The 112,009-nt window shown below is 64.3% G+C and carries 108 protein-coding genes and 5 pseudogenes (2 of these 113 running past the window's edge); 78 read left to right on the top strand and 35 right to left on the bottom strand.

Annotated elements, in window-relative coordinates; translation table 11 throughout:
• On the bottom strand, positions 1 to 735 hold the 5' portion of the coding sequence (locus AB4Z46_RS08160) for an AraC family transcriptional regulator (protein ID WP_442282979.1). It extends 309 nt beyond the left edge of the window; 735 of the gene's 1,044 nt are visible here — the first part of the coding sequence; its start codon is at positions 733 to 735; the stop codon falls past the left edge of the window.
• A gap of 146 nt (positions 736 to 881) precedes the next feature.
• On the opposite strand from AB4Z46_RS08160, the gene AB4Z46_RS08155 reads away from it, so the two are divergent.
• The 11 genes from AB4Z46_RS08155 to AB4Z46_RS08105 all read left to right on the top strand — a co-directional run bounded on the left by AB4Z46_RS08155 (position 882) and on the right by AB4Z46_RS08105 (position 14,544).
• Positions 882 to 3,188: an arylsulfatase gene (locus tag AB4Z46_RS08155; RefSeq protein WP_442282978.1), complete on the top strand. Its 2,307-nt coding sequence runs from the start codon at positions 882 to 884 to the stop codon at positions 3,186 to 3,188.
• Positions 3,185 to 4,912: a GMC family oxidoreductase gene (locus tag AB4Z46_RS08150; protein ID WP_442282977.1), complete on the top strand. Its 1,728-nt coding sequence runs from the start codon at positions 3,185 to 3,187 to the stop codon at positions 4,910 to 4,912. Before AB4Z46_RS08155 ends, AB4Z46_RS08150 begins: the two co-directional genes overlap by 4 nt.
• 47 nt (positions 4,913 to 4,959) lie before the next feature.
• Positions 4,960 to 5,214, top strand: a complete 255-nt coding sequence (locus AB4Z46_RS08145) for a hypothetical protein (protein WP_442282976.1) — start codon at positions 4,960 to 4,962, stop codon at positions 5,212 to 5,214.
• Positions 5,215 to 5,264: 50 nt separating this feature from the next.
• Complete coding sequence (locus AB4Z46_RS08140; protein WP_442282975.1) at positions 5,265 to 6,767, top strand: aldehyde dehydrogenase family protein; 1,503 nt, start codon at positions 5,265 to 5,267, stop codon at positions 6,765 to 6,767.
• A complete protein-coding gene (locus AB4Z46_RS08135) occupies positions 6,764 to 8,104 on the top strand; it encodes an MFS transporter (protein ID WP_442282974.1) in 1,341 nt (446 codons plus the stop codon). The genes AB4Z46_RS08140 and AB4Z46_RS08135 overlap by 4 nt, the downstream gene beginning before the upstream one ends.
• A 130-nt stretch (positions 8,105 to 8,234) precedes the next feature.
• Complete coding sequence (locus AB4Z46_RS08130) at positions 8,235 to 9,020, top strand: enoyl-CoA hydratase/isomerase family protein (RefSeq protein ID WP_442282973.1); 786 nt, start codon at positions 8,235 to 8,237, stop codon at positions 9,018 to 9,020.
• 29 nt (positions 9,021 to 9,049) lie between these two features.
• Positions 9,050 to 10,291, top strand: a complete 1,242-nt coding sequence (locus AB4Z46_RS08125) for a thiolase family protein (RefSeq protein ID WP_442282972.1) — start codon at positions 9,050 to 9,052, stop codon at positions 10,289 to 10,291.
• A gap of 26 nt (positions 10,292 to 10,317) precedes the next feature.
• The gene (locus AB4Z46_RS08120; RefSeq protein ID WP_442282971.1) at positions 10,318 to 11,475 is read left to right on the top strand and encodes an acyl-CoA dehydrogenase family protein; all 1,158 of its coding nucleotides are present in this window, start codon (positions 10,318 to 10,320) and stop codon (positions 11,473 to 11,475) included.
• A gap of 19 nt (positions 11,476 to 11,494) precedes the next feature.
• The gene (locus AB4Z46_RS08115) at positions 11,495 to 12,271 is read left to right on the top strand and encodes an SDR family NAD(P)-dependent oxidoreductase (RefSeq protein WP_442282970.1); all 777 of its coding nucleotides are present in this window, start codon (positions 11,495 to 11,497) and stop codon (positions 12,269 to 12,271) included.
• Positions 12,272 to 12,310: 39 nt separating this feature from the next.
• Positions 12,311 to 13,864 carry a class I adenylate-forming enzyme family protein gene (locus tag AB4Z46_RS08110; protein ID WP_442282969.1) on the top strand — a complete coding sequence of 518 codons (1,554 nt, stop codon included), beginning with the start codon at positions 12,311 to 12,313 and terminating at the stop codon, positions 13,862 to 13,864.
• Between the two features lie 20 nt (positions 13,865 to 13,884).
• Positions 13,885 to 14,544: a nitroreductase gene (locus AB4Z46_RS08105; protein WP_442283067.1), complete on the top strand. Its 660-nt coding sequence runs from the start codon at positions 13,885 to 13,887 to the stop codon at positions 14,542 to 14,544.
• A 610-nt stretch (positions 14,545 to 15,154) separates the two neighbouring features.
• Here AB4Z46_RS08105 and AB4Z46_RS08100 read toward each other — a convergent pair.
• From AB4Z46_RS08100 to AB4Z46_RS08085, 4 genes are all read right to left on the bottom strand, one after another.
• Positions 15,155 to 15,433, bottom strand: coding sequence for a DUF3303 domain-containing protein (locus tag AB4Z46_RS08100; RefSeq protein WP_442282968.1), 279 nt, complete (start codon positions 15,431 to 15,433; stop codon positions 15,155 to 15,157).
• A gap of 239 nt (positions 15,434 to 15,672) precedes the next feature.
• On the bottom strand, positions 15,673 to 16,107 hold the full coding sequence (locus AB4Z46_RS08095; RefSeq protein ID WP_442282967.1) for a hypothetical protein: 435 nt from the start codon (positions 16,105 to 16,107) through the stop codon (positions 15,673 to 15,675).
• Positions 16,108 to 16,264: 157 nt separating this feature from the next.
• Entirely contained in the window at positions 16,265 to 16,789 is a 525-nt protein-coding gene (locus AB4Z46_RS08090) for a thermonuclease family protein (RefSeq protein ID WP_442282966.1), read from the bottom strand.
• 1,184 nt (positions 16,790 to 17,973) lie between these two features.
• Positions 17,974 to 18,651, bottom strand: a complete 678-nt coding sequence (locus tag AB4Z46_RS08085) for a TetR/AcrR family transcriptional regulator (RefSeq protein ID WP_442282965.1) — start codon at positions 18,649 to 18,651, stop codon at positions 17,974 to 17,976.
• A gap of 268 nt (positions 18,652 to 18,919) precedes the next feature.
• On the opposite strand from AB4Z46_RS08085, the gene mhpA reads away from it, so the two are divergent.
• The 9 genes from mhpA (at position 18,920) to AB4Z46_RS08040 (ending at position 27,563) form a co-directional block, all read left to right on the top strand.
• Complete coding sequence (gene mhpA, locus AB4Z46_RS08080) at positions 18,920 to 20,572, top strand: bifunctional 3-(3-hydroxy-phenyl)propionate/3-hydroxycinnamic acid hydroxylase MhpA (protein WP_442282964.1); 1,653 nt, start codon at positions 18,920 to 18,922, stop codon at positions 20,570 to 20,572.
• 34 nt (positions 20,573 to 20,606) lie between these two features.
• The gene (locus AB4Z46_RS08075) at positions 20,607 to 21,860 is read left to right on the top strand and encodes an ABC transporter substrate-binding protein (RefSeq protein ID WP_442282963.1); all 1,254 of its coding nucleotides are present in this window, start codon (positions 20,607 to 20,609) and stop codon (positions 21,858 to 21,860) included.
• 13 nt (positions 21,861 to 21,873) lie between these two features.
• Positions 21,874 to 22,593 (top strand): ABC transporter ATP-binding protein, encoded by a 720-nt coding sequence (locus tag AB4Z46_RS08070; protein WP_442282962.1) that lies wholly within the window; start codon positions 21,874 to 21,876, stop codon positions 22,591 to 22,593.
• The gene (locus tag AB4Z46_RS08065) at positions 22,594 to 23,298 is read left to right on the top strand and encodes an ABC transporter ATP-binding protein (RefSeq protein ID WP_442282961.1); all 705 of its coding nucleotides are present in this window, start codon (positions 22,594 to 22,596) and stop codon (positions 23,296 to 23,298) included.
• Between the two features lie 2 nt (positions 23,299 to 23,300).
• A complete protein-coding gene (locus tag AB4Z46_RS08060; protein WP_442282960.1) occupies positions 23,301 to 24,155 on the top strand; it encodes a branched-chain amino acid ABC transporter permease in 855 nt (284 codons plus the stop codon).
• Between the two features lie 12 nt (positions 24,156 to 24,167).
• Complete coding sequence (locus tag AB4Z46_RS08055) at positions 24,168 to 25,247, top strand: branched-chain amino acid ABC transporter permease (protein ID WP_442282959.1); 1,080 nt, start codon at positions 24,168 to 24,170, stop codon at positions 25,245 to 25,247.
• Between the two features lie 63 nt (positions 25,248 to 25,310).
• A complete protein-coding gene (locus AB4Z46_RS08050) occupies positions 25,311 to 26,144 on the top strand; it encodes an intradiol ring-cleavage dioxygenase (protein ID WP_442282958.1) in 834 nt (277 codons plus the stop codon).
• A 7-nt stretch (positions 26,145 to 26,151) separates the two neighbouring features.
• On the top strand, positions 26,152 to 26,490 hold the full coding sequence (locus AB4Z46_RS08045) for a Dabb family protein (protein WP_442282957.1): 339 nt from the start codon (positions 26,152 to 26,154) through the stop codon (positions 26,488 to 26,490).
• Positions 26,487 to 27,563: a maleylacetate reductase gene (locus AB4Z46_RS08040; protein ID WP_442282956.1), complete on the top strand. Its 1,077-nt coding sequence runs from the start codon at positions 26,487 to 26,489 to the stop codon at positions 27,561 to 27,563. Before AB4Z46_RS08045 ends, AB4Z46_RS08040 begins: the two co-directional genes overlap by 4 nt.
• An 892-nt stretch (positions 27,564 to 28,455) precedes the next feature.
• Here the strand turns inward: AB4Z46_RS08040 and AB4Z46_RS08035 are convergent.
• The gene (locus AB4Z46_RS08035; RefSeq protein ID WP_442282955.1) at positions 28,456 to 29,493 is read right to left on the bottom strand and encodes an IS110 family transposase; all 1,038 of its coding nucleotides are present in this window, start codon (positions 29,491 to 29,493) and stop codon (positions 28,456 to 28,458) included.
• Between the two features lie 247 nt (positions 29,494 to 29,740).
• Complete coding sequence (locus AB4Z46_RS08030) at positions 29,741 to 30,220, bottom strand: hypothetical protein (protein WP_442282954.1); 480 nt, start codon at positions 30,218 to 30,220, stop codon at positions 29,741 to 29,743.
• A gap of 999 nt (positions 30,221 to 31,219) precedes the next feature.
• Between AB4Z46_RS08030 and AB4Z46_RS08025 the strand changes: the two genes are divergently transcribed.
• Positions 31,220 to 31,924, top strand: a complete 705-nt coding sequence (locus AB4Z46_RS08025; protein ID WP_442282953.1) for an SOS response-associated peptidase — start codon at positions 31,220 to 31,222, stop codon at positions 31,922 to 31,924.
• A gap of 161 nt (positions 31,925 to 32,085) precedes the next feature.
• On the opposite strand, the gene AB4Z46_RS08020 is transcribed toward AB4Z46_RS08025, so the two are convergent.
• The 7 genes from AB4Z46_RS08020 to AB4Z46_RS07990 form a co-directional block, all read right to left on the bottom strand.
• Positions 32,086 to 32,334 (bottom strand): hypothetical protein, encoded by a 249-nt coding sequence (locus tag AB4Z46_RS08020; RefSeq protein WP_442282952.1) that lies wholly within the window; start codon positions 32,332 to 32,334, stop codon positions 32,086 to 32,088.
• 172 nt (positions 32,335 to 32,506) lie between these two features.
• Positions 32,507 to 32,998 carry a hypothetical protein gene (locus tag AB4Z46_RS08015; RefSeq protein WP_442282951.1) on the bottom strand — a complete coding sequence of 164 codons (492 nt, stop codon included), beginning with the start codon at positions 32,996 to 32,998 and terminating at the stop codon, positions 32,507 to 32,509.
• A 301-nt stretch (positions 32,999 to 33,299) separates the two neighbouring features.
• On the bottom strand, positions 33,300 to 33,920 hold the full coding sequence (locus tag AB4Z46_RS08010) for a hypothetical protein (RefSeq protein ID WP_442282950.1): 621 nt from the start codon (positions 33,918 to 33,920) through the stop codon (positions 33,300 to 33,302).
• Positions 33,921 to 34,117: 197 nt separating this feature from the next.
• Positions 34,118 to 34,744 (bottom strand): hypothetical protein, encoded by a 627-nt coding sequence (locus AB4Z46_RS08005; protein ID WP_442282949.1) that lies wholly within the window; start codon positions 34,742 to 34,744, stop codon positions 34,118 to 34,120.
• A gap of 790 nt (positions 34,745 to 35,534) precedes the next feature.
• Positions 35,535 to 36,461, bottom strand: coding sequence for an alpha/beta hydrolase (locus AB4Z46_RS08000; protein ID WP_442282948.1), 927 nt, complete (start codon positions 36,459 to 36,461; stop codon positions 35,535 to 35,537).
• A gap of 194 nt (positions 36,462 to 36,655) precedes the next feature.
• The gene (locus AB4Z46_RS07995; protein ID WP_442282947.1) at positions 36,656 to 37,012 is read right to left on the bottom strand and encodes a DUF1801 domain-containing protein; all 357 of its coding nucleotides are present in this window, start codon (positions 37,010 to 37,012) and stop codon (positions 36,656 to 36,658) included.
• Positions 37,013 to 37,414: 402 nt separating this feature from the next.
• Positions 37,415 to 37,897 (bottom strand): GreA/GreB family elongation factor, encoded by a 483-nt coding sequence (locus AB4Z46_RS07990; RefSeq protein ID WP_442282946.1) that lies wholly within the window; start codon positions 37,895 to 37,897, stop codon positions 37,415 to 37,417.
• A 261-nt stretch (positions 37,898 to 38,158) separates the two neighbouring features.
• Between AB4Z46_RS07990 and AB4Z46_RS07985 the strand changes: the two genes are divergently transcribed.
• A complete protein-coding gene (locus AB4Z46_RS07985; RefSeq protein WP_442282945.1) occupies positions 38,159 to 38,512 on the top strand; it encodes a hypothetical protein in 354 nt (117 codons plus the stop codon).
• A 66-nt stretch (positions 38,513 to 38,578) separates the two neighbouring features.
• On the opposite strand, the gene AB4Z46_RS07980 is transcribed toward AB4Z46_RS07985, so the two are convergent.
• Together AB4Z46_RS07980 and AB4Z46_RS07975 are read right to left on the bottom strand one after the other, a co-directional pair.
• On the bottom strand, positions 38,579 to 39,250 hold the full coding sequence (locus tag AB4Z46_RS07980; protein ID WP_442282944.1) for a hypothetical protein: 672 nt from the start codon (positions 39,248 to 39,250) through the stop codon (positions 38,579 to 38,581).
• 559 nt (positions 39,251 to 39,809) lie between these two features.
• Positions 39,810 to 40,108, bottom strand: a pseudogene (locus AB4Z46_RS07975) (integrase); the annotation flags it as partial.
• A gap of 161 nt (positions 40,109 to 40,269) precedes the next feature.
• Here AB4Z46_RS07975 and AB4Z46_RS07970 point away from each other — a divergent pair.
• The 4 genes from AB4Z46_RS07970 to AB4Z46_RS07955 all read left to right on the top strand — a co-directional run bounded on the left by AB4Z46_RS07970 (position 40,270) and on the right by AB4Z46_RS07955 (position 42,976).
• The gene (locus tag AB4Z46_RS07970; protein ID WP_442282943.1) at positions 40,270 to 40,617 is read left to right on the top strand and encodes a hypothetical protein; all 348 of its coding nucleotides are present in this window, start codon (positions 40,270 to 40,272) and stop codon (positions 40,615 to 40,617) included.
• A gap of 393 nt (positions 40,618 to 41,010) precedes the next feature.
• Positions 41,011 to 41,427 (top strand): hypothetical protein, encoded by a 417-nt coding sequence (locus AB4Z46_RS07965; RefSeq protein ID WP_442282942.1) that lies wholly within the window; start codon positions 41,011 to 41,013, stop codon positions 41,425 to 41,427.
• An 11-nt stretch (positions 41,428 to 41,438) separates the two neighbouring features.
• Positions 41,439 to 41,930: a hypothetical protein gene (locus AB4Z46_RS07960; RefSeq protein WP_442282941.1), complete on the top strand. Its 492-nt coding sequence runs from the start codon at positions 41,439 to 41,441 to the stop codon at positions 41,928 to 41,930.
• A gap of 881 nt (positions 41,931 to 42,811) precedes the next feature.
• Complete coding sequence (locus tag AB4Z46_RS07955; RefSeq protein ID WP_442282940.1) at positions 42,812 to 42,976, top strand: hypothetical protein; 165 nt, start codon at positions 42,812 to 42,814, stop codon at positions 42,974 to 42,976.
• 127 nt (positions 42,977 to 43,103) lie between these two features.
• Here the strand turns inward: AB4Z46_RS07955 and AB4Z46_RS07950 are convergent, their stop codons facing one another.
• Positions 43,104 to 43,502 (bottom strand): hypothetical protein, encoded by a 399-nt coding sequence (locus AB4Z46_RS07950; protein ID WP_442283075.1) that lies wholly within the window; start codon positions 43,500 to 43,502, stop codon positions 43,104 to 43,106.
• Between the two features lie 265 nt (positions 43,503 to 43,767).
• On the opposite strand from AB4Z46_RS07950, the gene AB4Z46_RS07945 reads away from it, so the two are divergent.
• On the top strand, positions 43,768 to 44,232 hold the full coding sequence (locus tag AB4Z46_RS07945) for a DUF2846 domain-containing protein (protein WP_442282939.1): 465 nt from the start codon (positions 43,768 to 43,770) through the stop codon (positions 44,230 to 44,232).
• Positions 44,233 to 44,638: 406 nt separating this feature from the next.
• Here the strand turns inward: AB4Z46_RS07945 and AB4Z46_RS07940 are convergent, their stop codons facing one another.
• The 4 genes from AB4Z46_RS07940 to AB4Z46_RS07925 form a co-directional block, all read right to left on the bottom strand.
• A complete protein-coding gene (locus AB4Z46_RS07940) occupies positions 44,639 to 45,199 on the bottom strand; it encodes an alpha/beta hydrolase (RefSeq protein ID WP_442283066.1) in 561 nt (186 codons plus the stop codon).
• A gap of 120 nt (positions 45,200 to 45,319) precedes the next feature.
• Positions 45,320 to 45,694 (bottom strand): hypothetical protein, encoded by a 375-nt coding sequence (locus AB4Z46_RS07935; protein ID WP_442282938.1) that lies wholly within the window; start codon positions 45,692 to 45,694, stop codon positions 45,320 to 45,322.
• 43 nt (positions 45,695 to 45,737) lie between these two features.
• A complete protein-coding gene (locus AB4Z46_RS07930) occupies positions 45,738 to 46,073 on the bottom strand; it encodes a hypothetical protein (RefSeq protein ID WP_442282937.1) in 336 nt (111 codons plus the stop codon).
• A gap of 150 nt (positions 46,074 to 46,223) precedes the next feature.
• Positions 46,224 to 46,634 carry a DUF6896 domain-containing protein gene (locus tag AB4Z46_RS07925; RefSeq protein WP_442282936.1) on the bottom strand — a complete coding sequence of 137 codons (411 nt, stop codon included), beginning with the start codon at positions 46,632 to 46,634 and terminating at the stop codon, positions 46,224 to 46,226.
• Positions 46,635 to 47,236: 602 nt separating this feature from the next.
• Here AB4Z46_RS07925 and AB4Z46_RS07920 point away from each other — a divergent pair.
• Positions 47,237 to 47,476, top strand: a complete 240-nt coding sequence (locus tag AB4Z46_RS07920) for a hypothetical protein (RefSeq protein ID WP_442282935.1) — start codon at positions 47,237 to 47,239, stop codon at positions 47,474 to 47,476.
• A gap of 274 nt (positions 47,477 to 47,750) precedes the next feature.
• Positions 47,751 to 48,008 carry a hypothetical protein gene (locus tag AB4Z46_RS07915; protein ID WP_442282934.1) on the top strand — a complete coding sequence of 86 codons (258 nt, stop codon included), beginning with the start codon at positions 47,751 to 47,753 and terminating at the stop codon, positions 48,006 to 48,008.
• Between the two features lie 143 nt (positions 48,009 to 48,151).
• Here AB4Z46_RS07915 and AB4Z46_RS07910 read toward each other — a convergent pair whose 3' ends face one another.
• From AB4Z46_RS07910 to AB4Z46_RS07895, 4 genes are all read right to left on the bottom strand, one after another.
• Entirely contained in the window at positions 48,152 to 48,415 is a 264-nt protein-coding gene (locus tag AB4Z46_RS07910) for a hypothetical protein (protein ID WP_442282933.1), read from the bottom strand.
• Between the two features lie 167 nt (positions 48,416 to 48,582).
• On the bottom strand, positions 48,583 to 49,137 hold the full coding sequence (locus tag AB4Z46_RS07905) for an AAA family ATPase (RefSeq protein ID WP_442282932.1): 555 nt from the start codon (positions 49,135 to 49,137) through the stop codon (positions 48,583 to 48,585).
• Positions 49,138 to 49,212: 75 nt separating this feature from the next.
• Positions 49,213 to 49,656, bottom strand: a complete 444-nt coding sequence (locus AB4Z46_RS07900; protein ID WP_442282931.1) for a gamma-glutamylcyclotransferase family protein — start codon at positions 49,654 to 49,656, stop codon at positions 49,213 to 49,215.
• A gap of 175 nt (positions 49,657 to 49,831) precedes the next feature.
• On the bottom strand, positions 49,832 to 51,694 hold the full coding sequence (locus AB4Z46_RS07895) for a kelch repeat-containing protein (RefSeq protein ID WP_442282930.1): 1,863 nt from the start codon (positions 51,692 to 51,694) through the stop codon (positions 49,832 to 49,834).
• 804 nt (positions 51,695 to 52,498) lie between these two features.
• On the opposite strand from AB4Z46_RS07895, the gene AB4Z46_RS07890 reads away from it, so the two are divergent.
• The gene (locus AB4Z46_RS07890; protein ID WP_442282929.1) at positions 52,499 to 53,749 is read left to right on the top strand and encodes an NHL repeat-containing protein; all 1,251 of its coding nucleotides are present in this window, start codon (positions 52,499 to 52,501) and stop codon (positions 53,747 to 53,749) included.
• Positions 53,750 to 54,944: 1,195 nt separating this feature from the next.
• Here the strand turns inward: AB4Z46_RS07890 and AB4Z46_RS07885 are convergent.
• The 3 genes and pseudogenes from AB4Z46_RS07885 to AB4Z46_RS07875 all read right to left on the bottom strand — a co-directional run bounded on the left by AB4Z46_RS07885 (position 54,945) and on the right by AB4Z46_RS07875 (position 57,431).
• Positions 54,945 to 56,606: a long-chain-fatty-acid--CoA ligase gene (locus AB4Z46_RS07885; protein WP_442282928.1), complete on the bottom strand. Its 1,662-nt coding sequence runs from the start codon at positions 56,604 to 56,606 to the stop codon at positions 54,945 to 54,947.
• 113 nt (positions 56,607 to 56,719) lie between these two features.
• Positions 56,720 to 56,896 (bottom strand): annotated as a pseudogene (locus tag AB4Z46_RS07880) (acyl-CoA dehydrogenase family protein); the annotation flags it as partial.
• A gap of 25 nt (positions 56,897 to 56,921) precedes the next feature.
• Positions 56,922 to 57,431 carry a MarR family winged helix-turn-helix transcriptional regulator gene (locus tag AB4Z46_RS07875; protein ID WP_442282927.1) on the bottom strand — a complete coding sequence of 170 codons (510 nt, stop codon included), beginning with the start codon at positions 57,429 to 57,431 and terminating at the stop codon, positions 56,922 to 56,924.
• Positions 57,432 to 57,540: 109 nt separating this feature from the next.
• Between AB4Z46_RS07875 and AB4Z46_RS07870 the strand changes: the two are divergent.
• From AB4Z46_RS07870 to AB4Z46_RS07785, 18 genes and pseudogenes are all read left to right on the top strand, one after another.
• Positions 57,541 to 57,627, top strand: a pseudogene (locus AB4Z46_RS07870) (IS6 family transposase); the annotation flags it as partial.
• A gap of 431 nt (positions 57,628 to 58,058) precedes the next feature.
• Positions 58,059 to 58,520 carry a bacteriohemerythrin gene (locus AB4Z46_RS07865; protein WP_442282926.1) on the top strand — a complete coding sequence of 154 codons (462 nt, stop codon included), beginning with the start codon at positions 58,059 to 58,061 and terminating at the stop codon, positions 58,518 to 58,520.
• Positions 58,521 to 58,544: 24 nt separating this feature from the next.
• Positions 58,545 to 59,864: a Rieske 2Fe-2S domain-containing protein gene (locus AB4Z46_RS07860; protein WP_442282925.1), complete on the top strand. Its 1,320-nt coding sequence runs from the start codon at positions 58,545 to 58,547 to the stop codon at positions 59,862 to 59,864.
• Between the two features lie 5 nt (positions 59,865 to 59,869).
• Positions 59,870 to 60,859: an ABC transporter substrate-binding protein gene (locus AB4Z46_RS07855; protein ID WP_442282924.1), complete on the top strand. Its 990-nt coding sequence runs from the start codon at positions 59,870 to 59,872 to the stop codon at positions 60,857 to 60,859.
• Between the two features lie 23 nt (positions 60,860 to 60,882).
• Positions 60,883 to 61,857 carry a Bug family tripartite tricarboxylate transporter substrate binding protein gene (locus tag AB4Z46_RS07850; protein WP_442282923.1) on the top strand — a complete coding sequence of 325 codons (975 nt, stop codon included), beginning with the start codon at positions 60,883 to 60,885 and terminating at the stop codon, positions 61,855 to 61,857.
• 42 nt (positions 61,858 to 61,899) lie between these two features.
• Complete coding sequence (locus AB4Z46_RS07845) at positions 61,900 to 62,838, top strand: PDR/VanB family oxidoreductase (protein ID WP_442282922.1); 939 nt, start codon at positions 61,900 to 61,902, stop codon at positions 62,836 to 62,838.
• Between the two features lie 26 nt (positions 62,839 to 62,864).
• Positions 62,865 to 64,013 (top strand): Gfo/Idh/MocA family protein, encoded by a 1,149-nt coding sequence (locus tag AB4Z46_RS07840; RefSeq protein WP_442282921.1) that lies wholly within the window; start codon positions 62,865 to 62,867, stop codon positions 64,011 to 64,013.
• A gap of 78 nt (positions 64,014 to 64,091) precedes the next feature.
• A pseudogene (locus AB4Z46_RS07835) lies at positions 64,092 to 64,434 on the top strand (DDE-type integrase/transposase/recombinase); the annotation flags it as partial.
• Between the two features lie 202 nt (positions 64,435 to 64,636).
• Positions 64,637 to 64,963, top strand: coding sequence for an EthD family reductase (locus AB4Z46_RS07830; protein WP_442282920.1), 327 nt, complete (start codon positions 64,637 to 64,639; stop codon positions 64,961 to 64,963).
• A 25-nt stretch (positions 64,964 to 64,988) separates the two neighbouring features.
• Positions 64,989 to 65,750, top strand: a complete 762-nt coding sequence (locus AB4Z46_RS07825) for an SDR family oxidoreductase (RefSeq protein ID WP_442282919.1) — start codon at positions 64,989 to 64,991, stop codon at positions 65,748 to 65,750.
• 44 nt (positions 65,751 to 65,794) lie between these two features.
• Positions 65,795 to 66,757, top strand: a complete 963-nt coding sequence (locus tag AB4Z46_RS07820; RefSeq protein WP_442282918.1) for a Bug family tripartite tricarboxylate transporter substrate binding protein — start codon at positions 65,795 to 65,797, stop codon at positions 66,755 to 66,757.
• 165 nt (positions 66,758 to 66,922) lie between these two features.
• The gene (locus tag AB4Z46_RS07815; protein WP_442282917.1) at positions 66,923 to 68,191 is read left to right on the top strand and encodes a porin; all 1,269 of its coding nucleotides are present in this window, start codon (positions 66,923 to 66,925) and stop codon (positions 68,189 to 68,191) included.
• A 290-nt stretch (positions 68,192 to 68,481) separates the two neighbouring features.
• On the top strand, positions 68,482 to 69,774 hold the full coding sequence (locus AB4Z46_RS07810; protein WP_442282916.1) for a hypothetical protein: 1,293 nt from the start codon (positions 68,482 to 68,484) through the stop codon (positions 69,772 to 69,774).
• 52 nt (positions 69,775 to 69,826) lie between these two features.
• The gene (locus tag AB4Z46_RS07805) at positions 69,827 to 70,576 is read left to right on the top strand and encodes an SDR family NAD(P)-dependent oxidoreductase (RefSeq protein ID WP_442282915.1); all 750 of its coding nucleotides are present in this window, start codon (positions 69,827 to 69,829) and stop codon (positions 70,574 to 70,576) included.
• 19 nt (positions 70,577 to 70,595) lie between these two features.
• The gene (locus AB4Z46_RS07800; RefSeq protein WP_442283065.1) at positions 70,596 to 71,795 is read left to right on the top strand and encodes an acyl-CoA dehydrogenase family protein; all 1,200 of its coding nucleotides are present in this window, start codon (positions 70,596 to 70,598) and stop codon (positions 71,793 to 71,795) included.
• The gene (locus AB4Z46_RS07795) at positions 71,792 to 72,853 is read left to right on the top strand and encodes a phosphotransferase (RefSeq protein ID WP_442282914.1); all 1,062 of its coding nucleotides are present in this window, start codon (positions 71,792 to 71,794) and stop codon (positions 72,851 to 72,853) included. Before AB4Z46_RS07800 ends, AB4Z46_RS07795 begins: the two co-directional genes overlap by 4 nt.
• 222 nt (positions 72,854 to 73,075) lie before the next feature.
• On the top strand, positions 73,076 to 74,179 hold the full coding sequence (locus AB4Z46_RS07790; protein WP_442282913.1) for a CaiB/BaiF CoA transferase family protein: 1,104 nt from the start codon (positions 73,076 to 73,078) through the stop codon (positions 74,177 to 74,179).
• Between the two features lie 245 nt (positions 74,180 to 74,424).
• Positions 74,425 to 75,576 (top strand): acyl-CoA dehydrogenase family protein, encoded by a 1,152-nt coding sequence (locus tag AB4Z46_RS07785; RefSeq protein ID WP_442282912.1) that lies wholly within the window; start codon positions 74,425 to 74,427, stop codon positions 75,574 to 75,576.
• A gap of 48 nt (positions 75,577 to 75,624) precedes the next feature.
• Here the strand turns inward: AB4Z46_RS07785 and AB4Z46_RS07780 are convergent, their stop codons facing one another.
• Positions 75,625 to 78,366, bottom strand: a complete 2,742-nt coding sequence (locus tag AB4Z46_RS07780; protein WP_442282911.1) for a LuxR C-terminal-related transcriptional regulator — start codon at positions 78,364 to 78,366, stop codon at positions 75,625 to 75,627.
• A 138-nt stretch (positions 78,367 to 78,504) separates the two neighbouring features.
• Here AB4Z46_RS07780 and AB4Z46_RS07775 point away from each other — a divergent pair, with 138 nt between their 5' ends.
• The 15 genes and pseudogenes from AB4Z46_RS07775 to AB4Z46_RS07705 form a co-directional block, all read left to right on the top strand.
• A complete protein-coding gene (locus AB4Z46_RS07775) occupies positions 78,505 to 79,713 on the top strand; it encodes an acetyl-CoA C-acetyltransferase (protein WP_442282910.1) in 1,209 nt (402 codons plus the stop codon).
• Positions 79,714 to 79,751: 38 nt separating this feature from the next.
• Positions 79,752 to 81,176: an enoyl-CoA hydratase-related protein gene (locus AB4Z46_RS07770; protein WP_442282909.1), complete on the top strand. Its 1,425-nt coding sequence runs from the start codon at positions 79,752 to 79,754 to the stop codon at positions 81,174 to 81,176.
• Positions 81,173 to 81,340, top strand: coding sequence for a hypothetical protein (locus AB4Z46_RS07765; protein WP_442282908.1), 168 nt, complete (start codon positions 81,173 to 81,175; stop codon positions 81,338 to 81,340). The genes AB4Z46_RS07770 and AB4Z46_RS07765 overlap by 4 nt, the downstream gene beginning before the upstream one ends.
• A gap of 98 nt (positions 81,341 to 81,438) precedes the next feature.
• Positions 81,439 to 83,589 carry a fatty acid oxidation complex subunit alpha FadB gene (gene fadB / locus AB4Z46_RS07760; RefSeq protein WP_442282907.1) on the top strand — a complete coding sequence of 717 codons (2,151 nt, stop codon included), beginning with the start codon at positions 81,439 to 81,441 and terminating at the stop codon, positions 83,587 to 83,589.
• A 52-nt stretch (positions 83,590 to 83,641) separates the two neighbouring features.
• The gene (locus AB4Z46_RS07755) at positions 83,642 to 84,424 is read left to right on the top strand and encodes an SDR family NAD(P)-dependent oxidoreductase (RefSeq protein WP_442282906.1); all 783 of its coding nucleotides are present in this window, start codon (positions 83,642 to 83,644) and stop codon (positions 84,422 to 84,424) included.
• A gap of 4 nt (positions 84,425 to 84,428) precedes the next feature.
• Positions 84,429 to 84,662 (top strand): hypothetical protein, encoded by a 234-nt coding sequence (locus AB4Z46_RS07750; RefSeq protein ID WP_442282905.1) that lies wholly within the window; start codon positions 84,429 to 84,431, stop codon positions 84,660 to 84,662.
• Between the two features lie 22 nt (positions 84,663 to 84,684).
• The gene (locus AB4Z46_RS07745; RefSeq protein WP_442282904.1) at positions 84,685 to 85,863 is read left to right on the top strand and encodes an acetyl-CoA C-acetyltransferase; all 1,179 of its coding nucleotides are present in this window, start codon (positions 84,685 to 84,687) and stop codon (positions 85,861 to 85,863) included.
• Between the two features lie 147 nt (positions 85,864 to 86,010).
• Positions 86,011 to 86,826 carry an ABC transporter ATP-binding protein gene (locus tag AB4Z46_RS07740; RefSeq protein ID WP_442282903.1) on the top strand — a complete coding sequence of 272 codons (816 nt, stop codon included), beginning with the start codon at positions 86,011 to 86,013 and terminating at the stop codon, positions 86,824 to 86,826.
• Positions 86,823 to 87,542, top strand: a complete 720-nt coding sequence (locus AB4Z46_RS07735; RefSeq protein ID WP_442282902.1) for an ABC transporter ATP-binding protein — start codon at positions 86,823 to 86,825, stop codon at positions 87,540 to 87,542. Before AB4Z46_RS07740 ends, AB4Z46_RS07735 begins: the two co-directional genes overlap by 4 nt.
• Before the next feature lie 10 nt (positions 87,543 to 87,552).
• A complete protein-coding gene (locus tag AB4Z46_RS07730) occupies positions 87,553 to 88,425 on the top strand; it encodes a branched-chain amino acid ABC transporter permease (RefSeq protein ID WP_442282901.1) in 873 nt (290 codons plus the stop codon).
• A gap of 103 nt (positions 88,426 to 88,528) precedes the next feature.
• Positions 88,529 to 89,461, top strand: a complete 933-nt coding sequence (locus tag AB4Z46_RS07725) for a branched-chain amino acid ABC transporter permease (RefSeq protein ID WP_442283064.1) — start codon at positions 88,529 to 88,531, stop codon at positions 89,459 to 89,461.
• Between the two features lie 89 nt (positions 89,462 to 89,550).
• Entirely contained in the window at positions 89,551 to 89,712 is a 162-nt protein-coding gene (locus AB4Z46_RS07720; RefSeq protein WP_442282900.1) for a hypothetical protein, read from the top strand.
• A gap of 45 nt (positions 89,713 to 89,757) precedes the next feature.
• A complete protein-coding gene (locus AB4Z46_RS07715; RefSeq protein WP_442282899.1) occupies positions 89,758 to 90,567 on the top strand; it encodes an enoyl-CoA hydratase-related protein in 810 nt (269 codons plus the stop codon).
• Positions 90,564 to 90,698: a hypothetical protein gene (locus AB4Z46_RS07710; RefSeq protein ID WP_442282898.1), complete on the top strand. Its 135-nt coding sequence runs from the start codon at positions 90,564 to 90,566 to the stop codon at positions 90,696 to 90,698. The genes AB4Z46_RS07715 and AB4Z46_RS07710 overlap by 4 nt, the downstream gene beginning before the upstream one ends.
• A 43-nt stretch (positions 90,699 to 90,741) precedes the next feature.
• A pseudogene (locus AB4Z46_RS07705) lies at positions 90,742 to 90,963 on the top strand (phosphotransferase); the annotation flags it as partial.
• Between the two features lie 84 nt (positions 90,964 to 91,047).
• On the opposite strand, the gene AB4Z46_RS07700 reads toward AB4Z46_RS07705, so the two are convergent.
• Entirely contained in the window at positions 91,048 to 92,601 is a 1,554-nt protein-coding gene (locus AB4Z46_RS07700) for a long-chain-fatty-acid--CoA ligase (RefSeq protein ID WP_442282897.1), read from the bottom strand.
• Between the two features lie 632 nt (positions 92,602 to 93,233).
• Between AB4Z46_RS07700 and AB4Z46_RS07695 the strand changes: the two genes are divergently transcribed.
• Positions 93,234 to 94,448: an ABC transporter substrate-binding protein gene (locus AB4Z46_RS07695; RefSeq protein WP_442282896.1), complete on the top strand. Its 1,215-nt coding sequence runs from the start codon at positions 93,234 to 93,236 to the stop codon at positions 94,446 to 94,448.
• Positions 94,449 to 94,912: 464 nt separating this feature from the next.
• Here the strand turns inward: AB4Z46_RS07695 and AB4Z46_RS07690 are convergent, their stop codons facing one another.
• The 5 genes from AB4Z46_RS07690 to AB4Z46_RS07670 all read right to left on the bottom strand — a co-directional run bounded on the left by AB4Z46_RS07690 (position 94,913) and on the right by AB4Z46_RS07670 (position 98,429).
• Complete coding sequence (locus AB4Z46_RS07690; protein WP_442282895.1) at positions 94,913 to 95,203, bottom strand: YciI family protein; 291 nt, start codon at positions 95,201 to 95,203, stop codon at positions 94,913 to 94,915.
• Between the two features lie 125 nt (positions 95,204 to 95,328).
• Positions 95,329 to 95,748, bottom strand: a complete 420-nt coding sequence (locus AB4Z46_RS07685) for a TfoX/Sxy family protein (protein ID WP_442282894.1) — start codon at positions 95,746 to 95,748, stop codon at positions 95,329 to 95,331.
• A gap of 538 nt (positions 95,749 to 96,286) precedes the next feature.
• Positions 96,287 to 96,544: an SWIB/MDM2 domain-containing protein gene (locus AB4Z46_RS07680; RefSeq protein ID WP_286656933.1), complete on the bottom strand. Its 258-nt coding sequence runs from the start codon at positions 96,542 to 96,544 to the stop codon at positions 96,287 to 96,289.
• Between the two features lie 214 nt (positions 96,545 to 96,758).
• A complete protein-coding gene (locus tag AB4Z46_RS07675; protein WP_442282893.1) occupies positions 96,759 to 97,199 on the bottom strand; it encodes a substrate-binding domain-containing protein in 441 nt (146 codons plus the stop codon).
• Between the two features lie 486 nt (positions 97,200 to 97,685).
• Positions 97,686 to 98,429: a TraB/GumN family protein gene (locus AB4Z46_RS07670; RefSeq protein WP_442282892.1), complete on the bottom strand. Its 744-nt coding sequence runs from the start codon at positions 98,427 to 98,429 to the stop codon at positions 97,686 to 97,688.
• A 378-nt stretch (positions 98,430 to 98,807) separates the two neighbouring features.
• On the opposite strand from AB4Z46_RS07670, the gene AB4Z46_RS07665 reads away from it, so the two are divergent.
• The 14 genes from AB4Z46_RS07665 to AB4Z46_RS07600 all read left to right on the top strand — a co-directional run.
• Positions 98,808 to 99,500 (top strand): TetR/AcrR family transcriptional regulator, encoded by a 693-nt coding sequence (locus AB4Z46_RS07665; protein ID WP_442282891.1) that lies wholly within the window; start codon positions 98,808 to 98,810, stop codon positions 99,498 to 99,500.
• Between the two features lie 116 nt (positions 99,501 to 99,616).
• Positions 99,617 to 100,591, top strand: a complete 975-nt coding sequence (locus AB4Z46_RS07660) for a Bug family tripartite tricarboxylate transporter substrate binding protein (protein ID WP_442282890.1) — start codon at positions 99,617 to 99,619, stop codon at positions 100,589 to 100,591.
• On the top strand, positions 100,588 to 100,986 hold the full coding sequence (locus tag AB4Z46_RS07655) for a hypothetical protein (protein ID WP_442282889.1): 399 nt from the start codon (positions 100,588 to 100,590) through the stop codon (positions 100,984 to 100,986). Before AB4Z46_RS07660 ends, AB4Z46_RS07655 begins: the two co-directional genes overlap by 4 nt.
• Positions 100,983 to 102,125 carry a thiolase family protein gene (locus tag AB4Z46_RS07650; protein ID WP_442282888.1) on the top strand — a complete coding sequence of 381 codons (1,143 nt, stop codon included), beginning with the start codon at positions 100,983 to 100,985 and terminating at the stop codon, positions 102,123 to 102,125. Before AB4Z46_RS07655 ends, AB4Z46_RS07650 begins: the two co-directional genes overlap by 4 nt.
• A 29-nt stretch (positions 102,126 to 102,154) precedes the next feature.
• Positions 102,155 to 102,946: an enoyl-CoA hydratase/isomerase family protein gene (locus AB4Z46_RS07645; RefSeq protein ID WP_442282887.1), complete on the top strand. Its 792-nt coding sequence runs from the start codon at positions 102,155 to 102,157 to the stop codon at positions 102,944 to 102,946.
• 43 nt (positions 102,947 to 102,989) lie between these two features.
• Positions 102,990 to 103,802, top strand: coding sequence for an SDR family NAD(P)-dependent oxidoreductase (locus tag AB4Z46_RS07640; RefSeq protein WP_442282886.1), 813 nt, complete (start codon positions 102,990 to 102,992; stop codon positions 103,800 to 103,802).
• Positions 103,803 to 103,822: 20 nt separating this feature from the next.
• Positions 103,823 to 104,851, top strand: a complete 1,029-nt coding sequence (locus AB4Z46_RS07635) for an NAD(P)H-dependent flavin oxidoreductase (RefSeq protein ID WP_442282885.1) — start codon at positions 103,823 to 103,825, stop codon at positions 104,849 to 104,851.
• Between the two features lie 39 nt (positions 104,852 to 104,890).
• On the top strand, positions 104,891 to 106,429 hold the full coding sequence (locus tag AB4Z46_RS07630; protein WP_442282884.1) for an AMP-binding protein: 1,539 nt from the start codon (positions 104,891 to 104,893) through the stop codon (positions 106,427 to 106,429).
• A gap of 1 nt (position 106,430) precedes the next feature.
• Entirely contained in the window at positions 106,431 to 107,621 is a 1,191-nt protein-coding gene (locus tag AB4Z46_RS07625) for an iron-containing alcohol dehydrogenase family protein (RefSeq protein ID WP_442282883.1), read from the top strand.
• Between the two features lie 39 nt (positions 107,622 to 107,660).
• Positions 107,661 to 109,130, top strand: coding sequence for an aldehyde dehydrogenase family protein (locus AB4Z46_RS07620; RefSeq protein WP_442282882.1), 1,470 nt, complete (start codon positions 107,661 to 107,663; stop codon positions 109,128 to 109,130).
• 57 nt (positions 109,131 to 109,187) lie between these two features.
• Positions 109,188 to 110,156 (top strand): Bug family tripartite tricarboxylate transporter substrate binding protein, encoded by a 969-nt coding sequence (locus AB4Z46_RS07615; RefSeq protein ID WP_442282881.1) that lies wholly within the window; start codon positions 109,188 to 109,190, stop codon positions 110,154 to 110,156.
• Positions 110,157 to 110,231: 75 nt separating this feature from the next.
• Positions 110,232 to 111,512: a bifunctional O-acetylhomoserine aminocarboxypropyltransferase/cysteine synthase gene (locus AB4Z46_RS07610; RefSeq protein WP_442282880.1), complete on the top strand. Its 1,281-nt coding sequence runs from the start codon at positions 110,232 to 110,234 to the stop codon at positions 111,510 to 111,512.
• Positions 111,513 to 111,602: 90 nt separating this feature from the next.
• Complete coding sequence (locus AB4Z46_RS07605; protein WP_442282879.1) at positions 111,603 to 111,746, top strand: hypothetical protein; 144 nt, start codon at positions 111,603 to 111,605, stop codon at positions 111,744 to 111,746.
• A gap of 71 nt (positions 111,747 to 111,817) precedes the next feature.
• Positions 111,818 to 112,009, top strand: partial view of a TetR/AcrR family transcriptional regulator gene (locus AB4Z46_RS07600; RefSeq protein WP_442282878.1) — the 5' end (the start) only. 450 nt of this gene lie beyond the right edge of the window; the window shows 192 of its 642 coding nt (coding positions 1-192); it begins with the start codon at positions 111,818 to 111,820; the stop codon falls past the right edge of the window.

Raw genomic sequence — 112,009 nt, 5'->3', positions numbered from 1 at the left:
CGCCCGGGTCACGACATCGCCTTTCTCGAGGCGCGCGAGGTAGGTGTTCGACAGGTTGTCGTTGAGCTGCGCCAGTTCGGCGCAGGCGCCGATCAGGGGGTTGTGGACGTCCGCCTTCGGCAGCGCCACCATCGGCCCGGGCTGTCCGAAGCTGACCGGCGCCCGGAACAGCGCCTCATAGGGCGCGGCGCCTTCGCCCGGCTGTGGATGCGACAAGGCGACACGCAACGGATTGAAGTCGGGCCTGTAGAGCTGCCGCATCGCCAGCACGATGAAGGTGAAGAACGCATCCTCGGTCTCGGCGCAGACGTCCACCAGCAGCCTGACGTGCAGGCTGAGCGCATGGTCCGACTCGACCACCTTGATCTCGCAGGTTTGAGATGCCAGTCTGAAATAGCGTTCGAGCCGCTGGCAGAACTCCATGAGGTCGGCGCTGGCCGCGAGCGCATAGCCCAGCGCATGCAGGTTCGAGATGTGGATGAAGCGACCCACGGTCAGGCCGAAGTAGGGGTTGCCGGTGACGTCGACGCAGGCGCGAAAGAGCCGCGTCAACGTACTGACCGGCAGCCGGCTCAGCGGGTCGTTGGTCATGGTGAGCGGCACGCCGACGGCCTTCAGGACACGCGTGCTGTCGACGCCGCTGGCTTGCAGCGCCTTGGAGATCGCGAGCACGTAGCCGCCGATCGTGGTCGGCTCTTGCGCCGGACTGCCCGGGAGGCGCAGGGGGAGATTCATCGTCAGATGGTCGCCGCAAGCAGGCATTTTGACAATCAGGTTTGCCCGCCTCGGCAGACCTTCGAATTGACGGCAAAGACCGGTGCCGCTTGCGCGCCATTCCTAGACTGGGTTCTCCCTCGCAGCACAAGAACCGGAGATAACCGATGACCCAGGATTCCCGCGACGGCGAACTTCCCTTCGCCAGCACGCCCACCGCCAGCGTGGCCGGCCGCACGCTCGCCCAGTCGACCCACCAGTGGCGCAGCCGGTCGTCGCCACTGCGCAGCAGTGCGCCGAACGTCGTCGTCATCATGCTCGACGACGTTGGCTTCGCCCATGCCGACACGGTCGGCGGGGCGATCCACACGCCCACCTTGAGCCGCATTGCCGACACCGGCCTGCGCTACAACGCCTTCCACACCACCGCGATCTGCTCCGCCACCCGCGCGTCGCTGCTGACCGGGCGCAATCACCACCGCGTCGAGTCCGGCACGATCACAGAGTTTGCGAGCGACTTCGACGGCTACACCGGCGAGATCCCGAAAAGCGCCGCCACGATTCCCGAGGTGCTCAGGCACTACGGCTACAACACGGCCGCATTCGGCAAGTGGCACAACACGCCGGCGCTGCAGACCTCGGCCGCCGGACCCTTCGACCGCTGGCCGACCGGCTGCGGCTTCGACCATTTCTACGGGTTCATCGCCGCCGAGACCTCGCAGTACCAGCCGAGCTTGTACCGCAACACCACGCCGATCGAGGCGCCGAACGACCCGGCCTACCACCTGAGTGAAGACCTGGCAGCGCAGGCGAAGCGCTGGCTGCGCGAGCAGCATGCGCTGGCGCCCGACAAGCCCTTCTTCATGTACTGGGCGCCGGGTGCGGTGCACGGCCCGCACCAGGTGTTCAGCGAGTGGTCGGACAAGTACAAGGGTCGCTTCGACGCCGGCTGGGATGCCTATCGCGAGCAGGCCTTCGAGCGCCAGGTCGCGATGGGCTGGATTCCGGCCGACAGCAAACTGACGCCGCGGCCCGACACGCTGGCGGCCTGGGACAGCCTGCCGGCCGAAGAGCGCAAATACCAGGCGCGGCTCATGGAGGTCTACGCGGGCTTCCTCGAGCACGCCGATGTGCAGGCCGGCAAAGTCGTCGACGAACTCGAGCGGCTGGGCCTGCGCGACAACACGTTGATCTTCTATGTCCTGTCGGACAACGGCGCCTCGGCCGAAGGCGCGGGCGGCACCATCAACGAGATCCTGTCGATCAGCGGCGTGCCGATTCCGTTCGCGCAGCAGATGAAGATCCTCGACGAGCAGTACGGCGGCCTGCCGGCGCTCGGCGGGCCGAAGATCGCGAATATGTACCACGCGGGCTGGGCCTGGGCCGGAGAGAGCCCGTTCCAGGGCACCAAGCTGGTGGCGGGCTACTTCGGCGGTACCCGGGTGCCAATGGCGGTGTCGTGGCCGAAGGGCATCCAGGCCGACGCCGCGGTGCGCGGGCAGTTCCACCATGTCAACGACATCGCACCGACGATCTACGAGCTCGTCGGCATCACGCCGCCGGCCTCGGTCAATGGCGTCGCGCAGGACCCTATCGACGGCCTGAGCCTGGCCTACAGCTTCGCCGATGGCTCTGCGTCGACGCGCAAGGCGCAACAATACTTCGAGATCTTCGGCAGCCGCGGTATCTACGCCGATGGCTGGATGGCGTCGGTGTTCGGCCCGCGGCTGCCCTGGCTCTCGGCCACCGCGGCCGCGTATGCGAACTGGAATCCCGACGAGGACGTCTGGGCGCTCTACAAGCTCGACGGCGACTATTCGCAATCGACCGACCTGGCGCGCCAGCATCCGGACAAGCTGGCCGAGCTGCAGGCCCGGTTCGACGAGGAGGCGCGCGCCAACAATGTCTATCCGATCGGCGCCGGGCTCGGGCCGCTGCTGAACCCGTCGGCGCGCATCGGCACGAGTCAGACCGAGTGGCACTTCAATGCCGACGTGACGCGCCTGCCCGAGTTCTGCGCGCCCAACCTGCGCGCGCGCAGCAACAAGGTGACGGTCGAGTTGACGGTACCGGAGACGGGCGAGGGCGTGCTCTATGCGCTCGGCGGCATGGCGGGCGGCCTGGTGCTCTACATGGATGCCGGCCACCTGCATTTCGAATACAACTGCCTGAGCGTCATGCGGACAAAGCTGCGCAGCACCGCGCGCATCGAGCCCGGCGCACGCCGCATTGAACTGCAGACGCTCATGAGCGGCCCCGCCCCCGGCGCACCGGCCACTTTCTTGATGCGGGTGGACGGCATCGAGATGGCACGCGGCACGGCCCCCTTCACCGCGCCGCTTTGCTTCACGGCCAGCGAAACCCTCGACGTCGGCATCAATCTCGGCTCGCCGGTCTCGCTCGATTACTGCGATCGCGCGCCGTTCGGCTTCAACGGCCGGATCGACGACGTGCACATCGTCTACATCCCATGACGAATCCCGCATCCATCCCTTCCTCGCCGGCGCAGATTGATCCTCGGCCGGCCGACTACATCGTGATCGGCGGCGGCTCGGCCGGTTGCGTACTGGCGGCCCGACTGAGCGAAGACCCCGAGGTGCAGGTCTGCCTGCTGGAAGCCGGCGCCGCCGACGACAGCGCGCTGATCCAGTGCCCCGCGGGGCTGCCGATCGTGATGCCGTACCCGATATTCAACTGGGCCTTCAACACCCAGCCCAACAAGGGCATGAACGGCCGCATCGGCTACCAGCCACGCGGCAAGGCGCTGGGCGGTTCGAGCTCGATCAACGGAATGATGTACATCCGTGGCGACCGCACCGACTACGACCGCTGGGCTGCGGCCGGCAACGCCGGCTGGAGCTACGCCGACGTGCTGCCGTACTTCAAGAAGGCCGAGAACAACGAGTTCTGGGGCGAGTCCGACTACCACGGCGCAGGCGGCCCGTTGAACGTTGCGGACTTGTTGGAGCCGAGCGTCTATGCGCGCGCCTTCATCGAAGCCGCGGTGCAGGCCGGGCATCGGTCGAACCCGGATTTCAATGGCGATCACCTGGAGGGTGTCGGACTGACGCAGGTGACGCAGAAGAACGGCGAACGCTGCAGCACCGCGAAGGGCTACCTGACACCGAACCTGTCCAGACCCAACCTGCGAGTGATCACGCGGGCGCGAACCACGCGCATCGTGATGGAAGGCCAGCGGGCCGTGGGCGTCGAATACCGCGATGCCCATGGCATCGCCAGGCGGGTGTCCGCGCGCCGCGAGGTGTTGCTCTCGGCGGGGGCGCTGCAGTCGCCGCAGGTGCTGATGCTGTCCGGCATCGGGCCGGCCGCAACCCTGCAGCGGCACGGCATTCCGGTCGTGCACGACGCACCTGGCGTGGGGCAGAACCTGCAGGACCACATCGACCTGGTCCACACCTACGAAGCCGGTGCGTCGCGCGGGCTGTTCGGGCTTTCGTTTGCAGGCGCGTGGACGGTTCTCCAGGGCCTCATCCATTGGGGCCGGCACCGCAGGGGCGCGCTGACGTCCAACTTCGCCGAAGGGAACGGCTTCATGAAGACGCGGCCGGAAGAGGCCGTGCCCGACCTGCAGGTCGTGTTCGTCGTCGCGAAGATCATGGATCACGGCCGCAAGATCCTTTTCGGCAACGGCTACTCGGTGCACGCCGGCATGCTGCGGCCCAAGTCTCGCGGCAGCGTGTCGATTGCAAGCGCCGATCCGATGGCGCCGCCATTGATCGACACCAACTTCCTGTCCGAACAATGCGATGTCGATTGCCTCGTGCGCGGGTTCAAACGGGTGCGCGAAATCATGCGGCAGCCGGCGCTGGCGCGCTTCGGCGGGCTGGAATCGAAGAGCTCGGCCTGGGCGCGGACCGACGCGGAGATCGAGAAGCTGATCCGCGCCCATGCCGATTGCGCCTATCACCCGGTCGGTACCTGCCGCATGGGCAACGGGCCGAATGACGTCGTCGATGCGCAACTGCGCGTCAGGGGCATCGCAGGACTGCGCGTGGTCGACGCATCGGTCATGCCGGACATCGTGTCGGGCAACACCAATGCGCCGACCATCATGATCGCCGAGAAGGCGGCCGACATGATCAAGGCCGCGGCCGAGCTCGCCTCGCGCACTGGCGCTTCCCAGATCCCCGCGGAGGCGCAAGCCGCCTCGCCAATGGCGGCGCTCGCCGCCGCGTGACTATTGCTACTTCCGGCGACCGACCCGGCAGGGCGGCGCTTTCTCTCTTGATGGTCAACAACTTCCTGAAGCTCATTCTCCTCACGATCTATGCGCTGGCCCTGGCCGGCCTCGCCGGGTGGCTGCGCGACGCGCTGGCGGACGACGCGCAGGTGGTTGCCCTGGTGATCCTGGCGTTTCACGCACTCGAGCTGCCTTTCGTCTGGATGCAGGTGCGCCGCTACCCGGGACCGCTCGCGACCAGCGTCGTGCTGACCTTGCTGTTCGGCTTGCTGCACTGGATGCCGCTGACGAGGAAGTAGGCCCATCAATGCGCCGATCGACGGCTTCGTTCGAAGAATTTGGAGACAAGATGATCACAACCAATCACAGCCGCATGGACGCGCAGGCAGACGACAGCGTCGAAAGCCTGAACCACACGCTGACGCTGCAGCGCAAGGCCTTTCTCGCCGCGCCGTATCCCGAGTTCGCCGAGCGCAAGCGCGATCTCCTGGCGCTTCGCCTGGCGCTCCAGCACTGGCAGGATGCCCTCGCGCGCGCGATGAGCGACGACTTCGGCCGCCGCTCGGAATCCGAATGCAAGATGCTCGACGTGCTCGGGCCCGCGGTCCAGATCGACCATGCGCTCGCGCATCTGCGGCGCTGGATGAAGACCGAGCGGCGCGGCGTCGACTGGATGTTCCTCGGCAACCGCGCCAAGGTCGTCTACCAGCCCAAGGGGGTGGTCGGCGTGATCGCCGCATGGAACTTCCCGGTGGTCGAATCCGTCGGTCCGTTGGTCGCCGCGCTCGCGGCCGGCAACCGCGTGATGATCAAGATGTCGGAGTTCTCGCCGCGCTGCACCCTGGTGCTGCGCCGCATGCTGGGCGAGATCTTCCCCGAGGAGCGGGTGGCGGTGTTCGGCGGTGGCGTCGAGGTCGGGCAGGCCTTTGCCGCCCTGCCGCTGGACCACATCGTGTTCACCGGTTCGCCCGCCATCGGCCGGGAGATCATGCGCGCCGCCTCGGCCAACCTGACGCCGGTGACGCTGGAACTGGGCGGCAAGTCGCCGGCGATCGTCGGTCGCTCTGCCTCGATGACCACCGTCGCGCGGTCGATCGCGCACGGCAAGGCCTTCAACAGCGGTCAGGCCTGCGTCGCGCCCGACTATGCCTTGGTGCCGCCCGAGCGCATCGACGAGTTCGTCGCCGCCACCGAGCGCGCGTTCCGGTGCATGGTGCCGAATCCGGTGGCGGACGCCAACTACACCAGCATGGCGTCGGACCGCCATGCGGATCGCGCGCGCGAACTGCTCGCCGATGCGGTGGCCAAGGGCGCCCAGGTGACCTCGTGCGGCCCCGGAGACGGCGCACGCATCATTGCCTTGCAGATCGTGACCGGCGTGACGCCGCAGATGCGCATCATGCAGGAGGAGCTGTTCAACCCGATCCTGCCGGTCCTGGCCTGCGAATCGCTCGACGATGCGGTGGCCTTCGTCAGCGCGCGGCCGCGCCCGCTGGCGCTCTACTACTTCGGCACCGACGCGGGCGAGGAGCGGCGACTGACGCGCGAGGTGCATGCAGGCGGCATGACGATCAACGACTGGGCGTGGCATGTATTCCAGTGCGACCTGCCTTTCGGCGGCAGCGGTACCTCAGGCATCGGCAGTTGGCGCGGCCCCGAAGGGTTCCGCTCGCTGTCGCATGCCAAGGCGGTCTTCGCGGTGCATCGCTTCTTTCCGATTCATCTGTTCCGGCCGCCCTACGGCTCGCGCATCCAGCGGCTGATCATGAAGATCTTCCTCGGTCACGGCGCAAGCGGCCATGCCGAGCCGTCCGCGACACCCCCGGCCCGGCCGCAAGGAACCACGCCATGAGCACGGCGGACAAGCGACGGGTCGCGCCGGACGGGCGTTCGATGCCTGCGGCGGGAGGCTACGCCTGGGCCGTGTTCGCACTGACCTTCGGCCTGATGCTGTCGGACTACCTGTCGCGCCAGGTGATCGGTGCCGTGTTCCCGTTCCTGAAGTCGGATTGGGGCGTGTCCGACGCGCAGCTGGGCGCCCTGGTCAGCATCGTCTCGGTGGTGGTCGGCGTGCTCACGCTGCCTTTGTCGCTGATCGCCGATCGCTGGGGCCGGGTCAAGAGCATCACGCTGATGGCGTTCGTCTGGTGCCTGGCGACCATCGCCTGCGGCCTGGCCGCCAACTACACCCAACTGCTGGTGGCGCGCGCCATGGTCGGCGTGGGCGAGGCGGCCTACGCCGCCGCCGGGGCCGCATTGCTGGCCCACGTCTTTCCGGTTGGCAAGCGGGCAGCGATTCAGGGGGCCTTCCAGTCGGCGGGCCTGTTCGGCTCGGTGCTGGGCGTGGTCATCGGCGGCGCTGTCGCGAGCCAGTACGGCTGGCGCACCGCCTTCTTCGTCGTCGGGGCGCCGGGGCTGTTGCTGGCCCTGCTGTATCCGTTCGTGGTGCGCGACTACGTGGCGCCGAAGTTGGCCGGCAGTCCGGAAGGAAGCACACGGCTGCCGCTGGCGCAGCTGGTGCGGCAGGTGTTCGTCGCCCGGTCCGGCAACCTCACCTTCGTCGCCTTTGGGTTGCAAATGGCGATCCCGTCGATCCTGATCGCCTGGATGCCGACCTTCCTGAATCGCTGCTATGACTTCGAACCTCGCAAGGCGGCGCTGATGGCCGCGGTGGCGGTCTTGGCCGCGGGCATCGGCGTGCTGTTTGGCGGCGGGCTCTCGGACCGGCTGAGCCGAGGGCGGCCGGGGCTTCGGGCCGTCGTGCCGGCCGCCTACGCGGGGATCTGCGGTGTGCTGCTGGCGGTCGGCTTCGGGCTGCCGCCTGGCGGCCTGGCGCTGGGCCTGATCTTCGCGGGCGCGGCCTTCGCCGTGGCGCACGGCGGCTGCGCGGTGGCGATCGTGATGGACGTCACCCATCCCGCAGTGCGCGCCACCGTCACCGCCACCGCGGTGCTCGGCGCGAGCCTGCTGGGTCTGGCGCCCGGACCCTTCCTCGTCGGAGTCGTGTCCGACTGGAGCGACCTGAAGACTGCACTCACCGTGGCGCCGCTGATGTCGCTGGTTGCGGCCGTGCTGTTCCTGCTCGCGTCGCGCTCCTATGAGCGTGATGCGGCCCGCTTCGGCCAGCTGACCGGTGCCGACACGGCAGCCGTGCCGTCGCGCGCGCGGCTCAAGCCGGCGACGCACTAGCAGCTCCGGTCCGCGCGCGATTCGCCGGACCGGCGAATCCACTGCAATGACCTGTGGCCGGGAGGCGTCACTTCTAACATCCCTCCATGCCCTTCCGAACCCCATCGGAGGCCCACAAGGAGAGACAAGAATGACCGAAGACATCCTGAACTACGAGGCGATCGGCCCCGTCGCGCGCCTGACGCTCAACCGGCCCCGGGCAATGAATGCCCTGAACCTGGCCACCCTCGAGCAACTCGAACGCCGGCTGGCCGACATTGCCGCCAACGACGAGATCCGCGTCCTGGTGCTGGCCGGAAACGGCCCGGCCTTTTGCGCCGGAGCCGACCTGAAGGAAGTTCTGGCCGGCGCCAGCCTGGCGCCGGGTGAAGCCGACTTCCTCGACCGCGCCAATGTCATCTTCAGCCAGCTGCGCAACTTGCCCAAGCCCGTCATCGCAGCGCTCAACGGCGTGACGATGGCCGGTGGCCTCGAACTGGCGATGTGCGCCGACATCGTGGTCGCCGCCGAGAGCGCCACCATTGCGGACGCGCATGCCAACTTCGGCGTCTATCCGGGTGCTGGCGGCGCCGCCATCCTGCCGCGGTTGATCCCGCTCAACATGGCGATGTACCTGCTGATGACCGGCAAGTCGCTCTCGGCCGCCGAGATGAAGGCCTGCGGCCTGGTGTGCGAAGTCCATGCCGACGACCGCCTCGTGGATGCCACGCTCGAACTGGCCCGCCACATCGCGAAGAAGAGCCCGATCGCCCTGCGCCGCATGAAGCAGGTCGCGCGCGCTTCGGCCGACAAGAGCGCCGCCGATGCGCTGCTGCACGAGCAGGTGATGCTGCGTCAGCACATGCGAACCGCCGACTTCCACGAAGGCCTGACGGCTTTCGCCGAGAAGCGCGCACCGAACTTCCCGGGCCGCTGAAGCGCCCGATCAAACCAGGACAACAAGCAATGAACGACATCTACGTGGTTGGCGTCGGCATGACACCTTTCGGCCGCCTGCTGGACCGGACGGTCTACGACATGGTGGAAGAGGCGGTGCGGCTGGCCGTGACGGACGCCGGCTGCGGCGTCGGCGACATCGGCTCAGCCTTCTATTCCAGCCTGACCAATGGCCAGTTTCAGGGCCAGACGGCGATCCCGGGGCCGATCGCGATGCGCCGCCTCGGCATCGAGGGCATCCCGGTGTTCAGCGTCGAGAACGCCTGCGCCTCGGGCTCGTCGGCTTTCAACCTGGCGACGATGGCACTTCGCGCGGGCAGCTGCGACATCGCGCTGGCGGTCGGGGCCGAGAAGATGAACATCCCCGACAAGGCGAAGATGTTCAGCGCCTTCGACGGCGGCTGGGATGTCGCCACGGTGGCAGAGAACAGGGCAGCACTGATGGCCATGGGGCAGGGCGTGGTGCCGCCTCTCGGCACGATGTCCGAGAAGCCCTACAGCGTGTTCATGGACGTCTACGCGGCATTCTGCCGCCAGCACATGCAGACCTACGGCACGACGCAGCGACAGATCGCCGCCGTCGCGGCCAAGAACCACCAGCACTCGGTGCACAACCCGCTGTCGCAGTACCGCGAGCCCTGCACCATCGAGCAGGTGCTGGCCGCGCCGCCGATCGCCTACCCGCTGACCCTGCCGATGTGCTCGCCGATCAGCGACGGCGCCGCCGCCGTCGTGCTGTGCAATGCCGCAGGGCTCAAGCGCATGAAGGGCGAGGCGGGCCGCGCGGTGCGCGTGCTGGCCAGCGTGGTGCAGACCGGCAGCACGCGCGGCATCGACGAGCCGAACAAGATCGTCGCCCACCTGGGCGCGAAGAAGGCCTATGAGCAGGCCGGCGTTTCTCCATCCGATGTCGATGTGGCCGAGGTGCACGACGCCACCGCGATGGGGGAGATCCTCAACGCCGAGTCGCTGATGCTGGTGCCATTCGGCGAAGGCGGCCCGGCGGCCGAGCGCGGCGACTTCACGGTCGGCGGCCGTATCCCGGTCAACCCGTCGGGTGGTCTCGAATCGAAGGGCCATCCGATCGGCGCCACCGGCCTCGGCCAGTTGCACGAACTCGTGACGCAACTGCGCGGCGAAGCCGGCAAGCGCCAGGTCGCGGGCGCACGCATCGCGATCCAGGAGAACGGCGGCGGCCTCTACGGCATCGAGGAAGCCGTGGTCGCGATCACGATCCTCGCGAAGCAGTGATTCAGCCTCAAGACACGGAGCAATCAATGGGACACGTCATCAGAACCGAAGAGCAGCAGGCAGCCGTCGACGGCTTGAAGCGCTTTCTCGCCGCCGAGATCGAGCCGATCTTCAGCAAGCAGTACCGGGACAAGTTCGTGCCGAAGGCACAGATGGGCGCGATCATGCGCGAGCTCGCGCGCTTCGGCCTGATCTCGGGCACGGTCGACGAGGCGCATGGCGGCATGGGGCTGGACTGGCTCACGATGATCATGCTGTTCGAGGAAGTCGCCACCACCTCGGCCGACCTGTCGGTGCCGGTGCTGATCAACTCCTTCGGCGCCTACATGCTGCAGCAGCTGGCACCGCAGCACCTGCGCGAGCGCTACCTGCCGGGCCTGGTGAGCGGCGAGCTGTTCTGCAGCATCGGTATCTCGGAGCCCGACGTCGGCTCCAACGTGCTCGAGATCAAGACCCGCGCGCGCCGCGACGGCGACCACTTCATCCTCAATGGCGAGAAGACCTGGATCAGCAACGGCTCGTACTCCGACTTCCTGATCTGCACCTGCCGCACCGGCGACGACCCGCGCCGCGGACTCACACATTTCCTGCTCGACCGCAAGGAGCACCCGTACGAGGTGCGCGACATCCACAAGATCGCCTGGAACAGCCAGTCGACAGCGCAGATCTTCCTGAACGACGTGCGGGTGCCGGCCACGAACATGATCGGCAACGAGGGCGAGGCGCTGAAGAACACGCTGTCGATGTTCGAGCGTTCGCGCGTCTTCGTGGCGGCCCAGGGCCTGGGCATCGGCCGCCGAGCGCTAGAGGAATCCGTGCGCTACGCGACCGAGCGCAAGCAGCACGGCAAGGTCATCGCGGGCCACCAGCTGATTGCGGCGATGCTGGCGGAGATGGCGACCCAGGTCGATGCCTCACGCCTGCTGGTCTACCGCGCCGCCGAGATGATCGAAGCCGGCGTGCCGGCCGAGATGGAGGCCGCGATGGCCAAGTACTTCGCCTGCGAGGCCGCGGTGACGGTGGCACGCCAGGCGGTGCAGATCCATGGCGGCAACGGCGTGACGCGCGAATTCCTGGTCGAAAAGCTGGCGCGCGAGGCGATCGTGGCGCCGATCCCTGAGGGAACGACCCAGATCCAGCAACTTCTCATCGCGCGCGCCCTCACCGGCGTCAACGCGTTCTGAACTTTCCACGGGACACATCATGCGAATCAAGGACAAGATCGTCGTCATCACGGGCGGCGCTTCGGGCCTGGGCCTGGCGACTGCCGCCTACATGGTCAAGGAGAAGGGCGCGCGCGTCGCGATCCTCGACCTCAACCTCGAAGCCGGGCAGCAGGCCGTGACCGAACTCGGCCCAGACAACGCGCTGTTCGTGCAGACCGACGTCAGCAGCGAGGAGTCGGTGCAGTCCGCCATCGACGCGATCATGGACCGCTTCGGCGCAATCCACGTCTGCGTCAATGGCGCTGCGATTCCGACCGGCTTCAAGCTGCTCGGCAAGGAAGGCAAGGCGGCACCGCTGGCGCGCTTCGCGCAGACCACCGCGGTCAACATCAACGGCGTCTTCAACGTGATGTCGAAATGCGCCGAGCAGATGGCGAAGAACGAGGCCGAGGTCGGCGAGGAGCGCGGCGTGGTGATCAACGTCTCGTCCGGCGCCGCCTACGAGGGCCAGGTGGGCCAGAGCGCCTATGCGGCGTCGAAGGCCGCGATCATCGGCATGAACATGCCGGCGGCGCGCGAACTCGGCGCCATCGGCGTGCGGGTCAACGCCATCGCGCCCGGACTCTTCCTGACCACGATGGTTGCGGGCCTGGACGCCAAGGTGCTCGACTCACTCAAGGAGCAGATGGAGGCGCCGCGCCGGCTCGGGGACATGCGCGAGTTTGCCCACTGCTGCGCCTTCATCGTCGAGAACGCCTACGTCAACGCCGAGACGATCCGCCTCGACGGCGCGGCCCGCCTGCGCGCGCGCTGACATCCGCTCCCTTCCCATTCCCAAGAACGAGAGACAATCATGAGAATCGCTGACTACTTCGACGGCGCCGCGGCGCAGTACCCGAAAAGCTTGGCTTTCGTCGATGGCGAGACCCGCATCGATTTCGCGCAGGCGCAGCGGACCGCGCATGCGATCGCCAATGCCCTGACACGCGAGAAGGCAGCCGGTTCGGGCCCGCACGTGGCGATCTACGCCCCGAACGACTACCGCGTGACGCTGCTGCACCTGGGCATCAACCTGGCGGACATGGCCTGGCTGTCGGTGCACATCAAGAACACCATCGAGACCAATGCCGAGGTGCTCGACTACTTCGATGCCAACATCGTGTTCTTCCACAGTCACTTCGAGAGCAGCGTGCCCGCGTTGAAGGCGAAGCTCTCGAAGGCGAAGCTCTACATCTGCATCGATGGCGCGTCCGAGCATGGCAGCTCCATGCAGGAGTGGATGGCCGACTGCTGGACGCCGTTCCGCAACGAGCAGGAGAACCCGCAAACCGTCTCCTTCCTGCAGCCCACCGGCGGCACCACCGGGCCGTCGAAGGGCGCGGTCCATACGCATCGCACGCTCGAGATGATGGGTCTGGCGGTCTCGACCGAGTTCACCGCCACGCCCGAGTCGCGGCATCTGGTGATCGCGCCGTTGACCCATGCGGCAGGCCTGATCGTGCTCGGCTTCACGGCGCGCGGTTGTGCCACGATCATCCTGCCGGGCTTCGATTCGGATGCCGTGTTCGACGCCATCGAAAAGGAGAAGGTCTCGCACCTCTTCCTGCCGCCGACCGCCGTCTATGCGCTGCTGGCGCATCCGCGCGCCAAGACCACGGACTTTTCTTCGCTCAAGTGCTTTATCGTCGGCGCGGCACCGATCGCACCGGAGAAGTTCAAGGAAGCGGTGCGAGTGTTCGGCCCTGTCATGTACGAGGGCTTCGGCCAGACCGAGACCCTGATCCCGATCCTGGTCAAGCGGCCTTCCGACTACCTCAACACCGATGGCAGCTTCGATGAAGCGGCGGTGCGAGCGGCTGGGAAGGCGGTCGGCGTGGTGCGCGTCGGCATCATGGACCCCGAAGGCAATCTCTTGCCAGCGGGCGAGCGGGGCGAAATCGTGGTGCGCTCCTCGATGTCGATGCAGGGCTACTACAAGAAGCCCGAAGAGACCGCTGCGGTGTCGACTTTCGGCTGGCACCACACCAGCGACGTCGGCGTGGTGGACGAACGCGGCTTCGTCACCATCGTCGACCGCATGAAGGACATGATCGTCTCGGGCGGGTTCAACATCTACCCGGTGGAGATCGAGAAGACGATCCAGGGGCATCCCGCGGTGCTCGATTGCATCGTGGTCGGTGTGCCCGACGAGAAATGGGGCGAGGCGGTGAAGGCCGTGGTTCAGCTGAAGCCTGGCCAGACGCTGCACGAGGCCGAGTTGATCGCCATCTGCAAGGAGCAACTGGGCAGCACCAAGGCGCCGAAGTCGGTGGAGTTCTGGGATTCGCTGCCGCGCAGCGCGGTGGGCAAGCTGCTCAAGAAAGACGTGCGGGCCAAATTCTGGGGTGATCAGTGGCGGGCGGTCTGAGCTTGGAGGTCGATGGCGCCATGCGCGGCCGGCGATCGGTGCGGGCGTTTCTGCCCACACCGGTCCTGCAGGCGACGGTGGCCGAGATCCTGGCGCTGGCCGCCTGCGCGCCGAGCGGTACCAACATCCAGCCCTGGCACGTGATCGCGCTGGCGGGTAAAGAACGGGAGCGTGTCTGCGAGCGGGCGCAGCACGCCTTTCATCACGAGCAGGGCCTGCATGCGAGTGAATACGATATCTATCCCGCCGAATTCGTCGAACCCTACCTGGGCCGCCGACGTCGCAACGGCTTCGCGCTGTATGCGTCCCTCGGCATCGAGCGCGGCGACAAGGCCGCGATGCGGCAACAGCATGCACGCAACTTCGCCTTCTTCGATGCACCGGTCGGATTGATTTTCACCATCGACCGGCGCCTCACGCAGAGCAGCTGGGTCGACTACGGAATGTTCCTGCAGAACATCATGCTCGCGGCCCGGGCCCGCAGCCTCGACACCTGCCCGCAAATGGCGTGGGCGATGGTGCCGCGGCTGCTGACGGAGTTGCTCGACATTCCGCAGCATCAGATGGTGGTGTGCGGCATGGCGCTCGGTCATGCCGACATTGAGGCGCCGGAGAACCGGTGGGTGCCCGAGCGCGATTCGGTCGACGCTTTTGCGAGGTATCGGGGCTTTGCGGCCTGACGGGGCGGATGGTTCAGACTGTGAGATGTCGTTGCGCGACGGCCGTGCAGATGTCTCCAGCTATCTCAAGATCGGTCATCGGCGTCGCGCTTCAGGCTCCGAGTTCGATCGCCCAGCAACGATTCAGCGGGTTCGCATACAAGAAGCGATCAGGTAGTGTTGGCGCCGGCGCGGTTTTGGCCCAGATGCCGATACTGACCTGACCCCTTCCGTCATCTCGCAGTCCTAGGTGCCAGCAATGATTTCAATACTTGCCAATCGGTCAGCAAAATTCAGGCAGATGGGTCAATTCTCGGCCGGCCGCAACACATACATGCACCGAAAGGATGATTGCCCCGACATGCGCTCATGCAATCAGCTCAGAAGTCCGAGCGAGCGCCCTGCATGCTGTGCCCCTAGTGCTCGATCTTGGCCTTCCTAAAGTCGAGCACTCCAGACCACGGGCGCTCCTCCAGAACCTGATTTCTGGACATCCAGGAACCGTGGGAGCGGACGACCGCTGAGAAGCGCGGCAGAGGCGCGCGGCCTCACATGAAGAAGCCCGCGCTGGGCGGAACCGATGGGGGGCTTGCGAGCGTGCGCCACCCGCCTGCGCATCCGGGGGAACGAGCTACTTGCGTTGCAGACCGGCTAGCACGGCACTCAGTTGCTCGTCGTTCAGGGCTGGGTGTATTTCCAATTCCATCAAATCGGTCCACTCCAGAGCCCAACGCGCCATCGCGGAGGCATCGTCCGCCTCACTGATGGCGAATCCCGTACCGTTCGCCACGTCGTGCCAGCGCCCGAGCATTTTGACGCCCTGTGGGGCTTGCCCACCCGTCTTCGCGAAGCGCTCGATGACGGCGTTGCGATTGCCGGAAGGAATGCGCCAATGGCCAATGAAAAGCATGATGTTCTTCCTTCTTATGGCACTGTGGGAGCGCGATGCGGGCGAGTGCCGCGCGAGCAACGCCAGGCATTGGGTCATGCCCTTGGTCAGTGATAGTCGATCGCGCCCACATCTACAACCCGGCCAAGTCGGCGACCGACCGGTTGGCTCCCGAGGGGATCAACAAGGGAGTCCGCGCCACCTGAGGCGTGGGATGACCTGCGGCTGGCACCGGTCGAGGTGTTTGACACCGGGCCGATCTAGATAGGCCCGAACAGCTCGAGGGCAACCTCAATCGGGTCGCGCTCGCCCTCTTTCTCGTAGAGTTCGATCGCTACCTCGGTGACGCTTGCATCATCGGCCAGGCCCTCAGCCAAGCGGATCCATTCCTGGTGGAACAGATGAACCCATGCCTCGCGGCGATTCAGCGTTCGGCCGTGGCGGACAACTGGCGGATCGGGTTCCCACATGCCGGCAGCATAGCGGCGGCGAGCCCGGCCGGGGGCACCGACGCAGTACATCAATTTTAGCCAGCGGATCAGGACGCCAGAAAAACAAAACCCCCGAGCGTTGAGGCTTGGGGGGTCTTGTCGGACGGTCCTGGAGGGGGTGGCACCGATTTCCACCTCTCGTACTTTCACAGTCTTGCGACTGCCATTAACACGGCACAACCAGGTCATCACTTCCAGCCCCATTTAGCTGGCGCGTCCATCATATTCGGAGTGGCGGGCCCCGGTCACTCCAGTGCCTGTTTTTGCGGCATCGCGTCGSAGGGCTASTCTGGAGTCGATCCCCGAGGTTTCACATSCTGTTTTCCACAGGGCTGTCCACGGGGCTCGTGGAAAACCCTGATCAGTCCCCGCGCTGGGCCTTGCGCCAGTCCCAAGGCGSCAYCGGSTCSGCATCGCGCYAGAGCCCGGCGCGCTTCGCTTTGGCTTCSRTYTCGGCGAACTCGWAYTGCCCGCGCTCCTGGGCGGTCTGCTCGCGAGAGTAGGCCCGGTACCACCAGGCCATCCCTACCGTGACCATGGCGAGGCCGGCATCGAGCGTCTTGGGTCCGCCCGGCGCTGAGGCGGGCGTCACCATCACCCTGCAGACGCTGCGACCGTAGCGATCGGTCTTGATGCAGTCGAGGTCGACGTCCTTCATGTAGACCAAGTCAGACATCGCCTGCTTGGAGCGCTCGCCGAACGGCCGCTTCTTTTCGGGGGCGTCGATGCCGTTCAGCCGGACCTTGACTTCTTCGTAGGTGCCGGGCTGGCCGCAGCGGGCCTTGAGCGTGTCGCCGTCGGAAACGCCGACCACGAGGCAGGTGCGCGGAGCGGCGGAAACGGCAAGGGGGAGGGCGAGGAGAAAGGTCGAAAGAAGTCGGTGCATCAGCACGATTCTCGATACTGGATGGGCATCCAGCCAGCACTGCTCCTCGACCTGGGCTCGAACCAGCGACCTACGGATTAACAGTCGGACGCTTAAGCAGCACATTGGCCGCAACGCAGCTTTTTCCCGCTAATCTTGTCTTCTTTCGTTCCGGCATATCTTGTCATTCCCGCCAAGTTATTCCGAAGTCCACACGAAACTGTGGATTTGATCAAAAGATGGCGCGAATTCAGGCAAAACTTGTCGCGGGTTTGCATGTCTATCGCGCGAAGTCAGCGAAAATTCCGGAATCGGCTGGTCGCCAGTTTTCGCCTTTCCGGCATTTCTTGTCACTTTTTGCATGAAGCAGCAGGCGGAGACCACCCGCTTGTCGTCGAAAGATCTTTGACCGCAGCGGCCGGCTGTGACCTTCGCTGAAGTAGCTGAACGGTCAGCTTTTGCCTCGGTCTTCGCAACGATGAAACGGGCCGACGCCGTGTGTCCAATCATCAAGTCTGAACCGGGGCTGCCTCCGGTCGGCACACGCTGGCTGGCCTCGGCTCTTGAGTTTTGCACAGCATCCAGAGGCGAGGACCTTGTCGTTCATCGCACGAAGCTCCGCGCCAAATAGGTCAACTCGGTCGTCGTTGCGCCTTTCGACGGGCCGGGTGATATCGGCAAGGGCTGGATCACCATCAACGACGGATTGCACTCGTGCTTTGTGTTCTAGGTAAATAAGTGCGCGAACAACTTATTAAAAGTGCAAACAACTCAATAAATTCGCACACAGTCGCCCAAGGCAAGGAAGCCCTGTCCTCCGCAAATTGGAGGGCGAATAAGGGGCGACGTGAGGTCCGTAGAGCCATGCTCTGGAGTCTTTAGACGACCCATTCACCTCTCCCACGAGCAGGGAACGAACAGCCGCTTCAGAGAAATCTGTACAGCCGGAGTGGGCCCGAAGCGGAAGTAGCGTCCTTGCGAAAGCAGACGTTCAGTGACTTGGAGCCTCGCGCCCGTTGCAGATGTGACGTCCAACGGGGGCCGACGTTCGAGAGTCCCCTGAGGAATTGCCCTTGCGAATGTCGTCGTTGCCGTCGGGCGGGGAGTGCAGTCTAGCTATCCTTGCAATCGAACTGCGCCACCAATCTGCGGCGGTGCATCAACACGGGCCACTGCGAGAACCAAATGCCCCCACACGGGCGTCATCATCGTTCGCCGCCTGAAATCTCGGAAAGAGCAGGCCTTGGCCGCATGGCGAGTTCAAGTGCAGAGTCGGCGTCGATCCCGGTCATCCCGAGCAGTCGAACAATCACCTGGTCAGTCGAATCGGCGGGCACCGCGCCCGAAGTGATGGCCAGCGCGACACCCACTATCGCGTGACTCGTCAAGCGCCACACAAGTTCGGCATTGGGAATCTTGAATCGCCCGGCATCGGCAGCCCTTCGCAGGTCGCGAATCGCGAACGGACCCATTCGACGGAAGAGCGCATCCGCAATCACTTCTGAGCGGTTGAGCAACTGCTTCCAGCGCACATCGTTGGTCGCCGTTTCCAAGACGGTGCGAATGCCGAAAGCGTAGACCTGCGCGGGGTCCGTAAATCCCTTGGTCGTCGCCGCAATGCGTAGCGCGAGGCTGTGCATCATGTCCTCGAGCACTGCGATCGCGAGTTCGTCTTTTGACTTGAAGTAGTTGTAGACGGTGCCTGCGCCGACATCGGCCAGCTCGGCGATTTCCAGCATCGTCGCGCCGTCCAGTCCCTTCCTGCTCATCACGGTGCTGGCTGCCCGCAGCAGGGCCTCTCGATTCTTCTGTTGGCGACGGGCCACCCGACCCTGCGGCTCTTGAGGCGCCGTGTCGATGGCGTTCGGATTGGCTTCATTCATGAACGTCAGTCTATTCCGAATCCCTTCTGCCGCCCGGACCTCCCCCTCCGGCGAAGGGGCGTCTGCTCCGTTGCGCAATACCCGGACACGGACCAGCGCCCGAATATGAGGGTAAACCATATATGAATGTCATTCATTTTCGACCTACATTCACTTCCACGTCGGGAGTAGATGCAGCCAAGTTGCTCCCAGCAACCGCCTAACCGCCTGGCTTTTCACTGCTTGTCGGCCGATAAGCAAGCGAACGCTCACTTTTCAAGGAATTATCATGACCAATTCCAAAGCCACTCCTGCCACCGAATCCTTCGACGCGGACGTCGCCATCGTCGGCGGCGGTCCTGTCGGCACCTTGCTTGCCATCCTCCTTGGCAAGCGTGGCAAACGCGTCACGCTTGTCGAGCGCTGGAGCCAATCCTATGGCCGGCCGCGGGCCGTCACCTACGACCACGAGATTGCCCGCATCCTCGCGACGCTTGGCATTGACTCAGAGAACGACCCTGCCATCAGCTTCCACGACGAGCTGTACTACTGGAAGGATGCCAAGGGCGAGAACCTGCAAATCGTCGACTGGCAAAGCACATCTGCATCCGGCTGGCGGGTGCGCTACTGGTTCAACCAGCCGGACCTCGAAGAGCGCCTCACCGGTATCGCGAGCGAATTGTCGGCGGTGACCCAGGTCCGCGGCTGGCAGGGTGTCGCACTGGCTCAAGATGCGGAGGGCGTCACCCTCACGCTCAAGCGCAATCCCGAAGAAGTCGGCGTGGATGGACCGACGCAAACGCTGCGCGCGAAGTTCGTCATCGGCGCCGACGGTGCAAACAGCTTCGTCCGCGAAAGCCTGGCGATTGAAAACGAGGACAAGGGCTACTTCTTCGACTGGCTCATCCTCGACATGATTCCCAATGGGCCGTACCAGGTACAGCCTGCCCAATGGCAACTCTGCGACCCGAAGCGCCCTACGACCATCGTGCCAGGCGGCCCGGGCCGTCGTCGCTGGGAATACATGGTGCTTCCCGGCGAATCTGTCGAAGAAATGCAGAAGCCCGAACGCGCCTGGGAGCTGCTCAAGCCTTGGGGCCTGACGCCAGAAAACGCCGTCCTCGAGCGCAGTGCTGTCTACCGATTCCAGGCGCGCTGGGCCAAACAGTGGACCAAAGGCCGCTGCGCCATAGCCGGTGATGCCGCCCATCTGATGCCTCCGTTTGCCGGCGAGGGCATGTGCGCCGGAGTGCGAGATGCAGTCGCCCTGGGCTGGCGGCTCAACGCAATCCTTGAAGGAAAGCAGGGTCTCGAAATACTCGAGAGCTACACGACCGAACGCCTGGAGCACGCAAAGCACTACATCGACTTCAGCCAGGAGCTGGGAAAAATCATCTGCATCCACGACGAGAAGGAAGCGGCCGAGCGCGACACACGCATGAAGGCCGAGCTCGCCGAGCGCAACAACAAGCCCGTTCCGACGGACATCTGTCGCTTGGGCGAAGGCGCGTGGTGCAAGGACGCTGCGCATGCTGGGGAGCTTTCCGTTCAGGGCTTCGTCGAAGCCCATGGCAAGCACGACCGCTTCGACCAAGCGGTAAGTCAAGGCTGGATGCTGATTGCCCTGGACACGGACCCTGCCGATGCGCTGACACCCCTCCAACACATGCAACTCGCACACCTTGACGGCGTCACCGTCAAAGTCGGCAGGCCAGGTACGTCCTGCGACGCGGTGGACATCAACGGCACGTACGCCAAGTGGCTCCGCGACATCGAAGCGCGCTACGTGCTGCTTCGCCCCGACTTCTACGTAGCAGCCACCGCGAGCACTCCCGAGCAGATGCGCCAGCGATTCGAGGAAGTGATGTCGCGCCTGCATCTGACGCTCGTCGACGAAGCGGCAAACGAAGACCGCAACGCACGCCAGGCCGCCCTCGCCTGACCCGCACGCTTCCCTTTCACATAGGAGACAAGTCATGAGCCTCAATCGCCGCCATTTCACTCAAGGCCTCGCCGCCATCGCCACGACGGGGACAGCTTCACTCGCCAGCGCTGCCGATGTCATCAAGGTCGGCTACGTGTCGCCCCAGACCGGCGCCTTGGCAAGTTTCGGGGAGACCGACAAGTGGGTCATCGAACAGATGAAGACCGCCTTCAAGGACGGCCTGTCGGTTGGGGGCAAGAAGTACGAGGTTCAGGTCCTGCTCAAGGACAGTCAATCGAATCCCAACCGCGCCGGCGAAGTGGCCAACGACTTGATTCTCAAGGACAAGGTGGCGCTGCTTCTGACCGCGGGCACGCCTGAAACGGCGAATCCGGTGAGCGATGCTGCCGAGCTCAACGAGGTTCCATGCATCAGCTCGGTCGTGCCGTGGCAGCCCTGGTTCTTCGGCCGCAAGGGCAACCCGGAAACCGGCTTCGACTGGACCTACCACTTCTTCTGGGGTCTGGAGGACGTCATCTCGACATTCACCAACGGCTGGAAGAGCGTCCAGACCAACAAGAAGGTTGGCGCGCTCTTCCCGAACGATGGGGATGGCAACGCTTGGGGCGACAAGAACCTTGGGTTTCCGAAGCCTCTCGCTCAAATGGGCTTTGGCCTGACCGACCCCGGTCGGTTCCAGAGCGGCACGCAGGATTTCTCGGCGCAAATCGCAGCGTTCAAGCGCGACGGGGTCGAAATCGTCACAGGCGTCATCATTCCGCCAGACGCCAAGACCTTCCTGACACAGGCTCGTCAGCAAGGCTTCAGGCCCAAGGTCGTCTCGTTGGGCAAAGCCCTCATGCACCCCGTGGCCATCGAGGCACTGGGTGACCTCGGCGAAGGCTTGACCACCGAGGTCTGGTGGAGCCCGTCCCATCCCTTCAACTCGAGCCTGACCGGGCAAAGCTCCAGGGCACTGGCCGACGCCTACGAAGCAAGCACGAAGAAACAGTGGACGCAGCCGCTGGCGTTCTCTCACGCACTGTTCGAGGTCATGGCCGATGTCCTCAAGCGAAGCAAATCCCTCAAGCCACGCGATGTCCGCGATGCGGTCGCGGCGACCCAGCTGAAGACCGTGGTGGGCGACATCAGCTGGAAGGGCAAGGGCCCCTTCCGCAACGTGAGCAAGACGCCACTCGTTCTGGGTCAGTGGACCAAGGGCAAGCGTTTCAAGTATGAGCTGGCCATCGTGAACAACGAGTCGGCCAAAGCGATTCCCACCAGCAGCACGCTGCAGCTGATGTGATGGCGGGCGGGCGATGCCGATACTTGAACTGAGAACGGTCAGCAAGTCCTTTGGGGCGGTCAAGGTCACCGATGGGATTTCTCTTGCCGTGGAGAAGGGCGAGACCCTCGGCATCCTCGGGCCCAACGGCGCCGGCAAGACGACCTTGTTCAACCTGATTTCCGGTGACGTCAAGGTTGACGCCGGAGGGGTGCGCTATCGCGAGGAGGACATCACTGCCCTTCCACCCCACCTCAGATGTCGCCGGGGAATCGGCCGCAGCTACCAGGTGCCGCAGCCTTTCGGGCACATGACGGTATTCGAGAACCTTGTCACTGCAGCAAGCTTCGGCGCCGGGCTCCCTGAGCGCCAGGCGTGGGACGCAGCCATCAGCGTCCTGGAGCAGACCGGATTGATGCCCCATGCGAACAAGCCTGCCGGCTCGCTGACGCTGCTCAACCGCAAGCGCCTGGAGTTGGCCAGGGCGCTCGCTACAGCACCGGACCTGCTGCTGCTCGATGAAATCGCAGGCGGGTTGACGGAGCACGAAGCGCAAGAGTTGGTGGAAGAGCTCAAGCGAATCAAGGCCGGCGGCGTCACCATGATCTGGATTGAGCACGTGGTGCACGCGTTGCTCTCCGTTGCCGACCGCCTCTTTGTCATCAATTTCGGGCAACGCCTGGCGGAGGGCCTGCCAGTCGACGTCATGCAGGACCCCGAGGTCCGGCGCGTCTACATGGGTATGGAGGCATAAATGCATACGTCCTTGCTCGAGACTCATGGCCTGACGGCGTTCTATGGCGATGCCCAGGCGCTCTTCGGCATCGACTTTCGCCTCGAAGCGGGAGAGCTCGTAGCCATCATCGGTGCGAACGGTGCCGGCAAATCCACGTTCCTCAAGTGCCTGACGGGCCTGCTCAAGACGGCTCGCGAATCCATCGTCTTGAAGGGAACCCCGATTGGAGGCACCTCACCCGCGTCAATCGTGCGCCAAGGTCTTGCAATGGTGCCGGAAGGCCGCCGACTGTTTGCTTCCCTTTCGGTTGAAGAGAACCTGCTCATGGGCGCCAATGCAGCTCGCAAGGGCCCCTGGGACCTGGCGCGCATCTACAGGCTGTTTCCCATCTTGCTAGAGAAGCGCCGGCAGCCAGGAACGGCGCTATCCGGAGGTCAACAGCAAATGGTCGCCATCGGCCGTGCGTTGATGAGCAATCCCGAAGTTCTGCTGTGCGACGAGCTCTCGTTGGGCTTGGCACCCGTGGTCATCCGCGAAATCTACGCGGCCATGCCCACCATTACTGGCGAAGGCATGACTGTGGTCATCGTCGAGCAGGACGTGTCAGTCGCTCAGCGCGTGTCCAAGCGTCTCTACTGCTTCCAGGAAGGCAAAGTGTCCCTGCAGGGCGAGTCTTCCAGGCTGACGCGCGAGCAAGTCAGCCTCGCCTATTTCGGAGTCTGAACATGGAGACCCTCGTTCAAGGTCTGCTGCTGGGTGGCCTCTATGCGCTGTTTGCCCAGGGCCAATCGCTCATTTTCGGCGTGATGCGCCTGACCAACACAGCCCACGGCGACTTCATCATATTGGGCGCGTTCTCGACGGTCGCCTTGGTCATGTTCGGCATGCCGCCATGGCTTGCGCTGTTGGTGACCTTGCCCGTGGCTGCGCTCGCCGGCTTCGCGCTGCAGTTCGTCGTTCTCAATCGAACGCTGGGCAAGGACCCGCTGCCATCGCTGGTGGTGACATTCGGACTATCTATCGTCATCCAGAATCTGCTCCTGGAAACGTTCTCCGCCGACCCTCGCTCCATCGACACCGATGGCTTCAACACGCAGAGCTGGGCCCTCACGAGCGACCTGTCGGTAGGCACGCTCCCGCTGCTGATTCTTCTACTGGCAGTCCTCGTCACGGTTGCTCTCCAGTGGCTGTTCGGGCGTACCGCGCTTGGCCGCGCCTTCCGGGCCGTCTCCGATGACCAGGAAATCGCAGAACTTATGGGCCTGAACGCCCGCAAGGTCTGCGCGTTCGCGACGGCCATCGCCTTTGCATTGATAGGTCTGGCAGGCACTCTTCAGGCGATGCGCACAATGGTGTCACCGTCCGATGGACCGATGCTGCTGCTGTTCGCGTTCGAGGCCGTCATCATCGGCGGCATGGGTAGCTTCTGGGGAACGTTTGCAGGCGCGATGCTGCTTGGCATCACCCAACAAGTCGGCTTCCGGCTGGACCCTGGCTGGGGCATCTGGGCCGGTCACCTGGTATTTCTGGTCCTGCTCGTCCTCCGACCGCAAGGCCTCATGCCGAAGACGCGCGGCTAAGGAGATTCAAACGTGCAAGCAAATCACCCGATTCACGACTACCGCATTGCTCGCGGGACGCGCGCAAGTACTTCGCTTCTCTGGCTGGGCCTGACCATCGTCGTCGTCCTCGCGAGCCTTCCATGGTGGGGCGATTCCAGCTGGATGCGTGAGTTCGTCGAGATTTCGTGTTACTTCATCTTCGCGATGATGTGGAATCTGCTCGCCGGGTACGGCGGCATGGTGTCGATTGGCCAACAGGCATTCTTCGGGCTCGGTGGCTATGCCATGCTCGCCTTGGGCAACGTCTGGGGCGTCAACCCGTTCGTCGGTGTCTTGCTCGGTGCCGTTCTCGCCGGCCTGATTTCGATTGCGGTGTCCCGTATCGCCTTTCGCTTGCAAGGAGGCTACTTCGCCATCGGCACCTGGGTCATCGCTGAGGTGTTCCGCCTGACGGTCGCCAACATCTCTGCCGTCGGTGGTGGCTCTGGCACCACGCTCACCGCGCTACGAGGCATCGACAAGGCAACCCGAGAGTCCGGGACCTACTGGATGGCGCTGGCTTGCGTGGTGGCATCGGTCGCCATGGTGTACCTGTTCCTGCGTAGCAAGCAAGGACTGGCGCTTCTGGCCATCCGTGACAACGAAGTCGCTGCGCGCTCCCAAGGCATCGCCGTGGACCGCATGAAGCTGGCTGTCTACGCGGTAAGCGCCTTCGGCGCTGGATTGGCCGGTGCTTTGTACTTCGTCGGAAATCTACGCATCAGCCCCGATGCGGCGTTCAGCGTGAATTGGACCGCGTTCGCCATCTTCATGGTGGTGATTGGTGGCATCGGGCGCATCGAAGGCCCGCTTGTCGGAGCCCTGGTTTTCTGGGCACTGAACAAGGTATTCAGCGACTACGGCAGCTGGTACCTCATCGGACTCGGCCTCATCGCTATCGTCACCACCGTCTTCTTCAAACAAGGACTCTGGGGCTTCGTACAACAACGCTGGGGTTGGTCCTTGTTTCCCACCTCTAGACGCCTCGTGCCTTCTGAACGCCCAGCATTCATCAATGCCGCGTCCGCGGCAAGCGCAGCGCTCGCGTTCAACGCCCACCACCCTGAGTGAACCACGCCGCGTCGGCAGGGCCGACAAGGCAAGTCACAAGCATCACAAAAATCTGGAGAGCCCATGCGAAACTTGGACCAAAACACCATCACAGAAGCCGTGCTGGCACGGCATGCAGAATGCACAAACCCGCGGCTGAAGCAAGTCATGACAAGCCTGGTGAATCACCTGCACGCGTTCGCACGCGAGGTTGAACTCACTGAAGAGGAGTGGTTCAAGGGCATTGAGTTCTTGACGCGATGCGGCCATATCACTGACGACAAGCGACAGGAATTCATTCTGCTGTCGGACGTGCTCGGTCTCTCGATGCTCACCGTTGCTCAGAACAACGACAAGCCAACGGGTTGTACTGAAGCGACCGTCTTTGGTCCATTCCACGTCGAAGGCGCTCCCGAGTACGAGCTCGGCGCAGACATCTCCAACGGCGCACGCGGCATCCCCTGTCTTGTTCGCGGTACCGTGCGCGGCCTTGACGGTCGCCCCGTTGCCAATGCTCTTATCGACGTCTGGCAGTCCGACGAGGATGGGCTCTACGACGTGCAGCATGCCGAGATTGACGGGGCCCAGGCCCGCGGCATCCTGCACTCTGATTCCGAAGGGCATTACCACTTCCGCTCCATCCTCGCAGTACCCTACGCAATCCCGCACGATGGTCCGGTTGGCGACATGCTGGAATCTCTCGGCCGCCATCCCTGGCGCCCCGCACATCTTCATTTCCTCATCAAGGCCGAGGGCTACGAGACGTTGATTACGCACGTGTTCCGCAGCGACGATGCCTACCTCGACTCAGATGCCGTATTCGGCGTTCGGCAGTCGTTGATTGCAGACTGGAAGAAACAGTCCGATGGAACCTACCTCGTCGAGTACGACTTCGTGCTCAGCCCAAACTCAAAGTAGTAGCGCAATGGTCAAGCACATTGTGATGTGGAATGTCGTTGGAACCATCGCAGCGGAGAAGCAGCGCAACATTCAGTTGGTTCGAGACTGCTTCCTGGGACTTAAGGACAGTATCCCGGGGTTGATATCCATGGACATTGGCGTCGATGTGAGCAAGGTCGACTATGCGTGCGACGTCGTGTTGAACAGCGAGTTCGAGTCGTGGGAAGCCCTGGAAGGCTACGCGACGCATCCTGCACACCTGCGTGTGCGCGACGAACTATCTGGAATAAGGATTGCCAGGCACCAGGTTGACTACGAGGTGCATGACGCGCGTGACGCCATGGCCGGAGCGGCGAAGACATGAAGGAATTTGTCTACAACGGCCAACCTTCGCGAGTCGTGTTTGGACCCGGCTCAATCGCGCACCTTGAACGGGAGATTGACCTTCTAGGGGCGCATCGAGCGCTCGTGCTGTCGACGCCGGAGCAGAAGCACCAGGCGCAGATGGTGGCCGACCGCCTGGGAAGCCGCGTTGCAGGCATCTTTCCGCACGCAGTGATGCACGTGCCGATTGAAACAGCACGAGAAGCGCGCGAGGAGGCTCGCAAGCTCGGCGCCGATTGCGCCATCGCAATCGGTGGCGGTTCGACGACGGGACTCGGCAAGGCCATCGCCATGGAATCCGGGATGCCCATTCTCGCGATTCCTACGACCTACGCGGGCAGTGAGATGACGCCCATCTACGGCATAACCGAGGGTGGTCTCAAGAAGACCGGCCGCGATTCTCGCGTGCTGCCGCGAACCGTCATCTACGACCCCGACCTGACCCTGACGCTTCCCGTCTCGTTGTCGGTCACGAGCGGCATGAACGCAATCGCTCATGCCGCCGAGGGCCTCTACGCTCGCGACGGTAATCCAGTCATGGACCTGATGGCAGAGGAAGGTATCCGCGCCATTGCCCGCGCGCTTCCGGCCCTGCGTGAGCGCGCTGACAATGTCGATGCACGCGGTGACGCGCTATATGGTGCATGGCTGTGTGGAAGCGTCCTGGGGAACGTTGGCATGGCACTGCATCACAAGCTGTGCCACACGTTGGGAGGAAGCTTCAATCTTCCACATGCGGAGGTGCACACGGTTGTTCTGCCGCACGCTATTCGCTTCAACGCACAGGCCGCACCGGATGCCATGGCGCGCATTGAACGGGCGCTCGGTAGGGACGGCGTAGCCGCCGCAAGCGGCCTCTATGACCTCGCTCGCGCCAACGGAGCCCCATTCTCATTGCGCGACATTGGCATGAAGGAGGCAGACCTGAACCGAGCTGCGGACATAGCCGTGGCTGCCCCCTACTGGAATCCGCGTCCCTTCGGGCCTGCCGAATGGCCAGCGATTCGGCAGTTGCTCCAGGACGCCTATGATGGAGCGCGGCCAGCGCAATGACGAATCCCCTCTGAGTTCACCACTAGGGTGGCGATGCGGAGGTCACCCGCAGAGGACAACAAACGCGGATACAGAACCTTGAATCAGAGCGCTGTGACCATTGCGCGCGATACCGAGGTGATTGGTGTTCGACCTGTCCAGGCCGCGAACGATTGCTATCCCACGAATTCTGCAGCGCGGGCGACCGACTGCTTTTGGCCGCATCTTGCCTGCTAGGCTCACTCGGCGACGCCAAATCGGCGCCGAAGATGCTGAGCCAGGTGCGGAGCATAGCCAGCCTCAGCGACCTGGTCGGCCGTGGGCAAGTACTTGTCGACAACCCCTGCGCTCAGGTATCGGACATCTTCAAATGGCTTCGCGCATCTGGGGCACGCCACGCGGCCGTCAGCCGCTTGGTCGGGGTGCTGTATGTTCGAAAGGTCGGCCAAGTCGACGAACCAGGTATCGCACTCGTAGCAGTCAACCCAGATGTGAGCGCACGACGGGCAGCGTAGGAACACCAGGTCCTCGTCCCCGCAACATTTGGGGTGCGCGTACTCGACGTCCTGGTCATTCAGAAGGAGCGGGTTCGTGGGCTGGATGTCTGACATCGTCATGTCTTGAGAGGTGGTCGGGAACGTCCGTACATGGACGCCCCCGGTTTGCCAAGCAATCGTTGATGATGACACGGAGGTTCGATTGCACCCGTACATTCGGACTTTCGCTGCGGCTTTTCGCCGCTGTCCCTGATGGGGTTTGCTGGTCGGCTCCTCTATTGGTGTTTCGCACTCAAGGTGCCCCGGACGTTCTGGGCTTCGCCAACCACGGTCTTACCTGTCTTGCCATCACTGCGTGATTGCCTGAGCAATCGATGGTTCAGTCTCCTGCCTTCTGTGTTGATGGGTTGGGTCGGCTACGCAGCGAGCTGCGGCGGCACGTAGTTAGGTCGGAACTCTCGCCCGTGGGCCAGCAGCGCCCAGACCGTTCGCACGTTCTTGTTGGCCAGTGCCACCGCGGCCACGTTCGGATGTCGTCGATTCAGGAGGCTCGCGAGCCACACATTGGTGTTCACCGTCTTGCGCTGCGCCGCCACGATGGCCGAGCGCGCACCGTGAATCAGCAAGGTGCGCAGGTACAGGTCTCCGCGCTTGCTGATACCCAGAAGCGTTGGCTTGCCTCCGCTCGAATGCTGCCTCGGCACGAGGCCGAGCAAGGCCGAGAGTTGCCGGCCGTTGTCGAAGCTGTTCGCATCCGCGATGGAGGCCACCAGGGCGCTCGCTCCCAGGGGCCCGATGCCGGGAATATTCTCGAGCCTGAGGCTGAGCTCGCTGCTGCGATGCCATGCCTTGATTTGGTCCTCGAACTCGTGGACCAGCTTGTCCAGTTCCTTGAGATGCTCGGTCAAGCGAGCGATGAGTCGACGGAACGCCCCGGGAAGTTGGTTGCTCGCGTCTTCAAGCACCTCAGGGACTTGCTTGGCGACGTGGCAGATGCCCTTCGGGATGACCAGGCCGAACTCGCCGAGGAGGCTGCGAATCTGATTTGCCCGTGCCGTGCGGGCGATGACAAAGCCTTGGCGCGCCCGATGCAGCGACAGCACGGCCAGCTGCTCGACGCTCTTCACCGGCACGAATCGCATGTTGGGCCTGGCGACGGCCTCGCAGATGGCTTCGGCGTCCGCTACGTCGTTCTTGTTGCTCTTCACATAGGGCTTGACGAACTGTGGCGACATCAAGCGCACCGTGTGGCCGAAGCCCTGCAGAGTGCGCGCCCAGTGGTGGGCGCCGCCACATGCCTCCATGCCAATGAGGCACGGCGGGAGGTTCACGAAGAAAGCAGTCATCTGGTCACGCTGCAGTTGCTTGCGCAACGCAACCTTGCCATGCTCATCCACTGCGTGAACCTGAAACACATTCTTGGCCAGGTCGATGCCAACAGTCGTAATCTTCATGGTGGACGCCCCTCTCGGTTCAAGTGGTTGCTGACACTTCCACTTTGGCACATTGATGCCGGTACGGGTGGGGGCGTCCATCCCATTGGTGTTGGCCGACTGTAGCCTGTCGGCTACCAGGCGCTTCGGGCCCCAAGCGGTCTTTGACCCCACGCAAAAGCGGACGCTCAGGAGGAGGCGAAAGGCATCGGCCAGTTGCTCAGGCCTTCCCTACCGTATTCGCGCAAGTGGGGGTCTGAATGCAGGGCTAGCAGGCAGGAGCACCCACGGTGCCGGCGCGAATGCAGGCTGCTCTCTTCTGTTGCGCAACTTGTTCTGCATCGCCTGCCGGAGCGCTAGTCTTTCCCATTTCGACGGTGATGAGGCTCGGGTAGTCAAACGCCGCGCCGGTGGCCACGTCAACGCCAGCGCCGATTACACCACCGAAGAGAATGTTGCCAGCAACCATTCCTTTCGTGGATGATTTGGTCGAAGAGATGCCAGGCACCGCATCGTCTTTGTCGCAGCGAATCGCCATGTCTGCAAGGCTGCGCCGCACGGTGGTGGAGCCCGGCGTCGTCACAAACCATGTGCCCTTGTCGTTCTCTAGCTTACAGTTCGCACCAACCACTGGGCCAACTGCATCACGGGTTTCGACGGACAAACTCTGATTCTGTCCGCTCACAATCGACGCGCAGCCGACTACCTGCGTTAGCGCGACGCCAACAATCAACAAGGAACTTTTCATGATTCTTTTCGAGCGGGACCGTATCCCCCGGCCCCAATTGGGGGTTCGGCAAACGCCGAATTGTTAGTGGCAGAACCCATGAAACCGCTGTCCGCCTCGATGTCAAGCCAAGGACTCCAGAACGCGCGACCCGGACGCCTTGAACGAAGCAAAGGGCGTCATCGCACCTGGAGCAACGGCTTCGACAGTCACGCAGACGGGGCACTGGTCTTGCCTTCGTTGGATACGACCAGCTTGAACTTGTACGTGCCGACGACGTCCGCCTGCATCTGTGCCACAGGCGACGTCGTGTCGAACAATAGCGCCGCACTGTTTGCGGGCTTTGACTCCAAGCTCCAAAGATAGGTGATCTGTACCGAAGAAGAAGTGCCCGGGGGCGTATCGGCACTTGTAGAAGGGCTGGTGGTTTGGACCGTGCCTGGCAGGACTCCGCCGCCTCCGCCCCCACCACCTGCAGCCAATATCAGGGCCGCCGCACAGCACGCGAGCGCATGCCAGGTAGGCGCATGATCTTTCCGGCCCGCGCGACCGACTGTTCTCCTCCATCCATTTAGGCCCCTCAAATCAACAGTTAGTTACATTAAAATGTAACACTGAAGTTGTCAATCGAGGGTCGGCTTGATACGAATCTGCCTAGGGAAAACACCGGGCCTGATAACGACTGTGCGCGATTGAGGCAGGTTCACCAATGTCCGTGTTGGTCGCCTGTAGCCGGCCGGCGAGGCGCCATCCTCGGGGTGTTCGCGAACTGGGCGGCATCGGCGAAGGTCTGGTCTTGGCCGACTGTACCTGTCGGCTACCAGGCGCTTCGGGCCCGAAGCGGTCGTTCAACGTTGAATCTCAGCGGGCGGCGAAACCGTCCGCTGGAGCCAGTGCTTAGGTCTCTCTTGCGGGATGTGGCGGCTGTCAGCCGCTTGTGTGGGTCTTGGATCGGCAGCGGGGCCTCATGACCCGCGTACACCGACAAAACGCCGAAGCGCGCGGTCTACCATCCTCGCCATGAGCTCCCAATACGAATGCCTGCGTCCCGACCACCTGTACCGGGATATTTTTGACGTCGACGCGCCCAGCGACACCGCGGTGGGTCGCCAGGTTTGGCCCTGCCGCCCAGGCGTTTTCATCCGCAACCAACCGGCACCGCCTTCGGTCGAAGGCGCCGAACACCCGTACGCAGGCGCGATCGGACGCGAGCTCGTCGTGGGCCAGTTCGGCTTGGTCCCGCCCTGGGTGAAATCCGCTTCTGACGCAAAACTGCGTTCGACCAAGCTGGTCAACGCACGCTCGGAGACCGCGACCACGTCCAACAACTTTCGCGGCGCCTGGCTGGGTGCGCAGCGTTGCATCGTGCCGATGATGGCGTTTCACGAAGACGACTTTCGCAGCGGCAAAGCCGTGTCCACGCGTGTCGCGCGGGTGGACGGCAAACCCATGGGCGTGGCCGGTCTGTGGGAGTGCTGGACCGGTGCGCAGGGCGAGGTGATCGTCAGTTTCTGCCTGCTCACGGTGAACGCCAACAGCCACGCGCTGATGCACCGTTACGGGCAACCGGGCAGCGAAAAGCGCATGTTGACGATTTTGAACGAAGGTTCGTATGGCGCCTGGCTGAACGCGGCCCAGCCGGAGAAAGCGCGCGAATTCATGCGGGCGTATCCGGCCGAGGGGCTCACCGCCAACCCCATCGAGAAGAAGCGCTCGGCCGCTTGATCAGCACAGCGTGACCGGTGCCGTCTCGATGCCATGCTCGATGCTCTGCAGTGCACCTTCCGGCTTCGTTGATGACAAAGAGGCGTGAAGAGCGCTTCCCGTTACGTGGGTTCGCAACCACCCAGGTCAGGCCGTAGGTCCTATTCTGGCCGAATCTTGCCTCACGTCGGCGGCAGCCAGTTTGAGGTGTTTGCATCCAACCTCAGGCGCCTTTGCAGGCAAACTATGACGTCATATTCGCCGGCCCTGCCGGAGCCAATGCTCATGGCCTCCTGCTCGCTGATTTCGTCTTCTCGCCATGCCATCTGCTGAGCGCCTGCATCGTAACGGACGAAAAAGCGGTCTCCTCGGCGAATGACCTCCAGGTAGTCCTTGCGTAGTTCAAGGCCAAACAGCTTTTCCTCATCCATCCTTGTTCTCCGAATCGTGGGCCGCCTCTCAACGTCCGGTCGTGGCCGGATTCTGCCCGACGCTCAGACCTTCCGTGGCCGCTCCGCCGGCACGACAAAGTTGCCCGCGAGTGAACCTGGTAGATGTCAACTCTAAGCAGACGGCATATGCGAGCCCGCCTGTCACGCTCGGCTAATCCAGCGAGGTGTCAACCACGAATCGACCAAACCCGGTGCTATGGAACTTGAACGTGAATGACTTCCCCGCAAGCGAAGAGGCGCCGCCCGTAGCCAACTGATAGACGCCCTTCCCGGTTCCGCTGAAGCCGGTGACCTTGCCGTCAACCATCGTGGTGCTGTTGGTGGACTCAGTAACCACGTAGACGACCAATGAGCCCGGCTTGCGAATCACGCCGCTTCCCGACAGAGACACACTTGCGCCCTTATTCGAGTCCCAAATGGTCGTGCCTGTCATGACGCTGCCCTCAAGAGGTCCGCCTTCGTTCAGGCAGCTGTATTGACTCACAGAGACAGTGCGGCCTTCACCAGCGGGTTCTTGCGGTGCCGCCCCGACGCCCTGACAGTTGGACCGGAGCACCATCGGCGTCTGACCGCAGGCGCCAAAGGACATGAGCGTGAAAGCCAGTGTGCCGACCAGCCGCAAGTTTCTCGATATGTGGGTCATGGTTGTTCCTTTGGGTAGGCTAGGTCGCGCGAACGCTGCGCTTCATCGCGACTCTCGATTGGCAACAACTTGCCCCCCGCAGCGACTGACCATCATCTGCTTGACCTTGGACGGAATCAACAACACTGAGAACGACTGTCACATGGTTGATGCACTCAGGTGTCGCTGTTCCTTGCAACCGACCCAACTTCGTCATTGACTGACCGCACGCTGACGAGACGGCGACGCTGCTCAATTTGGGCCGCATGTCCACCGTCAGCTCTTGGCCGCATTGCGACGTACGTCGTGCTTACCGAACCCCTCACTTCGGTTTGGCTTCGGTCGTGGCCTTTCCCAGACTTTCAGTTCCAAGCGCCATCTCCGTAGAAAACGAGGCCATGCCGCGGGCATCAAGGTCCTCGCACTCGACCCATGAATAGGTTCCATAGTCGTCGACCTGCTTGTGGGCTCCCGCGATGAATGCGGTGACCGCGACTTGAGCAATGATGCCGAAGCCGGCTCCGACCGCAGCCCCAGCTGCTCCGCTCATGCGTTCTGGATTAGGAAGTGCTGTGGAGAGGTAGAAGAATCGGCGTTCGCCACCTTTCAGGTCCACAGCTAACGTCGCGGCCTTGGTTTCTGGAGCGCCGACTTTCGCCGCGGTCAGTCGATGCGTTCCTGCAGCAAGCCTGACAGCGACATACGAGTCGACGGGTAGCCTTGAGACTGAAACGCCATCGACTATTGGGAGAATGACAGAGTTGTCGTGGGGCGCGCGCAAGAGGTAAATGACAGCCTCTTCATCGGCGGGTTCAAGCCAAACGATGTCCTTGAGGGCAACTTGATGCTTCACCGAGTTTCTTGGGCCTGCGCAGCCAGCGATTGCTGCTGCGACCAAAATAGAAAAAGCGATGCGCCTAGCGCAAGCAAAAGATGGCGTCATGCGAGGTCACTTGGACTACTGAAGGGTGGGGCAGGAACGTACGCCACTCAATGAAACCAAGTGTAACTATATTGACGTACACTGCAAGCGGAGCGGTCCCCTGGCCGATGCGAATCAGGGCGGCAATTCTCGGTTGACGGCGCTCGAACTGGACGGGGGGCTCCAATGACCGGTCCTGGCCGGTGCCCGCCCGACGGCTACCACACCCTGTACCATGGCCTCTTCTGTACAGGCGAAGTCGAGCTCGCAACAATGTCTGGAGGGACCGTCTTGCATCCCTCGATAAAGCTGTAAGCAGAAATATTGAAGCTGACCTCAGGACCAAGGGTCCCAGCGCATTCCTTGACAACAAAAGCCGTCGCCATGGCGGCGGCCTGAGCAGCTTCCTTCAGCCCCAGCCCATTGTCGTGTGAGATGCGCATCGCGTCGTCCTGCAACAAAGCCAACGACTCGACTACTGAAAGCTCCGTCGGACCACCGCGCTTTGACGCTTCCCCACCCAGCTTCTCCTGATTCAATGAAACTCCGAAGTGCTGCAGCATCGCGGACATGATGGTGATGAGTTGCGGCCCTGCCTCGTTGGCCTCGTGGCTCAGTACCACAGACCCCGGCTTCGCGGGTGAAATGTCTAAGTTGAACGACCGAAAGAGCAGGCTTCCTGCCAATCGAGCAGTACTGGCGATGGCAGTCTCGGAGTGGACGGCACGGCCCGAACCAAGCTTGCTCGCGACTAAGTCGACCAACTCGCCGGCGGCCTTGTTCTGTGCTGTAGATATTTCCAACGGTTTTGCTCTCCTGCCCTTAGGTTGTTCTGTGGGGCGCATCTACGCCGGAGTCACATGGTGTAGTTCCGCTCTTGGCCGCATTCTGACGTATGCCGCATCGGCCACGCGCGAGCGACCTACCGCTGCAAGTTGGAGTCGAGCCAGAACTTCTGTCCGTTGGCGGATACCAGCCGCTCGAAGAAGTCATCCAACGTCGCACAGATTGGCTTCCATGCGTCCGGCGGATACTCCATGAAGCAGTCAACTACGAGGCAGTCGCCCCCCGTCGAATGGTCAACAGCAACATAGTCCGTGTCGCCAATGCAGCTCATGGAAACTGTGAGACCGCTCGGCCAGTCGTCCCCCAAGGACTCCTTCAATAGGCCGTTAATCCGGGTCAGCTCGTGGGTTGCGTACACCTTGAACCCGTCGACGCCCGCGCGGTTGTAAATCTCGGACCCATCGCTCTCTCCAAGAGCTCCCGATGTTCGCTGGAGATTGCAAGACCCCCGCTCGACAGGCTGGAAATCGCAGGCGCACTTGCCGGCTCGTTGAACAGGAAGCCGGCGCTTAGGGGGTATGGCGCGCCCGCAGGTATTTCGAGCGTGGCTCGCCTCACCTGGTCCCTCAACCCGTGCAACGCTCGGAATTTCAACGTCTATCTCCACTTGGACCGTCCCGCAACGTCAGCTTTCGCTTGAATTTGGGGGCGGGCTCGAGTGACTGGTTCTGGCCGACTGTAGCCGGTCGCACCGCCGTCGCGAAGGGGCCCGTTGCGGCCAACCGGTTGCGCAGCGGGTGCCCATACCCAGCGGAGCCTTGCTGCGACTGGTCAGCTCAATGTGATGATTCAGCGCACTGGCAGCAGATACTTTATTCCCTGTGTGAAGCCTCGTGGTGCGACAGTGAGATGATCCTCGTCGTTCAGGACCGCTGACTTCAGTTTCAAGCTCGGGTACTTTCTGCTTATCAGTGCCGCTTCCAACGCGCGGTTGTCGGCAACCATGTCTACCGTCTGGTTGTAGCGTCGGTCACCTTTGCGTAAGGCCTCATAGGCACCGACATAAAGATAGACATTCGCCCTCAGGTCCTGATTCTGCTTGGCATAGCCCGCTTCGAGCTTCAAGGCATGTCGCTTGTCGTACCAGAGGGACGGACTGCCGAGGATGTAACTGCTGAACAAGCCAGGTTCGGTGAAAAGAATCTGCGTCCCAAGCAGCGCACCGTAGGAGTGGCCCAGAAAGATTGCTCTGGCAGGGTCGGCCCGGTAGCGAGCGGTGATGAAGGGCTTTACCTGATCGCGCAGATATTGCTGATAGGCGTGCGCCTGACCATGGATCGCATTGGGGGGTGCAATACTCGGGCCGTTCGGTGTAGGCGTGTAGTCACGCTGACGGCTGACACTGCCGTCCTCACCCTTTCCATAAGACAGGCCGACGAGAATGAATTCCTCGATCTGGGGACCTTCAACATTCAGGCGACGCCCTAGCTGGCGGATGATCGGAAAGGCGTAGTCGGCGTCGGTCACATACAGCACGGGGTAGCGCCGCTGTGGCTGCTTTGCGTAGGACGGCGGCAACGCAACGAAAATTTGGTAGCCGCGTTTGGAAATGGGATCGGGCACGTCCCATACCTCGCTGTCGACGATCTCGTAGGGGTGCCCATTGCCAGACTGCACCTTTGGCGTCGATGGGGTCTGGGCGTGAGTCGGTGCGCTACAAGCGCCGAAGCTGACCATCAGGGCGATCAACTGGAAATGTGGAAAACGTCGATGCATAGGATTTTTCGTCAACTTTAGAACCACTGCGTCTTCCCACCACCGGCAGCTGCTGGCCGACTGTAGCCGGTGGCTCTGCCTTCGCGAAGGGACCCGAAGCGGACGCTGGACTGTCCCCGGAGGCAGTCACTCAGCGTGTGGCAGGAGCGACGGCCCAAAAGTCGTAGGCTTTGGGACATCCGCTCGAGGAAGGGTCAGGCTGCATCGTTTGCTGCCCTCACGGCCAGTGGAACGTATTCGGCCAACCGCTTACTTTCTATGTCTGCTGGCGAAGCGAGCTTGAGATGTCTTCGCAACTTGCCACCGCCTTCTAGGTACTCGAAGGTGTCGATGATGGCCGCACCCATCGAGAACTCAACCGACACGTGGTCCTTGTAGGCAAAGACTCCACCAAACTGTTCACCTGAAGAGAACAGGATGCCGCCGTACTTGACCTCTTCGGACAGAGGCTTGACAAGTTTCCTGATCAGCGTACGGACTGCCTGGATGGTCTCGTAGCGCTCTTCGCTCACCAAACGAATGTCTTCCACCAACGCTTCAACAGATTTCATCGACATGCTTCACATTAAGGTGCCTCACGCGTGGCCGGGAGGGATGGGGCTTATTTTTGACCGCCCGGCATCGGCGCTACGAACGTCTGGTCTTGGCCGGTCAGCGACATCAAGACCGCCACCACTACGAGGACCTTGTAGCATCAAGCACCAAGCCGGCGCCGCGACGCTATGGAAAACCGTTGACGCCCTCGCCAACCAAGTGCCGTTTAGCAAGCGAAATGTCGAGAAGACCCTTTCTCTGCCACTTCGCGAGCGTGTCGTCCCGAGTAACCCGCTGTTCGACTTTTTCGAGGGAGCAGGGCTTCGTCTTCGAACGGCCGGTGATGGCCGGCAGCAGAAGTCTAGCCTCCGGGCACGTTCTGCTGACCTCGGCCAATTCGGCGTGGGCTTGCTTGCGGCTTAATGAACCCGCAGCACCTCAAACTGCTGTCGGATTGGAGCGACCTGTATCCACACCTCATCACCCTCGCATTTACCCAGCATGGCCCTGCCCAAAGGGGCTTCGCTGCTGATGACCTGAACGAGCTGAGCGCCGCTGACCAACTTCATGCTGCCCCCATCCGGCCCGAGAAAGAGCAGTTGCTGCTTGTCGCTGGAATCGACTAGGCAGACCAGCGCGCCGAGCTGTATACCTTTGCTGGAGTCGTAGGGGCGCGGGCGGAATTGGCGCCAATTTGCCATCGCCTGGCGGATGCCTTCGGCGCGCCGAGCTTGGCCGGTGGCCAGGTATGCGGCTTCGAGTCCCAATGTGTCGTACTTGTTTTCGGCGATGTTTTCTTCGTGAGTCGCCGTTTCATGGGCCGCCCGCACTGCCTGTTCGGCTTGCAGCAGGTCTTCGGCGAGCCGTTCCAGCACTCGCTGCTGCAGCAAGAATTTATCCATGATGAAAGGTAGGCATCTCGAAAAAGCGGGGAGAGGCAGGTCTTGATTATGAAGGGCTCCCAGCCTGAGACGCTTCTGTTGGGTGCAGGTTAAATCCGTTATGCGCATGCCGCGGATGTCTGCTTTCGCCCGAACTGAGCGGCATCGGCGACCGTCCGGTCTTGGCCGTCAGCGGCGGAAGATTCACTTTCGTACGCGACCACGCTCGAACCGCAGAAACATCCCCAACGCTAGCGCCGCAAGAATGCCGCCCAACATCAGTTGCCCGACCGCCGCCGCCAACGCGGCCCCGGAAACGAAGAACAGCCCAAGGGCTCCATCAACGAGGTGGAGGAATCCGTCGACCTTCTTGCTGGGAAAGAACTTCATCATTTTTGCGTTCGAGCTTCGTCAGAAGTGACCGAATCCTGCCACAGTGCTGACCGTCCGCTCCTGGCCGACTGGCGACGCGCCGCCGGCGGACGTGCCGCCCCTCAAGCAGAGGAGTCAGCGACCAGGCACGTCGCGCGCGATTACTTCATTGCGCCAAGCGAGCACGCCGGCTCGCTCTGGGTGTTCCAGACGCGCCGCGACAGCGAAGAGAGCGCGGGGTTCCTCCACGGCATGTTCGCCTGAAGCCAGCCGCAAAGAAAAGGGCGAACACAAGTGCGCCCTAAGGAGGATTTGCGCCTTAGATTGAGACTACCGCTTCGTGCGGCAGTTGCTCAGGACGACGCCGACGTCCTCGTCATCCATGCCCAGGTGCAAGTCCTCGACGTTGCCATAGACCGTCGCTCCAACTTTGAAGCTCTTGTCAAACCTTGCGCAGTTGTATACGACAGCAAAATCCTTTCGCGCCTTGCTGGCTTCGAACGCCCAAGTGGTGGGCAGGGAGGCCTTGTAGTGTTTGACCACCTTGAGGGCAACGAGCTTGTCCTCGAGTTGTCGCTTCGACTTGGCTGTCCCTCCATCGCCACCCTGGTAGTACCCGTTCTTCCTTTCTGCCAAGGCGTTGGCCTTGACGAGGCCCTCGAGCTCCAGGGCCTTCATCGGGACAATGGACAGGTCGGATGCGGGGGCTGTACCTGCCGTGCATCCGGTCAGGTAGATTTTGAGGTGGCGATAGGCGTCTGTCTTGGTGCGCGGCGTAACGCGCGAAACAGTGCCGTTGACCCAGCCAGCCTGCTCGAAGCCCTTGCTCCAAGAATCGCAGCTGTATACGGTAGACGGGTCCTGTCTCGACGAGCTCACGAACGTATTCGTGTCGTCCTTGTCATTGCTGAGCGTGTGTTGTAGCAAGAGCGACACAGGCTTACCGGCAAGGACCTTCTCCGCCGCAGGAGCAGACCTGGCCTTGGCCAGGATGTCGTCCACGTCTCTGCGGTTCAGTGGCCCTTGCTTGGAAAGTGCTGGCGCAGGGGCGGCCGGCGCCGCGTTGGTTGACTTGTCGGCCCCTTGAGAGGAGGCGCCGGGCGGCACGGCACAGGCGCAAAGTGCAAGTGCGAGGACGAACGGAATTGGGAGTCGAGTTGGTTGCTTCATGTGTCCTAAAACGTGTTTTTTTGAGCTACAGCGGTCGATGCCGCTGCAGCGTGAAGTGAAGCCAACAGAAATCAGGCCGGGCTAGGTCGTGTAACATATTGTATCGCGACGCGTTTGGGGCCCGAAGCCAGGTCGGCTGGGAATTTCCCGCCGCTCACAACCTGCCGAGTAGGGGCGTGAGGTCCTCAGCCCCCGGCCAACGGCACTCGCTGGCCTCAAAGCTGCGAGTGACCGAGGGTGCTGGTAGAACGGCTGCATCGACGCCCAGCAGGCGCTGTGCGACACACTCGCTTTTGCCAGGGTCACCAAAGAACTCGTCTCAGGGGCTCCGACCCCCACCTCGAGGTGCGCGCAGTACCAAAGTAGCGAAGGGCTGCCCGTCCCAGGTTGGTCGCGTCGGGCCCGTCATCTCGAACTGCACGGGTTGTCCAGTCTTTTGCTGCATCACCTTGGCGCGTGCAGCCGCGCGCTCGCCACTGGAGATATCACGGACCCGAAGCTTCGCCAGGTCGCAGGCTCTGAGCTTGCTGTCGATGCCAAGATTGAACAGCGCGAGGTCGCGCACCCGACCTCGCAGCTGCAGGCGCACCCGGATGGCCCAAATTCCCTTGGCCTGAATGGGGGGGGCTTCTGCCCGACAAGCTTGCCCTTGTTCCACGGCTCGCGGTGACGCATCGAAGTTGCTTCCATGATGAGCTCCTTTCTGAAGATGGAGACTCAGATTGCGCCGGCGGCGGGCATGTCGATTTGCACTGCCCTCCTTGTGCGGGTACGGCCTCCACATCCATCCGGCGGTCAGCACATCTCCGCCGGTGACGCCTCCTCAAAACTGTGGAGGGCCGCACTCTTGCATGCGCCCGACTAAGTTGATACAAATTGCCTACAACAAAATCGAGGAGAAGGCAATGAATCGCCCAATGGGGGCCATGGCCGCGCTCGCGTGCACCTTGGCATTTGGAAGTGCGCAAGCCGGTTCGACCTTCTGGCCGGGATACATGGGCCAGCAGGAAGCGGGAATGTCCGGCAGTCCTGTAAAGGCGCCAATGCCGGCGACGACCATCAACCCACCGGGGCCGGGGACTGCTGAATCGCAAGCACGGTGGAGTGGTCTCTGGACGGGTTGGATGGCGCGGAACAAGCAGTTGGATGTGAACATTGCTGTCAAGGACATCTCGCCCGAGAAGGTCGGAGTGGTCTAAGCCGTTGCATCCGCAAAGATTGCGCCCACGGAATCGGTGGCGGAGGGCAAGTTTGTCGACAACGAATTGCAGGCTGTCTTGCCGAGCGGTGCGCTCATCATCATGAGGATGGTCACCCCGGGACGAATGGAAATATGCTATGACGGCACAAAGATATCCGGTGGCTCGTGCTGCACGTTTGGCGTTCTCACAAGGAAGCCTTAGCAGGCCAGTGTCCGGCGGCTGCCGCTGAGTGCGTTGAGCGCACGCCGGGCGTTCATGCCTCGATGAACTCGTAGGGATGGCCCTGCGACGCCAGCGACAATTCCAAGCTGCGTTGATTGAGCGAGCGCGAGGTCGTAGGGTGACGCAGTTCCCACAAGTGTTTCGTCGGTAACCAGAAGGAGTGACCGCATGCCTACCGCCAACCCGTGCTTCGTTTCACACCTGACTTTGTTGCGCCGTGCGCGCGCAACCGCCCTCGTGGCGGTGGTGCTGGCGATTGGAGTCGCCGTGGCGCAGCCGAAGGAATTCCCCGCGGACGCAGCCCCAGTGACTACAGATTCGCTCAAAGGCCTGGCCGGTAAGAAGTTCGTCGGGAAGCGGGCGGACGGAAAGACATGGACAATGGACTTCGGTCCCGACTTCGCGTATCGGCTGACGGCACAGGACGGCATCCTCGACGGGAAAGTGCGGCTCGACGGTGAGAAGCTGTGCCAGGATATGCGCAAGACTCTCGAGAGCAGCTGCAACGACGTGCGCTTGAAAGACAACATGCTCTTCTACAAGCGCAACTCCAATGGTGAGGTCGTGACTCTCGTCGCCCAGTGAAAGGCCGGACGATGCGGATTGCATGGAGCGCAATCTTCGCCTTCGCCGTCGTCACTCTGGCCGGCTGCCAAGGTGCCGGATATGGCGTTGGGTACAGCGGAAGCGACGCTACCGCCCCGCTGCCCGATGACATCCGTATTCTTGAACCCCGGAAGGACATGGACCCAAGGAAGACAGCATTTCTGGGGCGGTGGGAGGGGGTTTGGGTTGGGGGGCATGACCGCGTTCAGCACATTCTGATTGTGGAGACGCTGTCTGAGGATACATTCAGTGCCGTGTACGCCCTAGGTGACTCAATGTCGCCGTATGGCCGGATTGCAAGAAGCTGGAAGCGAGTCTACGGCGTACCTCAACCTGGAAAGCTCGTCATCACAACCTATGCGAATATTCGTCCCGTTGTGACGACATACGAGATGCAGGCAGATGGAACTATCAGTGCGACGTACAGTCCGGGAATTGGCCCGGCATCGAACGCCAAGATGGTTAGGGTTGCGACGAAGTAGGTCACGGTCATCAGGACCGCATCCACTGCTTACGGGGGCAATGCCACCTCCTTCGAACGGACCCACCTCTTCAGTCGCTCGAGCTGACAGGGTAACGCGATGCTTCGCACGAGCCCTCGGAAGCCATCGACGCTTCGGCAGTCTGCAAGTGAGCAAACATCCCGTAGCCAGTGGGCGAGGCGCGATATTGCCGGTGAATTGAACGTCCGCGGCGACCGTCCGCTTCTGGCCGACTGTAGCCGGCCGGCCAGGCCGCCAACCTCAGGGGGTGTCCGCGAACCCGCCGCCGCGGTTCCACGTTTGGATCTGGCCGAGACGGGCGGCTCGTAGCCGAAACGCATAGCGCAGCGAACGGTGACAACGACTTAGCGCGCCAACCTCAGGAGGCGGTGGAGCGAGGATGAAGGCGCGACCACATTTGTGCAAAAACCACGAACAGATTTCTGCACATGGACGTCAGCCCAAGAAAGGCAATGCCTCAATGCCTAGCATCTATCTCTGATCGGGCCGACTGGTCTACCGCAGCTCTTGCAAACTCAACCTTTTAGGTGAAAGTCGCTGGAAATCAATCGGAGAATGCGGATCTCGCCTTACGGACGGCCAACTCCACGGCAGAACTTATAAAGAAATCGCGCCCGGACACTGCGACACTTCGGTCGTAGCAACCGGTGGCTATCCTCGCGCCGGCGCCACTTGAACCGGTGCTCTCGGGTCGAATCTGACTTTGTTGTACGCACCAAGCTTGTCTCTGTGAGTTCGGATCCGGCAGCGACATTTTGAAGGTTGAGATCGCTTCGGGAGGCAATGTCAAGTTGAGTGCCGCACCTGGGGATTTGAAGGACTCATCAGCATCCGGTTGGCTGACAGCATCGATACGCGCAATGCTCGGTACCACGAAAGTCGATGCCGCAGGGCTGGGCACTCCTACTTGGGCCGTCGCGTGTGACGTAACAGCAAGCATTGCGGCGAAGATCAAGATGTTGCTTTTTTCCATCGAAGGGCTCGCTGGTAATTCTGACCTGGCGGCACGCCACCACAAAAATTGAATAGGCTCACGCCCGGCTGCCCCAGCTGCGAGCTTTCGACCCTAGAGAAGGTCGAGCAACTGCTCGAAGTCCATGCCGTTAGACTGCTGAGTTGTATCGCGTCGCGGATGTAAATGCAAGCTAGTGCCTAAAAGTCTGCCATGCCAGCGCAGACGGACGCGCGCGTCGACGCCGTGATCGCCGAGACGCTGGAGAGCGTGCCAGAAGCGGCGACACACTGGAGCACGCGGACCATCGCTCTTCGGTCACGTTCATAGGCCTTGCGGCGCGGGTAGTGCCACGATGCCCACAGCAACCCAGCCAAATTGACCGTGACGGCGCCTCCGACCATCGCATACCAGACGCCTCGGATGAACTCCCAGCGTCTTTCGTTTATCACAAGCCCTTTCCCAAACTGGGCATAGCCCCAGATGAGGATGTCCGGCAACCAGTGGAGCGAGACCGTCAGAATTGCCATGACACAAGTTCCGCGCACGAAGGCGACCCATTCTGGTTTCGGATAGATGGCCTGAGGTTTCGGGGACATGGTGGCTGATTGTTGTCCGGCTCGCCGTCATGCGCACGCACGTCGAACGTCGTGGCCGAAGGTCTGCTCATGGCCGCTCTCTGTCACAACCGCAGCCGCGCCGGCCCCACTGGCTCCAACAGCGAGGGCCGACGAGGAGCCGGTTACGTATTGCAACAAATGGCACAATGGCACCGCCGCGGGCATCGCGCGCGGCAGCCATGGAGGCCTGTACCAGACTGGCTGCGCGGCCTTTCGTTCACAACGGTTTCAACGACCATAAAAAATGAAAATCAACCACAACATCATCGTTCTTGCCTTGTCTGCCTTAGTGCTGACTGGCTGCGCCTCCGTCAATATGGCCAGCAAGGAGGAAACCGACAAGGCCAAGCAGTTCACTGCTCCAAGTGAAGGGAATTCAGGACTCTACGTTTACCGCAACAGCTTTGTAGGGAAGGCGTTGAAGAAGGACATCTGGGTGAATGGGAAATGCCTGGGAGAGAGCGCATCCGACGTGTTCTTCTACACGCAGGTGGAAGGCGGCAAGAAGCACAAAATCGAAACGGAATCGGAGTTCTCGCCCAACTCCCTGGACGTGTTTGTGGAAGCCGGCAAGAACTACTTCGTGCGGCAGTTCATCAAAATGGGTGCTTTCGTGGGCGGCGCCGACTTGGAGCAGGTCCCAGAGGAGCAAGGCAAGGCTGACGTGGCCAAACTCGGCCTGGCGCAGCCGGGGAAATGCGGCACTTGACCGTCTTCTTGGAGGGCGGCAACGAAAGCTCTACTGCCTTCTCCGCGCCTCTTTGCACAGAGCACTCGTAGACGGCGAAGCGAGGTCAGCAGCTTTGAGTGTCGGCCTGTGGCTGACCGTGGCCTGTGGCCGCTCTGCGCCTCCCACTAGACGACGCTGTGCAAGTCTCTCGTGCGGTTAGCGCACCTGTCTGGCACTTGAAGGTCGGTTCGATTCGTCATGCTGGGAACCTGTCGCGAAGGTCCGGACTTGGCCGCATTCCGCCGTTGCTTCGGTCCGGCCACATGACGCGTGCGCTACGCGTCCCCCTGCAACGTAGCTAGGACACGTTGAACGATGCTGGAGGCCTGAACTGGGCGAGCTCCAAGCCAGTCATGGAGGCGATGGCCGGCGCCGGCCAGGCGAATCACCTCGACGCTCTGTGCCTTCCGTGCGCGTGTGATGTACTCGCGTTCGACCTCCTTGGGTATGACCGAGTCCTCCGAGCCACACACCACAAGCAGCCTTCCGCTGAATCGCTCGAGAGCATCAAAGGCTGGCGTGCAGCGAAAGAGGTTGTCGCACGGATAACCTGCCTGAAGGCCGGCCCGAAGGCCAGGTTCTGTGCCGCTTGCTCATACGCTGCAGGGCAGTAAAGCACGAGCGCCGTCGGAGCCAGCGAATCAATCAAGGTACACGCCACGTGGCCGCCCATGCTGCTCGCAATCATCGAGACCGGGCGCCGCATCCTGAGGTGCTCGACCACAGCAAGCGCCTGCTCGGCACGATGGCTCAGGCTCGAATCGGCAAGGTCTCCGCTGCTTTCGCCATGCCCCGAGAAGTCGAACGCCGCGCAAGAGTGCCCACGCTCGGCCAACGAAGTAAGCAGTGGCTGGAAGCCCTGGCGCGTCGAACTTCCGCCTCCGTGGAGAGCCAGAGTGCGCGGGAAGCTCTCGGAAGCGCCCCGGGTTATGGAGCCGTGAAGCATGACATCACGAAATGGAACCTGGAAACCGGAAATGTCAGTCACGCCATTTCGCCCAATCGAAAGTGAAGCCCGGAGGTCCGGTATTGGCCGCATGCTGCCTGAGGCAGAACAATTCTGCTGCTACGTTTCGGGGCCAAACCTGATTCGAAGGTGCCTCGCGAGGTGCCGGCCATGGCCAGCGTCGGCGACCTGTTCGGCGGTCGGCAGATACTTGTCGACCACGTCCTTGCTCAAGTATTGAGCGTCCTCGAAGGCCGTCCCGCAACTTGGGCATCGAACGTGGCCGCCGGCTGGCGAGGGTTCCGGGTGCTGAACGTTCGACAGGTCGTGCAAATCAACGTACCAGGTATCGCACTCGTAGCAGTCAACCCAGATGTGCCTGCAGGATGGGCAGCGCAAGAACACCAAGTCTTCGTCCCCACAACACTTGAAGTGAGCGTACTCGACGTCCTCGTCGTTGAGCAAGAGCGAACTATTCGGCTTGATGTCTGGCATGGTGAAGGATTGGGAGGTCGCTGCGAAGGTCTGGTTGGGCCGACTAGAGCCGCTCAATCGAACGCGACAGTATCTCCGCAGGCCAAGCTGAAAGGTGGCCGCTCCCGCCGAAACGCGGGTCCGGCCCTATCAGTTTCCCGAGGACGGTGACTCTCTTCCCGTGCCAGCGGCGAAGTTGCTCTTCGTTGAACTGCAAAGCTCCGGCGCCTACGCTGAGCCAAATGCTGGACGGTTCAATGGGCCCAAAGGTCTGGGAAATACGGCGTTCCTGCTTGGGGAAATGGTCTATCGCAGTGCCTTCGAATTCGAAGCGAAGAATGCCTTCCACAGCGACGTCTTCCCCTGCCAAGCTTGGCAGGGCATCGATGGCAGCGTTCACGGAGATAGCAGGTTTCATCAAATTTGGCCGCTTAGGTTGAACAGCCGCTTCTGGCCGCATCCTGCCACACCTAGACCTACGGCAGYCGGCCGGAAAGGGACTTTCGCTGCCCGCAAAAGTGAGACAACGAAGCGGTCGGGAGTGCGGCCGCTACTTGCGTAGGTAGTGAAGCATGTACGTTGAGGGCTCGAATGCACCGCTGTCCACCGCAAGCTGAAAACACTCGCGAAGTTCCTCTTCCGAGGTGAAGGTGTACTGGCTCAGACGGTCACCGGCGAAGCGAGCAAGGCGCCAAAAGTCGAAGCCATTTGTCTCGCCGTTCTGGCCGAAATCGAAATCCACCAATCCAGCCTCAAGCTCGACGCCGATGCCATACCCGTGCTTGAGGTACGGCACGCCGCCTGGAAGGACGCCATTGTGCGGAAGACCATTGCAGGCCCAGGCAACATTGCTTGCAGGCATCGCAATGCCTCCCTCCTTGAGGAGATTCACGGCTGCTGCTACCGCAGCCAGGAAGTCCACGATGAGGCTACGAAGGCGCGAATCCATTTGGGTGTGCATTTGGAGGTATCAGAAGTTGGTGCTGACCGTCCGGTTATGGCCCGACTGTAGCCTGTCGGCTGCCAGCCGCTTCGGGCCCGCTGCCGTCGTTGCACACCTGGGTCTGAAAGTCCGTTCTTCATCCGAGAGCCGGCGTCGTGCCACGCAAAGTCGGAATCGACCAGAACCTTGACCACGGATTGTTCGAATGCTCGACGATAGCCCTTCCGGCCACCACGTACGTGTACTAGGTGGCTGCCGGGATAGGCTTCCTTTGCCAGCCAATCAAGAATGTCGTGGCGTCTCTTTACGCTGCTGTTTCTCCCGATCCCACGGATGCGTGCACGCATGCCGCTGGGTCGCTTTCGGTGCACGCGTTGCGTCCTGGGGTGGTCCATATGCGCTTGTTCTATGTTCTGTCATGCCTCTTTCGCGGCGCACTTGTCACTGGAGCAACCGGCTTGCTAGGTGCTCTGCCGGCCTTCGCAGCCGGCAGCTTGGACGGTCGGGTGCTTGGCGGTGGCGCGCCCATTGCCAGCTCGGCGGTCACCCTGTGGGCTGGGAGCGCAGGTCGGCCGGTCCAACTCGCGCAATCCAGGACCGATGGCGAAGGTCGCTTCACCATGCCCGTTCCTCCCGATGTCGCACCAGGCTCCAGCCTCTACATGGTCGCCCAGGGCGGGCGGCCGAGCGCGAGCAAGAACGCAACTGAAAACCCTGCCATCGCATTGATCGCCGTCCTCGGTGCCGAGGCACCCCCCAAGGTGGCGATCAACGAGATGACAAGGGTCGCCTCGGTATGGACGAACGCGCAATTTCTCGACGGTACCAACCTGAGTGGTCATGCGCTCGGTAGCTACTGACGCCGGCCCGCCTGCGGTCGGCATCCCGGCGGCCACTCAGCGCCCCGTGCTGGGCTGCAAGGTCGTCACGCCGGTCAAGCCGGATCAGCGCGCGATGCTTGCAAAACTGCCAAAAGACAAGATCTCGCCGATCAAGTACCAGGGAAGGCCTACTATGCGATTCTCGAGAGCAACTACAAACTCGAGGCTGCCCAGATCAACCAGATGGAAATGGACTGGGGTGGATGGGGTGGCCCTGGATTCATCGCATTCGACCAGTAGATGAAGGAGTACCATGACGAAAAGAATCATCGGTCTCGCTTGCGCCGTCTGGGCGGCGGTTGCCCTGTCGGGTTCCGCATCCGCTCAGGGGGACGGCGGCAGCCAGACCCCCTGCGAACTCCAGTACAGCACTTGCACTCAGACCGCCAACGCTGACTACCAGTTCTGCGTTCAGGCATCGCAAAGCAACTGTCAACAGCATCTGAACGAAGCGCTGCAACGCTGCAGCGACGCGCAGACGCGCTGCAACATGGCCACTGGCAACTACTGACCGGTGAGGCTGACTGTTGCAATTCTTGCGAGTGGATCCGCGTATGCATCCAAGAGTCCCTGGTGACGAGTGAAATCGAATCCTGGCAACAGTGGCTTGGGTGAAGGGCGGCTTCTTGCCGCATTCTGCCCGTCGCCTCGAAGTCAGCTGCCGGCCTCTTCGGCTGGGACGTAGAAGGCCCAGACGTTCGCCGAGACCTCGCCGGCAGCGAACTCGACGGCACGCTCGCCAACCTGAATGCTGTAGACCCTCAGCCTATGGCTCTGAGAGGGGTGAGAGGGATGTGGGAGGTCAACGGCAGCGTCATGCGCTCGCTTCCAGCTTTGCGTCCACGGATTGGCGCCACCGATGTCGATGGGGCCGCCCTCTGCAACGACACCAACTGCCTTCCATTTCTTCATCTGCATGCGATAGACCTGCCTTTTGAACTTCGCCGGGAGGGCTCCGTCAATGTCTGGTTGTGGCTGCGGATTCAACCGGTCGATGCAACACTCCTTCTGCCTACGGCAGTCATCAGTGTGTTGCATCGACCGGTTGAATCCGCAGCCGCATTCTGCCCCTTGCGGAAGCGAAATCAGGTGCCGCCGGTAGAGCCCTCCGTCAGCAGTCGGGCGACGGCCTGGCCGACCCTTTCGGGCGGGGCGTTGAACTCGGTATCGACGACGACGCAGCGTCGAAGGCCGAGGGGACCAAGCGATGCTTGACGTTTGAATGTCTCCAGCAGTTCTGCGTGTGTCCGCAAGCCATCGAGGTGGCCTGGATGGCGAGACCTCGCGAGGAACCGGGATGCCGCAACCACCGGGGAGCATCGACAGTACACCTCGACGACTCTGCGAAGGGAGCTTAGCCACTCGACCAGTGTGCCCGAGTCCATGGTTGAACTGGGGTGCCGCCACCAAGAGGTCACAACGGCGCCCTGGAAACGCCTGGCCGCCTCCTGGAGTTCCGTGTCAGCTCGTCGGCTCAGGTCTCGGCGCACAGCCTCGTCGTGGACGCCTGTCGTCGGGAAAAGGGCCTCAAGAAGGTCGTCTTTGTCGAGCAGAGGCAGGTCGAGTTCCTGCGCCAAACTCCGCGCGAGCGTTGATTTGCCGCTGGCAGGCAGGCCACTCACGATAACGAAGCCCTGCATCAGCGCGTTTCCTCATTCATCTTGAACGGCCCCCTGCGAAGGTTCGGAGTTGGCCGACTGTAGCCTCCCGCGTTCTCATCGCGAAATGGCCAAGGGCTCCCGATTACGGTACAGCGCCGCATGCTCGCGCGTGTATTCCCGCAAGGGGCCGAGTCGGACGTCTTCCGCGGTGAACTGCTCTCGAGGCTTGATGTACGCGTACACACGGCAGGCCGCCCCTCGGCCATCCTGCAGCGCCTCGACCTCGAGCATCACGCGACGGTATCCGTCTGACTCCGTAACGCGTTCCAGTTTGTCCATGGCGACCAACGTCGCCTCGTCAACTTCAAACACCTGACCGACAACTCGCTCACCTTCCCCCGCAGCATCGATGAGCCAAGGGGAGAACCGCTTCCCGACCAGGTAGAGCGGAAAGCGTTCGACGGTCATGAAGTCTCCCGCCACTCGCGCGCCCCTGTTGGTTGCGGAACTGGGGAAGCCCTCCTTCAGCGTTCCGAAAACGAAGACAAGTTGCGACATGAAGGTCTATGCATCTACCGGTTACAACTACGAAGCCCACCGGAAGGTCCGGAATTGGCCGCGTCCTGCCTGTCACTAGCCTGACGAGCGAGGGTATAGCCACAGCATCAACGTGACCGTGGAAAAAAGCATTAGAACAGCTGAGGTTGCGAGCACGTAGGTAAGAAAGGTCGCCTTACCGAAACGGAGCATAGACCTCCGAGGAACTCAGAGGTCCGTTTGGTCCCGCACCCCCAACCAGTAAAACTCTACCGTCGAGCAACGCCACAGACCGATGGACCCTGCGTGGCTCACTCAGCGGGAGGCTCGTGCTCCACCGATTTGTGGTCACGTCATAGATTTCCGTGCTTCCAAGGTCAGTTGTTCCCCCGTCGCTTGTTCCTCCGGCGACGAGCACCTTGCCACCAGGAATGAGCGTTGAGGTATGGCCCCAGCGGGAGACGCTCATTGCGCCTGCAGCAGCCCAAACTCCAGTGGATGGATCGTAAAGCTCTGTGCTATTTCGCGGAGTGCTCAGTCCGCTATAGATGTAGCCACCTACGGCCAAGACTTGGCCGTTTGGCAACAGCGTTGCAGTGGCCAGGGAGCGATTTTCGAGCGTTGAACCAGTCACTGCCCAAGTGCCTGCGACGGGGTCGTAGAGCTCCGAAATTGTAGAGTCCGCCCCGCCGAAAACGAGAACCTTTCCGTTCGCCAGGAGTGTGGCGTAGTGAAAGGTGCGTCCTACGTTCAGTGAGCCCGTAGGAACCCATTGCCCGGTAGCCGGATCGAACAACTCGGCCGAGGTGATGGTTGATCTGAATGAGGTCCCGCCTGCTACAAGCAACTTGCCATTGGACAGCAAGGTTGCCGTATGGCCATAGCGGCCGACGTTCATCGATCCAGTTGTTGACCACTGACCAGTGGCCGGCTCATACAACTCGGCTGTGTTCGTTTCATGCGCAGCGAGAGCTGAGGATTCGGTGCCGCCCGCGGCAAGCACCCTACCGTCGGACAAAAGCGTCAGGGAGTGGATTCCTCGAACGGTGCTCATTGAGCCGGTAGCCATCCATTGCCCCGTGGTGACATCAAAGAACTCGGCGCTACTAAGGGGCGGGTCAAAGCTCGAATCGCCTCCACCGACGGCCAGAGCCCTGCCGTCAGTCAACAAGGCGAGACCGAAGGCGACTCGATTGGTGCTCATCGCACCCGTTACCACAGCGATGTGCACTGTCGCTGAAGCGGAGCCTGCTTCGTTTCTTCCCGTGATGATGTAACGGGTAGAGGACTGAAGGCCTCGGGGGGTACCGCTGATGGCTCCGTTCGTTGTGTCCAGGCTCAACCCAGCCGGCAATTCGGGCACCACGCTGTAACTCTTGACGGGCCCACCGACACTTGCGGGCAGATTGGGGGTGATTGGTTTGCCGAGGTTGTACATCGCGCTCGGCGTGCGGTAGCCAAGCGCGGTTGGCGGGGAGGGCAAAGCCTCGACCGAGATGCGCAAAATGACGCTGCTTGAACCAGCGCTATTACTCGCTGTGATGGTGTAGTTTCGGCTGGGGCTCAACTGCGTTGGCGTGCCGCTAATGACGCCTGTGACCTTGTTCAGAACCAGGCCAGTGGGAAGAGCCGGAGACAAACTGACCTGTGTGAATGCGCCACCATCGGCCACAGGCGTGTTGGGCACAATGGCCTGCTCCAAGCGATAGATCGGCGCCTCGCTCAAGTAGTGGAGGTTGGTTGGCGCAATCGCGCGTGGCGTGACTTCGATGCGGACTCCCGCGGTCGCGGAGCCCGAGGCATTGCTTCCCGTTACGGTATAGAGGACCTGGGTCGAGGGTGCCTGCGGTGCGCCGCTGATGACACCGCTCGCTGGATCAAGCTCCAGACCAGTCGGAAGGGCCGGCGCAATGACATAGCGGGTGATTGTCCCGCCGCTGTAGGTCGGGGTGTTCGGTGTGATGAGCATGCCGGCCACATAAGTCACCGAGGCGCTTGCGAAACGCAGACCCTGAGGAGGAGAGACGGGTTCCGCCGGTGGCACACTCGGCGGGTCCATCGCTGTCGTCCCGGAGGCCGAACTCGCGGGCTGGCTTGCCGGCGCAGGCGCCGCCGCGGAAAGAACGGAGCCACCTCCGCCACCACCTCCACCGCCGCAAGCGGCAATCAACCAGGCTGCGGCGCATATTGCGAGCACGCCCCTGACGAGCCCACGAGCAGTTCCCCCCGTGCGCACCCACAGTTTTTCTCTACGCATTTCCATCTTTTCCCAAAGCGACAGATAGTTACATTAAAATGTAACACTGAAGTAGTCGATTTGGTGTCGCCCCGGCGGGTGTTTGACTGGGAGAAATACCGAGGCGTTGCCTCAGCTCGGCGGCACGCATTCACCGCTGACCCGTCGGCTTGTGGTCGCATCTAGCGGTGTCGTCGGATGACGGCTCATGGCCGACTGTAGCCTGTCGGCTACCAGGCGCCTCGGGCCCGAACCGACTGTACGCGGCGCTCCGAAGCTGACATTTGCAATGTGCACACTGAACTGAACTACAGGTAAACGCCCAAGCTCCTCGATCTGCATTTGCCGACCCTGCGCGTCGACGGCTCTTGCAGGTTTGACCCATTCCCACCTCAGTAACAGGCGAGATACATTTAATCTGTAAAAATAACAATCGGAAACCTCTCCGGCTTTGGCCCGAGGGGTTTTCCTCATCTACCAATAAATTTAACGAGGCTGAGGATGATGTTTTTTCAGGTGAATTTTTACGGGCGCTGCGGCGCGGTGGCGGGCGCGATCGCGCTGCTGGCTTCTTGTGGTGGGGGCGGCGGAAGCAACGGAGCTGGCTTCGTTTCTCCAGTAGCGCCCGTGTCCCCGGTCGTCAAAAAGCACACGGTTGGCGGTACGGTCACTGGCCTGACCGGCAGCCTGGCGCTGCAGAGCAATGCGGGTGACGACCTCCAGCTGACGGCCGACGGCAAGTTCACTTTTTCGACCGCGCTGGCCGAAGGCTCGACCTACGAAGTCAGGGTGCGCACCCAGCCCTTCTGGCAGTTCTGCACCGTGACCAAAGGCAGCGGCACTGTCACGGCCGACGTCGGTGACGTGGCCGTGGCCTGCTCGGCGGCCCAGGCACAGGTTTCGACGCTGGCCGGATCCGGCAGCTCCGGTGCACTCGATGGCAACGGCACCGCCGCAACGTTCGCCGACCCCTTCGGCATCGTCATCGACAAGAACGGCGGGCTGATCGTGTCGGACGTGGGCGGCAACCGCGTGCGCAAGATCACGGCCAACGGCGACGTCACCACCTTTGCCGGCAACAACAACGCCGCCACGATCGACGGCAACGGCACGGCGGCCTCGTTCAACGGTCTAACCGCCATCGCCCTCGCGCCCTCGGGCGATCTCTACGCCGCGGAGTTCTCCGGCAACCGCATTCGCAAGATCTCACCGGCGGCCGACGTGACCCCGTTCGTGGGCACCGGTGCGGGCACTTCGGTCGACGGCAACGCCACGAACGCCACGTTCACCGGCCCCATCGCGATGACGGTCGACAGTGCCGGCAACATCTACATGGCCGAACTCAACACCTCCCTCATCCGCAAGATCACCTCAGCGGGCGACGTGACCACGCTGGCCGGCTCCGGCGGCTTCGGCTTTGCCGACGGCACCGGCGCCGCGGCATCGTTCTACCGGCCCTACGGCATCGCAATCGACGCCGCGGGCAACCTCTTCGTGGCCGACAGCGAAAACAACAGGATCCGCAAGGTGACACCAGGCGGCGTGGTCACGACCTTCGCGGGCTCGGGAGCGCCCGGCGCCGCGGACGGCGCGGCCGCCAGCGCGACCTTCCAGCGCCCGGGCGGCGTGGCCTTCGACGCCGCCGGCAACCTCTACGTGGCCGACACGGGAAACAGCGTTCTGCGCAAGATCACGCCGGCGGGTGTAGTGTCCACGCTCGCAGGCCAGGCCGGCGTGATGGGCTCGCAGAACGGCATCGGCTCGGCCGCGAGGTTCAGGCAGCCGTCCGGCGTGGCGGTCGGCGCCGACGGCACGATCTACGTGGCCGATACCCTGGGCAACCGGATCCGCAAAGTCGTACCAGTCGGCGCGCCCTGAGTCGCGTGATCGCCGACGCGACGGGCCAATCACCGCGTCGGCGTGTCGCTCGCATCCCGTGCCGCTACCGCCGGTTTCATTTCGCATGTCGACGAGGTGTGTTTGAAACCGGCAGCACCCCACCAAACGGCTATTCCGCAGGGCCGGCGCGTCGCCATGAGGCGCTCTCGAAGTCGGGGTCCATGGAATAAAAGATACTCTTCAAACGGCACGGTCGAACGATTGATGATCGTGTGTTCGCCGAGGCCGCTGGCAACTTCAGGTTCAACAGCGAAATGCTTTTGCAATCTGACCTCGTCGAGCGCGTTGTACCGGAGCATCAACGCCCGGAAACGGCCGACTGTAGCCAGCTTGCGAGCCCGCTGGGGGGCAGAGTTGGGGGACAACGGAGGGGCCATGACGAACTTCCGCAGTCGGCCGAATTTTGACCTCCACGCCGCGGCGTCAGGGCGAGCCAACAACTTCATTGAAGGTCTTCCAAGCTCCGGCCTTATGCAGACGAGAGTGGCCGTGCCGACGCGCCTGCCTGCTCGTTCCTTACCAGCGTAGCTAGCCGCTCGACTGCGCTCGCGTCGTCGGCTGGCACGAACCAAATGGGTCCGTCTTTCGTGGGCAACGCTGCGGCGTCCAGGCTGACGATCCCCTGGCAGTGCCGCGCATTCCGCTCACGACGACCGCCCAGGTGCGCATGTGCGGCAACAGCGTGGCGCCGGCCCAGGCCGAGGCGCTCATCCGCCCCACTTCCGCGCATGAGGCCCTGAACTGCCGGCGGGCTACCGCGGTAGCGGTTTAGTCCTCGCCTCTGAATCACCCAGATGCGAGCCTCGAGCGTCATTCCAAAGGCTATCTTAGGATCCGCTCTCCGGATTCCTCCAAGTCCGCAAAGGGCGCGAGGACTAGACCGCTCGCGCGGTAGCCAGCCGCGGAGGCTGGTGGGTCGGCAATCATCGCATCCCTGTCTATGTTGAGGGATGCACCGAATCCGCCAGAGCCAGTTCAAAACTCCTTCGGCTGCATCTCAAGGGCCAAGCCGTGTCCCCATCTGGAGCGCGGTGCTTTCGGCCTGACGGACGCAACGTACTCACGATGTCGCTCGGCTGCGCAAAAACTCGCACCAGAGCCTCTTTGAAACCAGCGGCAGCCCAGCCGCAAAGGTCCATTGCTTGCCGCGATGCCGCTGGGCGAGCCTGTATCGCTACGGCCCCACTGGAGAAGCTTCTCCGGGGCTCAGGGAGCGTGTCAACAGGCAATCACCAAACTTCTCACGCAGTGCGAGCTTGTATAACTTTCCGGTGGCCGTCATTGGCAGTTGCTCGACGAATACGACTGCATCCGGCATCCACCATTTGGCCACCTTGCCTTCAAAGGCCGACAGCACCTGTGCCTCGGTGAGTTGCGCGCCGCCCTTGGGCTGCACGACGAGCACCGGCCGTTCGCCCCAACGCTCGTGCTTACCGGCGATGCAGGCCGCCAGTTGCACCCCAGGAATCGCGATGGCCAGATTCTCAAGTTCGACGGAGGAGATCCACTCGCCCCCCGACTTGATGACGTCCTTGCTGCGGTCGGTGAGACGAACGTACCCATCGGCATCAATCAAGGCGATGTCTCCGGTGGGAAGCCAGCCTTGTACAGTCGCCGGCGCATCTGCCTTGAAGTAGCGCGAAATCACCCAGGGCGCGCGCACCTGCAGATCGCCCGGCTTGCCTGTGCCCCAGGCAATCTCGTGGCCCTCTTCGTCCACGGTGCGCACGTCGGCACCGGCCACGGCCCGGCCTGCCGTGACGAAGACCTGCTCACGCATCTGCGCTGCCGAATGCATCTTGTGTTTGGCCAAGGGGCGCGCTGTGGTGGTCATTGCTGCGGTCTCGGTCATGCCCCAGCCCTGCACGACTTCAACGCCCATCTCCGCGTAGGCCTCCATCATGGACAGTGGAGTGGCGGAACCGCCGAGCAGCAATCGGCGCAGCGTGTGCAGCTTCAGGTTGTTCTGACGCAGGTAGGCCAGCATGTTCAGCCAGATTGTCGGCACGCCGATCGAGAACGTCACACCTTCATCTTCGATCAGCCGGTAGAGCGACTCCCCGTCCAGCTTGCCGCCGGGCAGCACCAGCTTGGCGCCGGTCAGCGTGGCGGAGAACGGAGACTCCCAGGCATTGGCGTGGAACATAGGCACCACCGGCAGAACGACTTCGCTGGCCGAGATGTTCTGCGAGTCGGGCAATGCGACCGCATATGCGTGCAGCACCGTGGCGCGGTGCGTGTAGATAACCCCCTTGGGCTGCCCGGTTGTGCCTGAGGTGTAGCAAAGAAAGGCGTCCGTCCGCTCGTCGAACTCCGGCCATTCGAAGCTGCCGTCCTGCTGCGCGAGCAATTGCTCGTAGCCTGGCTGGGAAGAGGGCGGTTCCGCTGCAGCGTATGCATCGTCGATCAGCACCCAGTGCTCGACACTGGGGCATTGCGGCATGAGTTGCGCCACTGTCTCGGCGAAGTCCGATGAGTAGAACAGGATCCTGTCCTGTGCATCGTTCACGATATAGACAAGTTGCTCCAGGAACAGGCGCGGGTTGATCGTGTGGCAGATTGCACCGATGCCGGTGATGCCGAAATACAGTTCGTAATGCCGATGGTCGTTCCATGCCAGCGTGGCCACCCGGTCTCCGGTGCCAATGCCGAGGGCCGTGAGCGCGCTTGCCACCTTGCGAGCACGCAGTTCGCAGTCGGCATAGGTGTGGCGATAGGTCTGTCCGTGGATGACGGAGACGACTTCGCTGCATCGGTGATGTCGTGCGGCCTGCTGCAAAAGGTTCTTCAACAGCAGTGGAATATCCATGGCATGAATGCCAACGCGATTTGTCATGGCGCAGTGCCTCTAGGATCTGTCAGTTGGGGTTGCGTGAAGCGACAGTCTAGGTGGGCGACTGTTTTTTGACATCGTCGGATTGGATGATTTTTCGTGGGCAATGCCAGGCGCTACAGACCTCGCGCAATCGCTTCACGCATGATCTCGTTGGCGCCGCCAAAAATGCGCTGGATGCGCGCATCGCTGTACACGCGGGCGATCAGATACTCGTTCATGTAGCCGTATCCCCCGAAGAGTTGAAGACACTCGTCCACCACGCGCCCCTGGGCTCGGCTGACAAGTACTTTCACCCCGCCATGTACGCGAAGAACGCTATTTGACTGAATGGCCCTGTCTTTCGAGGCTTGCTTCTTCCTCGGCCAGGTTTTCGATCATCAAGAGGAGACTCTTTCGAACAATGGCCACGGATCTCTCGGGAATGCCTCGAACGCTTGTCCGATTGACATCTTCGGCCAAAGGAACGAGCACCTTTTCGAGCGAACGTCCGGCAGGTGAAAGAAAGACGTGCATGTTTTTTCTATTGCCTGCCAGTTGTCTTCTTTCGACCAATCCCATGCTTTCCATGGCCTTCACGGCACTGAAAGTAGTCGGCTCCATAACCCCCGCAAGATCACTGAGTTCGCGCTGAGTCAGGCCGTCCTGAATCCAGAGGATGCGTAGGAAAGTCCAATGGCCAAAGGAAACACTGTGGGCGGCTAGACGATTCTGAAGAGCTCGCATCTGTGCGCGCGCAACGTCTCGTATCAGGTGCGCTAGACGATCTTGAGGAACTGCCTCGCGCCAGTGATGCAAGAGATGCTGGGTGTGCTCGGTGTCAGGCATGGTCGGATCGTTTTTGGAAAATAGCCTACTTGAAGCTTCGGCATGATATCCACTGTCTGGCGTCTCGATTCAAGAATGGCTAGGGGGGTGCCAACAGCGGACGGGCTGGGCCCGGCGGTTCCTGGAACAAGCCATCGGGCTGCACGGCGTGCCCGAGAGGATCACCATCGACAAGAGCGGCGCCAACACGGTCGCCACCCATCAAGGACGACAGCGCACGAAGCCGGGCACCGGTCGCACGATGCGTTTGATGGTTCGGTGAACTGCTCGCTGCGGGCGCCGTGCATCAGTCGGTGCAGGTGGTCAATCGCAAAGCTGAGCTTCTCGATCTCTTGTTCAAGCAAGGAGACGGCACGCCGTGTCGGGGAAAACCACTCTACACCGCATCGTCCGACCAGGCGGTACGGCGTTCTCGCGTGCCGCCACCCCCGAATCTCGAGGCCCTTTTGAGACTGTCTCCGGCAGCACCAGCGTCTCCCAATCGACACGAAAAATAGTTAGACGGCTAATAATACTAGGGAAAACACCAAGACAACGGGATTGTGAAGGGAAAGGGCGCGCACCTAAAATACTTAGACGCCTAACAAAATAATGCCGCGAATCCGAGTGCAACCGTTGCTCCCCCACATGAACTCCACGATCTCACCACCACTCGCCTGGTCAGACTCGCTGCTGCTTGGGAACATCGGCATCGATGATGAGCACGCGGTGCTCGCCGAGTGCATCGGCCGCCTGCAAAGCGCGCGTGACGAAGACCTGGCGCTTGCGCTCGACGAGGTGTTGGCGCACGCCGCGAAGCATTTCGCAGCCGAGAACGCATTGATGCTGGACACGGCTTTTCCTCCGCGCGATTGCCACATCAAAGAGCATGAAGCCGTGCTCTCGAGTCTGGGCGGCGTCAAGAGGCGCCTGACCCATGGCGATGTCGAGGTCGCCCGCCGCTTGGCCGACGAACTGGCGTCCTGGTTCCCCGCGCATGTCCAGCATCTCGATTCCGCCCTGTCCCATTGGCTATGCAAGCTGCGATACGGCGCCAAGCCGCTGGTGCTGCGCATGGGCCGAAAGTCCACGGCCGAATCGGCCAGCTAGTTCAACCACCTTGAGAAGTCGACCATGATGACCCCCGAAGAAAACGATTTGCTCTGCCGTGTCGAGGGCCAGGCCCCGATGGGCCGATTGATGCGCCGCCACTGGACGCCCGTCTGCCTGCAGGAGGAGGTCGGGGAACCGGATGGCACGCCGGTGAAGGCACGCGTGTTCGGAGAAGACCTGGTCGTGTTTCGCGACAGCGACGGCCGCGTCGGTGTGATGGACGAGCGCTGTCCGCATCGACGTGCATCTCTGGTGTACGGCCGCAACGAGGAGGGCGGCCTGCGTTGCCTCTACCACGGCTGGAAGATGGACGTCGACGGCAATGTCCTCGAGATGGCTTCGGAGCCGGCAGCCAGTGGCATGGCAGAGAAGGTCAAGCACACGGCCTACCCGGTGAAGGAATGGGGTGGCATGGTATGGGCCTACATGGGCCCGAAAGAGACCATGCCGTCTTTCGAGCCACCGGCCTGGGCGCCGACGGCAGACACACGGGTGAGCATCGCCAAGGTTCATTTGCCGTGCAACTGGGCGCAGATTCTCGAAGGCGCCATCGACTCGGCACACAGTTCCAGTCTTCACTCGTCCGACATGGTTCCTGCGCGCGTCGATAGCGCCAAGGCCACCGAGAAGACCTGGCTGCGTCCATCCACCGACAAGGCGCCGCGCATGCAAGTACAGCGCACCGGCTACGGCTTCCGCTATGCCGCGCTGCGTCGACCCCTCACAAACGCCGCGGCCAATGACTATGTGCGTTCGACGGTCTTCGTCGCCCCCGCGACCGCCCTGATACCGCCCAACAATCTCTACAACGTTGCCAACATCAACGTTCCGATGGACGACACGAACACGGCGTTCTATTTCATCGCCTGGGGTCACCCTGCGCAGACACCGGAGACTGCCACCTGGCGCAAGTTCCTGCGCCAGACGGTAGGCATCGATCTTGACGAAAGCTACCGTCCGCTGCGCACCGAGGAAAACAAGTTCTGGCAGGACCGCAACGCCATGAAGGCGGGCAATTTCACAGGCATCACCGGCTTCCCCAATCAGGATGTCGCGATGTGGCTGACCATGGGCCCCATTGCCGACCGCACCCATGACCGTCTGGGCGCGAGCGATCTCGCGATCGTCGAGTTCCGCAAGCAGATGCTCGAGGCAGTACGCGCCTTCGAGCAAGGTGCCCCTGCCATCGGCACGGGAGCCGAAGCGGCCACGCCAACCGTCTGTGCATTTCAGGCCATCGTTCCCAAGACCACCGACTGGCGCAGCTACGAAGCACGCTACATCTGGCAGGACGGACTTGAAAAGCCCGAACTCGAACCGTCCTATTCCGTGAAGGGGTGAATTCGATGAGCAAGCTTCAACTCTCCGTTGCGATGGGCGACTACGACCGCACCCGTGCTCTCTATGACGGGCGCGTCCAGATCGACGGTGTCGACCCCGTGTACATGCTCCTCAATCCCGAGGAAATGTTCTTCCGTGCGATGCGCAGCGTCGATTTCGACATCACGGAGCTCTCGTTCTCCAGCTATCTCGTCAAGCACTCGAGAGGCGAATGTCCCTACATCGCGCTGCCGGTCTTCCTCTCGCGGGCATTCCGTCACACGTCCATCTATGTCCGCAAGGACCGCATTCGCGAACCTGCGGATCTGAAGGGCAAGCGCATCGGCCTGCCTGAATACCAGCTCACGGCCAACGTATGGGCGCGTGCGATCTTGCAGGACGACTACGGCATTCATCCCGCTGATGTGACATGGGTCCGCGGCGGCATCGAGACCCCCGGGCGTCCCGAAAAGATCAAGCTGCAGCTCCCTGGCGACATTCGCATCGAACAGGCTCCGGAAGGCGCAACGATTTCGCAGATGCTCGACCGGGGCGAAATTGACGGTTTCATGGCGCCGCGTCCGCCCAGTCGGGCAGCGCTCGAGAACCCGAACATCGGATGGCTCTTCGACGATCCCACAGCCGTGGCCAAGGACTACTACAAGCGCACCGGCGTCTTTCCCATCATGCACGTGGCGGCGATCCGCAAAGAGCTGGCGGCGAAGCATCCCTGGCTTCCCGCCGCGGTCGTCAAGGCTTTCACGCAGTCCAAGGCCGCGGCGCTGCAACTGCTCTCGGACACTTCGGCCACCAAGGTCACGCTGCCGTTCGTCGAGGAGCAGCTACAGGCGGCGCGCGAGACGATGGGTGAGGATTTCTGGTCCTACGGCGTTGCCGCGGCAAGCAGAACGCTGGAGACATTCGTTCGAAGCCATCACGAGCAAGGCCTTTCGTCCAGGCTGGTGCCGGTGAGCGAGCTCTTCCACCCGGCTACATACGAGACCTACAGCATTTGAAACAAGCACAAGAGACAAGCGCCATGAACCGCAGAACCATTGCCTGGTCCCTCCTGGCCTACGCCGCATGTTTCGCCGCCGGACCGGTGGCACATGCGCAGACCTATCCCAGTCGCCCTATCAAGCTGGTCGTTCCCTACTCAGCGGGAGGCTTGCCCGATACCGTGGCGCGTGTGCTCTCCCGACCGCTTGGAGAAGCGTTGGGGCAATCGGTCTTCGTCGAGAACAAGCCGGGCGCTGGCGGCGCCGTCGCTGCCGCAACGCTCATGCAGGTGCCGGCCGATGGCTATACGCTGCTGGTGACCGATGGCCCGATGCTGTCGATCACGCCGCTTCTGACCAAGAAGATGAGCTACGACGCAGCGACGGACTTCGTTCCGGTGTCGTTGGTCGGCAAGGCTCCGCTGTTCCTTGTTGTCAATCAGAGCGTGAAAGCCAACAACCTCGACGAGCTCATCGCTTTGGCAAAGGCCAAGCCGGGCGCGCTCAACTACGGCTCCGCAGGCACGGGGAGCATCCATCATCTGACAGCAGAGGCCATGAACGCGAGCTTCGGTATCGTCATGACGCATGTGCCATTCAAAGGCAGCGCAAATTCGGTACCCGCCATGATTGGTGGCCAGGTCGACATGGTGTTCGCCTCCCCACCATCGCTGATGGGATTCGTCAAGTCCGGGCAGGCTCGCCTCCTGGCCACCAACTCCCCGACGCGCTCCCCGCTGGCCCCGCAGATGCCGGCGTTGGCTGAAAAGATTCCAGGTTTTGACTTCGCGTTCAACGTCGCGGTTCTGGCAAAGAAAGGCACGCCGAACGATGCGATTGCCAGGGTCAGCAACGAGATCGCGAAGATCGTCAAGCGGCCGGACATTATTGAGCAGTTGCGACTTGCCGGCGTCGACCCCGTGGGGAGCACGCCCGAGCAACTTGCAGAGGCGTTGCGAAGCGAGAAGCAGCGCGTGACCGATGCCGCCGCGCGCGCTCAGCTGAAAGCCGAATAAGGCACCGCCGTGACCACGCCTCAGACACACTCCGACACCCAGATGCCGTTGCGCGTCGCTCGCGCGTACGACGTCGCTGAAGGAATCCGCAGCTTCGAGTTGGTGCAGGCCGATGGCAGCGACTTGCCGCCGTTCACGCCCGGCTCGCACGTCAAGGTGCAGGTGCCCAATGGCCTGATGCGCAAGTACTCGCTGTGCAACGACCCGGCAGAGCGCAATCGGTACGTCATCGCCGTCAAGAGAGACGTCGCGGGTCAAGGCGGCTCGATCTGCATGCACGAAGAAGTCCATGAAGGGGATACGCTGCCTACGTCGCTGCCCTCGAACGCATTCCCGCTGGTAGAGAACGCAAAGGGCTACCTCTTCATCGCAGGAGGGATCGGCATCACACCCATCTTGTCGATGATTCGATCGTTCGGCGAGCTGGCGCCGGCGCCGTGGAAACTGCTCTACCTGACACGCTTGCCTGAGGCCACGGCCTTCCTTGACGAACTGGGTCAACCCGAGCTGAAGAAGCAGGTGCGCATCCATCACTCCCTGGGTGATTCTGGTCGAGTTTTCGATCTCTGGCCCACCCTGGAGAAGCCGAACACGGCGCACGTGTACTGCTGCGGCCCGCGTCCGCTGATGGAAGCTGTGCGTGACATGACCGGCCACTGGTCGCCGGCCAATGTGCATTTCGAAAGCTTCAACGAAGGCGGGGGTGTTCGTCCGGACGACGAGCCCTTCACGGTGAAGCTGGCTCGCACGGGTGGCGAGTTCGAGGTGCCGGTCGGCAAGTCGATCCTGACCGTCTTGCGCGATCACGGGTGCAACGCTGCGTCGTCGTGCGAGAGCGGCACCTGTGGCACCTGCCGTACCGGGCTGCTCGGTGGCGAGGCCGACCACCGCGACATGGTGCTGATGCCCGAGGAAATGGAAAGCCAGATCATGATCTGCGTCTCGCGGGCCAGGTCTGCCGAGTTGGTGCTCGACCTGTGACACCGGATCGCGAACTCCGACTCGGTGTGGCCGGACTTGGCCGTGCCTTCACGCTGATGTTACCGACCCTTCAGCGCGATCGCCGCGTCCGACTCGTCGCCGCCTGCGACCCGCGCGAGGAAGCGCGGTCCCGATTCGCGACGGATTTCGATGCCCCGGCCTACGCGGACATCGAGGGCCTGGCGGCCAACCCGGAAGTCGAGGCGATCTATATCGCCAGTCCGCACCAGTTCCATGCCGAGCAAACTCGTATCGCGGCCAGGCACGGCAAGCATGTGCTGGTCGAGAAGCCCATGGCGCTCACGATGGCCGAATGCGACTCGATGATCGAACACTGCCGCGAAGCGGGCGTTCATTTGATCGTTGGTCACTGCCACAGTTTCGACACACCTTACTTGCGGGCGCGCGATGTCGTCTCGAGCGGTGAACTTGGCCGAGTGCGCATGATCCATGCACTCAACTACACCGACTTCCTCTACCGACCTCGCCGTCCAGAGGAGCTGCGCACCGAGGATGGCGGTGGCGTGGTGTTCAGCCAGGCTGCGCACCAGGTCGACGTTGTGCGATTGCTCGCGGGCGCGCCCGTGGCCCGTGTGCGAGCCGTCACGGGCGACTGGGATCCGGCGCGCCCTACGCAAGGCGCCTATTCCGCCCTGCTGTGGTTCGAGGGTGGTGCCTTTGCCAGCCTCAGCTACAACGGCTACGGCCATTTCGACTCGGACGAATGGTGCGGATGGATTGGCGAAATGGGCGTCGAAAAGTCTCCCGACGCCTACGGCGCGGCACGACGCAAGCTCGCCGCCGTGAATTCTCCGAGTGAGGAAGCGCGCCTCAAGGCCTCGGGGACCTATGGGGGCGCTGGCTATGTCGCCGCAGCACCCGATGGTTCGCAAGCCTGGCACCAACATTTCGGGCCCATCGTGGTGTCGTGCGAGCGCGGCGACGTGCGGCCGCTTCCCGACTGCGTCTGGGTCTACGATGACCGGAAGAAGGAGCGCCGGCCGCTTGACGTCCCCCGAGTGCCCCGCTTCGAGGTCATTGACGAGTTGTACGACGCTGTGGTGGGCGGTGTGCCTGCGCTGCACGACGGCCGATGGGCGCGGGCCACGCTGGGTGTCTGCCTGGCTTTGCTCGAATCAGCCGGATCGAACCAGGATGTGGCCTTGGCGCCCTGAAAGTTCGTGCTGCCTCTCATTGGAAAAGCGTGCTCGAACTGGTTCTGGTGCAAATCGCGCCTCCGGTAGGCTGTGGCAGTCGATGTTCGGCTGAGCGCCAAACGCGATGTGAAGGCGGCCACGGCCTTCTTTTCGAAAGGCGCTGAAGACTCAAGGGCGGGGTCCGGTAAGCATCACTCTCGATGGCTACGCTGCCTCGTATCGCGCGGTGCGGGAATTGCCCGAGCAGAACTCTCGCTGGAAAGACACGCGACTGCGATCGTCGAAATACCTGGACAACCGAATAGAGCAGAACCATCGAAACGTGAAATCACGTATCAAGCCGATGCTCGGCTTCAAGATCTTCGATCGCGCGGCAGTGACGATCGCCGGCACCGAGTTGCTGCATCGCATCCGCAAAGGCCAGTTCAAACGATCACGCCACCAATGCACCGTTGGGCGATCAAGACCTTGCCGGTGCTGGCCGACCTTTGAGCGCCAGACAGCGGCCTGGCTTCATGGGCTCCGCGTCACTACCGCGAAAGAACCCAGTAGGTGCCATCAAATCCGTCGTAACCGACGATGCGGATGCGCGCGGCGCTGCATAGACTTCTTCTCCTGAACGACCACTCCAAGGAGACCCGGTGATCAAAGTCAGCATCATGTATCCGTATCAGCCCGATGCGCGGTTCGACCACGCCTATTACCGAGACAAGCATCTGCCGATGGTCCAGCACAAGATGGGTGCATCGCTCATTCGATACAGCATTGACAAGGGCGTATCCAGCGGCGCGCCGGGCACACCGCCAATCTACGTCGCCATTGCGCATCTCTACAGCGAATCGCTGGAGACATTCCATGCAGGATTCGGGCCGCACGCGGCTGTGATCCGGGACGACGTCGCGAACTACACCGATATCGCACCGTTGCGACAGGTCAGCGAGGTCGTGGTGGGGCAAGGCGGCTCCTGACATTTTCAGAGCGAAAGAAATCAACATGGACTTTGCAGGAAAAGTGGCCTTCGTGACTGGCGCAGCGTCGGGTGTCGGTCGCTCCACTGCCCTGGCCTTTGTGGCTGGCGGCGCTCGCGTGGCGTTGGTGGACCGCGACGCCGATGGTTGTGCCCAGACGCTGCTGTCAGTTCAGCAAGCGGGCGGCCAGGGGCTCGTGCTGCCTTGCGATGTCACACAGGGCGCCCAGGTGGGAGCAGCAGTCAACAAGACGGTGGCGACGTGGGGTCAGCTTGACTGTGCAGTCAATTCGGCCGGTGTCGAAGGAGCGACCCGCGAACTGCTGGAAGAAGACGATGCGCTGTATGACCACACCATGGACGTCAACGTCCGCGGTGTCTGGCATTGCATGCGCGCGCAGATTCGGCAGATGCTGCGGCAGCAGGGCGGCGGATCGGTGGTCAATGTGTCTTCCGGCGCCGGGCTCGTAGGTTCCGCACGATCACCCATCTATGGTGCATCCAAGCATGCCGTCATCGGCTTGACCCGCAGTGCTGCGCTTCAATACGCCCGTCGCGGCGTGCGTGTGAATGTCGTGTGCCCATCCGGCATTCAAACGCCGATGGCGGAACGCATCGTCGCGTCCTTTGCCGGCGGTCCCCCTTCCAACGGCGGCGCCAGATATCCGCTGGGGCGCTACAGCACGCCCGAGGAAATCGCTTCCGGCATCCTCTGGTTGTGCTCGCCCGGCGCAGCTTCGGCGATCGGCAGCGTGCTGACGATCGACGCGGGTTTTACGGCGGCCTGACGCGGCTGCGGTCGGATATTTCATTACTAGAACAGGAGATTGATATGAAGCGGCGCATACTCGTACAGGCACTGTCACTGGCGCTCGTTGCGCTACCCTTGCTCGCATCGGCGCAATCCGGGCCGTGGCCTTCGCGGGCCATTCGGATCGTCACGCCACAGGTCCCCGGCGGCGCCGGCGATGTCATGTTGCGAGAGTTCGGGACGCGCCTTGCAGAAAGGCTGGGTCAGCCCGTGGTCATCGACAACCGACCCGGGGCCAATGGCATCATCGCCACGCAGGCCGTTGCACACGCACCCTCCGACGGCTACACGCTGCTGTTTACGCTCACGCAGCACATTCAAGTCCCGATCCAGTACAAGAACGCCGGCTATGACCCCATCGCGGACTTCACGCCGATTGCGCGAGTCGGTGCGGCTTCTACCATGTTGGTCGCCCGCCCCGCGCTAGGCATCAAGTCGGCGGCCGATCTGGTGAAGAACGCGCCCGGCAAGGAGTGGACGTTCGGCAGCACGGCCAGCGGCCCACAGGTGGTGCTGGAGGCCTTCAACAAGAGCCGGAAACTGAACATGCTCAGCGTGCCCTACAAGGGCGAAGCGCCTGCAATCCAAGACATGATGGGCGGCCAGATCGACATCGCGCTGTTCACCGTCTCGACGGCGCGCCCCTTTGTCCAGAGCGGCAAGCTTGTGCCATTGGGCATCAGCGCGACCCGTCGCGCCGCCTCGCTACCTAACCTGCCCACGTTTCTCGAGCAGGGCTACGAGGATTTCAACTGGATCGGCTGGTACGGCTTCATGGGTCCGGCCAAGCTACCGCCGGCGATCACGACGCGCCTGACGACCGAGATCAAGGCCATCCTGGACACTCCGGAAATGGCCAAGAAGCTGGATTCGATGGATATCGTCCTCAATTGGGCCGATGGTCCGACATTCCTGTCGGGAATGAAGACGGACACCGCCCGCTGGGCCGAGTTGGTGAAGCGATCCGGCGTCACCTTCGACTAGTCACGGGCCAACGCGGATACGGCCGAAGGGCCGTACGACGTCCGCCAACGCGTATCCCACGCGCTTGCGATTCACGACCGGGAGGCTGACGGTGCTGATGCACCACGCCTCCGGCGAGCGTGAACTCATCGCGACGCCTTAGAAATTAACTACTGGAGACTTTCGATGAAAAAAGGCCTTTTGTGCTTGGCCGGGTTGGCCGCGGTTGGCGCAGCCTCCGCCCAGTCAACCGTCACCGTATTCGGCGTCCTTGATGTCGCCGTCAGCGGTTACAAGAATCAATCAGAGACGCCCACCGGCGTGACTGTCAACACCACGAAGACTCAGATGTCGACTGGCGGTTTAACCGCCGGTCGTCTCGGCTTTCGAGGAACTGAGGACCTCGGGGGTGGTTTGGCTGCAAATTTCTGGCTAGAAGGTAGTTTGTCACCCGATACAGGGAATGGTGCAGGTGCAGGTGGCGCTTTCATGTTCAATCGCCGGGCAACTGTAGGTTTGTCAGGGGCTTTTGGCGAATTTCGTCTTGGCCGTGACGTAGTGCCTACTTACTGGAACGACGCAGTATTCGACCCGTTCGGCAATCTGGGCGTCGGCGCGAGTTTGGTGTATACGGCGAACGGCGGTGTCGCATTCGGTGTGCCCAACAGTGGCTTCGAAAAGAACATGAACTACGTTCGAGCTTCTAACTCCATCGCCTATTTCTTGCCGCCGAATTTGGGGGGATTCTACGGACAGGTCATGTACGCCTTCGATGAGAAGACCAGCTACGATCCGGGCGGCCTCACCCCTCCTGGTGTTCCTGCGGTTGTGGCCAATCCGGCGCTCGTACTCGTCCCGGATAATGCGCGTGCTGGCGGATACTATGGCGGCCGTTTCGGCTACGCCCGTGGTGCGCTGGATGTCGCGGTGGGGCTTGCGAAGAGTACGGTCGCTTCGAACTTCTATGCCGGAAGTACGACTGCGCTCAGTATTGTGAATGTCGGTGCCTCGTATGATTTCGATGTTGTCAAGGTGTTCGGTGAATATTCGAACAACAAGCAGAAGACCGATCTTGCAATAAACAAGCTCAATCCGTTCGGACTGACGAAACCGGGTGCGAACGGCGTGGTGCTCGGAGTGACCGTGCCGATTGGCCCGGGCCTGATTCGTGCTGCATATTCAGCTGTCAGGTACACCAACGTGAATCTCAACATCACCGGACTAAATCCCAATCCAAAGGCCGATCAGGTGGCCCTGGGTTACGTATATAACCTTTCGAAGCGCACAGCGCTGTACGCTTCGGCTGTGTATATCGAAAATAAGAACGGGGCTTCTTTGTCGGTATCGTCAGTTGGTGCCCCGACTTTCTATACCGGTCGTGTTCCTGGCAGTCCCGGCAGCGCCGTACCGGACAAGTCCATGGGTTACGACTTTGGCATTCGCCATGTCTTCTGAACGAGTCGTGGAGAGTTAGTCAGCGATTTGAAGAGAAAGGGCTGAGCTGCTGGGGGAACTGCGTGGCGCTGCTGGGATTCAATTCTCTTGGATGCGCAAGCATTCTCTCGGCCGGCATCAAGGTCGCGACAAAGCTGGCTGGCTGTCCAAAGTGAGGCGGAAATTCTTGGCAACCGTCGTAAGCGACGATGGTGTCGGGCCCGATCGAAGACTACAGTGCGACAGCCCGCCACTTCCGGATGACAAGGTGGATCGCAGCCTCCCTCCGATGTTTAACCACGAGTACAAAGATGAGCCTTCGACTTCTTTCCAAGACCTATTGGCGCGGCACCTGGATCAAGTTTCGCGAACCCGTTGAAGACTTCGCGACCTGCACCCAGTCCACCGTCTACGCGCACGATGGCACGCAGGTGCGCGGCCTGTACTGGACGCCCAGGAACAACCCGCGCCCGCGTGTGGCCGTGATCGCAGCTCATCCGCGCGTCGATTTTTCGCAGCACTATGCGTTCCCGGCCCTGCTGCGCGCCGGTTATGCCTGCATGGGCGCCAACGTCCGCACGCTGGGCAACGACATGTCCTGCATCCACGAGCAGATCATCCTGGACATTGCGGCCTATGTGCGCTGGCTCAAGGAGGAGAGAGGCGTGGAGAAGGTGGTATGGCTCGGCAACTCAGGCGGCGGCTCGCTGGGTGCCTTCTATCAGGCGCAGGCCAAGTTGCCGGGTGACGAGCGTCTGAAGCTCACGCCGGGCGGCCGTCCGACCGCTCTGCCCACCGCCGTCATGCCGCCCTTCGACGCCATGATGATCACGGCCGCCCACGCGGGCCAGGGACTGATCATGAACGAAGTGATCGACCCGTCGGTGGTGGACGAGGGGAACCCCTTTCTCACAGACTCCTCGCTGGACATGTACGACCCGGCGAACGGCTTCGTGCCGGCACCGGACTGGTCGCGCTACGACCCCGAATTCATCAAGCGCTACCGCTCGGCGCAGGTGGCCCGAGTGGCCCGTATCGACGCGCGCGCCCGGGCGATGATTGCCGAGCAGATGGATGCTGAAGCCACGCGTACCAACCCGGCATTCGAGCGCCTGCCCGCCGCGCACCAGCGCGCCACCCTGCAGCGCATGGCCTTTCAGCCAGTGATGACGACTTACCGCACCATGGCCAATCTGAACTATGTGGACGCGACGCTGGACCCGAGCAACCGGGGCTACGGCTGCCTGTTGAGCGACCGGCCGGACCTTATGAACTTCCAGATCGCCGGCTTCGGCCGCGTGCAGACGCCAGATGCCTGGCTGTCCACCTGGTCGGGCCTTTCCAGCAACGCCAACCTGCTCAGGAACGGCCATGCCATTACCGAGCCGGTGGTGGTGGTTCATGCCGGACGCGACATGGATGTCTATCCCGAGACGCACTCCAGGCCCATCTTCGACGCCTTGGCGAGCAAGGACAAGACCTACCTCGACTTCCCCAACGCCTTGCACTACTTCGAACCCGACGAGGGCGAAGCAGACAACGCCGGTGCCCTGGAACAGATGGCCAAGCTGGTGCCATGGCTGCAGGAGCGATTGCCCCTGTGATCCTGTGGGCCCGCGTGACTGGTGGCCTTGTCGACTTTTTCCTAGACCTCAAATGACAGCAAGTTCCAGCCTACTCGCCGGCAAACGCGCGCTCGTGACCGGTGCTTCCAGTGGGCTTGGTGCACACTTCGCACGCCTGCTTGCAGCGCACGGCGCCCATGTCGTCATTGCGGCGCGGCGATTGGATGCCCTTGAAGTTCTTGCCAGGGCAATAGGTGGCGACCGCGTTTCGACGATCGCGCTGGACGTGGCAGACGCCTCGTCGCGAGCCCGGTTGGTCGACGAGGCGGGCGCGATCGACATCCTCATCAACAACGCCGGGATCGTCCGCGAAGGTTCCGCGCTCGGGTGCAGCGAAGACGACTGGGACGCAGTACTCGACATCAACCTCAAGGGCATGTTCTTTGTAGCCCAGGCGATTGCACCCGGCATGCGCGCACGCCGCGGCGGCAGCATTGTCAATGTGGCTTCCATCCTGGGCGTCCGCCAGGCAGGTGGCGTTGTGTCCTATGCCGTCTCGAAGGCCGGCGTCATCCAGCTCACGAAGACGCTGGCGCTCGAATGGGCGCGCCATGGCATTCGGGTCAACGCGCTTGCGCCGGGCTACCTGGAGACAGACCTCAACCGGGAGTTCTGGCAAACGGACGCGGGCAAGGCGTTGGTCGCGCGCATTCCGCAGCGTCGGCTCGGCCAGCTCGAGGACCTGGACGCTCCGTTGCTGTTGCTGGCATCCGATGCGGCGCGCTACATGACCGGTTCGGTGCTCGCAGTGGATGGCGGACATCTGGTTGGTACCCTCTAGCACTTTGCAGGAGACAAGCATGCACACCCCCAGCCCCACCGAGCGAAGTCGCGCCATTGCCGATCGCGTCGAGCGTTTCGTGCGCGAGATCGTGATTCCCTACGAAGGCGACAAACGCTGCGCCTCGCACGGGCCGAGCGAGGATCTGGTGGAGGAACTGCGCGGCAAGGCACGGGTGGCCGGCGTGATGACACCGCACATCCTTCCCGACGGGACGCACCTGAGCCAGCTTGAAACAGCCGCGGTCCTCAAGCGCTCGGGGCTTTCGCCGCTCGGGCCGGTGGCGGTCAACACCATGGCGCCCGACGAGGGCAACATGTACCTGTTGGGAAAGATCGGCACACCCACGCAGAACAAGCGCTTTCTAGAACCACTGGTGGCCGGCGGGGCACGTTCCGCATTCATGATGACGGAGCCTGCGTCTGAGGGTGGAGCGGGCTCCGACCCCTCCATGCTGCAGACCAAGGCTGTCCGCGACGGTGACGAATGGGTCATCAACGGCCGCAAGACGTTTATCACTGGCGCCAAGGGCGCCTCCGTCGGGATCGTCATGGCGCGGACGGGAGAGGGCGAGCGCGCCCAGGCCACGATGTTCCTTGTCGATCTCCCGCATCCCGCCGTCCGGATCGAGCGCGTGCTCGACACCATCGACAGCTCCATGCCCGGCGGGCATGCGCAGGTGCTGATCGACAACCTGCGCGTGCATCAGAACCAAGTGCTCGGCGCGGTCGACGAGGGATTTCGCTATGCGCAGGTGCGGCTCTCGCCAGCGCGCCTCTCGCACTGCATGCGCTGGCTGGGCGGCGCAACGCGTTCGCATGAGATCGCAACACGCTACGCCACCACGCGCAAGGCCTTCGGCAAGTTGCTGATCGACCACGAGGGTGTTGGCTTCATGCTGGCCGACAACCTGATTGACCTGCAGCAGTCGGCTCTGATGGTGGACTGGTGTGCGGGCGTACTCGACACGGGTTCCCTGGCCACCGCGGAAAGCTCGATGACCAAGGTCGCAGTGGCCGATGCCCTGTTCAGGGTCGCCGATCGTTGCATGCAGGTGATGGGTGGGTCCGGCGTGACGGGCGACAGCATCGTCGAGCAGATCTTCCGCGAGGTCCGGGCGTTCCGCATCTATGACGGCCCGACCGAGGTGCACAAATGGTCGCTGGCCAAGAAGATCAAGCGCGATGCGCTGGAACTGCAATCGGCAGGCAAGGCATGACCATCTCGCAGGACACCATTCCCGTTCGAGAGCAGCATCGGATTGACGAGGATGCCCTCAGCCGATGGATGCAGGCGCACGTCCCAGGGTTCGAGGGACCGCTTCAGGTCGACCAGTTCAAGGGCGGGCAATCGAATCCGACCTACCGGCTGCGCACGCCGAGCCGCGCCTACGTCCTGCGGCGCAAGCCGCCCGGTGGCTTGGTGAAGGGCGCGCACGCCGTGGAGCGCGAAGCGCGTGTCATGACCGCCCTGGGCAAGACAGGTTTCCCCGTCCCTGTCGTTCACGGCCTGTGCACGGACGATAGCGTGATCGGCAGCTGGTTCTTCGTGATGGACTTGATCGAGGGGCGGATTTTTTGGGACGCGAGCTTTGCCGACCTGCCACCTGCGAGCCGATTCGAGTATTTCGATTCGATGAATGCGACATTGGCATCCTTGCACAGGCTCGACCCTTCTGCCATCGGGCTGGCCGACTACGGTCGCACGGGCGGCTATGTGGCGCGGCAGATCGACCGCTGGTCGCAGCAATACCGCGCGGACGACATGGCCGGACGCCACTCGGCCATGGACTGTCTGGCGGAATGGCTGCCGGCGCATCTCCCTGCCGCGGACGAAACGACGGTCACGCACGGGGACTTCCGCGCGGACAACATGATCTTCCACCCGACAGAGGCGCGTGTTCTCGCCGTGCTGGACTGGGAACTCTCCACGCTCGGTGATCCGCTGGCGGATTTTTCCTATCACGTGATGATGTATCGCATGCCGCCGGACATCCTGGGGGGCATCTCGGGTATTGATCTGGCGGCTCACGGAATCCCGAGCGAGGCGGACTATGTCGCGGCCTACTGTGAACGCACGGGGCGCGACGGCATCGCCGATCTGGACTTCTACATCGCGTTCAACATGTTCCGCTTCGCGGCGATCCTGCACGGTATCAAGGGCCGTGCGGCACGCGGGACGGCGTCCAGCAGCGATGCGCAGGCCATGGGGGATCGTTTCGCGCGTGTCGCGGATCTAGCTTGGGAACAGGCGCAGGCTGTTTCGTCAAAAGGATAACTTCGGATTCGCGTGTAGCGCCGTTGGCCCGTTTGGGTACCAACTTCGATCCGGCGAGCCGACGGAAGGACGAAGCCGCGCTGCGCGCCCTGACGCGCAACGCCTTCGAGCGCGCGCCCCGCGCCGCTTTCGTCGCTTTGGACGATGCGACGCGGGCGCCCCCGCGCCAAGATGCCCGCACACAACAGGCCGCCACGCGTGCGCCACAGGAGAAACACACACATGGCAGGACCCCTGAATGGACTTCGGGTCGTCGAGATGGCCGGCATCGGCCCTGGTCCCTTTTGCGCAATGCTGTTCGCCGACATGGGCGCGGAGGTGCTCCGCATCACCCGTCCCGGCACGCGGCACGACGCCCACGACATCCTCGCGCGCGGGCGCAGCACCTGGGAGGTCGACCTGCGCGCGCCCGGCGCCGCTGCAACCGTCCTTGACGCCATCGCACGGGCCGACGTGCTGATCGAGGGCTTCCGACCCGGTGTGATGGAGCGCCTCGGGCTCGGGCCCGCCGAATGCCATGCGCGCAACCCACGCCTCGTCTACGGCCGCATGACCGGCTGGGGCCAGCACGGCCCGCTCGCGCACGCGGCGGGCCACGACATCAACTACATCGCCATCAGCGGCGCGCTGCATGCCATTGGCCGCTCGGGCGAGGCGCCGGTGCCGCCCCTCAACTACGTGGGCGACTTTGGCGGCGGTGCCATGCTGCTGGCCTTCGGGCTGCTGGCCGCGCTGCATGAGGCCAAGGCCTCTGGACAGGGGCAGGTGGTCGACGCCGCCATGACCGACGGCGCCGCGTTGCTGTCGGCCATGATGTACGGCTTCAAGTCGGCCGGACAGTGGAGCAACCAGCGCGGCGAGAACATGCTCGACGGCGGTGCGCACTTCTACGACACCTATGCTTGCGCCGACGGCAAGCACGTGGCCATCGGCGCCATCGAGCCGCAGTTCTACGCGCTGCTGCGCGAACGGTGCGGCATCGCCGAGGACATTGCGTTCGACGCCCAGATGGACGTCGCGCGCTGGCCGCTGCTCAAGCTGCGCATGGCCGACGTATTCCGAACACGCACACGCGACGAGTGGTGCGTGCTGCTGGAAGGCAGCGACGCCTGCTTCGCGCCCGTGCTCGACTGGGACGAAGCCCCGCAGCATCCGCACAACGTGGCGCGAGGCACGTTCGCGAACGTAGGGGGCGTGGTGCAACCCGCGCCCGCGCCACGCTTCAGCCGCACTGCGCCGGTCACGCCGCCGGCGACGGCGCCCGACGACGGCGAGGCGCTGCTGCGGCGATGGGGCGCTGTCGTGCCGGCGACCGAGCCGAGCTGACGCCGCCGGCCGACCGGCCCCGGCAGGCGCACAGGCGCCCACCCCCCCACGCATCCACGCACCGAAAGTGCCACGATCATGCAACCGCAAACATTCCTCACCCAGGCGCTGCATCTCGCAGCGCAGCGCAGTCCCGACGTGCAGAAATTCCAGTTGCGCGAGACCTTCTGGGCTGGCAAGGAACGCCGCATCGCCTGAGCGGGCGCACCGCACCCAATCCCCACTCAAGGAACAGAAGGACCCCCATGGCTATCGATTTCCGCCGCTCGTGGAGCGACGACGAACTGGAGCTGTACCGCGACAACGTGGTGCGTTTCGTCGAGACTGAACTGATCCCGCACGACGAGGAGGCTCGCAAGCGCGGCCATGTCGGCCACGAGGTATGGCGCAAGGCCGGCACGCTCGGCCTGCTGTGCTCCGACATCCCCGAGGCCTACGGTGGCGCCGGCGGCGACTTCCGCCACGAGGCCGTCTTCTACGAGGAGAAGGCGCGACGGGCCCTCACCGGCATGGCCAGCTCGGTGCACACCATCGTCGCGCACTACTTCCTCAACCACGGCACCGAAGCGCAGAAGCAGCGCTACCTGCCGCGCATGGCACGCGGCGAGCTGGTGGGCGCCATCGCGATGACCGAGCCCGGCGCCGGCTCCGACTTGCAGGGCGTGCGCACCCGCGCCGAGAAGCAACCGGACGGCAGCTACCGCATCCGTGGCTCCAAGACCTTCATCACCAACGGTTTCCTGGCCGGCGTGGTTCTCGTGGTGGCCAAGACCGACCCCACGAAAGGCGCCAAGGGCACATCGATCCTGATCGTCGAGACCGAGGGCTGCGAGGGCTACCGCGTAGGCCGCCTTCTCGACAAGATCGGCATGAAGGCGCAGGACACCTCCGAACTTTTCTTCGACGACGTGCATGTGCCCGCCGACGCACTGCTCGGCGGCCAGGAAGGGCAGGGCTTCTTCCAGCTCATGAGCGACCTGCCTTACGAGCGCACCATCATCGGCGTGAATGCGCTCGCCACCATGGAGGGCGCCTACCAGGCCACACTCGACTACGTGCGCGACCGAAAGGCTTTCGGCAAGCCGATCGCGGAGTTCCAGAACACCAAGTTCAAGCTCGCCGAGATCGCCACGGAAATCAAGGTCGGCCGTGCCTTCGTCGACCGCTGCGTGGAAGATCTGGTGGCAGGCAAGCTCGACACAGCCACCGCCTCCATGGCCAAGCTCTGGGGTTCCGAGGCGCAGGGCCGCGTGGTGGACGAATGCCTGCAGCTGTTCGGCGGCTACGGCTTCATGAGCGAATACATGGTCGCGCGCATGTACACCGACGCCCGGGTGCAGCGCATCTTCGGCGGGACCAACGAGATCATGAAAGAAGTGATCTCCAGGGCATTGTGACCAGGAGCTCACGCCGACATCGCAGGCCGAGGCCTGCGCCCCCCGGGTCTATCGAATCACGCCCAGCTTGCGCGCAATCGCGACCGCCTGCGTCCGGCTCTTCGCATCCAGCTTCATGTTGATGCTGCGCAGGTGCGTGCGCACCGTGCTGTCCGACACGAACAACTTCTCGGCCATGGCGTTGTTCGAGTATCCCTCGGCCAGCAACTGCAGCACGCGGATCTCCTTGCGTGTGAGCGGCTCGCTGATAGCGTCGCCGGAGGGTGCTTCCGCATCGCCCGGTGACGGCATCGGCCCGAGTACCTGCATGAGCCGCTGTAGATAGTCCGCGAGGATCGGATCGCTGCGCATCGCGGGCGCGGCATCGCTAGTCTCCTGCTGCATGGCGGCGGAAGCGTAGCGGTGAACCAGCGTGCCCACGGCCGGGCCCTCGTCGAGGATCAGCCGAACGAAACCTTCCTGGCTCGCGGTCTGCAGCACGGCACCGATCTCCGCGGTGGCGGTGGCCAAGTCGCCCGCACGCTGCAGGGCCAGCGCGCGCAGCACCCGCAGCTTCAGCGCGCGGCGATTGCGGTTGGAGGCCACGGCAGCGTGAAGTTCGGCATCGAGCACACCCAGCGCCGCGCGGGCGTCGCCGAACGCAATCTCCCAGCGCGCCTGGGCGAGAGCCAGGTAGTCGAGGTCGTGCGCGGGCAGCTGCTCGCGGCGCTCGCGTTGCCATAGCTCGGGATCGTCGGCGCGCTGCAGCTCGTCACGGGACGCGGGGCCGTTGCCCTGCAGGCCCAGCACGTGCGCGCGCTCCAGCTTGGCGCCGGCGACCACGCGCGGCAGCTGGCGGTGGTGACCCAGGTATTCGAGTTCGGTCAAGGCCTGGAAGGCGGCATCGATGTCGCCCGCGTGAAAGGCGATGCGCGAGCGCATGACGTGGCTCAGGATCATGTGGTCGGGCAGGCCGACGTCGCGCGCGAGCGGCAGGTACACGTTCAGCAGGTGCTCGGCCTGCTCGAGCTGGTTGGTCTCGTACACGGCGCCGGCATACAGTACGCCGGCCCAGGCGTTGCCGTGGCTGTGGCTGTACGACACGGCATGTGTCGAGTCGACGGCCATGCGAAGCCGCGCGGTGGCCTGCCGCAGCCGGCCCTCATGCAGATCGAACATGCCGGCCAGCGACTCGGTGTACATGCGGTTGAAGGTGCTGTTGCCTTGTTTGCGTCGCGCAGCCTCGAGCAGCCGCTGGGCCTCGCGCTGGTCGCCGCGCACCGCGAGGATGTGGGCCATGGCGTTGAGCAGCACGCCTTCGGCGAATGCAAGCCCGGTGGGCAGGCGCGCAAGGCTCTCGCGCCCGGCTTCGTAGGCCTCGTCGTGTCGGTCTTGCATGGCCAGCAGCAGCGGGATCAAGGTGTGGGCATTGACGCGCACCTTGGGGATCGGACTGTCGAGGCAGCCCGACTGTTCGAGCAGCCGCATGGCGTCCCACGGGCCGTGAGTGAAGCAGGTGGCCCACAGTCGGATGAGCTGGAGCAAGGGGTGCTCGCGCAGCTGGTGTTCCGGAATGGCGGAGAACCAGCGTGCCAGCAGCCGCATGCGGCCCTGTTCGAGGAACTTCTCGGCATAGCTGTCGAGCAGCGTGAGTGCGTGCGGATGGTCTCCGCCCTCGATGGCGTGGTCGATGGCGGGCACGGGCCGGCCGTGCGATTCGTACCAGCCCGAGGCTGCGAGGTGCAGCCGTGCAAGTTCGTCAGGCCGGTCGCGTGCGAGCTGCGCCCGCAGGAAGTCGGCAAAAAGGCTGTGGTAGCGCCAGGCGCGGACTTCGCCACCGGCGTCGCCGATCACCGGCGTGAGGAACAGGTTGGCGGCGGCGAGCTGCTCGAGGATGGCGACGCTGTCGCCGCGAGGGTTGAGCGCCTGGCAAACCGAGGCATCGAGTTGGCGCAGGATGCTGGTGCGCAGAAGGAAGTCGCGTACTTCCCGGGGTTGATGCGCGAGCACGTCTTCGGCGAGGTAGTCGGCCACGGCGCGGTCGGAGCCCGAGAAGCGCTCGATGAAGCCGGTTTCAATGCCGTGCCGTTCCAGCGCCATCGACGCGAGCCAGATCGCGGCGACCCAGCCTTCGGTCTTGCGGTGCAGTTGCAAAAGCAGTTCGGCCGGTAGCGCCTGCGGTGGCTTCTGCGCGATGCCCCGCGGCGAGTGGGTCTGGCGCAGTCCGAAGAAGGCGCTGGTTTCCTCCAGAGAAAAGCGCAGGCGGTCGGTGTCGATCTCGATCAGCTGGCCGCGCGCGCGCAGCCGTCCCAAGCCGAGGTCGGGCAGGCTGCGCGAGCCAATGACGATCTGGCCTCGACGCGGCAGGTGTTCGACCATTTCGCGCACAAGGCCGAGCACGGCGGGCTCCTGCACCACTTCGAAGTCGTCGAGGAAGAGCGTGAAGGGCGAGTCGTGTGCCGTGAGTGCGGCCACGGCATCGAAGGGCGCGAGGTTGATGGGCTCGTCGACGCCGAGGCGCTGCACCGCTTCGGCCAGGCAATTGAGAAAGCGCGAGAGGTCGTTGTCGGCGCGGTCGAGCGTGAGCCAGGCGGTGGCGATGCCCTGGGTTTCCATGCGCTCGCGGATCTGCGCCATGGCGGTGGTCTTGCCGAAGCCAGCCGGTGCGCGCACCAGCACCAGCTTGACAGCAGTCGCGGCGATCTCTTCGCTGATGGAAGTGCGTGGGACCTGCGTGGCGACGAAAGCCGGCGGATCGAGTTTGGTTTCGAGAATCCGGAGAGAGTAGGGCACAGGTGCTGAGGAAGGCATCGCGATGGGGGAGTGAGCGCCTTGGATTTCCGTCGCTTCCGACGATTCCGGCGACCGATTCTCCTTCCTAAACTGGCCCCGTACAAACTGATTTCCCTGCTTTCGGTGGCTCCGCGCACCCGGGCAGTTGCATCCCGAATGACGGACGACGTTTTCATCTATGACCATCTGCGCACGCCGCGCGGCAAGGGCCGCCCCGACGGCGCGCTCCATTCCATTACGCCGGTGCAGTTGGCCACGCAGGTGCTGCAGGCGCTGCGCGAACGCAATGCGCTCGACCCGTCGCAGATCGAGGACGTGGGGCTGGGCGTGGTGATGCCGGTGGGTGAGCAGGGCGCCGACATAGCGCGCGCGGCGCTGCTGTCGGCCGGCTACGGCGACAGCGTGGTCGGCTATCAACTCAACCGTTTCTGCACTTCCTCGCTCGACACGCTCAAGATGGGATTCGCGCTCGTGGCCTCGGGGCAGGCCGATGCGGTGATCGGCGGCGGCGTGGAGTCAATGTCGCGGGTGCCCATCGGCAGCGACGGCGGTGCAGTCTATACGGACCCCGAGGTGGGCCGGCGCTACCCCTATATCCCCAACGGCGTGGCGGCCGATCTGATGGCGATGCTCGACGAGGTGGACCGCGACGCGATCGATGCCTACGCGGTGGAAAGCCAACGGCGCGCGGCCGTGGCGCAGACGGAGGGACGCTTCGACCGCTCGCTGCTGCCGGTGCGCGACCGGCTCGGCCGCACGGTGCTCGCGAAGGACGAGGCCAACCGGCCCGGCACCACGCTCGCGGACCTGGCCAGGCTCAAGCCGGCTTTCGCCGGCATGGGCGCGCTGGGCTACGAGGCCATCCTGCTGCAGCGCTATCCGCACCTGTCGCGCATCGAGCCCATTCACACAGGCGGCAATTCGAGCGGAATCGTCGACGGTGCCTGCGCGGTGCTGTTGGGCAACCGCGACTACGGCGCACGCAACGGACTGAAGCCGCGCGCGCGCATCGTGGGCGCGGCCTCCTGCGCCGACGAACCGCTGTTGAGTCTGGGCGGGCCGACGCCGGCGACGGAACGCCTGCTGGCGCGCTGCGGCCTGGCCATCGGCGAGATCGACCTGTTCGAAGTGAACGAGGCCTTCTCGGTGGTTCCGATGCGCTATGCGCGGCATTTCGACATCGACCCGGCGCGCATCAACGTCAACGGCGGCGCGATCGCGCTGGGCCATCCGCTGGGCGCGACCGGTGCGATCCTGACCGGCACGCTGCTCGACGAAATGGAGCGGCGCGACGCAGGCCTGGGCCTTGTGACGCTGTGCGCGGCGGCGGGGCAATCCACTGCGATGGTGATCGAGCGCGTCTGAGCGCTCGGTCTTCTTTGAGCCTTCTTCGATCACCCATCATGTATTCCAGCATCCGATTCAGCATAGATCCTGACGGCGTCGCCCTCCTCAGCCTCGATCTGCCCGATCGCCCGATGAACGTCTTCACGCCGGGCTTCACCGCCGACCTGAGGGAGGCGGTGGCGCAGATCGCGCAGCGCGCCGACGTGCGCGGCGCGGTCATCACCTCGGGAAAGGCCGGCGGCTTCATGGCCGGGGCCGACCTGAAGGACTTGGTGGACTTCCACTCGAGCGGAGGCAGCGCGGCCGAGGCGATCGATGCGATCGCACCCGGCGGTCAGGTGCTGCGCGCGCTGGAGCGCTGCGGCAAACCCGTTGCGGTGGCCATCAACGGCATGGCGCTGGGCGGTGGCTTCGAACTCGGCCTGGCCTGCCACCATCGTGTGCTGCTGGATGAACCGCGCGCCGTGGTCGGGCTGCCCGAAGTCACCGTCGGCCTGTTGCCGGCGGGTGGCGGCACGCAGCGCCTGCCACGCCTGATAGGCATCGCGCGCGCTCTGCCGCTGCTGCTCACGGGGCGACACGTGGCGCCGGCCGAAGCGCTGGCTCTGGGCATGGTGGATGCGCTGGCCCCTGCCGGCAAGCTGGTGCAAGTGGCCCGGCAATGGGTGCTGGACCACCCCGAGGGCAGCCAGCAGCCGTGGGATGTGAAGGGATTCAAGGTGCCGGGCGGTGCGGGCGCACTGGCGCCGCATGCGGGCGAGAGCTTCGGAGCAGCGCTCGCGCAGGTGCGGCGCGACACGCACGACAATTTCCCGGCGCCGCTGGCGATCCTGTCGGCGGTGTACGAAGGCACTCAGTTGCCGATGGACAGCGGGCTCGCGGTCGAGGCGCAGTGCTTTGGCCCGTTGCTGGCCGGGCCGGTGGCGCGCAACCTCATGCGCACGATGTTCGTGAATCGGGGTGCGGCGCTGCGGCGCAAGAGCGGCACGGCCGCGGTCAACGCCGCGTATGTCGAGCGCCTGCGCAAGCTCTACCGCGGCGAAGGGGAAGTGCTTTTGCGCGAAGGCGTGCTGCCGTCGCTGGTCGCCAATGCCGCGCGGCAGGCCGGGCTGGGCGAGAGCCCGCTGACGGCAGGGGCGCAGACCCCTTCCGGGCAGGCTTCCACGCCGCAGCCCGAAGCCAGGTCCGTGCGCGAGCGCCTGTTGTCGCTGCTCGCGCTCGAAGCGGCGCGCTGCCTCGAGGAAGGGGTCGTGGCGGGGCCGGTCGAGGCCGATCTGGGCGCCGTGCTCACGCTGGGCTATCCCGACTGGACCGGCGGGACACTCTCGTACATCGAAACCGTGGGGCTGCCAGCCTTCGTTGCGCGCTGCGACGCGCTGGCCGAGCGTCACGGCGAGCGCTTCCGGCCGACGGCCGCGCTGCGCCGCCGCGCGGCGTCGAACACCCCGTTCTATTCCAAGGATCACGGCTCGCGAGCATGACGAGGCGCGTCACCCGCCAGCTCGGCATTGCCTATCCGATCATCCAGGGCGGCAGGCCAGGAAGGTCTTATCCGGGTGCGCCGATGATCAAGCTCGTCTTCTGCCTGCGGCGACTGCCGCGCGAGGCGGTGCGCGACCTCCTCCAGGCGCAAGGCCGACTGTAGTCCTGCATTTCGTCGCTTCGGACGATGCCTGCGCGGACGGCGCGTCCCTAGACTTCCTTGGCATTGGCCGGCGTGTGTCCGGCCGCGAGGAGATCATTTTGTTCCAAGGCGAAAGTATCGAAATCCTGTCGTTGCAGGACGGACTCGTGGAGCTGCGTTTCGACCGGCGCGGCGAGACCATCAACAAGCTCGATGCGCGCACCGTCGACGAGTTCCGGCAGGCCACCGAGCGCATCGCGGCATCCCCCGAGGTGCGCGGCGTGCTGGTGACGAGCGCGAAGGACGTTTTCATCGTCGGCGCCGACATCACCGAATTCGGCGCGACCTTCCAGCAGGCGGAGGCGGAGATCGCGCGTGGCGTGCGCGCCAGCAACGAGCGGTTCAATGCCTTCGAGGATCTTGCGGTGCCCAGCGTGGTCGCGATCAACGGCTTCGCCCTGGGCGGCGGGCTGGAGCTGGCGATGCTTGCGCCGTTTCGCGTGATGGGCGATACAGCCCAGGTCGGAGTGCCCGAGGTGAAGCTCGGCCTGTTCCCGGGCTTCGGCGGCACGGTGCGACTGTCGCGCGTGGCGGGCCTGGCGACGGCGATCGACTGGGTGGCGAGCGGAAAGCCCGCCAAGGCGTCTGCCGCCCTGGCGGCGGGCGTGGTCGACGAGATCGCTGCGCCCGATGTGCTGCGTGAACGCGCCCTGGCGCTGCTGCAGCGCGCAGTCCGCGGCGAGGTCGACTGGCAGGCTGCGCAGCGGCGCAAGCGCGAGCCTTTGGCCTTGTCGCCGCAGGACGCGAAAGGTCTGGTCGAGACCGCGCGCACGCAGGGCGCAGCGCGCGTCGGCAAGCACCAGCCCGCTGCGGTCATCGCGCTCGAAATGATGGCCGCAGCCGCCAGCTGCGACCGCGCGGGCGCGCTGGATCTCGAATCGGCCGCCTTCGGCCGCGTCGCGAAGACACAGGCCGCTGCGTCGTTGGTGCAGGCCTTCCTGAACGACCAGGCGCTCAAGAAGCTCTACAAGCGCCACGCCCGCGAAGGCCGGCCGGTGAAGCAGGCGGCCGTGCTCGGCGCCGGGATCATGGGCGGCGGCATCGCCTACACCAGCGCCCTGCGCGGCATGCCGGTGCGCATGAAGGACATCGCTCCACCGCAGTTGGACCTCGGCATGGCCGAGGCCGGCAAGCAGCTGGCCAAGCAGGTGAAGAACGGCCGCCTCGCACAGGCGAAATCCAATGCCGTGCTGGCTTCCATCGTTCCGCAGCTCGACGAGACTGGGTTCGACACGGTGGACTGCGTGGTCGAGGCGGTGGTCGAGAACCTCGCGGTCAAGCGCAAGGTGCTGTCCGCGCTGGAGCATGCGGTGAGGCCAGGCACCGTGATCGCTTCGAACACTTCGAGCCTGCGCATCGACGATATCGCGCAGCCGCTCGCGCGGCCCGAGGACTTCGTCGGCATGCATTTCTTCAACCCGGTCCCGGTGATGCAACTCGTGGAAGTGATCCAGGGCACCAGGACCTCCGACGCCGCCGTGTCCACCGCGGTGGGTTATGCGGTCGCCATGGGCAAGACGCCCATCGTGGTGAAGGACTGCCCGGGCTTCCTGGTGAACCGCATCCTTACGCCGTACATCAACGCCTTCGTGCAACTGGTCGCTGATGGCGCCGACTTCGAGGCGGTGGACCGCGCGATGGAGGCTTTCGGCTGGCCCATGGGCCCGGCCTACCTGCAGGACGTGGTGGGCATGGACGTAGGCTCGCACGTGGGCGACGTGATCGCAGCGGGCTACCCGCAGCGCATGCCGCCGATCGAGCGCAACGTCGTGAAGCTGATGGTCGGCCACAAGCGCTATGGCCAGAAGAATGGCGCGGGTTTCTACCGCTACGAGAACGATCCGACGGGCCGTCCGCGCAAGTCCGCTGCACCCGAGGCGCAGGCGCTGCTCGCCGCCCTGCAGCCGCAGGGGCGACGCGATTTCGCCGATGCGGAGATCGTCGAACGCATGATGCTGCCGATGATCATCGAGGCCGCGCATGCGCTCGAGGACGGCGTCGTCGCCACGCCGGCCGAGCTGGACATGGCGCTGCTGCTGGGCGTGGGCTTCCCCGCCTACGCAGGCGGCGCGCTCAAGTATGCCGACTGGCTGGGGCTGGACCGTGTGGTCGCGCTATGTGACAAGCATGCGGCCCTCGGCGCGCCGTACGCGCCCACGTCGCGCATGCGCGAAATGGCGGCGCAGAAGCTGCGCTACTACCCGGTCTGAACGGCCGGCGTTGCCTTTCTTTCATCTTCTCTCTATCCAAGGACCATCAGAGATGCAACTCGATTCAACCATTGCCGCCGTCGTCACGGGTGGCGCCTCGGGCCTCGGGGCCGCCACGGCGCGCCGCCTGGCCGGCCACGGCGTGAAGGTCGCGCTGTTCGACCTCAATGCGGAGCAGGGCGAGGCCCTCGCGAAAGAGCTCGGCGGCGTGTTCTGCAAGGTCGACGTGACCTCCGAAGAGCAAGTGGACGCGGCGTTCGCCAAGGCCCGGGCGGCGCACGGGCAGGAACGCGTGCTGGTGAACTGCGCCGGCACCGGCAACGCGGTGAAGACCGCGAGCCGCGACAAGACGTCGGGCGAAATCAAGCACTTTCCGCTCGCCAACTTCGACCGCATCATCCAGATCAACCTGGTGGGCACCTTCCGCTGCATCGCCAAATCGGCGGCCGGCATGCTCTCGCTCGACCCGCTGGAAGATGGCGAACGCGGCGCCATCGTCAACACCGCCTCCGTCGCGGCGCAGGACGGGCAGATGGGCCAGGCCGCCTACACCGCCTCGAAGGCCGGCGTGGCCGGCATGACGCTGCCGATCGCGCGCGACCTGATGGGCGAGGGCATTCGCGTGAACACCATCCTGCCCGGCATCTTCAATACGCCGCTGCTGCAGGCCGCGCCCGACAACGTCAAGGCGGCGCTGGCGGCTTCGGTGCCGTTTCCCAAGCGGCTCGGCAACCCGGCCGAGTACGCGACGCTGGCCGAGTTGATGATCACCAACGGCTACTTCAACGGCGAGAGCGTGCGCCTGGACGGAGCGATCCGGATGGCGCCGCGCTGACCCCATGGACTTCAGCCTCGCCCCGGTCCAACTCGACCTCCAGGATCGCACGCGCCGTTTCGTCGCCGAGCAGGTGATGACGCTCGAATCGGACCCGCGCCAGGACTCGCACGGGCCCGGCGAGTCCTTGCGCTGCCGCCGAGAGGGCGGAGGCGTTCGGCACCGCGATCCAAAATCGTCCGATCCGACGACGCTGTACCGCGGCATGGCGCCAACAATTCCCGGACTCGAATCCTGATCACGCAACCGGAGAATCTCTCATGCCCGAAGCCTATATCGTCGCCGCCGCGCGCACCGCCGGAGGCCGCCGAAACGGCCGCCTCGCCGGATGGCACCCGGCCGACCTCGCCGCTCAGGTGCTCAACGCGCTCGTGGATCGCACCGGCGCCGATCCCGCGCTGGTCGAGGACGTGATCATGGGCTGCGTCGGCCAGGCCGGCGAGCAGGCCTCCAACATCGCGCGCAACGCAGTGCTGGCCTCGCGCCTGCCCGAATCGGTGCCCGGCACCTCGGTCGACCGCCAGTGCGGCTCCTCGCAGCAGGCGCTGCACTTCGCGGCGCAGGCCGTGATGTCCGGCTCCATGGACATCGTGATCGCCGCCGGTGTCGAGAGCATGACCCGCGTGCCCATGGGCCTGCCCAGCACGCTGCCGCTCAAGAACAACCTCGGCTTCTACGTGAGCCCGCTGATGGCCAAGCGCTACCCCGGCGTGCAGTTCAGCCAGTTCACGGGCGCCGAGATGATCGCCAGGAACTACGGCATCGAGAAGGACGTGCTGGACCGCTACGCGCTGGAAAGCCACCACCGCGCGATCGCCGCCACCAAGGCGGGCCATTTCGAACGCGAGATCGTTCCCGTGGCCGTTCGCATGGCCGACGGCACCGAGACCGGCGAGCAGCACACCACCGACGAAGGCATCCGATACGACGTGACGCTGGAGAGCATTGCCGGCGTCAAGTTGCTTGCCGAGGGCGGCCGCTGCACGGCCGCGACCGCGAGCCAGATCTGCGACGGCGCGAGCGGCCTGATGGTGGTCAACGAGCGCGGTCTGAAGACGCTGGGCGTCGAGCCGCTGGCCCGCGTGCACCACATGAGCGTGATGGGGCACGACCCGATCATCATGCTCGAGGCGCCGCTGCCCGCCACGCAGCGCGCCCTGAAGAAAGCCGGCATGAAGATCGAGGACATCGACCTGTACGAGGTCAACGAAGCCTTTGCTCCGGTGCCGCTCGCATGGCTGAAGGCACTGGGAGCCGACCCCGCGCGCCTCAACGTGAACGGCGGCGCGATCGCGTTGGGCCACCCGCTGGGCGCCTCGGGCACCAAGCTGATGACCACGCTGGTCAACGCCCTGGGCCAGCGCAACAAGCGCTACGGCCTGCAAACGATGTGCGAAGGCGGTGGCCTCGCCAACGTGACGATCGTGGAACGGTTGTAGCACCGCCCGAATGCTTGCCACGTCGTGTAGCCGCCTCCACCCTGGAGGGGCAACACAGCGGCCCGGCAAAGCCGGTTCCTCGGTGTTTCCGGTATAGCGAACGCTGCGGTCACCGATCGCAGTTCCATCAAAAAATGAGATCGAAGCATGGTTCATGACAACGATCGCGGAGACCAGAACAGCCCCCTGTTGCGCATCGACGGCGTGTCGGTGCGCTTCGGTGGCATCGTGGCGCTCGACGGCGTCTCGTTCGATGTGCGGCGGGGCCAGATCTGCGGCCTCATCGGGCCGAACGGGGCGGGCAAGAGCACGCTGTTCAACTGTCTCTCGCGCCTTTACGAATGCAGCGCCGGCCGCATCGAGTTCGACGGCCATCCGCTTTCGCGCATGCCGCGCCACCGCATGGCGGGTCTCGGCATCGGCCGCACCTTCCAGAACCTCGCATTGTTCCGCACGATGACCGTGCGCGACAACGTGCTGGTGGGCTGTCACAGCAAGCACCACGCGGGCTTCCTGCGCAACGCCTTCCGGCTGCCCGGCGTGGCGGCCATCGAGTCGCAGGCGCGGGCGCGGGCCGACCACCTTGTCCACTTCCTCGAATTGGGCGCGGTGGCCGACCGCGAGGTGGGCGACCTGCCTTTCGGCACGCAGAAGCGCGTCGAGTTGGCGCGCGCGCTGGCGGCCGAGCCGCAACTGCTGTTGCTCGACGAACCGGCCTGCGGCCTCAACCACGAGGAGCTCGAGAGCCTGGGCGCGCTGATACGCGACATCCGCGACCGCCTGCATGTCACCCTGCTGCTGGTGGAGCATCACATGAGCCTGGTGATGGGCGTCTCCGACAGGGTGGTGGCGCTCAATTTCGGCAAGAAGATCGCCGAGGGCACGCCGACCGAAGTGCGTGCGCACCCCGAGGTGATCCGCGCCTACCTGGGTGAAGAAGCGGAAGCGGAGGCCATGGCATGACGACCAACATCCTCGAGGTGCGCGGCCTCCACGCCGCCTACGGCCCCACGCGCGTGCTGCAGGGCGTCGACCTCGACATTCCCACGGGCCAGGTCGTGGCCCTGCTGGGTGCCAACGGCGCCGGCAAGACCACCACGCTGCGCGCGCTGTGCCAGATGATGGTCAGTACCGAGGGCAGCATCATGCTGGCGGGCCAGCGCGTCGACGGCCGCTCTACCGAGCAGATCGCCAAGGCCGGCGTGGGGCACGTGCCCGACGGGCGCGGCACCTTTCTCGGCCTCACGACGGAGGAGAACCTGCGCCTGGGCGCCTACGCCCGCGCCAGCCGGGAGGGCGCGGATGCCGACATGGCGCGCGTGTTCGACTACTTCCCACGCCTGCGCGAGCGTCGCGGCCAGCAGGCCGGAACGCTCTCGGGCGGCGAGCAGCAGATGCTCGCAATCGGCCGCGCGCTGATGGGCAAGCCGCGCCTGCTGCTGCTCGACGAGCCGTCCTTCGGGCTCGCCCCGCTGATCGTGAAGGACATCTTCGCGATCATGCGGCGCATCAACCAGGAAGAGCGCGTGTCGATCCTGCTGGTAGAGCAGAACGCCAAACTCGCGCTCGAGCTGGCCGATTCGGCCTACCTCATCGAGACCGGCCGCATCGTGCTCTCGGGCCCTGCCGCGGAAATCCGCTGCAACGACGCCGTCCGCAAAGCCTATCTGGGCGCATGAAGGGACACGCATGAACGCATTCCTGCATCAACTGCTGGCGGGCCTGGCCACCGGCGGCATCTATGCCAGCGTCGCGCTGGCACTGGTGATGATTTACCAGGCCACGCATCACATCAATTTCGCCCAGGGCGAGATGGCGATGTTTTCGACCTTCATCGCCTGGAGCCTGATGCAGGCGGGGCTGCCTTACTGGGCCGCTTTCGCCGCGACCGTGGCGCTGTCCTTCGTGCTTGCCGCGGTGGTGGAGTTCACCGTGATCCGGCCGATGCACGACAAGCCGGCGCTCTCGGTGGTGGTGGTGTTCATCGGCCTGCTGGTGATCTTCCACAGCCTCGCGGGCTGGCTCTTCGGCTACACCATCAAACGGTTCCCGAGTCCGTTCCCCTCTGACGCGTGGTACGGCAGCGTCATGATGTCTGCGCACGAGGTGGGCGCCATCGGCATCACGCTGGTGATGGTGGCTCTCCTGTTCGCCTTCTTCCGCTTCACGCCGCTGGGCCTGGCGATGCGCGCCGCGGCGCAGAACGCGGCCTCGTCGCGGTTGGTCGGCATCAACGTCGGGCGCATGCTGATGCTGGGCTGGGGCCTCGCCGGGGCGATCGGCGCGGTGGCCGGGATGATCGTCGCGCCCGTGGTGTTCCTCGATCCGCACATGATGTCCGGCGTGCTGCTCTACGCGTTCGCGGGCGCGCTGATCGGCGGCATCGACAGCCCCGTGGGCGCGGTGCTGGGTGGCTTCATCGTCGGCGTACTCGAGAACCTGATCGGCACCTACGTGGTGGGCACCGAACTCAAGCTGTCGGTGGCGCTGGTGCTGATCGTCGGTGTCCTCGTCGTCAAGCCTTCCGGCCTCATGGGCCGCACCGTCGTCACCCGGGTCTGATCGCATGAACTCCTCCCAAGCTTCCTCCACGGCGCTCTCGCCTGTGCCACCGCTGGGCTCGCGCAACGATGTCCGGCCGGCAGCGGCCTCGCGCTCCACGCTCATGTGGGTCAGCGTGCTGATCCTGCTGGCCATCGGGATCACCTTTGTGGCGCGTGGCTACCAGCTGTTCCAGGCGACCATGGTGCTGTCGTACGCCATCGCGCTGCTGGGCCTGAACATCCTCACGGGCTACAACGGACAGATCTCGCTCGGTCACGGGGCCTTCTATGCCATCGGAGCCTACACCACCGGCATCCTCATGGAGCATGCCGGTGCGCCGTACTGGCTCACGATACCGGCAGCCGCCGTGGTGTGCCTGACCGTCGGCTACCTGTTCGGGCGGCCCGCGCTCAAGCTCGATGGGCTGTACCTCGCGCTCGCCACCTTCGCGCTCGGCGTGGCGATGCCGCAGCTACTCAAGTACAAGCACCTCGAGGCGTGGACGGGCGGCGTGCAGGGCATCGTGCTGATGAAACCCGCTGCACCTTTCGGCCTGCCGCTCACCGAGGACCAGTGGCTCTACCTGTTCGCGCTGTTCGTGGCGGTGGTGATGTTCTTCATCGCCCACAACCTTCTGCAAAGCGGCAGCGGCCGGGCCATGCGCGCCATCCGCGACCACGCGATGGCCGCGGAGGCGATGGGCGTGGACAACAATCACTACAAGGCCATGACCTTCGGCGTCTCGGCCGCCTTCACCGGCGTGGGCGGCGCCATCTCGGCCATTGCGGTGCAGTTCGTCGCGCCCGATTCATTCACGCTGTTCCTGTCGATCTCGTTGCTCGTGGGCATCGTGGTGGGCGGCGTGGGCACGCTCTATGGCGCGATCTTCGGCGCCATTTTCATCATGTTCGTGCCCTCGCTTGCCGAGAAGGTCTCGAAGGCCGCTCCCTGGGCGGTGTACGGCGTGGTGCTGATCGCCTTCATGTTCGCGATGCCCGGTGGCGTGGTCGGGCTGCTTCGCAAGATCCAGGCGCGGCTCGCCCGTGGACGATGAATCGGCACGGGTCGCCGCTGCGCTGCAACGGCTGGCGGGTTGTCTGGCGCCCGGCGGTTGTGCGGTCGAGACGGTACGCGCCAGCCGATGTGCCCGTTCCGGTGCTGGTGCACGGCGCGATCGCCATGCTGCTGCCCCGCGCGGTGATGGCCAACTCCGCCACAGACCTGCACGCCTACGCGTCGATGCAGCCCGATCGCTTCAACGGCGTGGAATTCGACCCGGTCGGACCCGCGCTGAGCATGAAGTGAACCGATGAACCACGACGATCCATGCCTTTCGGAGCACCCCGCGCCATGAGCCAGACTGACCACTCGGAATCCCTCCTGTACGAGCGCGACGGCGACGTCGCGATCCTCAGCCTCAACATCCCGAAGCGGCTCAACCCGCTCACCATGCCGCTGCAGCAGGCGCTGCGCGAGCGGCTCGCGCAATTGCACGAGGAAGGCAAGGTGCGCGCCGTGGTGCTGACCGGTGTGGGCAAGTCCTTCTGCGTCGGTGCCGACCTCGGCAGTATGGGCGCGACCGAATCCGGCAGCCTGGGCCAGCACACGGCGGACGCGATGGAGGCGCTGTCGAATCGTCTCATCGAAGACCTGCGCAGCCTCCCCTTTCCGGTGGTGAGCGCCGTCAACGGTGCCGTCGCAGGCGCCGGCGTGGGCCTGGCGCTGGCGGCCGATGTGGTGCTGGTGGCGCGCTCGGCGTACTTCTATTTGCCCTTCATGCCGCGCCTGGGCATCGTGCCCGACCTCGGCACCACCTGGTTCCTGGAACGGCTCGTGGGCCGGGCGCGCGCCGTCGGCATGTCGCTGCTCGGCGAACGCCTGTCGGGCGAGCAGGCCGCGCAATGGGGTCTCGTATGGTCCTGCGTGGACGATGCCGAACTGCGCACGCAGGCCGTGGCTGTCGCGCAGCGGCTTGCGCGCCTGCCCGCGCACGCGGCGCGCGAGATCCGCGCCGTGCACGAATCGGCCGCGAGCCAGTCGCTGGTTGGGCAGATGCGCTATGAAGCGGAGCGCCAGCGCGAACTGATCGACCGTCCGGAATTCGCCGAAGGCGTCGCGGCATTCATGGAGAAGCGCGACCCCGTTTTCCGCCTGCCGTGAGCCAAGCCGCTTTTCCGGCCGCGTCGCCGGATCTCGAGTTCGACCCCGAACGGCTGCACGAGCATCTGCGGCACGCGCTGCCCGGCATCGCTTTCGCCGAGCGTCGCGCGTACTACTTCGCGATGGCCTAGACGCTGGCCCGCCTGCACGCGGTGGACCTGGCAATGGGACGCTTCGCGCACCCGCGCGGACGCCAACATCGATCGCCTCGTCGAATGGCTGCCCGCGAACATCCCGCCGGACGACCGGACCACCATCGCGCACGGCGACTTCCGCTTTGGCAATCTCATGTTCCACCCATCGCGGCACGCGCGAAGAGCGGGAGCGCGGCCGCCCAGGACGCGCAGCAGGTCGGCGCGCAGGCCGCCGGATTCGCGCGCCGGGCCGCAGCCCTGATCGACTAGATGCCATGAAGGACTGCCCCCGGCGGGGGGTGGGAGCGCGACACGCAGTGCGCGCGACCCGGGGGCGAGCTCTATGTCATGCCACCTTGCGGCTGCGACCTTCCCAGTGCGGCTCGCGAAGCTTGTACTTGAGCATCTTGCCTGCCGGCGAAAGGGGAATCTCGCCGCGGAACTCCACGCTGCGCGGGCACTTGTAGCCTGCGATCTGTGTCTTGCAGTGGGCCACCAGGGCCTGTGCGTCCAGCGTCGTGCCCTCGCGCAGCACCACCACCGCGTGCACGCGCTCGCCCCACTGGTCGTCGGGCACGCCGACCACGGCGCACATCGAGACCTGCGGCAGTTGCGTGATCGCGTTCTCGACCTCGGCCGAGTAGATGTTTTCGCCGCCGCTCACGATCATGTCCTTGAGCCGGTCCACCACGTAGACGAATCCGTCGGCGTCCATGACGCCGCCGTCGCCGGTGTGCATCCAGCCGTCGCGCAGCACCTCGGCGGTCTGCTCGGACTTGTTCCAGTAGCCGGCCATCACCATCGGCCCGCGCGCGGCGATCTCGCCGACAGTCCCATTGGGCACGGGGCGGCCTTCGGCATCGACGATGCGAACCTCGGCGATGGGCACCGGCCGGCCCGCCGAGCGTCGGCGCGCGGCCGGCTGGTCGGGGAGATGGCACCACGCGGGCAGCACGCTGACCACGGGCGACAGCTCGGTCATGCCGTAGAGCTGGCAGAAGCCGGCGCGCGGCAACTTCTCGATGGCGTGCAACAGCAGGGCGTCGTCGATGGGGGCGGCGCCGTAGAGCACCAGTTGCATGCTGGTGGTGTCGAACTCTGCGAAACGCGGATGTTCGATGAGCCGCTTGAGCATGGTGGGCACCATGAAGGTCTCGCTGGCGCGCTCGTTCTGGATCGCTTCCAGCACCTTCACTTCATCGAAGGCCGGGATGATGACCTGCGTGCACAGCCGCATCATCAGTTGCAGCGTGAGGCTGGTGCCGCCCACGTGGAACATCGGCGCCATGCACAGGCCCACGGCTTCGGGCGGGCGCGTGGCGGCTATGTTGGCCGAGAGCTGGCCAGCGTAGAGGTTGCCGTGCGTCAGCATGACGCCCTTGGGCAGGCCGGTGGTGCCGCCGGTATACATCACGGCGGCCAGGTCGGCGCCGCCGCGCCGGGCGTCGGGCACGGCCTGCGCCTGCGCCATCAGCGCCTCGGCGTCGGCCATGCCCTCGGGCGCGGGGCCGTCGCCGAAGTGCACCAGCGTCTTGAGCGAGCGCGAGAGTCCGCGCTGCTGCTGCGCGAGGCCACCGAAGTGCGCATCGGCCAGCAGGATGCGGGTGTCGCAATCGTCCAGCGAGTACGCGACTTCGCGCGCACTCCAGCGGATGTTGACCGGGTTGATCACGCCGCCCGCCCACCAGGCGGCGTAGAGGAATTCTACGTAGCGGTCGGAGTTCAGGGCCAGCAGGCCCACGCGGTCGCCCGGCTGGAGGCCGAGCGATTGCAGCACGGCCGCGAGCCGCGCCACGCGGTCAACGAACTGGGCAAAGGTATGGCGGCGCTCGCCGCACACGAGGGCGGTGGCATTCGGGCGTTCCTGCAAGGCTTTGTGCAGGGGCTGGGTCAGGTCCATGGACTGCGGTCTCCGTCGAATCGTCGTTGTGCGCCGAGTATGGATGGGAAGCGACCGCGCCTGCATCGTCGAAAGCGACGGGATCTGATGCGGGTCTGGCCCGCGACCTGGCCATGGTGCCCTGCTGAGCGCGGTGCCCACCACTTCTTGCGGTGCAGCGCCTTGTCGGCGAGTTCTGGCGGGGCCGAGGCTGAGGTCCATGTGGCTGACCTTCGATTCGGCGAGAGGGCGCGCGTCAGCCGCGCGGAACGTGCAGTTGCTGGACGGTGCGATGGCGGCGCGGATGTCTCCTGCGTGGACTCATGCTAGGGGTAACCCTCGAGCGCTCTCAATCGTCCGTTCCGACGATGTGATGCGAAGAGGGGGCTGCCTACCATCCAGCCCGAACGCCGCACGAGGTCGGGTCAGAGGCCAGCGGCCGGCAACTTCCCACTCACGAGAACGACGGAGACAAGTCCACCATGACACGTGTCACTCTTCTTGCTCTTCGCCCGTCGCGGCGTCGCTCCGATCGAGCGCATGCAGCTGGTGCGCTTCAACGGTAGCGCCATGAGCCTTTCGGCAAGGTGCTGGGCGACTGACCGCCTGTGATGCGTACCTGTTTCCCCTCTTCTCTTTCCATTGGAGCTTCCATGACCTCTTTCGTTCGAATGGCCGCCCTGGGCGGCGCAGCCCTCCTCTTGACCGCCGCCGGTGCGGCCTTTGCGCAGAAGAAGTACGACGTCGGCGCGTCCGACACCGAGATCAAGCTTGGCATGGCGATGCCGTACAGCGGCCCGGTCTCGTCGTACGGCATTGTCGGCAAGGTCAATGAAGCCTATTTCAAGATGGTCAATGACAAGGGCGGCATCAATGGCCGCAAGGTCACGCTGATCAGCTACGACGACCAGTACTCGCCGCCACGCACTACGGAGGTGGTGCGCAAGCTGGTGGAACAGGACGAAGTGCTCGCGGTGTACGGGAACCTGGGGTCGGCATCGAACTCGGCGATCCAGCGCTACATGAACGCGAAGAAAGTGCCGCACCTGTTCCTCGGCGTGGGTGCAGACCGCTTCAATGATCCCAAGGCCTACCCATGGACCACGCCGTACATGCCGAGCTACGAGGGTGAGGGCAGCCTCTACGCGAGGAACATCCTCAAGACCATGCCCAACGCGAAGATCGCCGTGCTCTACCAGAACGACGATTTCGGCAAGGACCTTCTCAAAGGCCTGAAGAAGGGGCTCGGCGACAAGGCCTCGATGGTGGTGGCCGAGGCCTCTTTCGAAGTGGCTGATCCGACGGTCGATTCGCAGATCATCAAGCTGCAGTCCTCGGGCGCCGACGTATTCGTCAACTTCGCGACGGCGCGTTTTGCCGCACAGGCCATCCGCAAAGCCTGGGACATCGGTTGGAAGCCGAAGCAGCAATACCTGACCTACGTGTCGGCCTACGTGAAGATGACGCTGGAGCCCGCGGGCCTGGAGAAATCCAAGGGCATCATGGCCATGGCCTTCTTCAAGGATGCCGCCCAACAGCGCTGGGCCAACGACCCGGCCACGCAGGAGTTTCTGGCCTTCATGAAGAAGTACGCGCCCGACGAGGACGTGAACAACGCCGCCGGCGTCTATGGTTACGGCGTGGCCCAGGCCATGGAGACCGTACTCAAGGCCTCGGGCGACAACCTGACGCGCGAGAACGTGCTCAAGCAGGCGACCACGCTGAAGAACATGCGCACCGGCATGCTGCTGCCAGGCATCGCACTGACCAACTCGAACGCCGACTATTTCCCGTTCAACACGTTGCAACTTGTGCAGTTCAACGGCAAGGAATTCGAGCCTCTCGGCGAGTCGATTGCCGTGAAGTAGTCGTTTGAAGATCGAGGAACCATCAGGAGACAACCGATGTTCGGATTGATGCGGGATCGTCCGCTGTTGATCTCTTTGGACTTGACCCTGTTGCGCGGACGAAATGGGACTTGATTCTCAGGTCGAATGAATGGCAGCGAAGACTTGTCTGCCAGCGGCGTGGGGCATGCCACGCAGACGCCGAGGCTTCAGTTCCGCCTGGCGTTGAACACTCGCGTCAGAGCGCCCCATGAGAGGCCACAACTTGTCAGGCGACTTGTCCACCTCTGCAAAGGAGGCGTGCGCCCAAAGCAGGCACCAAGGGGTCGCGATGAGCGGGAGGCGTTGAAGCAACGTGAGCCTTCTCCACATAAGTTGCGCGACACCAGTCTAAGTCGGCTTCTGGCCGGGTGCCGTCGGTCGCAAGGCACATCGCAAGCTCAAGTCATTGGGGTGCAAGCGCCGCGAAATCTGCACGCTCTCGCCTAGATTTCCTTCAACACTTCTGCACCCGGTGCGGTCATGCTCGGTGTGAATTCGATAACGTCCACGCGAGCGCATCCGCTCTTTGCAAAGGGGTCTTGCTCCAAAATTGCGTCGAGTTCTTGTCGGTTGCCTGAGCGCGCGAGTATCACGCCGCCTTTGCGGGGCACCTGCCGTCCTGACGCGATGAAGAGGCCGCTGTCGTAGTGCTTCTTCAACCAGCCGACGTGCTGGGACATGAGCTCGTCAAGCTCCTCGAGCGGACGGATGTACGTCAGAGTAACAATGAACATGGGGACCTCGTTCCTAGATTGGAAATGGGGTGGCGCACGCGAACTTCTGCTGGTGGCCGAACTTTGCCACACGACCGACGATGGTCAGTTTTGCCCCAAAACACCTGAGCAGCAGGCACAGCGGGTCAGCGGTTTGCGCCGGAGCGCTTCTTCGTAGCGACCTTTGCCACTGACGCCTTCTTCGCGGCCGGCTTCTTCTGAGGCACCTTCGTCGCAGCAGGCTTCCCGGCAGCCGGCTTCTGTCGCGCTGCCGCGCCGCCCTTGCGCAGGACGGCCTCCCAGGCCAGGCGGGCCCAGCGTGCCGCTTCCTCGCGGTCTTCATAGATTTCGGGCGGCGCTTCCACGTACGAGGTCGGCGTCAGCTTGCCCGAGCGCATGTACTCGAAGGGCGCGAGCCCCTTCGCCTCGAACGTCGCTCGGCTCTCCTCGTCGGTCTTGAGGTACAGGCGCTCGCCGCTCACCAGGCCGAACATGCGCCCCTCGTGGAAGATGCCGTGGCCGCCGAACATGCGGCGGGCTGACACACGGCCGAAGCGCTCGAACACTTCGGGGAGTTCTTCGGCCAGCTTCACCGTTTTGTGCCCCGTGCCATGAGGAAGTGCTGGCGGACCGATAACCAAGGGCTCATGGCGCGTAGGAAAGAAGAGTGGTTCGGAGCGAAATTCTGACCGAGGTCGGAAGGTCCTGAGTTGGCCGATTGTTGTCCCCATCTCGGTCAGTGCGCACACGCTCACGATGGCGTCGTTGTGAGCCTGCGACGAGGGTGCGCTTTTGGCCGCTGACGACTGTTGGCCGCATCCTGCCGCTACCGTGACCACCAAGTTTCGGCCGGGCCATGCGTTGCTGCGGATGAAACCTCTCAGGCTGCTGTCGGCTTTGTGCAGTTTCTCACCGGCAAACGTAGCTTCGAAACTTGGACCACCGATGAGGACAACGGCTACGGGTTGAACGCCAACCAGAGGACAAGCGGGTCGCGATGGGGCGCGTCAAGGTCAGCGACGCTCGTGGGCTTAGATTTCGCGTCACCTGTGTCCGTCCGGTTTTGGCCGGCCGGAGCCGGCTGCGTGCGGTCGGCAACGCTCTTCAGGACAGGTGCTTCCCAACGAGACCCGACATTTCGAACATCGTCACCTCGGGCTTGCCCATCACCGCTTGAAGCTTGGCATCACAAAGGATATTGCGCTTGTTCGCTGGGTTTTGGAGGTTGTTCAGCTTGATGTAGTCCCACAGCAGCTTGGTGACCTCGGTTCGAGGCTGGGGTGCGGAGCCAATGACGGCTGCGAGCTCGACGCTGGGTGTCAGGGGGCGCGTGAACGCCGTTTGCTTCTTGGCAGTGGTCATGTTTGTCTCGGCAAAGCGGTGAATTCTACGAGCGCCCCCCAAAAGGTTTCGCTGGGCGCGGCTCCGAACGGCGGCTGTGGGTCATGTCCGTCGGTCAGTTCTTGGCAAATTGGAAGGCAGGCATGAAGGTCCGATGTTGGCCGAACTGAGTCTCTGGCCGTGGCTCGGCCTCGATCCCGGTCTCGTAAGTCGAAGACCTGCGGCTGACTCGCGCTCACGAACTCACCGCAGACAAGGCCGCCGGCACTTGCTCAGCCAGAAATTCGTACACCGCCCGAATGCGTGGGCTGGTTCGGATCTCGCGGTGCACGGTGAGCCAAATGGGGAAACGCGGCAGCTTCAGCGTCGGCAGCAGCGGCTGCACCTTGGGTTCGGAGCGCATCAGGTACTCGTTGATGAAACCCACGCCCAGGCCAGCGCGCACAGCGGCCCGTTGCGCCATCAGGTCGTCGCTGCGCAGGCCGAAGCGCAGCGTACCCGACGCGATGCCCATCGCCACGACGTGGCGACGCAGGTCGTTTTCCTGGTCGCTACCCACCAACAGGTGTGCGCGGAGGTCTTCCGGCCGTAGCGGCTTGCCGTTGCGTCGCAGATAGTCGCGGTGCGCGCGTATCGGCTCTCGATCTTCGCGCGCTCGGCCGCGAGCTGGGCGCACCTGGTTGCGCGGTGGGAGTCGCCTGTGTTGACCTGGGCCTGCTGGTTGCGCACCGCCTTGCCTTGCTCCGCCTGCTGGACTTGCTGGTCCCAAGGCACGTCCGCCACGTTCTCTATCCGGTCAATGAGGGCGTTGTGCTGGCTGCAATGTGCCTGGGCCCAGAACGTCGAGCCGTCTCGCACCCGCGGGCCGCGTTTCAGCAACGCGTTGACGTATTTTGCAAGGGGCTTCCCATCTTCCGCCCTTAGCGAATGGCCCGCCCAGCAACTGTAGCGAGAGTAGCAGTAGCAAATGGCCGAGGGTGGCGCCATCCGGCACTAGTTGGCATTGCTGCGACTTGCTGTGGTTCAACTGGTTATTGAACCGGATTCGTTGCGCTTTCCCTATCGACGGAGGGAGCAGCAGCAGGGTCCTCAACAGCGCTCAACAAATTTTAGGGGCATGGAGTGGCCCCGTGCCGACTGAGGAAGAGCCCTCAGGGCTAGGTCACTGGAACGGAAGGCGGCGCGCCTCCAGGCCGAAATCCCGCGCGAGAAGCTCCAGCACGTTCCCTTCGCCGCAGAGATGTCCGGCCCCCACTAGGAACAGGGCGTTTTTCGGTGTCCGCGCTGCAGCGGCGATTGTTGGCGCCCAGTGGGTGTTGCGGCTGTCGAACATGGCCTTGCGCACCGACGGCAGGATGTCCGAACGCATCAAGGCGGTCATTCCCGGAACGTTGTGAGCTCGCCAGCTTCGGTAGAACTTCTCGAACTTGGCCTTTTCCTGCGGCGTCCGTTTCAGCCTGGCGCGAATGAGGTGCTCGAAGTCGGCGAGCGGCACGCCGTCAAAGGCTTGGATCAAGCTGCCGAGGTCTTCAAGCTCCGAGATCGTTTTCCCGCCATTCGCCGCGATCTGCTCGGCGAGAAACTCGACGCCCTCGTCCATTGCGACATCAAGCCCGGAAGTCACGAGCCATACCGAGGGGAGGTTTGCAGCTTCCAGCGCTCCAAGGAGAGCGGTGGGCCAGAAGGATCCGATCTTCGTCTGCAGGTCTGCAGGCAAAGCGTCTGCGCGGTGGGGGGAAGTTGGCTTTGCCAAGGACGGTCCATGCTTCAGCAGCATCTCTACCCACAGCTCGTCCGCCCACGCCAGAGCGTTCTTTGTTGGGCCGATCCAGCGCGGCTGGTTGGGCGGCACTCGATGCATCGTGCCCAGGATTCGGGCGTTCGTTCCGACGAGCTCGTAAAGCATGGTTGGCGATCTCCGGAGGCGGAAACCCATGTACCGACGGCTACATGGTGGCTACATGGGCGCGTTTGGGCGCCTCAACGAAAAAATAATGCTATCTATTTGATAGCAGGCATTTCTAATGCCCATGCAGGCTTGTTGGTGGTGGGCCCTGAGTGACTCGAACACTCGACCTGCGGATTTAGAGTCCGACGCTCAAGCGAGATGTCGACAACCGACGCGCCTTTTCCGGCATATCTTGTCATTTTTCGTTCCGGCATATCTTGTCATTCCCGCCAAGTTATTCCGGAATCCACAACACTGAAACACGCCAGCGCAATGGCGCGGCATTCCTTCGCAAAAATACTTGCAATCGGTACCGCAAGTAAATATCATCGCCGCATGGCTTCTTCTTCCCCAGTAGAAATTGATTCGCGCGGCCTGGAGCGCGACGTGGTTCCGGTTCCGGAAAAGCGCGCGCGTCGAACCCAGGCCGAGCGCGTGGCCGAATCGGATCGCCGGCTGCTCGAGGCCGCCACGCGACTGATCGCCACCCGGGGCTACACGCAGACCACGCTCGAAGCCACGGGCATCGAGGCCGGCTACAGCCGCGGCCTGGTGCAGCATCGCTTCGGCACCAAGGATCGCCTGCTCGAAGAGCTGATCAAGCACATCGCCAGCGCCCACCGGGAGCGACTTCTGGTCCGGCTCAAGGGCCTGTCCGGCCTCGACGCGATCTTCTGCGAGATCGACTGCTACCTCGAAGGCATGGACGATCCGCCCGTGAGTTCGCGCGCCTTCTTTGTGCTGATGCTCGAATCCATCGGCCCGGCGCCTCACATCCGCCCGACCTTCGCCGCCATCAGCGCACGCTGGCACCGGGCCATCGCCCGTCAGATCGAGGCCGGGCAGAAGGCGGGCCAGATCCGTCCCGAGATTCATCCCGCGAACGAGGCGCAGCTGCTGATCGCCACCGTGCGCGGCCTGCGCACCCAGTCGATGCTGCATCCGACGACCAGCCACATCGCCGTGGCCATCCAGGCGCTGAAGGACAGCCTCGTTGCGCGGCTGCTGATGCCGACGCCGCGCGCCTAGCGGCACCCGTCCCCCTTTGCCGTCGCGACCTGCGAACTGCGTGACCGACGCAGGGCGGGCCGCCGCATGGCGACCGATTTCCACTGACCGATTCTTGACTTGAAGGAGACACTCTCATGCCCATTCGATGGCTCAGGACCTGCCTGATCGCCGCTGCCACAGCGAGTCTGGCGACGCTGGCGCAGGCCGGCGACTACCCCACCAAGCCGATCAAGCTGGTGGTGGGCTTCGCGCCCGGCGGCGCATCCGACATCGTGGCGCGCCTGCTGCAGCCCGAGCTGCAGAAGCGGCTCGGCCAGCCGATCGTCATCGACAACCGGCCGGGCGCCAACGGCAACATCGCCAACGAGGTCGTGGCGCGCGCCGAGCCCGACGGCTACACCTTGCTGCTCGGGAATCCGGGTCCGCTGGTGCTGAATCCCTATCTCTACAAGCACGTGTCGGTCGACCCGGCCAAGGCCTTCGTGCCGGTCACCCAGTTGACCGAGAGCCCGATGGTGGTCGTGGTGCATGCCTCGTCGCCGGTCAAGTCGATGCGCGAACTCATCGCCAAGGCGCAGCAGAATCCGGGCAAGCTGTCCTATGGCACGGCCGGCAACGGCAGCTCCATGCATGTGGCCGGCGCGACCCTGGAGATGGCGGCCAAGGTCAAGCTGATCCACGTGCCCTACAAGGGCAGCGGCCCGGCCATCAACGATCTGCTGGCCGGCCTGCTGGACTTCATGCCCGACAGCCGTTCGACCACCTGGCCGTTGATCCGCGACGGCCGCCTGCGCGCACTCGCGGTGACCGGCGCCACCCGCGCGGCCGACCTGCCCAACGTGCCGACGGTTGCCGAATCCGGCGTGCCTGATTTCAACGTCACGACCTGGCTCGGGATCGTCGCGCCGGCCGGCACGCCGAAGGAAGTGGTGCAGAAACTGCACGCGGCCTTTGCCGACGCGATGAAGGTGCCGGCGGTCGCCGCGCGCTTCGAGGACCTGGGCACCACGACCAAGGGCAGCACGCCCGAGGCCTTCGGCAAGGACCTGGCGCGCGAGCGCAATGAAGCGCGCCTGCTGGTGCAGCAGACCGGGATGTCGATCGAATGACGGCGCCGGTGACCGAACAGGCAGCCGCCGCCCGGTGCGAGCGCGTGTTGCAGGCCGCACGTTGCACGCGATGCGGGGGCCACAGCTTTCCGGCGCATGTGCCGGGCTGCCGCCACTGCGGTGCGACGCGCGGAGAGCTGGAAGAAGTCGACTGCATGGGCGCCGTGCGCTTGCGCAACTTCGTCACCGTGCACGCGCCGCTCGCCCCGGGCCTTGAAGTGCCCTGTGTGATCGGCGAGGTGGCGCTGTGCCCCGGCGTGGTGGAAGAGGTTCTGCTCGACGTCGCGAACGAGGATCGGTTGACGCTGGGCATGGCGATCTCGCCGGCCTGGTCAGAGACGACGGCGGGCGGCGGCTGGGTCTTCAGGCCCTGCGACGTGGAGGCCGTGCGATGAGCGCGCTCCTGACGCAACGCGCGGTGCACGTCATCGGCATCGGCATGCACGCCTACCAGTTTCCGACCGAGACCCCTTACGTGGAACTCGGCCTCGTGGCGGTGCGTGCCGCCTTGGACGATGCGGGCCTGGCCTGGCCCCAGGTGCAGAGTGCCTTTGTCGGCACGGCCGCGCTGGGCATGGCGGCCGGACGCGTGATGCTGCGGCACCTGGGCTCCACCGGACTGGAAGTGGCGCAGGTCGAGAACGCTTCGGCCTCGGGGTCGACGGCCTTCCGGCTGGCCTGCCAGCAGGTGGCCTCGGGCGAGCGCGACGTGGCGCTCGCCGTGGGCGTGGACAAGTTCGGCGACGGCCGCCGCGCGGTGCTCAAGGATGGCTTGGCGCCGCTCAGCCCGACCGCCAACGTCCCGCTGGTGAAGTTCGCGCTCCTCGCGCGGCGCTGCATGCGGGAGCGGGGCTGGAGTCTCGAAGACCTGGCGCAGGTCGCGGTCAAGAACCACGGCAACGCGGCGCTGAATCCCTATGCGCAATTCAGGAAGCCGCGCACGCTGGAGCAGGTGCTGGCATCGCCGCGCATCGCCGGCGACCTGACCGGCATGCAGTGCTGCCCGCGTGGCGAGGGTGCGGCGGCGGCCATCGTGGTTTCCGACGACGCCATGCGGCGCCTCGGCCTGAACCGGTCGCGCGCGGTGCGCGTGCTGTCCTCGGTCGCGAGCAGCGAAGAGCTGGCGCAGGACGCGCCGGCGTTGGTCGAGCTGGTGCGAAAGTCGTCCGCCGCTGCGCTGGCGCAGGCCGGCGTCGGTGCACGCGAACTCGACATCGTCGAGCTGCACGATGCCTTTTCCATCGAGGAGCTTCTCTACAGCGAGGCCGTGGGCGTGTGCGAAACGGGAGAGGGTGCCGCCTACCTCGCGCGCGGCGCCTCGCGCATCGGCGGCGAATGCGCCATCAATCCTTCGGGCGGATTGATCGGCATGGGCCACCCGCTGGGGCCGACCGGTGTCGGCCAGGTGGCGGAAATCGTGCGGCAACTGCGCGGCGAAGCGCAGGACCGCCAGCACCCCGGGGCGCGCCTGGGCCTGGCCCACATGATCGGTCTCGGTTCCGTGGCGGTTGCCCACGTGCTCGGCCGCGCCTGATCCGGTTCTCACCTTCATTGGAATCTCTCATGAGCTATGAAACCCTTCTCTATGAAGTCGTCGACGGCGTCGCACTGATCCGGCTGAACCGCCCCGAACGCATGAACTCGATCGGCGGCAGCATGAAGGCCGACCTCGCGCACGCGCTGTTCGAGCAGGTGCGCAACGACGAATCCGTGCGCTGCGTGGTGATCACCGGCGCCGGCGACAAGGCCTTCTGCGCCGGCGCCGACATCAAGGAACGCGCGGGACAGGTCACGCCGCAGGCCCAGTACCACCTGCGGCAGAAGACGACGCACGAGCTCTTTCGTGCCATCGAGCAATTCGAGAAGCCGGTCATCGCGGCCATCAACGGCGTGGCCTTGGGCGGCGGTCTGGAGATCGCGCTTTGCTGCGACGTGCGAATCGCCGCGCACGGCGCGCGCCTGGGTTTGCCCGAAGCGCGGATCGGCGTGCTGCCGGCGGCAGGCGGCACGCAGCGCCTGCCCCGGCTGGTGGGTGTCGGCGTGGCCAAGGAACTGATGCTCACGGGCGATCACATCGACGCCGAACGCGCGCTGGCGATCGGCCTGGTGAACCAGGTCGTCGCTGCGGAAGAGCTGCTGCCCACCGCCATGGCCATGGCCGCGCGCATGGCCGGCAATGCGCCACTCGCGCTGCGCCACATCAAGCACGCGATCGATCTCGGCCTGCAGGTCGGCATCGACGCCGGCCTGGAATACGAACGCTATGCCGCGGCGCTCGTGATCGCCAGCGAAGACCGCAAGGAAGGCATGCGCGCCTTCGTCGAGAAACGCAAGCCGGTGTTCCGCGGCCTGTGAGCCGGCGGTGCCGCGCACACACGAAAAACCATCAAGGAAATCCATGGATCTGAATCTCGAGAACAAGGTGGCATTCGTCACCGGCGGCGGCCAGGGCGTCGGCCGGCGCATCTGCCTCGACCTGGCGGCCGAAGGTGCGAAGGTGGCGGTCAACGACCTCTTCGCCGAACGTGCGCGCGCGGTCGTGGCGGAGATCGAAGCCGCGGGCGGAAGCGCCTTCGCGGCGGTGGCCGACATCACGAAGGAGGATGAGGTCGAGGCGGCGGTGGCACGGGCCGAGCAGGCGCTCGGAGCCATCGACATCCTCGTCAACAACGCCGGCGTGCTGGTCGAGCGGCGCGAGAAGGGCGGCGCCGCGCCGCTGTTCCTCGACACCTCGCACGAGGGCTGGGACCGCATCATCGGCCTGAATTTCTACGGCATGATGCACTGCTGCAAGGCGGTGCTGCCCGGCATGAAGGCGCGGCGCCACGGCAAGATCGTCAACATCATGTCGGAGGCCGGCCGGGCCGGCGAGGCGCGGCTGGCGGTGTATTCGGGCGCGAAGGCGGCGATGCTGGGGTTCGCCAAAGCCATCGCGCAGGAGCATGGACGCGACTGCATCAATGTCAACGTCATCGCGCTGGGTGCGGTCTCGCACGAGGGCATCAAGGAAGGCGCGCTGAACCCCGACGCGACGCCCGAGAACAACGAGCGGCTGGGCAAGATGCTCAATGCCTATCCGATCGGGCGCGGCCTGGGGCGGCTGGCGCGACCCGAGGACGTGTCGGGCATGGTGTGCCTGCTGGCCTCCGACCGCGCGGCCTACATCACCGGCCAGAGCATCGGGGTCAGTGGTGGCTTCGTGATGCTGTGAGCAGCCTGTCCGCAAGCCGCATGCAGGCACCCGAAGACCCGGCCTGGAGCCCGGCCGTCTTCCGCACCCGGATCACCGAGCTCTTCGGGATTCGCCACCCGGTGCTGGGCGGCGGCCTGATGTGGCTGTCCGACGCCCGCTATGTGGCGGCGCTGGTGAACGCGGGCGCGATGGCCTTCATGACGCCGCGCTCGTTCCCCGACCTGGTCGCCTTTCGCGCGGCGCTGCGCGACTGTGCGGCGCTGACCGGCGGCCGTGCCTTCGGCGTGAACCTGACGCAGTCGCGCCGCGCATCGGAGAACGCGTCCATGCACGCCTGGATCGATCTCGCACTGGAGGAGGGCGTGCGCCATTTCGAGACGGTGGGCGCATCGCCAGGCCCCTTGTTCGAACGTATCCACGACCGCGGCGGCATCGTCATCCACAAGTCCGCGTTCGTCGAGCACGCGCTGAAGGCCCAGGACGCGGGCGCCGATGCGGTCGCGCTGGTCGGCGCGGAGGCGGGCGGCCACCCCGGCACTAACGAACTGTCGGCGTTCGTGCTGGGTGGACTGGCGCTGCGGCAACTGCACATTCCGCTCGCGCTGGGCGGTGGTATCGGCAGCGGCCGGCAGATCGCGGCGGCGCTGGCGCTTGGCGCCGACGCGGTGCTGATGGGCACGCGCTTCCTGGTCTGCGAAGAGGTCTGGGCCCATGACGACTACAAGCGCCATCTGGCGGCACAGCCTGCCGAAGCCTCGACGCTGGCACTGCGCAACACCGGCAATCCCTGGCGCGTGCTGCACAACGCGACCGTGCGCGAGACCCGCCGCATGGAATCGGCCGGCGCGAGCCAGTACGCCGATTTCGGCGCGCTGGCCACCGGGCGACTGGGGCGCGACCATGGCTATACCCAGGGCGACTGGGACACCGGCCTGCTCTCCATGGGCCCTGCGGTCGGTTTCGCCGATGTCGTCGAGCCGGCGCGCTGCGTGATGCGGCGCCTGATGGCCGAGGCGGCCGACAGCGCCGCACGCCTGGCGACCCTCGCACCCGCGGCGGGCGCGTGAACGCGACACACGCAATCCTCTCAACGAATTCCTCCCGACATGAACAGCAACCTGATCATCCACTGCGGCGAACGCCGACTCGAAGGCGCGCAGCTGCGCGAGAACGCCGATCGTGCCGCGACCGGGTTCGCGTCGCTGGGCCTGCAGCCCGGCGACGCCGTGGCCGTCATGCTGCGCAACGACCTGCCGTATCTCGAACTGATGCTCGCGCTCGGGCGGCTCGGCGTGCACCTGGTCGCGGTCAACTGGCACTTCCAGGCCGAAGAGGCCGGCTTCATCCTGCGCGACAGCGGGGCCAAGGCCTTCGTCGTGCACGCCGACCTGTGGCCGAACGTTGCCGATGCCGTTCCGCCCGGGCTCCAGGTGCTGGTGGTGCCGACGCCGGTCGAGATCGAGGCGCTCTACGGTGCGCGCGACACCGTGCCGGCGCTGCCGCCCGGCAGCCTCTCCTGGGCGCCATGGCGCGACGGCTTCGAGCCCGCCACCGCGCCGCCGGTGCCCTCGGTGGGCAGCATGCTGTACACCTCGGGCACCACCGGACGGCCCAAGGCCGTGATGCGCCTGCCGGGAACGCCGCGGCAGCACGAGGGCTCGCTGCGCATCCGCGCGATGGCGAGCCAGGCGCGCGCAGGCATGCGCACCGCGGTCGTCGGCCCGCTGTACCACGCCGGACCCAATGCGGCGGCGCGCGTCGCGCTGGAGCTGGCCGAGGAGATCGTGGTGCTGCCGCGCTTCGACGCCGAGCAACTGCTGTGCACCATCGAGCGCCATCGCATCACGCACCTGTCCATGGTGCCGGTGATGCTGGTGCGCCTGCTGAAGCTGCCCGAGGCGCTGCGGCGCGCGCATGACGTCTCTTCGCTCGAGAACGTGACGCACGGCGGCTCGCCCTGCGCGCCCGAGGTGCGGCGCGCGATCATCGACTGGTGGGGCCCGATCGTGAACGAGACCTACGGCTCGACCGAAGCCGGACTGGTCACCTTCGTCACGGCCGCGCAATGGCTGGAGCGCCCGGGTACCGCGGGCAGGCCCTTCCCCGGCACCTCGATCCGCATCCTCGACGACGAGGGCCGCGAGCTGCCGCCGAACGCGGTCGGCGAGATCTACGTGAACACCGGCGACAACGCGCTGCCTTTCACCTATCGCCACAACGAAGCGCAACGCCGCGCGATCGAGCGCGACGGCTACATCACCAACGGCGACGTCGGCCATCTGGACGCCGAGGGCTATCTCTACGTCACCGACCGCAAGCGCGACATGGTGATCTCCGGCGGCGTGAACATCTACCCGGCCGAGATCGAGCATGCGCTGGTCGCGAACCCGGAAGTGGCCGACTGCGCCGTCTTCGGCGTCCCCGACAGCGAGTACGGCGAGGCGGTGGCCGCCGCCGTGGTGCGCGCGCCGGGCAGCCGGATCACCGAGGCCGAGGTGCGCGAATGGCTGCGCGCGCGGGTGGCCGGGTACAAGGTGCCCCGCCTGGTCGAGTTCCACGACGCGTTGCCGCGCGAAGGCATGGGCAAGGTCTTCAAGAACCGGCTGCGCGCCCCGCATTGGGAACGTGCCGGACGGAGCATCTGAGATGTCGCCGTCCGCACCTTCGTTCTTCGGCACCGAGCCTGGACGCTTCGCGCTCTCCTGGCCGGGGGAAGCCGTGTTCGGCCCCGGCAGCGTCGAAGGCCTGCCTGCCTGGGCCGCCTCGCGCGGCCTGCGCCGGCCGCTGGTGGTCAGCGATGCGGGCCTGGTGGCGAGCGGCCTCGTCTCGCCGGTGCTCGACGGACTGCGGGCGGCAGGCATGGCGCCCGCGCTGTACGACGGCGTGGCCGCGAATCCGACGATCGACGACGTCGCGCAGGCTCATTCGCACTGGAGCCAGTCCGCGTGCGACGGCCTGATCGCATTCGGTGGCGGCAGCGTGATCGATGTCTGCAAGGTGCTGGTCGCCCGGTTGTGCAGCGATGCCCCGCTGGCCGAGGTGCTGCGCGAGGGCGATGCGCGCATCCTGCGCGACGCACCGCCTTTCGCCGCCGTGCCGACCACCGCCGGCACCGGCAGCGAAAGCACGACGGCGGCGCTGGTCAAGGATGCCGATGGCCGCAAGCATGTGCTGCGCAGCCGCCGATGCCGGCCGCAATGGGTGGCGCTCGATCCGCTGCTGACGCTCAGCACGCCCCCCGGCATCACCGCCAGCACCGGCTTCGACGTCGTCATGCACGCTCTGGGCGCGGCCACCAATCGCGCGACCCACCCCGTCGGCGATGCGCTGGCGCTCACGGCGCTCGCGCGCTCGTTCGCTTCGCTGCCGGCGGTGCTGGCGCGGCCTGACGACGTCGATGCGCGCGCGGACATGCTGCTGGCCAGCTACCTCGCGGGCGTGGCCATCAGCCTGCGCGGCGTCGACGGCATCCATGGCCTGTGCACGCCGCTGGAGGCGCTGGTTTCGGTGCCGCACGGTCACGTGCTGGCGGTGGTCTGCGAGCCGCTGATGCGCTTCAACATGGCGACGATGTCGGCGCGCTACGCGCAGGTGGCCGCGGCCTGCGGCCTGGTGGCCTCTGCAGCGGGCGAGGCCTCGATGGCCGAGGCGCTCATCGAGCGCGTGTGCATGCTGCGCGACCTGGCGGGCCTGCCGCGCTCGCTCGCGCAGCTCGGCGTGGCGCGCGATGCGCTCGCGACGGTCTACGACGTGGCGCAAGCCAATGCCTCGGTGCGGCTCAACGGCCGGCCGATGGCGCGCGGCGACATCGTCGCGCTCTACGACGCCATGTGGTAGCGCTCGAACAACTCAACCGACATACGAACTGGAGACACCATGCCCACCGAAGCCATCCTGCGCAACGGCATCTATCCCTTGCTGATCGACGGCGAGGAACGCGCGGGCGCAAGCGGCCGCAGCTTCGCCGTGGAAAACCCGAGCAAGGGCACGCCGCTGGCTGCGGTCAGCGAGGCCGATACCAGCGACGTCGACGCGGCGGTGCGGGCGGCGCAGCGCGCCTTCGATACCCACTGGGGCAAGACCTCGGCGCGCGAGCGAAGCCGCCTGCTGCGCAAGCTGTCCGATGCGCTGGAACGCCGCCTCGAGCAACTCGCCTGGCTCGAGACCTGGAACGTGGGCCGCCCGATCACACTGACGCGCGCCTCGCTCGCCACCATGCTGGACGGCATCGACTACGTGGCCGGCGTGTCGCAAGGCATCGGTGGCCAGACCTTGAACGTGGCGGACACCTCGGTGATCAACTTCACGCTGCGCGAGCCCTTCGGCGTGGTGGCGCTGATCCTGCCGTGGAACTACCCGCTGACCCTGACCATCAGCAAGCTGATGCCGGTGCTCGCCGCCGGCAACACGGCGGTGATCAAGGCGTCGGAGATCACGCCGCTGTCGAGCGTCGAACTGGGCGCCGCGGTGCTGGAGGCCGGATTCCCGCCCGGCGTGATCAACATCGTGCACGGGCCGGGCGCCACCGTGGGGCAGGCGCTGGTGGACCACCCGCTCGTGGAGAAGATTTCGTTCACCGGCGGCACGGCCACCGGCAAGGCGATCTACCGCAGCGCCGCCGAGCGCGTGAAACGGGTCACGCTGGAGCTCGGCGGCAAGTCGCCGCTGATCGTGTTCGCCGATGCCGACCTCGACGCGGCCGTCGGCGTTGCGCTGCAGGACGTGACGAAGAACACCGGGCAGATCTGTGTCGCCTGCACCCGGCTGCTGGTCGAGGCGCCGGTGGCCGACGCTTTTGTAGACAAGCTGCGCCAGGCGTACCGCGCCATCCGCATCGGCCTGCCGGAAGATCCCGCGACCGAGATGGGGCCGCTGGTCAGCCGCGCGCAGTTCGATCGCGTGAACCGCTACATCGGGATCGGTCGCGACGAGCAGGCGGCGCCGGAATCGCTGGTCGATCTCTCGGGTCGCGACGAGCTGCGCGAAGGCTACTTCGTGCCGCCCACGCTGTTCACCCAGGCGCGCAACGACATGCGGGTGGCACAGGACGAGATCTTCGGGCCGGCCCAGGCCGTGATCCGCTTCGAGGGTGAGGACCAGGCGGCCCGCATCGCCAACGACAGCCGCTTCGGGCTGGCGGGCGTGGTCTACACGCGCGATGCGGGCCGCGCCATGCGCATGGCGCAGGCGCTGAAGATCGGGAACATCGCAATCAACAACCCGATCAAGGCGACCGCCGATGCGCCCTTCGGCGGATTCAAGGAATCGGGCCTGGGCAAGGAGCGCGGCATCGACGCGATCCTGGAGAACACGCAGGTGAAGAACGTGCGCTTCTCGGTGCGCTGAACCGCAGCGGTCTGGCCCGTGCCAGGCGCAGAAGATCCCAACGACAGGAGACAAACCATGAAACTCATCGCCATCCTATGGCTCGCCTTCGGCATGACCACCGCCTTCGCCGCTCCGGGGGGCGGCACCGACTACCCCAGCCGGCCGTTGCGGATGATCGTCGGCTTCGCCGCCGGCGGCATCACCGATATCACCGCCCGGCAGATCGCCGAGGAGATGAGCCAGGCGCTGGGCCAGGCGGTGGTGGTCGACAACCGCACGGGCGCCGGCGGCAACATCGCCACCGCCGAACTGGCGCGCGCGCAGCCCGACGGCTACACCGTCATGCTGGCTTCGCCCGGCCAGCTGGTGGTGAATCCGTTGACGCAGAAGTCGCCCGGTTTCGATCCCAGGACGAAGTTCACGCTCATCAGCCTGGTCAACGAAAGCCCCTTCGTGTTCGTGGTGCCGGCCGCATCGAAGTTCAAGAGCGTTCCCGAGCTGGTGGCCTGGGGCAAGGCCAACGACGGCATGCTCAGCTTCGCTTCGCCCGGCATGGGGACGACGATGCACATCGCCGGCGAGATGCTGCAGGTGTTCGCCGGCATCAAGGCGGTGCACGTGCCCTACCGCGGCGGCGCGCAATCGACCGGCGACCTGGTGGCCGGGCGGGTCGACTTCATGATCGACAGCCTGGGCGCGGTGGCGTCGCAGGTGCAGGCCGGGCAGTTGAAAGTGCTGGCGGCCGCCGGCAACGAGCGGCTGCCGCAGTTCCCGGGGGTGCCCACACTGTCCGAGATCTATCCGGATTTCGTTGCTTCGTCCTGGCTGGGCGTGGTGGGCCCGCCCAACATGCCGCCGGCCGTGAGCGCGGCGCTGGTCAAGGCGGTGGAGCGCGGCGCGCGAAGCCCGCGCTATGTGGAAACCATCGAGAAGCGTGGCAGCCGGATCGCCGCGCTGGGCCCTCAGGCCTTCGCTGCGCACCTGGAGAAGGAGCGCGGCCGGGTCGAGCGCACCGTGGTCAAGGCTGGGCTCAGGCTGGACTGAAGGGGTGACCCAGGGCGGGCAGACCTTGCCACTAACATCGGCTGTTTCCGACCCCCAAACGAAAGAAGAAAGCCAATGAAACTCGAGACCCTGGCCATCCATGCCGGCTACAGCCCCGACCCGACGACCAAGGCGGTCGCGGTGCCGATCTACCAGACCAGCTCCTACGCGTTCGACGACACGCAGCACGGCGCGGACCTGTTCGACCTGAAGGTGGCGGGCAACATCTACACCCGCATCATGAATCCCACCAACGCCGTGCTCGAGGAGCGCGTGGCCGCGCTGGAGGGCGGGGTCGGCGGGCTGGCCGTGGCGTCGGGCATGGCGGCCATCACCTATGCGATCCAGACGGTGGCCGAGGCCGGCGACAACATCGTTTCCGTCGCCAAGCTCTATGGCGGCACCTACAACCTGCTGGCACACACGATGCCGCGCTTCGGCATCCAGACGCGCTTCGCCGCGCATGACGACATCGCCGCGCTGGAGGCGCTCATCGACGACAGGACCAAGGCGGTCTTCTGCGAGTCGATCGGCAACCCGGCGGGCAACATCGTCGATCTCCAGGCCCTGGCCGACGCCGCGCATCGCCACGGCGTTCCGCTCATCGTGGACAACACGGTCGCCACGCCCATCCTGTGCCGGCCGTTCGAGCACGGCGCGGACATCGTGGTGCACTCGCTGACCAAGTACATCGGCGGTCACGGCACCAGCATCGGCGGCATCGTCGTCGATTCGGGGAAGTTTCCGTGGGCGCAGCACAAGGAGCGCTTTCCGCTGCTCAACACGCCCGACCCTTCGTACCACGGCGTCACCTACACCGAGGCCTTCGGGGCGGCGGCGTTCATCGGGCGCTGCCGCGTGGTGCCGCTGCGCAACACGGGCGCGGCGCTGTCGCCGTTCAACGCCTTCCTGATCCTCCAGGGCCTGGAGACGCTGGCGCTTCGCATGGAGCGCCATACGGAGAACGCGCTGAAGGTCGCCCGCTACCTGAGCACGCACCCTCAGGTGGCCTGGGTCAAGTACGCAGGCCTGCCCGACCATCCGGAACACGCGCTGGCAGTGCGATACACCGACGGCCGGCCGGCGTCGATCCTCTCCTTCGGCATCAAGGGCGGACAGGAGGCGGGCGCGCGCTTCATCGATGCGCTCCAGCTGGTGGTGCGGCTGGTGAACATCGGCGACGCCAAGTCGCTGGCGTGCCATCCGGCCTCGACGACGCATCGCCAGCTCAACGACGAAGAGCTCGAGAAGGCCGGCGTGCCGCGCGACATGGTTCGGCTGTCGATCGGCATCGAGCACAGCGACGACATCCTCGCCGACCTCTCGCAGGCGCTGGAGGCGGCTTCCCGCGCGTAGGCCCGCGAGCCCTCGGGCGTGTGCCCAGCGCTTGCGCGCGCGGCCGCACCTGCTAACCTGCGTCGAGGTCAATACCTGCGAGGAGCCAGCATGTTCAGGATTGCGATCGCGATGCTTCTGTGCCTGGCGGCCGGCTGCGCGGGCACCGCGCCGCCGGGCCAGCCCACGGCCTGTTCGACGCAGCCCGGCAGCTTCGCCTGCCAGGTCGAGCGCTACTCGAACGCGGGCAATTAGGTCCGGCGGCAGGCGTAGCAAAGCCAACCCGAAGTTACCATTGGGCGAGTGACACACTGCGATGGAGCGCCATGGTCAACGAAAAAAAAACAACCAAGCGATCGCGACCGGAGATTCAGGAGGCCATCAGGCAGGCTGCCATCGAGGAGTTCGCCCTGCACGGACTGCGCGGTGCGACGACACAGTCCATCGCCGAACGGGCTCAATTGTCCAAGGCGCAGTTGCACTACTACATCGAGAGCAAGGAGGCGCTTTATGTCGAC

The organism is Variovorax sp. M-6, from assembly GCF_052114385.1.
Lineage (GTDB): Bacteria > Pseudomonadota > Gammaproteobacteria > Burkholderiales > Burkholderiaceae_C > Variovorax.
The sequence above is the reverse complement of the archived record's forward strand: the minus strand, read 5'-3'. Positions and strand labels throughout refer to the sequence as shown.

Excerpts from the sequence above, each read along its gene's own strand:
- AB4Z46_RS08155 (WP_442282978.1), top strand. The coding sequence starts at position 882 with ATGACCCAGGATTCCCGCGACGGCGAACTTCCCTTCGCCAGCACGCCC.
- AB4Z46_RS08150 (WP_442282977.1), top strand. The coding sequence starts at position 3,185 with ATGACGAATCCCGCATCCATCCCTTCCTCGCCGGCGCAGATTGATCCT.
- AB4Z46_RS08140 (WP_442282975.1), top strand. The coding sequence starts at position 5,265 with ATGATCACAACCAATCACAGCCGCATGGACGCGCAGGCAGACGACAGC.
- AB4Z46_RS08135 (WP_442282974.1), top strand. The coding sequence starts at position 6,764 with ATGAGCACGGCGGACAAGCGACGGGTCGCGCCGGACGGGCGTTCGATG.
- AB4Z46_RS08130 (WP_442282973.1), top strand. The coding sequence starts at position 8,235 with ATGACCGAAGACATCCTGAACTACGAGGCGATCGGCCCCGTCGCGCGC.
- AB4Z46_RS08125 (WP_442282972.1), top strand. The coding sequence starts at position 9,050 with ATGAACGACATCTACGTGGTTGGCGTCGGCATGACACCTTTCGGCCGC.
- AB4Z46_RS08120 (WP_442282971.1), top strand. The coding sequence starts at position 10,318 with ATGGGACACGTCATCAGAACCGAAGAGCAGCAGGCAGCCGTCGACGGC.
- AB4Z46_RS08115 (WP_442282970.1), top strand. The coding sequence starts at position 11,495 with ATGCGAATCAAGGACAAGATCGTCGTCATCACGGGCGGCGCTTCGGGC.
- AB4Z46_RS08110 (WP_442282969.1), top strand. The coding sequence starts at position 12,311 with ATGAGAATCGCTGACTACTTCGACGGCGCCGCGGCGCAGTACCCGAAA.
- AB4Z46_RS08105 (WP_442283067.1), top strand. The coding sequence starts at position 13,885 with ATGCGCGGCCGGCGATCGGTGCGGGCGTTTCTGCCCACACCGGTCCTG.
- AB4Z46_RS08100 (WP_442282968.1), bottom strand. The coding sequence starts at position 15,433 with ATGCTTTTCATTGGCCATTGGCGCATTCCTTCCGGCAATCGCAACGCC.
- AB4Z46_RS08095 (WP_442282967.1), bottom strand. The coding sequence starts at position 16,107 with ATGGGGCTGGAAGTGATGACCTGGTTGTGCCGTGTTAATGGCAGTCGC.
- AB4Z46_RS08085 (WP_442282965.1), bottom strand. The coding sequence starts at position 18,651 with ATGAATGAAGCCAATCCGAACGCCATCGACACGGCGCCTCAAGAGCCG.
- mhpA (WP_442282964.1), top strand. The coding sequence starts at position 18,920 with ATGACCAATTCCAAAGCCACTCCTGCCACCGAATCCTTCGACGCGGAC.
- AB4Z46_RS08075 (WP_442282963.1), top strand. The coding sequence starts at position 20,607 with ATGAGCCTCAATCGCCGCCATTTCACTCAAGGCCTCGCCGCCATCGCC.
- AB4Z46_RS08070 (WP_442282962.1), top strand. The coding sequence starts at position 21,874 with ATGCCGATACTTGAACTGAGAACGGTCAGCAAGTCCTTTGGGGCGGTC.
- AB4Z46_RS08065 (WP_442282961.1), top strand. The coding sequence starts at position 22,594 with ATGCATACGTCCTTGCTCGAGACTCATGGCCTGACGGCGTTCTATGGC.
- AB4Z46_RS08060 (WP_442282960.1), top strand. The coding sequence starts at position 23,301 with ATGGAGACCCTCGTTCAAGGTCTGCTGCTGGGTGGCCTCTATGCGCTG.
- AB4Z46_RS08050 (WP_442282958.1), top strand. The coding sequence starts at position 25,311 with ATGCGAAACTTGGACCAAAACACCATCACAGAAGCCGTGCTGGCACGG.
- AB4Z46_RS08045 (WP_442282957.1), top strand. The coding sequence starts at position 26,152 with ATGGTCAAGCACATTGTGATGTGGAATGTCGTTGGAACCATCGCAGCG.
- AB4Z46_RS08040 (WP_442282956.1), top strand. The coding sequence starts at position 26,487 with ATGAAGGAATTTGTCTACAACGGCCAACCTTCGCGAGTCGTGTTTGGA.
- AB4Z46_RS08035 (WP_442282955.1), bottom strand. The coding sequence starts at position 29,493 with ATGAAGATTACGACTGTTGGCATCGACCTGGCCAAGAATGTGTTTCAG.
- AB4Z46_RS08030 (WP_442282954.1), bottom strand. The coding sequence starts at position 30,220 with ATGAAAAGTTCCTTGTTGATTGTTGGCGTCGCGCTAACGCAGGTAGTC.
- AB4Z46_RS08025 (WP_442282953.1), top strand. The coding sequence starts at position 31,220 with ATGAGCTCCCAATACGAATGCCTGCGTCCCGACCACCTGTACCGGGAT.
- AB4Z46_RS08020 (WP_442282952.1), bottom strand. The coding sequence starts at position 32,334 with ATGGATGAGGAAAAGCTGTTTGGCCTTGAACTACGCAAGGACTACCTG.
- AB4Z46_RS08015 (WP_442282951.1), bottom strand. The coding sequence starts at position 32,998 with ATGACCCACATATCGAGAAACTTGCGGCTGGTCGGCACACTGGCTTTC.
- AB4Z46_RS08010 (WP_442282950.1), bottom strand. The coding sequence starts at position 33,920 with ATGACGCCATCTTTTGCTTGCGCTAGGCGCATCGCTTTTTCTATTTTG.
- AB4Z46_RS08005 (WP_442282949.1), bottom strand. The coding sequence starts at position 34,744 with ATGCGCCCCACAGAACAACCTAAGGGCAGGAGAGCAAAACCGTTGGAA.
- AB4Z46_RS08000 (WP_442282948.1), bottom strand. The coding sequence starts at position 36,461 with ATGCATCGACGTTTTCCACATTTCCAGTTGATCGCCCTGATGGTCAGC.
- AB4Z46_RS07995 (WP_442282947.1), bottom strand. The coding sequence starts at position 37,012 with ATGAAATCTGTTGAAGCGTTGGTGGAAGACATTCGTTTGGTGAGCGAA.
- AB4Z46_RS07990 (WP_442282946.1), bottom strand. The coding sequence starts at position 37,897 with ATGGATAAATTCTTGCTGCAGCAGCGAGTGCTGGAACGGCTCGCCGAA.
- AB4Z46_RS07970 (WP_442282943.1), top strand. The coding sequence starts at position 40,270 with ATGCGCCCGACTAAGTTGATACAAATTGCCTACAACAAAATCGAGGAG.
- AB4Z46_RS07965 (WP_442282942.1), top strand. The coding sequence starts at position 41,011 with ATGCCTACCGCCAACCCGTGCTTCGTTTCACACCTGACTTTGTTGCGC.
- AB4Z46_RS07960 (WP_442282941.1), top strand. The coding sequence starts at position 41,439 with ATGCGGATTGCATGGAGCGCAATCTTCGCCTTCGCCGTCGTCACTCTG.
- AB4Z46_RS07955 (WP_442282940.1), top strand. The coding sequence starts at position 42,812 with ATGCTCGGTACCACGAAAGTCGATGCCGCAGGGCTGGGCACTCCTACT.
- AB4Z46_RS07950 (WP_442283075.1), bottom strand. The coding sequence starts at position 43,502 with ATGTCCCCGAAACCTCAGGCCATCTATCCGAAACCAGAATGGGTCGCC.
- AB4Z46_RS07945 (WP_442282939.1), top strand. The coding sequence starts at position 43,768 with ATGAAAATCAACCACAACATCATCGTTCTTGCCTTGTCTGCCTTAGTG.
- AB4Z46_RS07940 (WP_442283066.1), bottom strand. The coding sequence starts at position 45,199 with ATGCTTCACGGCTCCATAACCCGGGGCGCTTCCGAGAGCTTCCCGCGC.
- AB4Z46_RS07935 (WP_442282938.1), bottom strand. The coding sequence starts at position 45,694 with ATGCCAGACATCAAGCCGAATAGTTCGCTCTTGCTCAACGACGAGGAC.
- AB4Z46_RS07925 (WP_442282936.1), bottom strand. The coding sequence starts at position 46,634 with ATGCACACCCAAATGGATTCGCGCCTTCGTAGCCTCATCGTGGACTTC.
- AB4Z46_RS07920 (WP_442282935.1), top strand. The coding sequence starts at position 47,237 with ATGCCCGTTCCTCCCGATGTCGCACCAGGCTCCAGCCTCTACATGGTC.
- AB4Z46_RS07915 (WP_442282934.1), top strand. The coding sequence starts at position 47,751 with ATGACGAAAAGAATCATCGGTCTCGCTTGCGCCGTCTGGGCGGCGGTT.
- AB4Z46_RS07910 (WP_442282933.1), bottom strand. The coding sequence starts at position 48,415 with ATGCAGATGAAGAAATGGAAGGCAGTTGGTGTCGTTGCAGAGGGCGGC.
- AB4Z46_RS07905 (WP_442282932.1), bottom strand. The coding sequence starts at position 49,137 with ATGCAGGGCTTCGTTATCGTGAGTGGCCTGCCTGCCAGCGGCAAATCA.
- AB4Z46_RS07900 (WP_442282931.1), bottom strand. The coding sequence starts at position 49,656 with ATGTCGCAACTTGTCTTCGTTTTCGGAACGCTGAAGGAGGGCTTCCCC.
- AB4Z46_RS07895 (WP_442282930.1), bottom strand. The coding sequence starts at position 51,694 with ATGGACCCGCCGAGTGTGCCACCGGCGGAACCCGTCTCTCCTCCTCAG.
- AB4Z46_RS07885 (WP_442282928.1), bottom strand. The coding sequence starts at position 56,606 with ATGACAAATCGCGTTGGCATTCATGCCATGGATATTCCACTGCTGTTG.
- AB4Z46_RS07875 (WP_442282927.1), bottom strand. The coding sequence starts at position 57,431 with ATGCCTGACACCGAGCACACCCAGCATCTCTTGCATCACTGGCGCGAG.
- AB4Z46_RS07865 (WP_442282926.1), top strand. The coding sequence starts at position 58,059 with ATGAACTCCACGATCTCACCACCACTCGCCTGGTCAGACTCGCTGCTG.
- AB4Z46_RS07860 (WP_442282925.1), top strand. The coding sequence starts at position 58,545 with ATGATGACCCCCGAAGAAAACGATTTGCTCTGCCGTGTCGAGGGCCAG.
- AB4Z46_RS07855 (WP_442282924.1), top strand. The coding sequence starts at position 59,870 with ATGAGCAAGCTTCAACTCTCCGTTGCGATGGGCGACTACGACCGCACC.
- AB4Z46_RS07850 (WP_442282923.1), top strand. The coding sequence starts at position 60,883 with ATGAACCGCAGAACCATTGCCTGGTCCCTCCTGGCCTACGCCGCATGT.
- AB4Z46_RS07845 (WP_442282922.1), top strand. The coding sequence starts at position 61,900 with ATGCCGTTGCGCGTCGCTCGCGCGTACGACGTCGCTGAAGGAATCCGC.
- AB4Z46_RS07825 (WP_442282919.1), top strand. The coding sequence starts at position 64,989 with ATGGACTTTGCAGGAAAAGTGGCCTTCGTGACTGGCGCAGCGTCGGGT.
- AB4Z46_RS07820 (WP_442282918.1), top strand. The coding sequence starts at position 65,795 with ATGAAGCGGCGCATACTCGTACAGGCACTGTCACTGGCGCTCGTTGCG.
- AB4Z46_RS07815 (WP_442282917.1), top strand. The coding sequence starts at position 66,923 with ATGAAAAAAGGCCTTTTGTGCTTGGCCGGGTTGGCCGCGGTTGGCGCA.
- AB4Z46_RS07810 (WP_442282916.1), top strand. The coding sequence starts at position 68,482 with ATGAGCCTTCGACTTCTTTCCAAGACCTATTGGCGCGGCACCTGGATC.
- AB4Z46_RS07805 (WP_442282915.1), top strand. The coding sequence starts at position 69,827 with ATGACAGCAAGTTCCAGCCTACTCGCCGGCAAACGCGCGCTCGTGACC.
- AB4Z46_RS07800 (WP_442283065.1), top strand. The coding sequence starts at position 70,596 with ATGCACACCCCCAGCCCCACCGAGCGAAGTCGCGCCATTGCCGATCGC.
- AB4Z46_RS07795 (WP_442282914.1), top strand. The coding sequence starts at position 71,792 with ATGACCATCTCGCAGGACACCATTCCCGTTCGAGAGCAGCATCGGATT.
- AB4Z46_RS07790 (WP_442282913.1), top strand. The coding sequence starts at position 73,076 with ATGGCAGGACCCCTGAATGGACTTCGGGTCGTCGAGATGGCCGGCATC.
- AB4Z46_RS07785 (WP_442282912.1), top strand. The coding sequence starts at position 74,425 with ATGGCTATCGATTTCCGCCGCTCGTGGAGCGACGACGAACTGGAGCTG.
- AB4Z46_RS07780 (WP_442282911.1), bottom strand. The coding sequence starts at position 78,366 with ATGCCTTCCTCAGCACCTGTGCCCTACTCTCTCCGGATTCTCGAAACC.
- AB4Z46_RS07775 (WP_442282910.1), top strand. The coding sequence starts at position 78,505 with ATGACGGACGACGTTTTCATCTATGACCATCTGCGCACGCCGCGCGGC.
- AB4Z46_RS07770 (WP_442282909.1), top strand. The coding sequence starts at position 79,752 with ATGTATTCCAGCATCCGATTCAGCATAGATCCTGACGGCGTCGCCCTC.
- AB4Z46_RS07765 (WP_442282908.1), top strand. The coding sequence starts at position 81,173 with ATGACGAGGCGCGTCACCCGCCAGCTCGGCATTGCCTATCCGATCATC.
- AB4Z46_RS07755 (WP_442282906.1), top strand. The coding sequence starts at position 83,642 with ATGCAACTCGATTCAACCATTGCCGCCGTCGTCACGGGTGGCGCCTCG.
- AB4Z46_RS07750 (WP_442282905.1), top strand. The coding sequence starts at position 84,429 with ATGGACTTCAGCCTCGCCCCGGTCCAACTCGACCTCCAGGATCGCACG.
- AB4Z46_RS07745 (WP_442282904.1), top strand. The coding sequence starts at position 84,685 with ATGCCCGAAGCCTATATCGTCGCCGCCGCGCGCACCGCCGGAGGCCGC.
- AB4Z46_RS07740 (WP_442282903.1), top strand. The coding sequence starts at position 86,011 with ATGGTTCATGACAACGATCGCGGAGACCAGAACAGCCCCCTGTTGCGC.
- AB4Z46_RS07735 (WP_442282902.1), top strand. The coding sequence starts at position 86,823 with ATGACGACCAACATCCTCGAGGTGCGCGGCCTCCACGCCGCCTACGGC.
- AB4Z46_RS07730 (WP_442282901.1), top strand. The coding sequence starts at position 87,553 with ATGAACGCATTCCTGCATCAACTGCTGGCGGGCCTGGCCACCGGCGGC.
- AB4Z46_RS07725 (WP_442283064.1), top strand. The coding sequence starts at position 88,529 with ATGTGGGTCAGCGTGCTGATCCTGCTGGCCATCGGGATCACCTTTGTG.
- AB4Z46_RS07715 (WP_442282899.1), top strand. The coding sequence starts at position 89,758 with ATGAGCCAGACTGACCACTCGGAATCCCTCCTGTACGAGCGCGACGGC.
- AB4Z46_RS07700 (WP_442282897.1), bottom strand. The coding sequence starts at position 92,601 with ATGGACCTGACCCAGCCCCTGCACAAAGCCTTGCAGGAACGCCCGAAT.
- AB4Z46_RS07695 (WP_442282896.1), top strand. The coding sequence starts at position 93,234 with ATGACCTCTTTCGTTCGAATGGCCGCCCTGGGCGGCGCAGCCCTCCTC.
- AB4Z46_RS07690 (WP_442282895.1), bottom strand. The coding sequence starts at position 95,203 with ATGTTCATTGTTACTCTGACGTACATCCGTCCGCTCGAGGAGCTTGAC.
- AB4Z46_RS07680 (WP_286656933.1), bottom strand. The coding sequence starts at position 96,544 with ATGACCACTGCCAAGAAGCAAACGGCGTTCACGCGCCCCCTGACACCC.
- AB4Z46_RS07670 (WP_442282892.1), bottom strand. The coding sequence starts at position 98,429 with ATGCTTTACGAGCTCGTCGGAACGAACGCCCGAATCCTGGGCACGATG.
- AB4Z46_RS07665 (WP_442282891.1), top strand. The coding sequence starts at position 98,808 with ATGGCTTCTTCTTCCCCAGTAGAAATTGATTCGCGCGGCCTGGAGCGC.
- AB4Z46_RS07660 (WP_442282890.1), top strand. The coding sequence starts at position 99,617 with ATGCCCATTCGATGGCTCAGGACCTGCCTGATCGCCGCTGCCACAGCG.
- AB4Z46_RS07655 (WP_442282889.1), top strand. The coding sequence starts at position 100,588 with ATGACGGCGCCGGTGACCGAACAGGCAGCCGCCGCCCGGTGCGAGCGC.
- AB4Z46_RS07650 (WP_442282888.1), top strand. The coding sequence starts at position 100,983 with ATGAGCGCGCTCCTGACGCAACGCGCGGTGCACGTCATCGGCATCGGC.
- AB4Z46_RS07645 (WP_442282887.1), top strand. The coding sequence starts at position 102,155 with ATGAGCTATGAAACCCTTCTCTATGAAGTCGTCGACGGCGTCGCACTG.
- AB4Z46_RS07640 (WP_442282886.1), top strand. The coding sequence starts at position 102,990 with ATGGATCTGAATCTCGAGAACAAGGTGGCATTCGTCACCGGCGGCGGC.
- AB4Z46_RS07635 (WP_442282885.1), top strand. The coding sequence starts at position 103,823 with ATGCAGGCACCCGAAGACCCGGCCTGGAGCCCGGCCGTCTTCCGCACC.
- AB4Z46_RS07630 (WP_442282884.1), top strand. The coding sequence starts at position 104,891 with ATGAACAGCAACCTGATCATCCACTGCGGCGAACGCCGACTCGAAGGC.
- AB4Z46_RS07625 (WP_442282883.1), top strand. The coding sequence starts at position 106,431 with ATGTCGCCGTCCGCACCTTCGTTCTTCGGCACCGAGCCTGGACGCTTC.
- AB4Z46_RS07620 (WP_442282882.1), top strand. The coding sequence starts at position 107,661 with ATGCCCACCGAAGCCATCCTGCGCAACGGCATCTATCCCTTGCTGATC.
- AB4Z46_RS07615 (WP_442282881.1), top strand. The coding sequence starts at position 109,188 with ATGAAACTCATCGCCATCCTATGGCTCGCCTTCGGCATGACCACCGCC.
- AB4Z46_RS07610 (WP_442282880.1), top strand. The coding sequence starts at position 110,232 with ATGAAACTCGAGACCCTGGCCATCCATGCCGGCTACAGCCCCGACCCG.
- AB4Z46_RS07605 (WP_442282879.1), top strand. The coding sequence starts at position 111,603 with ATGTTCAGGATTGCGATCGCGATGCTTCTGTGCCTGGCGGCCGGCTGC.